We start from the raw sequence: 113,398 nt of genomic DNA, 5'->3' as shown, positions 1-113,398 counted from the left end.
CGCTGACCAGCGCAAGATCGAAGGCCGGCGGCGTAGCGAGATGCCCTTGCATCTCCTGCGCGAAGGTCGCGCGATGCGCGGGGTCGGCCAGGGCATTGGCCAGCGCGTCCAGCACCGGACGCCAGGTCTCGCGCCCGGCGCCGGCCGCAAAGCGCTGCCGGACCGGCAGCGATCCGTGCAGGCAACGGCTCACGACCCATTGCAGGTAGTCGAACAGGAGCGGCGGATAAAGCCCGATCGACAGATGAAAGCTCGCGCTGCCGAATGCCTCGACCTCGTGCCACCAGCCGCGCGGAACGTACAGCAGGTCGCCGGGCTCCAGGATGCAGTCGAGCACCGGCGTCTCGGGACGGCGATCGCCGACGCGCAGCGAAGTCTGCGCGGGGAGCGGCAATTCGAGCGTCGGCTCATACACCCGCCAGCGCTTGCGCCCGAGCAGTTGCACGACGAACACGTCGTGCGTGTCCCAGTGCGTCCCGAATGTCGTCGAACCCTGCTCGCGCAGGGACAAGTAGGCATTCGCCGAGGCCGGGCACTGCATGCGCCCGGCGAGATCCCCGCACAGGCACGACGCGAGCGGGAGAAAGTCCTCGACGCGGTTGAGCACCAGCGACGCACCCCCCAGCAGACAGCCGTAGAGGCGTCCGCGGTCCAAGCGCCTCTGCCGTAGACCCAGATGGACGCGCTCTTCGATGTACAGCGCCGGATCGAGCAGGCGTGCCCGATGGAAAAGCTGGACATAGGGAACCTGGGGCTGCACTGCGTGCAACAGCGCGTCGACCTCCGGCCACGACGGGGCCGCAACTTGCAGCGCAGCCCTTCGATGCAGGCATGCCCGTTCGAGGCAGCCGGCACGGAACGCTGCATCGGACATGCCCAGTTCGATCATGTCGTCGAGGTCGCAACCATGGTTTCCCTGTTGACGAAGACGGGCGCGGCGCGCGTCCCCCTACCGCCTCGCCGCCGAAATCCCCGGCCCACGACGAAATTGACGCCTGCGTCACCGCTGTTCATGCTGCCGGCAAGCGGTACAGATCGATAACGGAGGAGAGACCCATGAGCGCAGCCAAGCGCATCGCCGTGATCGGCGCCGGTCCGTCGGGTATCGCGGCGGCCAAGGAGTGCCTGCAGCTCGGACTTGGCGACGGCCTCGTCGTCTTCGAGAAGTCCGATCAGGTCGGCGGCAACTGGGTGTTCCGCGAGCAGGAAGGGCATTCGAGCGTCTACGAAACGACGCACATCATCAGCTCGAAGTACTACTCCGAGTACGAGGACTACCCGTTCCCCGACGGCGTGCCGGACTATCCGCACCACACGCACCTGAAAGCCTACTTCCAGGACTACGCGCGCCATTTCGGCGTACTGCCGAAGATCCGCTTCCACACCGAGGTGCTGCACGCCGAGCGTGACGCGCAGGGTCTCTGGCAGATCCGCAGCAAAGGTCCTGATGGCGAGCAGCGGGAAACCTTCGACGTGCTGATGGTCGCCAACGGCCATCACTGGAATCCGCGCCTGCCCTCGTATCCGGGACATTTCGACGGCGAGTTCATGCATTCGCACCGCTTCAAGCGCGGCGAAGCCTTCCGCGGCCAGCGCGTGCTGGTCATCGGCGGCGGCAACTCGGCGGCCGACGTCGCCGTCGAGTGCGCGCGCGTCTCGCCGCACGTGTCGATCTCGATGCGGCGCGGCCACTGGTTCCTGCCGAAGTTCATGTTCGGCCTGCCCGGCGACGTGGTCTACGAAAAAGCCGCGTGGTTGCCGAACTGGCTGCGGCAATGGGCGATGCAGACCTCGGTCAACATGATCGGTGGCCGCAACGAACGCTTCGGCCTGCAGAAGCCCGAGTACAAGATCCTGCAGGGCCATCCGACGCTGAACTCGGAGCTGATTTATTTCATCGGCCACGGCGAGATCAAGCCGCGCCCGGGCATCGCCCGCCTCGACGGGCGGCGCGTGCATTTCAGCGACGGCAGCAGCGACGAGTTCGACACCATCGTCGCCGCGACCGGCTACCGAATCACGTTCCCGTTCTTCGACAAGGCCTTCATCGACTGGGAGGACGCGACCTACGTGCCGCTGTGGCGGCGCATGTTCCACGAGCACGTGCCGAACCTCTACTTCATCGGCCTGTTCCAGCCGCTCGGCTGCATCTGGCCGCTCGCCGACTACCAGGCGCGGCTGGCCTGCCTGGAACTGCTCGGCCGCTACCGGCGCCCGGCCGACATGAAGGCGGCGATCGAGCACGAACGCCGCCATCCGCACTTCCGTTTCGTCGAGACGCCGCGGCACTCCACGGAAGTCGACTATGCCGACTTCCGCCGCGACCTGTTCGCCGAGTTGAGGAAGGCCGGCGATGGTCCGCATCCGCGCCCGCGGAACGCCTCGATCTTCCGCCTCAAGGAACAAGCCTCGGCGATGAACCGCATGAAGGCGGCCTGAGCCGTGCCGGCTGCGTGGGATCGTCGATAATCGGCGCATGAATCCGATCCGCCCTCCGTCTTCCCGCAGCGCCGCTGCCGCCACGGACGGCAAGCGCGCCCGCAACAAGGCGAGCAACCGCGCCGCGATCCTCGACGCGGCGCGGCGCTGCTTCATCGACGGCGGCTACGAGACGGTGACGATCCGCGACGTGATCCGCGCCACCGGACTCGCCGCCGGCACGTTCTACAACTATTTTCCGGACAAGGAATCGGTGTTCCGCGCGTTGACCGACGCGCGCCTCGCCCATCTGGAGGCGCGCATACATGCGGCGCGGCAACAGGCGACGAGCATCGAGGACTTCTTCCACGGCGCCTATCTCGGCGCCCTGCAGGAAGTGCAGGCCGATCCCTCGTTCTTCGCGATGATGTTCCGCAACGAGCCGGTGCTGCGCGCGCTGTACCACGACAACATCTTCGGCCTGATGCTGCGCTCGCTGAAGGACGACCTGCGCGACGCGATCGCCCGTGGCGTGTTCCCGCAGACCGATGCCGAGGTGCTGACGGCGATCTCGTTCGGCGCCGGCTACGAGCTGTGCCGGCTGATGGCCGAGCAGCCGCAGCGCGAGCCCGAAGCGCTCGCCCGCTACGTCACCGAGCTGTTCCGGCGCGGCATCGGCAGCGCCCCGGCGCCGGCCGCCGAGGCCGTCAGCATGATTCGCATCGGCCCGCGCACCCTGCGCGGCGCCGCCCGCTAGGGAGTTCCGATGGTCTCGCACCCACCAGCCAAGCGCCGCGACGTCGAGTTCGACAGCGCCGGCACGACCTGCCGCGCCTGGTTCTACACGCCCGAGGCGGCCGCGCCGCGACCCTGCATCGTCATGGCGCACGGACTCGGCGGCACGCGCGACGCCGGGCTGGAACCGTACGCCGAGGCATTCCGCGCCGCCGGCTACGGCGTGCTGCTGTTCGACTACCGCCACTTCGGCGCGAGCGACGGCGAGCCGCGCCAGCTGCTGTCGGTCCCCCGCCAGCTCGACGACTGGGCGGCGGCGATCGCCTGCGCGCGGCGCCTGCCGGGCGTCGATGCCGGCAGGATCGCGCTGTGGGGCTCGTCGTTCTCCGGCGGCCACGTGATCGTCGCCGCGGCGCGCGACGGCCGCATTGCCGCCGTTTCGGCGCAGGGGCCGATGATGGACGGCCGCGCCGCGGTGCTGAACCTGCTGCGCTACGCCGGCGTCGGCACGCTGCTGCGGCTCAGCGCCGCCGGCCTGCGCGATCAGTTCGGCGCGTGGCTGGGCCGCGCGCCCGTCTACGTGCCGCTGATCGCGCCGCCCGGCGGCTTCGCGGCGATGTCGAGCGCCGACGCCGAAAGCGGCTATCGCGCGATCGTGCCACCCGGCTGGCGCAACCAGATGAGCGCGCGCCTCGCGTTGCAGCTGCCGCTGTACCGGCCGATCACCGCCGCCGCGCGCGTGCGCTGTCCGGTGCTGATCGGTGCCTGCCAGCGCGATTCGGTCGCCCCGGCAGGCGCGGCGATCGCACTGGCGAAGAAGCTCGGCCCGCGCGCCGAGCTGAAGCTGTACGACTTCGGGCACTTCGACATCTACGTCGGCGCCGGTTTCGCGCAGTCGTCGCGCGATCAGCTCGAATTCTTCCGCCGCACGCTGGGCTGAGGCCCGTGCGCCTTCAGCGTTCGAGGTAGATCGCGCCGTCGCGCTCGCGCACCGCGAAGGTCTGCAGGCCAGTCGGCTGCTTGCCGAGCGCCACGAGCCGACGGCTCCACGCCGGCAGCGCGAGCGGGCCCAGCGCGTTCACCCAGTCGAGGTTGTGGCCGTCGCAGAGGCTGAAGCGCGAGCCGTGGAACGGGCAGCGGATCGCCCCGTCGGCGACTTCGCCGCGCGCCAGCGACAGGCCCAGATGCGGGCAGCGGTTCTCGACCGCGTGCACGACGCCGTCGACGCGCGACAGCAGCAGCGCCTGCTTGCCGACACGCACCAGATGCACCGCGTTCTCGCGGACCTGCTCGGACCGCGCGATTTCCTGCTCGCTCATGGCTTCCCCCAAGTGATTTGCGCGGCAGCGTGCCTCGCGACGCCCCCGCCTGTCCAGCCGCGTGACGCGAGAAGCGCCTCGCAGCGCGCTCGCCGCCGGACCTGCGGATCTTCCCAATACCCAAGGCCTGCAAAGGCGGCTACTGTGTCGGGCGGGCGGCGCCCGCCTCGGGCTCGTCGCACCTCCCCATGACACAACAGATTCCAGAAATAAAAGACATGAGCACGAGCATTCCCGCAACCCTGATTCCCGGCGACGGCATCGGCCCCGAGATCGTCGACGCCACGCTGGCCGCCCTCGAAGCGCTGAAGGTCTCGTTCGACTGGGACGTGCAGCAGGCCGGCCTCGCCGGCATCAAGAGCGCCGGCGATCCGCTGCCGTCCGCCGCGCTCGACAGCATCCGCCGCACGCACCTGGCCCTGAAAGGTCCGCTCGAAACCCCGTCCGGCGGCGGCTACCGCTCCAGCAACGTGCGCCTGCGCGAAGCCTTCAAGCTCTACGCCAACGTGCGCCCGACGCGCACGCTGATTCCGGGCGGCCGCTACGACAACATCGACCTGCTGATCTTCCGCGAGAACCTCGAAGGCCTGTACACCGGCTACGAGCACTACATCCCGATGGACGGTGATCCGGAAGCGATCGCGATCGCCACCGGCGTCAACACCCGGCAGGGCTCGCACCGCTTGCTCGAATACGCCTTCGAACACGCCATCGCGCTCGGCCGCAAGAAGATCGCCGTCGTGCACAAGGCTAACATCATGAAGGCGCTGACCGGCATCTTCCTCGACGAGGCGCGCAAGCTCTACAAGTCCAAGTACGCCGGCAAGATCGAGATGCAGGAAGTGATCGTCGACGCCTGCGCGATGAAGCTGGTGCTCAACCCTTGGCAGTTCGACACGCTGGTGACGACCAATCTGTTCGGCGACATCCTCTCCGACCTCGCCGCCGGTCTGGTCGGCGGCCTCGGTATGGCGCCGGGCGCCAACATCGGCACCGACGCGGCGATCTTCGAGGCCGTGCACGGCTCGGCGCCGGACATCGCCGGCAAGGGCATCGCCAACCCGGTCGCACTGATGCTCGCCGCGGCGATGATGCTCGACCACGTCAAGCTGCACGAGCAGGCGACGCGCCTGCGCAAGGCGATCGACGATACCTTCAACGTCGATCAGGTCCGCACCGGCGACCTCGGCGGCAAAGCCGACACCAAGGCCTTCACCGCAGCACTGGTCGCACGCATCAAGAACGGCAGCTGAGGAAGGTCTGCATCACGCCGTCGTCGCGGGGCCCGCACAGCGCGCCGCGGCAAGCCAGAGCAGAGACGCCGCCTGCGTCTCGTGCGCCACTGGATTGCTTCGTCGCCAGCGGCGCCTCGCCATGACGATGCAGGCGCGTTTTTCGGAGGTTCCCGAAAGACGCGCTCCCTTCGCGTACAGGGGCCGGTCGCACGACCGGCCCCTCTTTTTCGTGGGCGAACGCGCGCTCAGCCGCGGCCTGCGGCCGGCGCGCCGCGCAGATCGGGCAGCAGAACCGTCAGCAGGCCCAGCAGCGGCAGCCACGCGCAAAGCTGGTAGACGTAGACGATGCCGTGCGCGTCGGCGAGCCGGCCGAGCACGGCGGCGCCGATGCCGCCCATGCCGAAGGCGAAGCCGAAGAACAGACCCGATACCGCGCCGACCTTGCCCGGCACGAGTTCCTGCGCGTAGACCAGGATCGCCGAGAACGCCGACGCCAGCACGAAGCCGATGACGACGCTGAGCACGCCGGTCCAGGCCAGGCCGACGTGCGGCATCGCCAGCGTGAACGGCGCGACGCCGAGGATCGAAAACCAGATGACGCGCTTGCGGCCGATGCGATCGCCGATCGGCCCACCCAGCACGGTGCCGGCGGCCACCGCGAACAGGAACGCGAACAGATGCACCTGCGCCGCGGCCACCGTCAGCCCGAAACGCTCGATCAGATAGAACGTGAAGTAGCTCATGATGCTGGCGAGGTAGAAGTACTTCGAGAACACCAGCAGCATCAGCACCGCCATCGCCCGCATCACCCGGCTGCGCGGCAGCGGCGAAGCCGGCTCGGACGCGCGGGCCTTGCTCGCCCGATGCTGGCGCCGATACCAGCCGCCGATCTGCCAGAGCACGCCGATCGCCAGCAGCGCCGCGACCGAGAACCACGCCAGGCTGCGCTGGCCATGCGGAATCACGATCAGCGCCGCGAGCAGCGGACCGACCGCACTGCCGGCGTTGCCACCGACCTGGAACAGCGATTGCGCGAGTCCGTGCCGCCCGCCCGAGGCCATGCGCGCGATGCGCGACGATTCCGGATGGAAGATCGACGAGCCGGTGCCAACCAACGCCGAGGCCAGCAGCAGCACGCCGAAGCTCGGCGCGACCGCCATCAGCAGCAGGCCGGCGAGCGTGAACCCCATGCCGAGCGCGAGCGAGTACGGCTGCGGGCGCCGGTCCGTATACAAGCCGATCGCCGGCTGCAGCAGCGAAGCGGTGAGCTGATACGTCAGCGTGATGAGGCCGATCTGCGCGAAGCTCAGCGCGAACGCGCTCTTGAACAGCGGATAGATCGCGAGAATCAGCGACTGGATCATGTCGTTGAGGAAATGCGCGAAGCTGATCGCGCCGAGAACGCCGAAACCCGTGCGCCCGGCCTGGGCGCTCGCCGGCATCGGACTCGCAGTACTGCCTTGCATGGCTCACCTGTGCAATGAACGCGACGCCGGCACGATGCCGGCGACAGCGGCGCGCATCGTAAGCGGCAAATCCATGCCTGTCCTGCGAGAATAGGGCGCATGACTTCGAGATTCGGACATGCCGATGCCGGCCGGCCGCACTATCACCGCTACGACCGTGGTGCCGCGCCGGTCGTGGCGATGGCGGTCGACTACGCACCGGGCCACGCGACGCCGCCCCACCAGCACCCGCAGGCGCAGCTGCTGCATGCGGTCCACGGCGTCATGGTCGTCAGCAGCCGGCACGGCCAGTGGATCGTGCCGCCGACGCGCGGCATCTGGATTCCGGCCGGCACCGAACATGCCGTGCGCATGGTCGGCGTCGTGCATATGCGTACGGCCTTCATCCGCTCCGATGCGGCGCCCGGCCTGCCAACCGAATGCGCGGTGATCGGCATCTCGCCGCTGCTGCGCGAGCTGATCATCGCCGCGCTCGACATCGCGCCGGCGTATGTCGACGACAGCCGCGACGGCCGCGTGATGAAGCTGCTGCTCGACGAGCTGCGCACGCTGCCGACCCTGCCGCTGTACCTGCCCGAACCCGACGATGCGCGGCTGCAGCCGATCTGCGCCACGCTGGCGCAGAGTCCGGACGATCCGCGCACCGCCGCGCAATGGAGCCAGGCGCTCGGCATCGACCCGCGCACCCTGCACCGCCGCTTTGTACGCGCGACCGGCATGGGCTACACGCAATGGCGTCAGCAGGCACGCCTGCTGCAGGCCCTCGAACGTCTCGCCAGCGGCGAGCGCGTGCTCGACGTGGCGCTGTCGCTCGGCTACGGCAGCCCGAGCGCGTTCGCGACCATGTTCAAGCGCCAGTTCGGCATCACGCCCAGCGCCTTCTTCGAAGCGCCGGACCAGACGCCGGGACAACGGCCCGGCGGCCGCCGGCGGGCTCGCCAGGCGCGGGCATGAAAAAAGGGCCGGGCTTGCGCCCGACCCTTCGTGTAACGCTCGAACCGCGAGCGCGTGCTCAGCTCACGCGCTGCAGGATCGTGGCGACGCCCTGGCCCATGCCGATGCACATGGTCGCCAGGCCGAACTCGCCGCCCTTCTCGTTCAGCACGTGCGCGAGCGCGCCGGTGATGCGCGCGCCCGAGCAGCCGAGCGGGTGACCGAGGGCGATCGCGCCGCCCTTGAGGTTCACGCGGTCCATGCGGTCGAGCATCTTCAGGTCCTTCATGACCGCCAGCGACTGCGCGGCGAAGGCTTCGTTCAGCTCGAAGTAGTCGATGTTGCTGATGTCCAGACCGGCGCGCTTCAGTGCCTTCTGCGACGCCGGCACCGGGCCGATGCCCATGATCGACGGATTGCAGCCCGACGAGGCCATCGCAACGATCTTGGCGAGCGGCTTGAGGCCGAGCGCCTTGGCCTTGTCGGCCGACATCACCAGCACGCAGGACGCGCCATCGGAAAGCGCCGAGCTGTTGCCGGCGGTCACGCTGCCCTTCGGGTTGAAGGCCGGCTTGAGCTTGCCGAGATCGGCGAGGTTGGCGTCCGGGCGGACCACTTCGTCGAAATCGACGAGCAGCGGCGCGCCGTCGGCGTCGTGACCTTCGACCGACACCATCTCGTTCTTGAACTCGCCGTTCTTCCAGGCGGCGTAGGCCTTCTGGTGCGAAGCGAGCGCGAACTCGTCCTGCTGCTGGCGGTTGATCTGGTGGGTCTGCGTCAGCATTTCCGCGGTCAGGCCCATCATCGCCGACGCCTTGGCGGTATTGATCGACAGCTCCGGCGCGCCGTCGAAGCCGTGCGTCATCGGCACGTGGCCCATGTGCTCGACGCCGCCGCAGATGTAGACGTCGCCGACGCCGGCCTTGATCGCGCCGACCGCGGTATGGATCGCCGTCATCGACGAACCGCACAGGCGGTTCACGGTCTGGCCGGACACCGACTGCGGCAGACCGGCGAGCAGCGAGGCGTTGCGGGCGATGTTGAAGCCCTGCTCCAGCGTCTGGATCACGCAGCCCCAGATCACGTCCTCGACCTCGTCCGGCTTGACCGCCGGGTTGCGCTTGAGGATTTCCTGCATCAGGTGCGCGGACAGCGCTTCGGCGCGCACATTGCGGAACACGCCGCCGCGGGAACGGCCCATCGGCGTGCGGATCGCATCAACAATCACGACATCAGTCATTGCAAATCTCCAGAATCGAATTCGTGCGCGAAGGGCTTACTTGGGGAAGTAGGTCTTGCCTTCGGCGGCCATCTTCTTCATCGACTCGGTCGGCTCGTAGAGCTTGCCGAGGTGCGCGTACTTGGCGCACTTGTCGAGGATGGTCTGCATGCCGATCGTGTCGGCGTACTTGAGCGCGCCGCCACGGAACGGCGGGAAGCCGATGCCCATGATCAGGCCCATGTCGGCCTCGGTCGGCGTCTCGACGATACCGTCGTCGAGGCAGCGCACCGTCTCGATGATCATCGGCAGCATGTGGCGATCGATGATCTCTTCCTCGCTCATGTCGACCTGACCCTTCTGGATCGGCTTGAGCAGTTCGTAGGTCGTCGGATCGGCGACCTTCTTCGGCTTGCCCTTCGGATCGGTTTCGTACTTGTAGAAGCCGATGCCGTTCTTCTGGCCGAAGCGCTTCTGCTCGTACATCACGTCGAGCGCGGTCTTCTCGCCGGTCGTGTTCGACATGCGGTCCGGGTAGCCGGCGGCGAGCACGTCGCCGACGTGGTGCGAGGTGTCGATGCCGACGACGTCCTGCAGATAGGCCGGGCCCATCGGCCAGCCGAAGCCTTCCATCACCTTGTCGATCTTGACGAAGTCGGCGCCGTCACGCAGCGCACCGAGGAAGCCGTAGAAGTACGGGAACAGGATGCGGTTGACGAGAAAGCCCGGGCAGTTCTTGACGACGATCGGCGTCTTGCCCATGGTCGCAGCGTAGGCGGCGACGGTGGCGATCGCTTCCTTGCTGGTCTTCTCGCCGTAGATCACCTCGACCAGCGGCATGCGGTGGACCGGGTTGAAGAAGTGCATGCCGAGGAAGTTCTCGGGATGCTTCATCGCCGTGGCCAGCTCGTCGATCGAGATCGACGAGGTGTTCGATGCGATGATCGTGCCTTCCTTGACCTGGCTCTCGACTTCGGCGAGCACCGACTTCTTGATCTTCGGATTCTCGACGACGGCCTCGACGACGACGTCGACAGTCTTGAAGTCGCCGTAGTTCAGCGTCGGGCGGATCGTCGACAGGATGTGGCCGGCCTTCTCGGCGGTCAGCTTCTTGCCGACCTGCTTCGACAGCAGCTTGTTGGCCTCGTCCATGCCGAGGTCCAGCGCCTTGTCGGCGATGTCCTTCATGATGACCGGCACGCCTTTGATGGCGGACTGGTAGGAGATGCCGCCGCCCATGATGCCGGCGCCGAGCACGGCCGCGTGCTCGACCTTCTTGCCGGCCTTGACGTAGCCCTTGCCCTTCTTCTTGATCAGCTGATCATTGAGGAACAGGCCGATCAGCGCGTCCGCCTGCGTGGTCTTGGCGACCTTGGCGAAGCCCTGACCCTCGATCTTCAGCGCCTCGTCACGCGTCTTGCCGGCGGCCTTCTCGATCGCCGTGACGGCGGCGAGCGGCGCCGGATAGTTCTTGCCGGCCTTGCCGGCGATGAAGGCCTTGGAGGTGCTGAACACCATCATCGCTTCGATCGGGTTCAGCTGCAGCTTGCCGGTCTTCTGCGCGCGGCGCGCCTTCCAGTCGTACTTGCCGTCGACCGCCTGCTGCAGCAGCTTCAGCGCCGCCGCCTTCACCTTGTCCGGCGCGACCACGGCGTCGACCGCGTGCACCTTCAGCGCCGCTTCCGGCTTCTGCTGCTCGCCGGCGGCGATCCATTCGATCGCGTTGTCGGCGCCGACCAGACGCGGGAAACGAACCGTACCGCCGAAGCCCGGGAAGATGCCGAGCTTGACTTCCGGGAAGCCGAGCTGGGCGCTCGTCGACATCACGCGGTAGTCGGTCGACAGTGCCATCTCGAAGCCGCCGCCGAGCGCCAGGCCGTTGATCGCGGTGACGGTCGGATATGGCAGGTCTTCGATCGCGCTGAACACCTTGTTGGCCTCGTAGGCCCAGCCGGCGATCTCTTCTTCGGACTTCTGGAAGTTGGCGCCGAACTCGGTGATGTCGGCGCCGACGATGAACGAATCCTTGCCGCTGGTGACGATCAGACCCTTGATCGAGCCGTCCTTCTTCAGCGCTTCGCCGGCTTCGCCGAGTTCCTTGACGGTGCGCGCGTCGAACTTGTTGATGGCGTCACCCTGGCGGTCGAAGCGCAGTTCGGCGAAACCGCCGTCCAGTTTTTCGACTTGGATGGACTGCCCCTGATAAATGGGCGCGTTGGACATTACAAACACCTCGCTCAACGATGGAAAAAGGGTCGGCGCAGTTATGGAAATCTGGAATACCGCGCCAGCAGAATTGAATGGGCGGCCATCATAGCGGCGCGGCCGGCATCGTGAAACCCGATGCGCCTTTCGACGCCGCTACCGGGCGGCGTCACGAGCCGTCTTCATGCCGCTCGCGACGGCATCGCATGTGTTTATTTTTTGACAATGTTTTAGGCCTTGCCTACACTCGGCCACACCTTTTCGGGGGAAAAGTCAAGGGGAGTTCGTGGCGCACCCGGAACGCCAGTTTGCACACAGCGCGATGAGACGACGGACTGCCGCCGGCAGCTCCGTACTGCGCTCCGGGCCGCCCTGCTCGTCCCGCGCCGGCATGGATGCCACTCGCCGCCGGCGCGTATTCCGCATTACCGAACCGCGGGCCGGTCTGGCCGCCCGCCGTGCTGCTGCGTTCTCGCTGCATCTGTATCCCTGGCCGACTCGGCCGCAAACCGTATGGAGCTTGCCACGCTTATGAAGAAGTCCACGAAGAAGGGCCCGGCCAAGGCTGCCAAGAAGGCCGCCGTGAAGAAGGTTGCGGCCAAGACGGCCGCCGCCAGGAAGGGCGTCGCCAAGAAGGCTGCCAAGGCGACGAAGGCCGTCAAGAAAGTTGCGAAGAAGGTTGTCGCCAAGAAGGCTCCGGTCAAGTCGACCGCCAAGAACAAGCTGGCCGCGCTGAAGACCAAGGCGAAGAAGGCCGTCAGCCAGGTCAAGGCCGCGGTCAAGAAGAACACCGCCAAGGTCAAGAAGGCCGAAGCCGGCGCCAAGGCCAAGGCCAAGAAGGTCGTCAAGCAGGTCCAGGCCGCCGCGGCCCAGGCGCAGAAGACCGCGAAGAAGGACCTGAAGAAGGTCGAGACCGTCATCAAGAAGGACGTCAAGAAAGCACAGGCCGCGGCCAAGAAGGTCGAGACCCAGGCCAAAAAGGCGATCGCCACGGCCGAGAAGAAAGTCGCCGAGGCCGCCGAGCCGGTCGTCGCGGCGGTGCAGAACATCACGCCGTCGCCGCTCTCGCGCGCCTTCCTCGCGACTTCGCAAGGCAAGAAGGAAGCGGCCGAGCACGGCACCGAGCCGGCGGCCGGCGAAGCGCCCGCCGCGACGCCGCCCGGCGGCACGCCGCCGTCGGCGAGCTGAAGCTCTGGTGGTCGCGAAAAGCCCTCCGCACGGAGGGCTTTTTCGTTTGCGTCTGCGGACGGCAAACGCAGCGCGGCGGCCGATGCTCGGGTCGGTACGCGAGCGCGGAACGGCGGCGGGCCGCCACGCGCGGCGCGTACTGACACCGCTGCCCGCACAGGCGACAATTGCCCATCCGTCCATCCGCATGACCGAATAGCCGATGAGCCTCACTCTGGAGCAAAGCACAGCCCTGTGCAGCCTGCTGTCCGACGTCAGCCGTCTGCGCCTGCTGTTGCTGCTCGAACGCCACGAGCTCTCGGTTGCCGAACTGACGGAAGTCACCGACCTCGCGCAAAGCCGGGTCTCGACGCATCTGGCGCGCCTCAAGCGCGCCGGTCTGGTGCAGGACAAGCGCGCCGGCAACGCGGCGTACTACTCGGCGCTCAGCCACGACGGCGAAGCATCGACGTTCTGGAACCTGCTGCGCGGCACGCTCGACGATGCCCAGGCGCGCGTCGACAGCGAACGCGCCGAACAGGTGATCGCCCGCCGCAAGCAGGGCCAGACCTGGGCCGAATCGGTCGCCGGCCGCATGGAGCTGCACTACTCGCCGGGCCGCACCTGGGAAGCGACGGCGCGCGCGCTGATCGGCCTGCTGTCGCTCGGCGACGTCGTCGATCTGGCCTGCGGCGACGGCGTGCTCGCCGAGCTCGTCGCCGAACGCGCCGACAGCGTCACCTGCGTCGACGTCAGCCCGACCGTCATCGCCGCTGCGCGCAAGCGCCTCTGCAAGATCGCCAACGTGCGCTTCGTCGAGGCCGACATGCACGCCTCCGGCCTGCCGTCGGCGCGGTACGACCACGTGTTCCTGATGCACGCCCTCGCCTACACGCGCGAGCCCAAGGCCGTGCTGCAGGAAACGGCGCGCCTGCTCAAGCCGGGCGGCCAGCTGATCGTCGCGGCCCTGGCCGAGCACACGCACGAGGAAACGATGCGGGCCTACGATCACGTCAATCTCGGCATCAGCCCGGACAAGCTGCGCCGGTTGCTCGGCGGCTGCGGCTACACGGTCGAAAGCTGCCGGATCAGCTCGCACGAACCACGGCCGCCCTATTTCGGCGTTGTCACCGCGCTGGCGCGGCGCAGCTGATCTTTCCCGGGGCCGGTGCCAGTGAAGCGCGGCCCCGGCCGGCACGAGACGCACCGAACCATCCGCAGGATCAATGCCCGTGGCGATGATGCACGTCGGGCAGATGGGTGTGTGCGTGCTGCAGCGGCGCGTGCCGGTGCCAATGCCGGTGACGCGTGCCCGGCGCCACCGGCGAATCGTGCGGATGCTGATGATGCTCGTCACCGTCGTGCACATGCTCGTGCTCGTGCTCGATCGGCTCGTGGCGATGTTCGTGTTCGTGCCGTTCGGTCAGATGCAGCCAGACGCCGACCGCCATCAGCGCCGACGCCACCAGCAGTGGGACACCCAGCGGTTCGCGCAACAGCACGATCGACAGCAGCGCGCCGAAGAACGGCGCCGCTGAGAAGTAGGCGCTGGTCCGCGCGGTGCCGAGATGCCGGAGCCCGACGATGAACAGCGCCAGGCTCGTCCCGTAGGCCAGCCAGCCGACCGCGAGCGCCGCGACGACGCCGGTCGCGGACGGCCAAGCCGCACCGAACGCCCGCGCAATCGCCAGATTGACGGCGCCCGCCGCCCACCCCTTGACGCAGGCCAGCCAGCTCGCGTCGGCGAGTGCCACCTTGCGCGTGAGGTTGTTGTCGATCGCCCAGCACAGGCAGGCCGCGAGCACGGCGAGCGCCGGCCCGACGCGGTCCAGATGCGCAGGTCCCTGCCAGCCGAGCACGACGGCGCCGGCGACGATGGCCAGCATGCCGGCGGCGATGCGCCGATCGAACCCCTCGCCGAACGCGAACCAGGCGAGCAGCGCCGTCAGCACCGCTTCGGCGTTGAGCAGCAGCGAGGTGTCGGCAGCCGGCAGGCGCGTCAGCCCCCACATCAGCAGTACGGGCGCCGCACCGCCGCCGAAGGCGATCGCGCCGATCAGCCAGGGCCATTCGCGCGGCGCCAGCCGCACGCGGGCGGCGCCGGACAATAGCCGGAAGAGCGACAGCCCGACCCCGGCGCCGAGGTACAGCAGGCTGGCGAGCAACCACGGACTGATGCTGCCGAGCAGCAGCTTGGCGGCCGGAGCCCCGGCGCCGAACAGCACCGCCGCCGCCAGTGCGGCCGCGACGCCGGGACGCCGAAGCCCGGAAGAAGCGGAGGTTCGATCCATCAGCGCAAGGTGCGCCGCCGCGCGAGGCGGCGCAAGACCGGCACGCCGCGCGCAGGCAGGCGCGAGCTCAGGCCGTCTGTTCGGCCGGCAGGTCGCCGCGCCACAGGCATTTGCCCTTGCCGGCGATCTTCTTGAGGCGCGCCTGATGGGCCGCCTGCTCCTCGGCGCTCGCCGGCAGCACCGGCAGCGACGCGTCGCTGGCGCCGAGCAGTTCGGCGAAGCGCGAGCGGCGCGCCTGGCCGCCGGCCTCGTCGTCGAGCACCAGCATGCTCTGACCGCCGGTCATCGCCAGGTAAACATCGGCGAGCAGGCGCGCGTCGAGCAGGGCGCCGTGGAACTCGCGGTTCGAGTTGTCGACGTTGTAGCGCTTGCACAGCGCGTCGAGATTGACCTTCTGGCCCGGGTGCAGGCGCCGCGCCATGCTCACCGTGTCGGTGATCTCGCAGACTTCGTCGAGCTTGCGCGCGATGCCGGCGCGCGCGAACTCGGCGTTGAGAAAGCCGACGTCGAACGAGGCGTTGTGGATGATCAGCTCGGCGCCTTCGAGATACTCCCAGACCTGCGCCGCCAGCGCCGCGAACGTCGGCTCCCGGGCGACCCGCTCGTTGGTGATGCCGTGCACCTTGATCGCGCCGGCGTCGATCTCGCGCCCCGGATTGAAGTAGCGGTGCAGGTTGTTCTGCGTCGGCCGCCGGTTGCGCAGTTCGATGCAGCCCAGCTCGATGATGCGGTGGCCGAGGTCGACTTCGAGACCGGTCGTTTCGGTATCGAGGATGATCTGGCGCGTCATGCGATGCCCCGCGGGGCGGCGGCGTCGGCCAGCGCCAGCTGCACGCCTTCGTTGGCAAGCCGGTCGGCCTCCTCGTTGTCGGGATCGCCGTTGTGGCCCTTGACCCAGCGCCACTCGACGCGGTGGCGCTGCACGGCGGCATCGAGCGACTGCCACAGATCCTGATTCTTGACCGGCTTCTTGTCTGCGGTACGCCAGCCGCGCGCCTTCCAGTTCGGCATCCACTGCGTCAGACCCTGCATGACGTAGACCGAATCCGTAAACAGCATCACCTCGCAGGGCTGCTTGAGCGCGTTCAGCGCCTCGATCGCGGCGCGCAGCTCCATGCGGTTGTTGGTGGTGTCGAGCTCGCCGCCCTTGAGCGTGCGGCGATGGCCGCCGTACTGCAGGACGGCGCCCCAGCCGCCGGGTCCGGGGTTGCCCTTGCAGGCGCCGTCGGTATGGATCGTGATGCGCTTCGGCGCGGCGTCTTCGTTCATGCGCCGATTTTAGAACAGCCGGGTGGCGAACGATCGCTCAGGGCGTCGGCTTGGCCTCGTTCTCCAGGCCGTTGCGCTGCGCGGCCGGTGCGGCGACACCGACCAGCGACTTGATCTGCGCGCGCGCCGGCTTGCCGATGAAGTTGATCGGCAGCACGCGCTTGCGGGCGACGATCAGGTAGCACTCAGCGAACGGCGCCAGCAGATCGCCCGGCGTCCACGGATGCGCGCTCGAGCGCGGCGACAGCCACGGAAAACCGGTGCCGAAGCGCCGCACTTCGGCGATCTCGAAGTCGAGCAGCTGCAGCCAGTCGCCGATGCGGCCGGCGCCGTAGAAACGGGCGCCCGGCGGAAACGCGCGCGCGCGCAGGCCCAGGCGGCTGCGCCAGGCCGGCAGGCCCCAGGGGCTGAAGGCCAGCACGAACAGGCGACCGCGATCGTTCAGCACGCGCGCGGCCTCGCGCAGCACCTTGTGCGGCGATTCGCAGTATTCGAGCGTGTGCGGCAGGATCACCGCGTCGATCGAACGCTCCGGCAGCGGCAGGTGCTCGGGATCGGCGATCGCCGCCGCGGTGCCGTCCATCACCGTGCCGAGCACGGCGCGATGCAGCGTTTCGGCGCCGTCGAGCAGACGCGGGCCGCCGGCCCAGCTGCCGATCTGCAGGACGTGACGGCCGAAAATGTCCGGCAGCAGCCGGCGCAGCTCGCGCGCCTCCCGCTGCAGCACGCGCTGGCCGCGCACCGATTCCGACCAGCGCTCCAGCGTGCGGCGGTCGCACAGGCGCGTACCGCGCAGATGACGTGGTGCCGACATCGCACTACCCTCCGAGAACGACCCTTTCATCATACGCCCGCCGTGACTTCCATCCACGCCCTGCCGGCCTTCGCCGACAACTATCTCTGGACGCTGGTGCATGACGGCGGCGCCGTCGTCGTCGACCCCGGCGATGCGGCCGTCGTACAGCGCTTCCTCGACGACGAGGGCCTGCGCCTGGAGGCGATCCTCGTCACGCACCACCATGCCGACCATGTCGGCGGACTCGCCGAACTGCGCGCGCGCTGGCATGTGCCGGTCTACGGCCCGCGCGCCGAGGCGGCGCGCATTCCGCAGCTCAGCGTGCTGCTCGACGACGGCGACACGGTCGAAGCCGGCGGCTCCCGGTACAAGGTGCTCGCCGTGCCCGGCCACACGCTCGGCCACATCGCCTATCACGATGCCGAAGCGCGGCGCCTGTTCTGCGGCGACACGCTGTTCTCGGCCGGCTGCGGGCGTCTGTTCGAGGGCACCCCGGCGCAGATGCAGCAGTCGCTGCAGCGCCTCGCGGCGCTGCCGGACGCCACGGCCGTGCACTGCACGCACGAGTACACGCTGGCCAATCTGGCGTTCGCGATGGCGGTCGAGCCGCACAATCCGGCGCTGCAGACGCGGCTCGCCGAAGCACGCGCGCAGCGCGCCGCCGGCCGCCCCACGCTGCCGAGCACGATCGGCGACGAGAAACGCTACAACCCGTTCCTGCGCGCCGCGGTGCCGGCGGTGCGCAGCGCCGCCGAGCTACACGCCGGCGAGGCGCTCGCCAACGACGGCGCGGTCTTCGCGGCCCTGCGGCGCTGGAAAGACGGTTTTCGCAGCTAGCGGCGGCGCTTTTCTTGCTTGAGGATTCGGCAGGCCCTTCGCCCGGAGTCCCGATGCGCCCTGCCTGCCTGTCCCCGAAGCTCGCGCTCGCCGTCTGGCTGAGCGCCGCCGCCCCCGCCTTCGCGCAGGAGGCGGCCCCCGCGCCCGCCGCCGATGCGCCGGCCGCGGCCGGCGCGACGACATCCGATCGCAATGCCGAGATCGCGCGCATCCGCCATGAGCGCGGCCTGCAGGTCTGCCGCGACTCGGCCGACGGCGCGACCGCCTATCGCGGCTCGGTGCTCGACAACGAGCACGGCAACGTTCAGATCGAGATCGACGAAGCGACCGACAAGGCCAGCGGCGCGGCGGTCACCGGCTTTCGCGAGATCCGCGTCTGGGACGAGCCGAAGAACTGGCGGATCTGCTCGTAGCGCGTCGCCGTCGTTCGACATCGCGCGCGCCGCGCGCAAAGAAAAACCCCGGCCCTCCGCTGACGGAGGACCGGGGTCGATGACCCCACTCAGTGCGCGCGGGCCGCTTCGGCGGCGGCCGCGTCGGCCGGGGCCGGCGGCTGCGCCTCGGCACGCGGTTCCGGCTCGCGCTCCAGCGCGATCTTCAGCACCTCGTCGATCCAGCGGACCGGCTCGATGTTGAGCGTCGACTTGACCGTCTCCGGAATGTCGGCGAGATCCTTGACGTTCTCCTGCGGAATGCAGACTGTCTTGATGCCGCCACGCTGCGCCGCCAGCAGCTTCTCCTTGAGTCCGCCGATCGGCAGCACTTCGCCGCGCAGCGTGATCTCGCCGGTCATCGCCACGTCGGCGCGCACCGGGATGTCGGTCAGCGCCGAGACCAGCGCCGTGCACATCGCGATACCGGCCGACGGGCCGTCCTTCGGCGTCGCGCCTTCCGGCACGTGCACGTGGATATCGCTGGTCTCGTAGAACTTCGGATCGATGCCGAGCTTCTTCGAGCGCGAGCGCACCACGGTCAGCGCCGCCTGGATCGACTCCTGCATGACGTTGCCGAGCGAACCGGTCTGCGTCAGCTTGCCCTTGCCCGGCGACAGCGCCGCCTCGATCGTCAGCAGTTCGCCGCCGACCTCGGTCCACGCCAGACCGGTGACCTGGCCGACCTGGTTCTTCTCCTCGGCGCGGCCGTAGCGGAACTGCGGCACGCCCAGGTACTGGCCGAGGTTGTCCTTGGTCACCTCGACCGTCGCCGCGACTTCCTTCGACACCAGCTGCTTGACCACCTTGCGGCAGATCTTGCTGATCAGGCGCTCCAGGCTGCGCACGCCGGCCTCGCGCGTGTAGAGGCGGACCGTCTCGCGCAGCGCGTCGTCGCCGACCTTCAGCTCACCGTCCTTCAGGCCGTTGTTCTTCATCTGCTTCGGCAGCAGATACTGCTTGGCGATGGCGACCTTCTCGTCCTCGGTGTAACCCGGCAGGCGGATCACTTCCATGCGGTCGAGCAGCGGACCCGGAATGTTCAGGGTGTTCGCGGTGGCGATGAACATCACGTCCGAGAGGTCGTACTCGACCTCCAGGTAGTGATCCTGGAACGTGCTGTTCTGCTCCGGATCGAGCACCTCGAGCAGCGCCGCCGAGGGATCGCCACGGAAATCCATGGCCATCTTGTCGATTTCGTCGAGCAGGAACATCGGGTTCTTCACGCCGACCTTCTGCATGTTCTGGATGATCTTGCCCGGCATCGAACCGATGTAGGTCCGGCGATGGCCGCGGATCTCCGCCTCGTCACGCACGCCGCCCAGCGACATGCGCACGAACTTGCGGTTGACCGCCTCGGCGATCGAGCGGCCGAGCGAGGTCTTGCCGACGCCCGGCGGGCCGACGAGGCACAGGATCGGCCCCTTCAGCTTCTTGGTGCGCGCCTGCACGGCCAGATACTCGACGATGCGTTCCTTGATCTTTTCGAGACCGTAGTGGTCCTCGTCCAGCTTCTGCTGCGCCAGATCGAGGTCGATGTGCGTCTTGGTGCGCTTCTTCCACGGCACCGAGGTCAGCACGTCGAGGTAGTTGCGCACGACGGTGGCTTCCGCCGACATCGGCGGCATCATCTTCAGCTTGTTCAGTTCGGCGACAGCCTTGGCCTTCGCCTCCTTGTGCATGCCGGACTTCTCGATCTTGTTGGCGAGCTCTTCCTGCTCGCTCGGGCCTTCCTCGTTCTCGCCGAGTTCCTTCTGAATGGCCTTCATCTGCTCATTCAGGTAGTACTCGCGCTGGTTCTTCTCCATCTGCTGCTTGACGCGCGTGCGGATCTTCTTTTCGATCTGCAGCACGTCGATCTCGCTCTCGAGCTGGCGCATGACGTGCTCGAGGCGCGCCTTGGCGTCGTCGATCTCCAGCACTTCCTGCTTGTCTTCGAGCTTGAGGTTGAGGTGCGCGGCGATGGTGTCGGCGAGACGGCCGGGCGAGTCCATGCTGGCCAGCGACGGCAGCAGCTCGGCGGGAATCTTCTTGTTGAGTTTGGCGTAGGCCTCGAACTGCGCGAGCAGCGAGCGCGTCGCCGCGTCGACCTCCTTGTCGTCGGTCGTCGCCAGCTTGTCGTCGGGCAGCTGCTGGCACTCGGCGGTGACGAAGGCGCCGCTGAGATCGAAGTTGCTGATGCGCGCGCGGTGCACGCCTTCGACGAGCACCTTCACGGTGCCGTCCGGCAGCTTCAGCATCTGCAGGATGCTGGCCAGCGTGCCGACGCGATAAAGGTCGTCGGCGCCCGGTTCATCGGTATCGGCCGTGCGCTGGGCGACCAGCAGGATGCGCTTGTCGTCCTGCATAGCCGCCGACAGGGCCTTGATCGACTTCTCGCGGCCAACGAACAGCGGGATCGCCATGTGCGGGAACACGACCACATCGCGCAACGGCAAGACAGGTGCGGTGCGTTCGGTCTGGTTGTCCACGAGATCTCCTGGTTGTCTGCCGGCATTATGCCGGCTCGGAAGACTGTGATGCGGCCGATGTCGCAAGAATCAAGCCGCAGCGCCCGAAAGATCACGCCAGGCGCTTTGCAATCAAGCACTTGACGCCCCGCCAGGCGCCGCGCAGCGCCCCTCAGCGAACCGTGATGCGGGCCGCGGCGGTCGGCCGCTCGGCACCGCCGGCGTCGAACGCGAGGGCGCGGACCGCATGCGCGCCGGCCACCAGCGGCCAGTCGAAGTAGGGCTCGCGGGTCTCGGCGACGACCGCGCCGTCGACCTCCCAGCGCACCCGCTGCGGCCGCTCGCGCCAGGCCAGCTCGAAGCGGAAAGCCTGGAGCGCGGCGGGGATGCGCGGATCGCGCGCCAGCAGCAGGCCGTCGAAGGGCTGCGCCAGCAGCGGCTCGGCAGGCGCCTCCGGCGCCGCGGCCGGCGCCTGCCCGGATTCCGGCCGCTCGGGCGCGGCCGGGCGCGCGCGCAGCGCGACGTCGCTCGGCAGGCGCGCGAGCAGCGAGCGCGTCAGCAGCGCCGGACCGCGCGCGCCGGTGACGCCCTCGGTCGGCTGGCCCGAGAGATTGCCGAGCCACACGCCGACCAGCCAGCGCCCGTCGTAGGCCACGGTCCAGGCGTCGCGGTAGTCGCTCGACGTGCCGGTCTTGACCGCGGTGGCGACCGGAAAGCGCAGCACGCCGCCCTCGCCGAACTCCAGCAGCCGCGCCGAAGCATCGGCGAGGATGGCGCTGATCGCGTGCGCGGCCTCGCGCGTGTAGAGGGCGCGCGCGGGCGGACGCGGCCCGGCGTCGTCGAGCACCGTCAGCGGCTGCCAGAGGCCGTCGCGGGCCAGTGCCGTGTAGGCCTGCACGAGCTCGTACAGCGTCAGCGCGCCGTTGCCGAGCGCGAGGCCGTCGCCGTAGACGTTCGGATGCTGGTCGAGGCTGTCGACGCCGAGCGCGCGCAGCCGTGCCAGGAACGGCGCCTGGCCGACGAACTGCAAGGCCTTCACCGCCGGGATGTTCAGCGAATTGCCGAGCGCTTCGGCGACCGTGACGCGGCCGTAATGCACGCGGCTGTAGTTGCGGTACTCGTGCAGGCCGCCGTTGATGCGCTCGCGCAGCTCGGCGTCGTCGATCGTCGTATCGGCGCGCCAGCCGCGCTCGATCGCCATCGCGTACAACAGGGGTTTCAGTGTCGAACCGGGCTGGCGCGGCGTCTGGATCGGATCGATGCCGACGATGTCCGGATGCAGGCGGTCGGCCGTCGCGTAGGCGCGCACGCGATTGCCGTCGAGATCGACGACCAGCACCGCGCCCTGCGCGGCGCCCTCGCGCGCCAGATCGCGCAGGCGCTCGCGCAGGAAGGCCTCGGCCGACTGCTGCAGTTCGGCATCGAGCGTCGAGCGCACGCGCGCGGCACCGGGCCGCTGCCGCGCCGCGGCGCGGCCGGCCCAGGCCACGAAGTGCGCGGCCTGCAGCGGCGGCCGCGCGCGCGCCAGCGCCGGCGCCGTTTCCGGCAGCGGCGCGCGCCAGCGGCCCTGCGCCGCCAGCGCCTGCGCCAGGCGGCGCAGGCGCGCGCGCAGCGCCGGCGGATCGGCCGCCAGCCGCGTCGGCGCGCGCACCAGCACGGCGAGCGCCAGCATCTCGTCCGGCGACAGCGTGTCGAGGCTGCGGTCGAAGTAGTACGCGGCGGCCGGCGCGACGCCGCGCCGGTTGGCGCCGTACGGCACCTGATTCAGATAGAACTCGAGAATCTCGGCCTTGCTGAAGCGCGCCTCCAGGCGCAGCGCCTCGAAGCCCTCAACCCAGCGCGACCAGACGGTGCGCGGCCGCGGATGGAGGATGCGCACGACCTGCTCGCTGATCGTGCTGGCGCCGCGCACGGCGCGGCCGTTGCGCAGATTGACCCACAGCGCCGAGGCGCGCGCGCGCCAGTCGATGCCGGCGTGCGTCCAGAAACGACGGTCCTCGGCCGCGACGATCGCCGCGCGCAGCGTCGCCGGCACCGCCGCCAGCGGCACGCGCTCGTGCAGGTTCCAGCCGCCGTCGTAGGCCAGACGCAGCGGCCGGCCGTCGCGGTCGAGCAGCTCGACCTGCCGCGCGGCTTCGGCGTCGAGGCGCAGCGTGTCGGGCAGCGCGCGTTGCGCAAACAGCGTCGCCAGCGCCAGCGCGCCGAGCAGCAGGCCACCGAGCGCCGCCAGCCACCGAGCGCCGCGCCGCCGCACTCCTTCGTTCACGTCTGCCGCACCCGCCGCGTCACGGCGCTTCGATCCGGAACCGCGTCGCCACGCCGTTGGCGAACACGTCCGGGTCGTACATGCGTTCGACGTGCGTCTCGGTCGCCGCGAACTCGCCGGTCGCCACGGCCTGGCCGATCCACGCCAGCTGGTAGCGGCCTTCCGTCACCTCGTCGGCGTAGAAGCGCACGGCGTCGAAGCGCAGCTCGCGGTGATAGAACGGATACGGATAGGCGGGGCTGGCCTCGGCCATGGCCTCGGCGCCGAGGCCCGAGGCCGTCGCCAGATCCGGATTCAGCGGCTCGAAACCGGCCGGCACCGGATCGTCGACGACGAGGTACGTCGCCCAGGCCGGCACGTCGACGACGAGTTCGGCCTTGACGAGTTCGCCGCGCTTCACGCTCAGCACCTCGCCTTCGAGCGGCTGCCACTGACCGTGGCGCTGCACCGCGTAACGCCGCGTCACCGACAGGCCGGCCGACAGCGGCGCCGTCGGTGCCGGCGTCGCGTAGCGCAGCATCGTCGTCACGTAGGCGCGTCCCTCGCCTTCGCCGCTGACCTTCAGCGACGTGGTCGTCGCGGCCTTCACGTCGAGCGGCTTGACGAGGCTTGCCGAACGGCCGGCGGCGAGCTGCACGCTGCCGAGCGCCAGGCCACCCGCCTGCGGATCGCCGAGCGTCGCACTCGCCGTCATTTGCAGCGGCGTGGCCTCGTAGCGGTCGGCGTATTCGATCAGCGCGCGCGTGCACCAGATGTTTTCCTGCGTGTCCTCCCAATGCACGCGCGTGCCGCGCGCCTGCGTGATCGTGCGCGTCAGCTTCATCGGCAGCTCGGCCTCGCGGTCGTTCGCCGCGCCGCGCGCGAGCAGCGCCGACAGCGCCGCGCAGTTCGAGCGCAAGGGCGAGCCGAGCAGCCAGGCGTAGACCGTCGCGTCGCTGCGGTCGTCGAGCGCCAGCGTGCCCGCCGACTGCTGGCCGCGCGCCAGGATGCGCGAGATCGCCGCCTGCAGCGGCGCGTCGGCGCCGCGCGTGTGCGCCGCCGCCTGCACGTACAGCGCCTCGCCGAACAGGCCCATGCGCGGCAGCTGCGGCTCGTAGCGACGCAGCTCGTCGGCACCCAGCTTGCCGCGCTGCGCGAGCGCGGCGAGCGCGGTCGCCCGCACCTGCGCACGCAGCTCGGCGCTGTCGTAGCCGTTGGCGCGGAGGTCCTCGCGCAGCAGGCGCTGCAGATAGCCGTCGAGTTTGTCCCAGACCTCGCGCGGCGGCTCGTAACCGAGCTGCTGCAGCCAGCCGAAGGCGAGCGCCGTGTACGCCGACAGGTACGGGCTTGCGCGCTCGTCGTCGGGCACGAAGAAGGCCATGCCGCCGCCCGGCGCCTGGAAGGCCGCGGCGTCGGCCAGCATCGTCTGCGTCTGCGTCGCCGCGCCCGGCCAATCAAGAGGTTCCTGGGGCGGCGACGCAAGGCGCTCGCGCAGCTTGAGGAAGTGCGCCGCCATCACGCCCTTGCTCAGGCGCTGTTCCCAGCACAGGTACGGGTACTCGGCCATGTAGCGGAACGCGCCGTCGAGATTGCCGATCACCGTGCTCGCGAAGTTCAGCTGCAGCTCGGCGCGCGGCGCGTCGGCCGGGATCTTCAGCGGGATCGTCAGCGGCGCGTCGGCGGTCAGCGACGAGAAATCGGCGGCCGTCACGGTCAGCGGCCGCTCGTGCACCGGCACGTCGAGCTGCAGCGCGTCGCCCTGCTCGCCCTCGCCGGCGCGCGCAACGAAGTGCACCGCGCCGCTGCCGTCGACCGTCAGCGGCAAGGCGACGTTGCGGCGCTCGAACGGCTGCAGCGTCAGCGCTTGCGACACCTGGCCGCTCGCCGCGCCGCTCGCCTCGACGCTGACCGCCAGCGTGCGCGCCTTCTGCTCGCGGTTCATCACCGTGAACTCGGCGTCGACGCGATCGCCGCGCGTCAGCTGGTTCGGCAGCGCCGGACGCAGCTCGGTCGGCTTGTTGACGGCGACCGAGCCCTGGCCGAGGCCCATGCGGTCCGACGGCGTCACCGCCATCGCCAGCACGCGCCAGCCGGTCAGGTTGTCGGGCGCGGTGAAGGTGAAGCTGGCGCGGCCCTGGGCGTCGGCCGGCAGCGCCGGATTCCAGTACGCGACGAATTTCTCGATCGAGCGCAGCGACAGGTCGGCGCCGCCGTCGCCGCCGGGGCTGGCGCCCTTCTTCTCGAACTTCTGGCGCCCGACCAGGCGCGTCAGCAGGCTGTAGTTGGCGAGATCGAGCGGGTCGAGCTGGGTAAAGCCCTTGAGCGGGTCGAAGTAGGCGCTGCCGCCCTGGATCAGATCGAACACCGCCTCGTCGAGCACGGCGACCGCGAACTCGACCGGCTCGCCGCTGGCATGTCGCGGCGTCGCCTGCAGCGCCACCGGCACGCTGTCGCGCGGCCGCAGCACCGATTTCGCCGGCGTCACCTGCACCTGCAGCTCGCGGTACGGGTCTTCGACGACAAGCGTCGCGTAGCCCATGCGGAACGTCGGTTTGCCGAGGTCGGCGCCGTCCTTGACCGGGGCGCTGACGCGCGGCGACATGACGACGACCGATACGTACGCGCCCGGCAGATACTCCGGCTTGATCGGCACCTCGATCACCGGCGTCGCCGTCGCCAGCGTCTCGGTGCGCTGCGTGATGACGCCATAGCGCTCGACCGTGACCAGCGCGGTCGCGCCCGGGAACGGGTTCTTCACGAACAGCTTCGCGGTGTCGCCGACCCGGTACGCCACCTGGTCGGGGCGCACGTCGAGCGAGAAGTCCGGGCGGTCTTCCCAGAGCACGGCATCGCGGCCCTGCGCGTAGATCCAGGTGCTCGACGTGTGCAGGCGCTGCTGCGTGTCCTGCGTCATCGCGATCGCGCGCAGCTCGCCGCCGGCATCCGGCGTGAAGGTGCAGGCATTGCCTTGCACCGACGCGCGGCCCTTGCAGGTCGCGACGCGCTGCCATTCATGCACGTAACGCGTGATGTAGGCGTTGCCGGCACCTTTCACGCGCGCGCCCTTGGTGATCTTGCGCTCGACCTTCACATAGTACGGGCTGCCGGCCACCGGCTTCCCGTCGCGGTCGACGACCAGCGTTTCCACCGTCGTCGACTGGCCGGCGCGCGCCCATCCTTCGTGCCGGACGCCGATGTAGCGGTCGCGTCCGAAATAGGGAATGCGCGCCTGAGCGACGATCGAACGGCCGCGGTCATCCTGCACCGTGCCCTCCAGCACCAGATCGCCGTACAGCACCGGGCCGTCGTCGAGCTGCACGGGGGCGCTCCATTCGCCCTTGGCGTCGAGCGCCGCCTGCACGTCGAGCAGCGGCGCGGTGTCGCGGCCGCCGTCCTGCCAGGTATCGAAACGGTAGCGGCGCGCCAGCGGATCGCGCGATTCGAGTCCGCGCGCCTGCAGCCGCGCGTTGAGTCGCGCCGGCGCGCCGGCGAACGGCCCGCCGCCGTGCAGCGTCGCGCGCAAGGCCGCGGTCGCCACGGCACCCGGCGCCGCGCGGTTCGCGCGCCATTCGGCGGCGACGCGGAACGGCGCCGGCACGAAGTCCGAAACCAGCACGCGCATCGGCTCCAGCGTCAGGTCCTTGGCGTACGCAGGCTGCAGCTCGAAGCGGTACCAGCCGACGGCGGCGCTGTTCGCCAGCTTGAACTCGCCGGCCAGCGCCCCGAACACCGACAGCGCCAGCGCGCTGCGCTCCTGCACGACGGTGCCGGTCGGATCGACGATGCGCAGCGTATAGCCGGCGGCCGGCGCCGCTTTCAGGCCGCGCTCGGCATCGTCGCGCACGTAGAGCTTGTACTGGATCGTGTCGCCGGCGCGGTAGACGCCCTGCGCGGTCGCGCCCCAGGCACGCAGATGGCCGTGCCGGGCACGCCGCCATTCGGAAACCTGCTCGCGCGACGCGCGCCAGGTATCGACCTCGAACTCGCTGGCGAGCGGCAGCAGCGCGATGTCGTTGCCGCGGACCACGCGCAACATCAGCGGCTGGCGCTGCGCGCCGCCCGTCGTCGACACGTACTGGCGCTGCAGCTCGGGATCGAGTTCGCGGCCGCCGGGCAGCAGGGCCAGGCCGTCACGATCGGTGCGGCCGCTCGCCTTCACCGCGCCGTTCCAGCCATCGACGACGGCGACGTCGGCGTCGGCGACGCGCGCGCCGTCGGCCAGTGCCGTCACCCAGACCAGCAGGTTCTCGTTGCCGTACTTGGCATGCACCTGCCAGGGCGTGACCTCGGCGAAGAACGGCAGCGGCCGCGACGACGTCCGCGGCGCGCTCGTCAGCTCGCCAAGCAGCGCGCCGCTGCCGGCGCCGAGCAGTTCGCGGACGCCGAGCGGCATCGCGAACGCGAGATTGCGCGGACCGCTCACCGGCACCTCGCGCCGCACCTCGTCGTGCTGCGTCGCCGTCTGGCGCTGCGCCGACAGCCCCAGGCGGTCGAGATTGGTGACGACCGCCGGCACCTCGGAATCGACGCCGCTCTCGAGCGCTGCCGGGCTGTGCTCGAAGACCAGCCGCGGCGTGCGCGCGCCGGTGCGCAGGCCCAGCCGCGCCTCGCGCCCGAACGCCCGGCCGAAGCGATCCTTCAGCGTCGCCGCCAGCGTCAAGGTGTAGTCGGTGTCGGCGGCCAGCGTGTACGGCAGCCGCAGTTCGTAGGTCGAATCGCGGCCATGATCGCCGCTCACCGGCCGCGCGGCGGCCTTTTCGCTCTCGTCGCCGTCGCCGGCGTTGGTCCACGGGTCGTAGTCGGGATCGCGGAACGCGGCGCGCGGATCCGGGCTCAGCCGCAGCGCGGCGCGCAGTTCGGAGACGGCGACCGGCGTGCTGAACACCAGTGACACGCCTTCGAGCGGCGCGCAACGCAGGCCCGGCTCGGCGAGCCGCGTCGTGTCGCCGTCGCTGCAGCGCAGACCTATCAGGCGCGGCGCGCCGAAGGTGCGCAGCGATTCGACGCTGCGCGACTCGCTGCCGGTCTGCGGCCCGAAGGCCGAGCGCAGACCCGGTCTGATGCGCAGCGCGACATCGTGATCGTCGGCGAGCGGCGCGCGCGGTTCGACGCGCCACAGCTGGCGCGCCTCGCCGTCCGGCGTCCAGAACGGCGTGTCGTCGTCGTAGTACTCGGGCAGCGCGCGCAGCGCGGCGCCGTCGAAGCTCAGCACGCGCTCGACCGACGCCGCGGTGACCGGCTGGTTGAAGCGCACGCGCACGCTCGGCTGCGTCGGTCCGCGCCATTCGCCGACGCTGGCGGACTGCACGCGCGGCAGTTCGGTGACGAAGCGCTGCACGCGCGGCGCCGCCAGGCGGCTGCCGTCCTGCGCGACGAAGCCGCCGTCGGCCGGCGCCTGCACGCTGACCGTGTATTCGGTGGCTGCGCGCAGGCGCGCGCCGCCGACGAGATTGCAGGCGAGGTTTTCGGTATCGAGCCAGCGCCACTGGCAGCCGGGGTCCGGCGTGACCGTGACCGGCACTTCGGAGGCGTCGCGCTCCATGCGCCCGAGCGGCACGACGGCGCGGTCGAAGCTCAGCACGATCTGGTTCTCGGCCGGCACGTCGCGGCCGTCCGGCGTGATACGCAGCAGCGTCAGCGCCTCGGCCGCAGCCGGCGCAGCGGCGGCCAGCATCGCCAGCGCGGCGGACGCCGCGAGCGCGCGCCTAGCGCGTGGCCACTTTGATGCGCGCATAGATCGCTCCCTGATCGCCGCCGACGAGCCGCACTTCGCGATAGCCGGCGAGGTCGTGCCAGATGTTTTCGTGTTCGCTGACTTCGTCCGGATCGCGCACCGGCAGACCGAGCGTCGCCAGCGTCTGCGGCAGCAGCGGATAGGCGTCGTAGCCCATCGGCACCGTGATCCAGTCGGCCTTGTCGCCGATATAGGTGATCTCGACGCCGAGTCCGCCGTAGCGGCAGCGTTCGGAGAACTCGGCCGGCTCGCAGCGCTGCGGCTCGCCGAGCACCTGGCGCACCTCGTTGCGGGTGCGGCCGGCGAAGGTCTTGAGGTCGAGCCGCACGCCGCCGGCCGCGCCGCTCGGCGGCGCGGTCTCGAAGGCCGCCTCGTAGTCGAAACGGTCGGTCTTGCGGCTCATCAGGAATCCGCCTGCGGCGATCGCCAGCGCGACGACGATCGCCACCGGCAGCAGCATTCTTTTCATGGTCGTCGGCTCTCCGGTGCGACGCGCACTTTAGCAGCCCGCGGATGACTGCTTGACGGACATGGAATAATGACCGTGAACGACGTCACCGCCATGCACCTCGCCCTTCTTCTCGCCACGCTCGCCGCGCTTGCCTGCGGCCCGCTGCTCTACGTCTGGGCGCGCCCGCGCCCGGCGCTGCTGACGTTTCTCGACGGCTTCCTGTTCGTCAGCATCTTCGGCCTCGTGCTGCTCGAAGTCGTGCCCGGCACCTTCAGCGCCGGCGGCGCCTGGAGCGTGCTCTTCCTCGGCGCCGGCCTGCTCGGCCCGACGCTGCTGGAGCACTGGATCAGCCGCGCGCGCCGCGAAGCGCATCTCGCGGCCCTGGCGCTGGCGATGATCGGCCTGATCGTGCACAGCCTCGGCGACGGCATCGCGCTATCGTCCGGCGGCGAGGCGCACGCCGGCATCGCGCTGCCGCTCGCGGTCGCCGTGCATAGCGTGCCGGTCGGCCTGATGGTCTGGTGGCTGCTGTATCCGGTGTTCGGCCGCTGGCCGCCGCTCGCGGCGATCGCCGGCATGTGCGCCGGCACGGTCGCCGGCTACGTCTGGGGCCCGGCGCTCGGCGACACGCTCGGCAACGCCGGCTGGGCCTGGTTCCAGGCTCTGGTCGCCGGCTCGATCCTGCATGTGGTGTTCGGCCGCCCGCATCTCGAAGCCCACCCGCACCACGCCCCGCCGCCGTCGCGCTATGAGGGCCTCGGCAATCTCTGCGCGCTCGCCGGCCTGCTGGCGCTGACGGCGCTGGAGGACGAGCCGCTGCCGGCGGCCAGCTACTTCGCGATCGTCGGCGACCTGGCCCTGCGCGCGGCACCGTGGCTGCTCGGCGCGTATCTGCTGGCCGCGTTCGCCGTCGCGCGTGGCAACGTCCGCCGCGCGCTGCATCTGTTCGCCGTCGAACTGGTCGACCGCAGCGTCGCCTGGGCGATCGCCCTGCTGCTGCTCGCCAGTTTCGTCGCGCCGCTGCTGCGGCCGGGCTTCAGCGTCGCGCCGACGCCCGGCCTCGCGCATTCGGCAGCCCTGATGGTCCTGCTCGCGCTCGGCGCGGCCTCGCTGCTGCGCCGCGGCGGACGCGCCTGGATCTCCACGCTGTGGCCGCGCGGCGGGCACCATCACGCGCATTGACGGCCCAGGCCGCAGGCCCCTCCGAAGCGACCGGCGCCGGCATGAAGCGCGATCGCCGTCTCGGCGGCGATGGCGGCGTCCGCGCCTGCGCGCGCGGGCCCGCTGCTCGCAGAGGACGCTTCGCGAGCGGTGACACCGATATCGACGTCGACGCCGTGCCGGGCGCGGACGACGGGGCGCAGAGGCCGGCGCTCGCCGCCGCCCGACACGGCCTGAGCCCCCTCATCGCGCAGCAGGTGCGCGAGCGCAACGCGCGCGGGGCAGCGTGAGCGCGCCTCAGCGCGCGGCGCCCGGCTTCAGCATCCAGCCGGACTCGGCGCCGTACTGCACGTAAATCCATTCGCCTTCGCCATTGCGCACCCCGCCGCTCGGCGACACGACCGTTCCCGCCGGCACCACCGCCAGCGTCTCGCTGCCGCTGCGCGGCTGCGCCTTCAGGGACGTCGCCACCGGCAGGCCGGCGCCGGCCGGCGCGAGGGGGGCTGCGGGCACGGCGATATCGGCCGGCGGCGCCACCGGCTCGGCCCGCTCGACGGCGGGCATCACCGGCGACGTCGCAGCCGCGGGCGGCATGACCGCCGCACCGGATGCCTGACCAGCGACGCGAATCGCCGTGGCGCGAAGTGCCGTGCAGTAGCTGGTGCCGGTGAAACCCCAGATCCAGCGCTCGCGCACCTGGACATTGGTGATGAAATCGCCCGCCGCCTGCGCCTCGAGCCGGCGATACGCACGCTCGGCGCGGCCGTTGATATTGATCGGGATGAGCAGCAGCAGCTGAAAGCCGCATGCCTCCGCTTCGATGGTGCGCGCCGCCCCGGCCGGCGCCGGACCGCGGGAACCCAGCGGCACGACGGTGCCCGCGCAGCCGCTGCACAGCGCGACGAATACCACGACGACGAGTTTCGCCAGCCTGCTCATCGGATCGCCTCCCCGGTCACGGTGACGCAGCGCGCGGTGCCGATCAGCCACCAGAACCAGTTCTCGTGATAGCTCACGTCGACGAGGCCGGTCGCGCCGGGAACGCTGGCGAGCGCCGCCGCATAGGCACGCTCGACGCGACTGTTGGCACCCATCGGAACCACGTAGTAGACGGTCGAGACGATGCCGAGACTGCCGCAAGCGCTGCCTTCGGCAGGCCCCAGCCGCGTGTACTGCGCAGGCGGGCTCGGCGCCACGGTCGTGAACCCGGACGCGCAAGCGCCCAGCAGCGTGCACAAGCACAACGCCGCCACGCGGCGCAGCGATGAAAAGCCCATGGATTCCCCCGAACCCCCGAAGCGATGTCGGACAGCTTAGAGAGCGCGGCCCGATGCGACAAGCCGGCGCCGGTGTCGACTGTGACGTACTCGGCGTCGGCGGACGCCGTTCACGCAAGCCGCTGCCGTTCTAGGCCGGCACGCCGGTTTCAGCGCGCGGCGCGCGCGATCTTGATCGCCAGTTCCAGCGCCTGCTCGTAGTTGAGGCGCGGATCGACCTGCGACTTGTAAGCGCGTTCGAGATCCTGGTGCGAGAGATTGCGCGCGCCGCCGGTGCACTCGGTGACGTCCTCGCCGGTCAGTTCGAGGTGCACGCCGCCCAGATGCGAGCCGCAGGCGGCGTGGATCGCGAAGGATTGCTCGACCTCGGACATGATCTTGTCGAACGGCCGCGTCTTCAGGCCGTTCGGCGTCGAGATCGTGTTGCCGTGCATCGGGTCGCACATCCACAGCACGGTATGGCCGGCAGCGCGCACCGCTTCGATCAGCCGCGGCAGGTGGTCACCGATCTTGTCGGCGCCCATGCGGTGGATCAGCGTCAGGCGGCCCGGCTCGTTGTCCGGATTCAGCACGCGGCACAGTTCGAGCACCCAGTCGGCGCTCATCGACGGACTGACCTTGACGCCCATCGGGTTGCGAAGGCCGCGACAGTATTCGACGTGGGCGCCGCCGATCTCGGCGGTGCGCATGCCGATCCACGGGAAATGCGTCGACAGGTTGTACCAGCCTTCCGAACGCGGCACCTGGCGCGTCTGCGCCTGCTCGTACCAGAGCAGCAGCGCTTCGTGCGAGGTGTAGAAGTCGACGCGCGAGAAATCGCTGATCGGCCGGCCGGCGAGCGTTTCCATGAACCGCACCGAGTCGCCGAGCGCATCGACCCGCTGCTGGTATTCGGCCGCGAGCGGCGAATGCTGGACCCAGTTCAGGTCCCAGTACTCCGGGTGATGCAGGTCGGCGAAACCGCCGTCGATCAGACCGCGCACGAAGTTGATCGTCATCGCCGAACGCATGTGACCTTCGAGCAGGCGCTGCGGATCGGGGATGCGCGCCTCGGCGGTGAACGCCGGCGCGTTGACCAGATCGCCGCGATAGCTCGGCAGCGTCACGCCGTTCTTCGTCTCCATGTCGGCGGAGCGCGGCTTGGCGTACTGGCCGGCGAAACGGCCGATGCGCAGCACGCGCTTGCGCATGCCGTGCACCAGCACCAGCGACATCTGCAGCAGGACCTTGAGGCGGTTGGCGATGATCTCCGGACGGCAGTCGCCGAACGACTCCGCGCAGTCGCCGCCCTGCAGCACGAAGAACTCGCCGCGCTGCGCGCGCGCGATCTGCTGCTTGAGGCCATTGACCTCCCAGGACGTGACCAGCGGCGGCAGCGTCGCCAGCTGCGCGAGCACCTCCTGCAGCGCTTCGGCGTCCGGGTACTGCGGCTGTTGCGCGGCCGGCTTCTGCTGCCAGGAATCGGGGCGCCAGTTCGGCGCGAGGGCGGGACTCACGGAAAAGACCATCGTCAGGGGAAAGGGCCGCATTATACGGAGCGCGTTTTCTCAGGCGGCGAGGTCCTGCCAGATCTGGCGCAGGCGCTTGCCGAGGAAGTCGACGAACAGGCGCATGCGCATTCAGGCTGCGCACTCGCCGCGGCAACCTCAGTCGAAGCGATAGCCCGAGATCGTCGTCTGCAGCACGCGGTCGCTGAAGACGCGGCGGCCCGTGCCGTCGCCGGCGGCACCGGCGGCGACCATCAGCGGCAGCAGGTGCTCCTCGGCGTGCAGCGGATGCGACAGGCGCGCGGCGGGTGCCTCGGCCCAGTGCGTCAGACGCAGTTCGCGCTCGGCCGGCGACGCTTCGACAGCCGCCGTCAGCCACAGGTCGAAGGTGTCCGAGACCGGCCCGAAGCGCGGATCGCCATAGGCGCGCATGTTGTGGAAGCTCATGCCGCTGCCGACGATCAGCACGCCCTCGTCGCGCAGCGGCGCCAGCGCGCGGCCGGCGGCCAGGTGCGCGGCCGGATCGAGCGAGTCGAGCAGCGAGAGCTGCACGACCGGCACGTCGGCCTCCGGGAATACCAGCTTGAGCGGGATGAAAACGCCGTGGTCGTAACCGCGCTGCGCATCCTCGGCGGCCGGCAGCGACGCGGCGGCGAGCAAGGCCTGCACGCGCTGCGCGAGCGCCGGATCGCCGGCCGCCGGATACTGCAGCTGATAGGTGTGTTCAGGAAACCCGTAGTAGTCGTAGATCAGCGGCGGCCGCGGATGGCTGCCCGCGGTGAAAGCCGGCGCCAGCCAGTGCCCGGAGATCAACAGCAGGGCGCGCGGCCGCTCCGGCAGCGTCGCCGCCAGGCCGCGCAGGAACGCGGCCATGCGCTCCCAGGTATCCGGCGGATTCCAGTCCATGAAGAAGCACGGACCACCGCCGTGCGGGATGTAAAGCGTGGGCTGGCGCAGGGACATGGTTCGGATCGCAGAAAAATGGGGGATGCAGCATCACGGATCTTAATCGGGATCGATGCCCGGCACGCCGCGACGGATGCGCGCCGAGAAATCGGCGGCCGCGTCGGCCGCCCGCGCGCGCTCCGCGATGCGGCCGGCGCGCCGCAGCGTCGCCAGGTCGACGCCCGGCGTCAGCGCGCCGACGCGGTACAGGTATTCCGGCAGGTAACCCGACAGCAGCAGGCGGTAGTCCAGCGGCAGCCCGCCGACGATGCGCCGCGCCATCTCGAAGACGATCGTCGTGCAGTTGCCGGTCGCAGTTTGATACCAGCGCGGCCGGCGGCACAGTGCGTCGGCCTCGGCCAGATAGGCGAGGAACAGCGAGCGCATCGCCGGCGCCGGCATGTGCAGGCGGTAGAGATAGACGTCCTCGCCGCGCACGTTGCTGCGCAGGCGCACGATGTCGCGCTCGTCGGCCGCGACCAGGATCGCCTCGAACTGCTTGAAGAAGCCGCCGAGCGCCGAATAGGCCTCGCCGCGCTCCTTGCGGATTTCGATCGAGAACGCGAGATAGCGGCCATCGTCGAAGCCGAACGAGACCAGCGTGTGCGCGATCGCCGGCCCCATCCAGTGCGACAGCAGCACATCGACCGAACGCAGGCCGCTCAAGGCGTAGCGCCGCGTCTCCCAGCGCGCGTCGTAGTCGACGACGCTGCGCCAGCCGAAGTTGCGCACGTGGGCGAGCGTCACCGTGTCGCCGTCGATCTCGCCGTGCAACAGCTCGGCGACCTCGTCGGCCCAGCAACGCACGTTCGACGGCCGGATGCCGTGCCACCACAGCGCGAGCAGCAGCTGCGCAGCGGCGAAGGCCGCGGCCGCGAGCGCAACCTGCCCGCGGCACAGCAGCACGAACAAGCTCAGGACCAGGCCGGACCACAGGACGGCACCGGCGCGGCGCAGCGTGCGCCCGCCGGGCAGGCGGTACCAGAGCGCGAGCGTCCACCAGGCCGACAGCAACAGCGCCGGCACGGCGACGAGGAGCAGGGAAAGCCAGGACATCGTCGCATTCTGTCACGGCCCGCCCGCGCGGCCGGCACGTGGCGTTTCGGGCACCGCGCTTTTCGTGCGCGCGGCGGATGCGGCAGGCACCGCCGACGCCGCGCACGCATTTGCCAACACGTTCGCGGCGCGGAGGCGCCGGCACGCAGCGCCGCTCCGCACGCCGCCGGGGCCGGATCGCGCGGCCGCGCATGCGATAATCCGCGGCGCGCCCCGCCAGCTTCCATCAAGACGATGACGTCCACCCCGTTCAGCGAGCACACGCCGCTGATGCAGCAGTATTTCGGCATCAAGTCGCAGCACCCGGACACGCTGGTGCTGTTCCGCATGGGCGACTTCTACGAGCTGTTCTACGACGACGCGCGCAAGGCGCACCAGCTGCTCAACATCACGCTGACGCAGCGCGGCGAATCGGCCGGTCGGCCGGTGGTCATGGCCGGCGTGCCGCACCATTCGCTGGAGCAATACCTCGCGCGCCTGATCAAGGCCGGCGAGTCGGTGGTGATCGCCGAGCAGGTCGGCGAAGTCGGTGTCGAGAAGGGCCCGGTCCGGCGCGAGGTCACGCGCATCGTCACGCCCGGCACCGCGACCGACGACGCCCTGCTCGACGCGCGCGCGCAGACGCTGCTCGCCGCGGTCGCGTCCGTCGACCAGCAATACGGACTCGCCTGGCTCGAATTGTCGTCCGGCCGCTTCTCGGTGCTGCAGACCGCCTCGCTCGGCGAGCTGCACGCCGAGCTGTACCGATTGCAAGCCAGCGAGCTGCTGGCGCCCGACGGCTTCGGCGGCCAGTACGACGCCTTCAAGCCGCGCAGCCGTCCGCTCTGGCATTTCGACAGCGCCTCGGCCTACCGCCTGCTGACCGAGCAATTCGGCACGCAGGACCTGCGCGGCTTCGGCGCCGAAGGGCTGGACGCGGCGATCGCCGCCGCCGGCGCGCTGCTGCAGTACGTGCAGGAAACGCAGAAGTCGCGGCTGCCGCATCTGCGCGGGCTGCGCGTCGAGACGCCGGGCGACGCGCTGATCCTCGACGCCGCGACGCGCCGCAACCTCGAAATCGACCGCGCGCTGTCCGGCCAGCACGAGTACACGCTGCTGCGCGTCGTCGACAGCTGCGTCACCGCCATGGGCGCGCGCGCGCTGCAGCGCTGGCTGACGCGGCCGCTGCGCAGCCATGCGCAGCTCAATGCCCGCTACGATGCGGTCGCCAGCCTCGGCGATGCGCGCCCGGCCGGCAGCGGCGACGAACGCCTGCGCGTCGCGCTCAAGGACATCACCGACGTCGAACGCATCCTCGCGCGCGTCGCGCTGCGCTCGGCGCGGCCGCGCGATCTCGCCGGCCTGTGCGGCAGCCTCGCCGCGCTGCCCGCGGTACGCGAAGCGCTGGCCGGCGTCGAGTCGCCGCTGGTGCTCGAACTGGGCGCGCGCCTCGGCGAGCACGCCGCGCTGTGCGCGCATCTGCAGGCCGCGCTCGCCGACGAACTGCCGCTGCTGGCACGCGAAGGCGGCGTGTTCCGCGCCGGCTTCGACGCCGCGCTCGACGCGCTGCGCAATCTTTCGCAGAACGCCGACGGCTTCCTCGTCGACCTGGAGACGCGCGAACGCGCGCGCACCGGCATCGACACGCTCAAGGTCGGCTACAACCGCGTGCACGGCTACTACATCGAGGTCGGCAAGACGCACGCTGCCCGGATCCCGGCCGACTACACGCGGCGCCAGACGCTGACCAACTACGAGCGCTACATCACCGACGAGCTGAAGAAGTTCGAGGATCAGGTGCTGTCGGCGCGCGACCGTGCGCTGGCGCGCGAGAAGGAACTCTACGAAGCGCTGCTCGACCGCGTCGCCGCCGATCTGCCGGCGCTGCAGCAGATGGCGCAGGCGCTCGCCGAGCTCGACGTGCTCGCCTGCTTCGCGGAGCGCGCGCGCGCGCTGCGCTGGTGCCGTCCGCAGCTGGTCGGGCAACCGTGCATCGCGATCCGCGCCGGCCGCCATCCGGTCGTCGAGCAGACGCTGCGCACGCCGTTCGTGCCCAACGATCTCGATCTGTCCGACGCGCGCCGTCTGCTCGTCATCACCGGCCCCAACATGGGCGGCAAATCGACCTACATGCGCCAGACGGCGCTGATCGTGCTGCTCGCGCACGCCGGCGCCTTCGTGCCGGCCGATCAGGCGACGCTCGGTCCCGTCGACCGCATCTTCACGCGCATCGGCGCCGGCGACGACATCGCCTCCGGCCAGTCGACCTTCATGGTCGAGATGAGCGAGACCGCCAACATCCTGCACAACGCGACGCGCCAGTCGCTGGTGCTGATGGACGAGATCGGTCGCGGCACCTCGACCTACGACGGCCTGTCGCTGGCCCGCGCGGTCGCCGAATTCCTGGCCAGCGACGTCGGCGCGTTCACGCTGTTCGCGACGCACTACTTCGAGCTGACCGCGCTCGAGGGCACCCTGCCCGCCATCGCCAACGTGCATCTCGACGCCGCCGAATACGCCGACGCGCAGGGCGAGCGGCTGGTCTTCCTGCACAACGTCAAGGACGGCCCGGCGAGCCGCTCGTTTGGTCTGCAGGTCGCGGCGCTGGCCGGCGTGCCGCAGCCGGTGATCCGCGCCGCGCGCGCGCATCTGCAGGCGCTCGAGAACCGGCCGCAATCCGCACCGCACGCCGCGCCGGCGCCGATGCCGGCGCGCGGCGACGCGCCGCAGCTGTCGCTGTTCGCGCCGGCGGTGCCGTCGGCGGCGATGCAGATGCTCGATGCGCTGGAGCCGGACGAGCTGTCACCGCGCGCCGCGCTCGACGCGCTGTACCAGCTGAAGAAGACGCGCCGGCGCGAGCTTTAGATTCAGCCCGCCTCGACGCAGCGCACGTAGTCCTCGAGCCGGCGCCCGGCCTGATCCGGAAACTGCACGCCGTCGGCGGCGGCGCTGACGATGCGATCGACGCGGAAGCTGCGGAAATCGCCGCGCAGCGCGCACCAGGCGCCGAGCGACCAGACCTCGCCCCAGAAGTAGAGCCCGAGCGGCCAGACCTGGCGCTCGCTGGCGCGGCCCTGCACGTCGCGGTAGTCGAGCCGCAGCACCTGGCGCCCGGCGATCGCATGGCGCAGCGTGTCGATCAGGATGCCGACGTCGCGCACCGCGAACGACGGCGCGAACAGCCGCGTGCGCTCCAGCTCGATGCGCTGCGGGTCCGGCAGCGCCGCGGCGAGCTTGGCCCAGGCCGAACCGGCGCCGCGCTTCAGCTCCGGACTGCCCCAGGCCTGCAGCATGCGCAGGCCGCCGGCCAGCGATTCGATCTCCTCGCGCGTGAACATCAGCGGCGGCAGATCGAAATGCGGCGCCAGCCGGTAGCCGACGCCGGCCTCGCCTTCGACCGGCACGCCGCTGGTGACCAGATCGCGCACGTCGCGATAGATCGTGCGCTCGGAGACCTGCAGCCAGGCCGCCAGCTGCGCGGCCGTCGTCAGGCGGCGGCCGCGCAGGTACTGGACGATGCGGAACAGGCGATCGGCGCGACGCATGTGGTGCCTGCGCGTGACGGCGGCGCGCTCAGCGCACCTGACGCGGATCGAAGCCGGGGTTCTCGATCACGCTGAAGCGGTTGCCGGACGGATCGAGCACGCTGGCGACCTTGATGCCGCCGCCGACGTCCTTGGCCGGCTCGTACGGCTGCGCGCCGAGCGTGATCAGCCGCTCCAGCGCGGCGTCGACGTCGGCGACGCCCCAGAACGCCTGCACGCCGGTCGTCGACGGCAGATCGTCCGGAATCAGCCCGAGCTCGAAACCGCCGACCGCGTAGCCGACGTAGTAGGCCTCGTCGTAGTACGGCTCGACGCCGAGCGCCTGCGTGTAGAAAGCCTTGGCCGCGGCGAGATCGGCGGCCGGATAGATCGCGGTACGCATGCCGAGAATCATGAGCTGCTCCGTGGAATCGGGGGGAGCGGCAGTATCGGCCGGGTCTGCTGACACCATGGCGTCAGCAGACCCGCCGCGCACTCAGCGGCGCGCCTGCTCGGCCGGGATGAACTGCTCGACGACGGCCTGGTCGAGCAGCTTCGGCGGCAGCAGGCCCTGGCCGAGGATGAAGTCGTGGAAGCGCTGGCGGTCGAAGCGGTCGCCGAGCGCCAGCTCGGCCTTGGCGCGAATGCCCATGATCGCCTGATAGCCGACGAAGTAGGCCGTCGCCTGGCCCGGCGAGCGGAACACGTAGCGGTCGGTCTCCGATTGCGCCATGCCCGGCGACAGCACGACTTCGCGCTGCAGGAAGGCGTTGACCTCGTCCGGCGTGATGCGGCCGAGATTGACCATCGGGTCGAGGAAGGCGCGCGCCGCGCGCATCAGGCGCAGCTGCAGGCCGATCAGCTGGCCGTCGAGCGGGAAGGTCGGCTTCATCTCGGCCTCGGCGTAGAGCGCCCAGCCTTCGGCATTGACGCTGTTGAACGCGAACACGGCGCGCGCCGTCGACACGCCCTTCTCGATCATCGCCGCGAACTGCAGTTCGTGCCCCGGGCGCGCCTCGTGCGCAGTCAGCGTCCAGGCGCCGGCCTTGTAGGTGAAGTCATCGGTCTTCAGGTCGGCGCGCCCGGCCCTGCCCGGCACGTTCAGCGGCAGCACGAACTCGCCGTACTCGCCGGTGTTGCCGATCAGGCGCGGCGGGCTCATGAACGGCGCCGGCACCTGCGCCGACTCCGCCTCGCTGGCGAGCCGGATCTTGGCCTCGCGCTGCGGCAGCGTGACGATGTGATCGCGGCGGATGCTGTCCTCGATCGCCTTGAGCGTGTCGCGATACAGCGGCAGGATCGCCTCGCCGCTGACCTGATCCTTCTTCAGCTCGCGGATGACGTCGCGGTAGTCGGTGGACGCAAAACCCTTCTCCTTGGCGACCAGCGGCGCCAGCGTGCGCATCTCGTTCTGGATCTCGACGAAGGCCAGCTGCGCGCGGCGGATCAGCTCGTCCGGCGCCAGATCGGTGACGCCGACCTGCTTGAGGTTGTCGGCATAGAGCGCCGGCGGCAGGCGATGGTCGGCGCGCGCGCGCGGCAGGATCTGCTGCTGCACCCAGGCGTTGTAATCGGACAGCTGCTGGCGCAGCGCCGCCAGCGGCGCCTCGTAACCGTGCAGGCCCGACTGCGCGAACAGCTCGCCAATGCCGTCGACGTAGCGCGGCGCGTCGGCGAGATCCTGCTCGACCTCGCCGCGATACGGGCCGATCAGGCCCTTGCTGGCGAAACGCTCCTCGCTGCGCACCCGGGCCAGCTCGACCAGCGGCGTCGCGCCGTCGAAGCCGGCGTAACGGCGCAGGCGCAGCAGCGCGGCGGCCTGGCGCTCCTTCGGCACGCGCGGATCGAGCAGCGCCTTGATGCCGCTGAAGGTCATGCTCGACACGCTGTAGTACGGCAGCATCAGCTCGTGATCGAGCCTGGCCGTGACGATCGTCGACTGCGCCGAATCGATCAGGATGTCGAGATCCTGCAGGACCGCCGCGTCGCGGGTCTTGGCCTTGATCGCCTCAAGCTCGGCGACCGCCTTGCGGGTCGCCGCCGTGCTGCGCTCGTAGAGTTTCGGCCGCAGATCGACGATCTGCTCGTCGAAGCCGTCGACGCCGATCTCGCCGGCATTCTCCGGATTGAACTCGGCGATGACCTTGAGCAGGACCTCGGCGTTGCGGTTGCTCTCGTCGACCCAGGCCGGCACCGCCGCGCGGGCGAGACCGCAGACGAGGAGCAGCGCCGCGGCAGCGGCATGACGCATTTTCATCGGACGTTCCCGGCAAGCGTGGCGGAAGCGCGATTATCGCCTCTGTCGCCCTGCCGCCAGCAAGCGGGAACTCCCTCAGCGCGCCGTGCCGGCGGTCGCTCAGTAGTCGGCGAGGATCTTGCGCGAAGCCGCGAGGTCGGCGTCGGCCTTGGCCTCGATGTCGGCGAGCAGCAGCTTCTCGAGCTTGCCGCCGACCAGCGGAATCGAGCAGCGGACGTCCCAGCTCAGCGTATTGGCCGCCCCGCCCTTGCCGAGGCCGACCAGCGCCATGTCGGCGCCGACCTTGACCGGCAGACCGCGCAGATCGACTTCGAGACGACCCGTCTTCTTCGCCAGATCCCAACGGTCTTCCTGCACGATCGTGATATCGCCGGAGACGAACTTGCGCGCGAAGTCCGGCAGCGGGATGTCGGCGCCGGCCGTGTAGCGGACGCGGATGCGGAAACGGTCGCCCGCGGCCTCGTGCTCCAGCACCTCGATGTCGCGAAAGCCGAGCAGCTCGTACTTGCGCTCGAAGTAGCGGCGGTCGCCGAACATGCGGATCACCGTTTCCGGCGGCTTGTCGAAAGTCTGCTTCTGTTCGTGCTTCATGCGTCCCTGCGCAGCGGTTGCCAAGAAAAAGGCCGCCGGATCGCTCCGGCGGCCCCATCGACGTCGTGTCGACGTCTTACTTCGTCGTCATCTTCTGCACCGACGCCGCGGTGAAGTAGTCCGGCTTGAAGTTGACGGTCGCGTCGATCGGCTTGTCCTCGTTCCAGGCCGCCGTGATGAAGTAACGGCCGGCGGTGAAGTGATAGATCACTTCCGGCACCGTCGTCGCGGCCTGCAGGTTCGGCGCACTGATGATGTGGCCTTCCTGGAACTGGTAGAGCTGGTCGCGGTTGTCGTAGTCGTCGACCATCGCGATGGTCCAGCTGTCCTCGTCGATGTAGAAGCGACGCGTCTTGAACGTGTGGCTGGTACCCGGCCGCAGGTTCGCCTCGACGACCCAGACGCGGTGCAGCTCGTAACGCGGCAGATCCTGGTTCAGGTGCTTCGGACGCGCGAGGTCCTTGTACTTGACCTTGTTGCCGGCGATCTTGTTGGAGTCGTACGGGATGTAGAACTCCTTCTTGCCGACGATCTTCCACGTGTAGCGTTCGAGCACGCCGTTGAACATGTCGACCTGGTCGTAGAACTGGTGACCGTCGGTGCCCTCGTACGGATTGTCGCAGCAGACCGTCGGCGCGCGACGGATGCGCTTCAGGCCCGGCGAGTACAGCCACGCGGCGCGGCCATCGGCGCCGGTGCCGGTCTTGTCGTGCACCAGGATGAAGGTGCCGGCCAGACGCGGCGGCGCGACGACGCGCGACAGGTACTCGAGATATTCACCGTTGCCGGACATGATCGGCTGCGGGTTCTTGATCGACGCGTACGGGAACTGCACGTCCTCGATGATCTTGGTCAGCTGATAATCGCCGTTGTTCTGCACGATCATCTGGTTGTTGTAGCGGGTCACCGCTTCGCCGCGCCACTTCAGCTTGTGGTTCCAGATCGGTTCGGCGCCGGTCTTCGGCACCGGGAACGGGAAGCCCATCTTGCAGTTGTTGAGAACGTCGGTGCCCTGGATCTCGCAGGTCGTCGCGTTCTTGACGGTGGCGTCCTTGATCTCCTTCGGCCAGTCGACCAGACGGTGCGACGGGTACACGATCATCTTGTACGTGTCGTACGTCGACAGCAGCTTCTTGTGGCCTTCCGACAGCTTGTCGGCGTACTGGGCCATATTGGCCTTGGTGATCGTGAACAGCGGCTTTTCCGCGTCGACCTTCGGGTTGTTCGGGAATTCGCCCGACAGCGCGCCGCGCTGCGGCTCCGGCTCCCAGGCCGGGATGCTGCCGTCCTTGTTGCCGGCCTTCTCGGCGCCGATCGGCGTCAGGTCCTTGCCGAGGGCATCGGCCTCCTGCTGCGTGACCTTCGCGGCGGCCTGCCCGGCAAGCAGGCTCAGGCACAGCGCTCCGGTCAAGAGTGCGGACTGCTTCTTCATATCGCTCTCCTCTGGGGATGGAAACCGCTCTCGGCGGTCTTCGTTCTGCAAACTACGACTACGACGATGCTATCCAATCGCGAACGCGCCCACAATTGAACGGGCGGACACGTCTTCGTGTCAGTACGGCCTACGTACGACGCTCAAGCGCCTGTCGATGCCAGCGCATGCGCATCGTGCAGTGCAGCAAGCAGCAGCTCGCGCGCGTCGAGTTCGCAACGCAAGGTCGCCAGCATGATGAACACGCCGGCGAGGCGGCGGTGCAGGAACACGATCTCGCGCGGCGGCACGCGGAAGTGCACCGACAGCGCATTGGTGGCGGCGATCTTGCCGGTGCGCATCGGCAGATCGCTGTCGCCCCAGCGATAGGCGCCGTCGGCATTGCGCGACTTGCGGTCGGCACGCGGATCGTCGGCGGCCTCGAACGGTTCGACGATCGCCTCGCACATCGCCGCGAATGCATCGAGCGCCGGCTTGGGCATGCTGGCGTTCATCAGGCCGATCGCAGTCGCGCCGCGCAGCGTCTGCTCGCGATCGCGGCGCAGCGCGCCCTCGACGATGTCGCTGTAGTTCTCGATGAAGCCGCGCCCGAAGATCCGCGTCGCACCGAAATCGAGCAGCACGATCCGATCCTCCTCCGCCGTCTCGCCGATGCGGAAACGGTAGTTACCGAAGTGCGGGTCCGACTGCACCATGCCCCAGCGGAAGAATTCGTTGAAGAACAGATCGAGGAATGCGAAACCGAGCCGGTTGCGGCGCGCCTGCGACAGTCCCTGCACGCGCGGATCGCGCACATGGCTGTTCGGCTCGAAGCTCGTCGTCAGCACCTGGGCGGCACTGAATTCGTCGATCACCTGCGGCACGACATAGCGCGGATCGCCCTGCAGGCGATGCGCGAAGCTGCGCGTGAAATGCGCCTCGGCGGCGTAGTCGACCTCGCGGAACAGCATTTCGCGCACTTCGTTGAAGACCGGCGTCAGATCGAGGCCCTTGGGCGTCAGCCGGGTCATCAGCAGCAGCCGCGACAGCGTGCGGATGTCGCTCTCGATCGCATCGGCGACGCCGGGATACTGGATCTTCACGCACAGCTCGAGGCCGTCCGTCTTGCGGCGCGCGCGATGTACCTGACCGAGCGAGGCCGCCGCCATCGGCCGCGTGTCGATGTCCAGCTCGCGCAGCCGCGCGCGGCCGAGGCTGCGCTCGAGCACCGGGGCGACGACGTTCCAGGCGACCGGCGGCGTATCGTCCTGCAGCTGTGAAAGCACCGTCACCGCTTCCTCGGGCAGGAAGTACTGGCCGTATAGCGACAGCATCTGTCCGGCCTTCATGACGCTGCCTTTGAGCTTGCCGAGTTCGTCGGCGAGGATCTGCGCCTGGCGTTCGTAGAAATCGCGATTGGCGGTGTCGCGCGAGATTTCGCCGCGGAAGATGTTGGCGAGCGAGTGCGCGACGAGCTTGGCACCGGCGCCGACGCCGAGGCGCGTCAGCGCGATGCTGCGCTCGATCGAGCCGGTCTTCAGAGAGGTGATGCTATCTTTGCCGCTGTCGTCGCGCGATGCCATGAACCAATCCGTAAACCCGACGTGAAGAGCCTGAACGATATCCTGTGGTCGCCGTTCCAGCGAGACGCCTTCGCCGCCGATCTGGAGCGCTTCGTCGAAACCCACGTCGCCAGCCGCGGCGGCCTGCGCGGCTTCGGCCTGAAAGCCGGGCTGGCGCTGCTCAAGGCAGCCAAGCCGGACTTGCTGGGCGGCGCGCTGCGTCGCAATGCGCCGCAGTTTATCGCCGCGCTGCAGCCGCTGTATGAACGTTTCCAGCAAAGCCGTGAGCCGGACTTCAGCGTATTCCTGCAACGGCACGCCGCCGAAGCCGGCGCAGCCCTGCTGGCGGTCGCCGACACGCGCCTCGCCGCCAGCCAGAACGGCGCCCTGCGCAGCGCGTACCACAAGCTGCGCGGCAGCGCCGAAGCGGAGATCGACCTCGCCGTGCCGGCGCTCGGCCGGCTGATCCGCGGCTATCTGTAGGAAAACAGAAAGCGCCGGGCGACCTGACGGCGGCCCGGCAATCTGGGAGTGTACGAACACCCGACCGGTGTTCGAAGGATTGGACGCGCGAAACGCGGAAAGGTTGCACGCGCGGCGCAAGAAAGTTCAGAAGCGCCCGTAGCGGGCGCGCACGCGGTCCGGCACGAACTCCGAATCGCGCATCGGCACGTTGAACTGCGCCGGCGCATCCTCGCCGAGCAGGCGGTTGACGAAGTAGCGCCCGTCCTTGAGATCGTAGGTGACGACCGGCGCGCAGTTCGCCGCCTGCACGTCGTAGGCCGGCAGCAGATGCCCTTCCTGGAAGCGCCACAGGCGGCCGTCATGATCCTGGTTCTCGACCAGCAGCACGTTCCAGCTGTCCTCGTCGACGTAGAAGACGCGCGTACCGAAGCTGTGCCGCTTGCCGCCGCGCTCGGTCGCCTCGATGACCCAGACGCGGTGCAGCTCGTAGCGCGCGCCTTCGGGATTCAGGAACCGGGGCGTCAGCAGGCGCGCGTACGGGTAGCGGCCGTCGCTCAGGCGGTAGCTGTTGTACGGCACGTACAGCTCACGCTTGCCGGCGAGCTTCCAGACGTAGCGGTCGAAGGCGCCGTTGTACATGTCGACCATGTCGAGGAACATCAGGCCGTCCGAGCCGGGGAACGGCTGGTCGTAGCCGACCGGCGGTACGCGGAACATCTTCGGCACGCCCGGCGGAATCACCCAGACGCCGCGCGGCTGCCGGAGCGCATTGGCCGACTCGTGCACCAGCGCGACGAAATCGACGTCATTGCGCGTCTTGCCGAACCAGGTCAGGTAGTACAGCAGGATGTTGTCCTTCGCCAGATCGATCGGCGCTTGCACATTGCCGTAGCGGAACAGCACGCGCTCGGTCTGCTTGAGCAGCGTCGGCGCGCCGCCCGGCCGCACGACGGCCTGCGTCGATTGCATCACCAGCGAGTCGCCGCGGTAGCGCGTGCGGTGGTTCCACATGATCTCGACGCCGGACGCCGGATGCGGAAACGGTACGCCGAGCCGCGCGCCGCCGAGTTCGTCGGAGCCCGTCAGCCGGGCGCGGCCGAGATTGGCGCGGCTGGCGTCGTAGATCGCCTGCGGATAGGCGACGCTGCGACGGCTCGCGTAGACCGGCATGCGGTAGTCCGGATACTTCGCGAACAGCGCCAGATGGCCGGCGCTGAGCCGTCCGCGGTATTGCGCCAGATTGGCCGCGGTGATCGTGAACAGCGGCTTGTCGTCCGGATACGGATCGGCCAGACGCTGGCCGCTGTGGAACGCGGCCGGCCATTGCGCGCGCGTCAGACCGCCGCTCCAGGCCGGGATCGTGCCGTCGGCATTGCCGCCGGCGTCGGCGCCGATCGGCGTCTCCTGCCCGCTCTGCAAGGCCGCGCCCGCCGGCGCCGGCGTCTGCCCGAGCGCGACGCCGCCGCCGCTGAGGCGCTCGCTCAGCACGACCGGCTCGCCGTCGCGCGCGCGACGCTCGGCGGCGGCCTGCAGCGCCTGCTCGCGCGCCTTGCCGCTTTCGAGATAGCGGATCCACTCGCCGGCCGCCGCCCGTCCGTCCGGCAGGCGCTCGGCTTCGTGAAACGCCGCGAGCGCGGCGTCGACGTCGGCCTGCTGGTAGCGCGCGAAGCCGAGCGCCAGCCAGGTCTTGCCGCCGGCCTTGCCGAGGCGTGTCGCCTGTTCGAGCGCCTGCGCGGCCTGCGCGTACTCGTCGCGATCGAGATGCAGCTGCGCGAGCTGCTGGTACAGCGCCGCATCGGGCGCGCGCCGGACCAGCGCTTCGAGCGTCGGCAGCGCGAGGCTGCTCTCGCGCGCGGCGAGCCAGAACTGCGCGAGCAGCCGGCGCGTGTCGTCGTTGTCGGGAACCTGCTTGCGCTCGATCAGCGATTGCAGCAGCGACCCGGCCTCGAACGGCGCGCCGATCTGTGCGGTCAGCGTCACCAGACGCAGACGCTCGTCGGCGCTCTGCAGGAAACCGAGGCGGCTGGCGAGATCCATTGTCGCCGCGGCGCGCTCCCGGTTGCCGGCCTTCAACTGCAGCGCGGCCAGGCGCAGCCAGTCCTCGCGCTGGCCGGGATCCTCGCGCAGCAGCTGTTCGAGCATCGGCAGCGCCTCGCGCTCGCGACCGACGCCGATGTACGCGGCGGCGAGCGCACGACGCCAGCCGATGTCGGCACCGGCCTGGCCGGCGCCCGCCTTCTGCAGCAACGGCACGGCGTCCTGGTAGCGCTTCTCGCCGACGTAGGCGGCGCCGAGCGCGGCCAGCACCTGCGGCGTCGCCTGCCCGGCGCGCACCTGCGCCTCGAGCTGCGGCAGTACCTTGCGGATATCGCCGCTCGACAGGTAGAGCTGCGCGAGATCGTTGCGCATCTGCACGGCGGCCGGCCCGGACAGCGCGTTCTGCGCGAGCGCCTGTTCGAGGTACTTCGCCGCCTTGCCGTAGTCGCGCCCCTGCGCGGCCTGCGCCGCCAGATCACGCAGCAGCAGCGCCTTCGCATACGGATCGGTGGTGATCTGCAGCAGCTTTTGCGGATCCTCCGTCTTCTGCGGCGTCGCCGGCGTCGCGACGATGCGCTGCTCGCTGCGGTACTGGTCGGCATGAGCCGAGGGCGCCGACGCGCATAACCCCAGCGCGAGGCCGACGGCTGCGAAGCGCCGCACGCTCACTGCTTCCAGTTGTAGGCGCATTCTTCGGGCAGCATGTCGACGCGCTGCTTGACCTCGCGCGCGACGTCGCTCGATTCGTAGATCCAGTTCGAGATGCTCTCGATCGCCGCCGCCTCGAACACGCCCTTCGGATCGGCGTCAACGAGGCGTACGTCGCGGACGCGGCCGTTCGGCATCACCGTGAACACGACCTCGACCCAGCCGCGGATCTTCTGCTTGCAGGCCCAGTCCGGCATCTGCGGGCGCGCCGTCGACAAGGGCACCAGCGGCTTGCCCTTGAAGCCCTGCCCGCTACCGAAGCCGGCGCCGCCCGTGCCATTGCCGCCACCGCCGCCGCCACGGCCCGCGAAGCCCGCGAAGCCGGTCGTGCCGGTGATCGACAGGCCGCCGGCGCCGAGCGTGACCGGCACCGAGATCGGCCCGACGTCGAGCGGCGCGGCGGCCATCGCCGCCGCCGGCAGCGACGGCAGATCCGGACGCGCGAGCGATGGCGGCGCATCCGGCGCCGGCGCCGGCGCCTGGGCCAGCGCGGTATCCGGCGGCTCGTCGCGCGCCGGCGGCGGCGCCACGACCTCGATCGGACCGCTCGTGCGCAGTGCCGTGCCCTCATGCGCCGGCGGCTGGATCAGCCGGTACATCGCCCAGAACAGCAGCAGCGCCGCGACGAGGCCGAGCAGCGGCGGCACGATCAGGCGCGACCAGCGGGCTTCGGCGATCGCGGCGCGGGCCGTCATGGCCGCTGCTCCTTACTTCGCGGCCGGCGTGGCGGCAATCGCCACGTTCTTGAAGCCGGCGAGCCGCGCCTGGTCCATCGCTTCGACGACGAGGCCGGCGCGCGCGTCGCGATCGGCCTGCACGATCACCGCCGCGTTGGGATTCTCCTGACGCCGCTTCTGCAGATGCGCGCGCAGCGCGCGGATGTCGACGCGCTGGCCGTCGCTCCAGACCTCGCCGTTCGGCGCGATCGCGACCAGCACATTGCTGCGCTCCTGGCGCACCGCCGTGCTGGCGACCGGGCGCTCGATGTGAATGCCGGCCTCCGACACGAAGGTATTGGTGATGATGAAGAAGATCAGCAGGTTGAGCACGAAGTCCAGCATCGGCGCGAGATCGATGCCGGTTTCCTCGGGCGGGTGCGTGTGGCGGCGCGTGCGCATGCTCAGAACACCAGCTCGTCACCGAAGCGTTCCGCCTCGCGCTGCACGCGGGTCTGGAAGCGATTCAGGAAATACATGCCGCTGACGCTGACGACCAGGCCGGCCAGCGTCGCGATCATCGCGTGCGAGACGCCGTAGGCCATGGTTCGCGCGTCGGCCGAGCCGCTGATCATCATGCCGTCGAAGACTTCGAGCATGCCGGTGACCGTGCCGAGCAGGCCGAGCAGCGGCGCGATCGGCACCGTCACGCGCAGCAGCGGCAGCGGCGCGCTCATCGCCACCTGCGCCTGCGACAGCAGCATCGCGCGAATCTGTCGCGCGCCCCACGAGCGTCGCTCGGCGCGCTCCAGCCACTGCGCGCGCAGCGCTTCGCGTTGCGCCGGATAGATGCGCCGGAAGTACCACCAGCGCTCGGCGATCAGCGTCCACATCAGCAGCGCGGTGACGAAGATCCACGGCAGCACCCAGCCGCCGGCCTCGATCAGCGCCGAAACCGAACCGAACGGCGCGAACAACCACTCAAGGCGCATCGGCCGCTCCGCTCTCGATGTGCCGTGCGAGCAGGCCGGCGCTCTGCTCGTCGAGGATCTGCACGAGCACGCGCGAGCGCGCCGAAAGGATCGCGTTGACGAACAGCATCGGCACGGCGACGCCGAGGCCGAGCACGGTCGTGATCATGGCCTGCGAGATGCCGCCGGCCATCAGGCGCGGATCGCCGGCGCCCTGCTCCTGGATCACCTGGAAGGTGATGATCATGCCGGTGACCGTACCGACGAGCCCCAGCAGCGGGCCGGCGGCGATGATCAGGCGCAGCAGCGGCTGGAAGCGCTCGAGCGCGGGAATCTCGCGCAGGATCGCCTCGGACAGACGCAGTTCCAGGACCTCGGCGTCGCCGATGCCCTGGGCCGGATCGCCGCGGAACGCGGCAAGCACGCGGCCGAGCGGATTGTCGGTGCGCGGCCGGCCGATGTCGCGCAGCTGCGCGCGCACCTGTCCGCCGACCCGCAGCAGATAGACGAGCTGGTAGAGCGCGAGCATCGCGCCGGCGGCACCGATCGCGATGATGACGTAGGCGATCGAACCGCCCTGATGGATACGCTCGGCGAGTCCCGGCCGCAGCGCTTCCTGCGCGAGCAGACTGCCATGCGACGGATCGATCATCGCCGGCGCAAGACCGTCGCGCGTTGCGGCGAAGTCGCGCGCCAGCGCGCGCCAGTGCCGCGCCGGCTGGCGCGTCAGCTCGGCAAGGACGTTCGCCTGCGCGTCGAAGACCAGATAGCGCCCGTCGGCGAAGGCGCCGAAGCTGCCGATGCGCACGACTTCGCGCTCGGCGCGCTGGCCGTCCGGATCGACGACCGGCGCCGTGAAGCGCGCCACGCGGCCGCCCTCGACCAGTTCCTGCTGCAGGCCGTACCAGAAGCGCTCGAGCTCGGCGACCGGCGGATAGCCGTCGCGGTCGGCGAGCGCGTCGAGCGTGGCAAGACGGTCCGGCGCCTGCGCGCTGATCGGCGATTCGACGGCGACGGCACGAAACGCGCCGGCCGCTTCCTTGACGGCGCCCTGGACCTGTACGTAATCGCCGGCACGCGCCTGCAGCTGCGTCTTCAGCTCGGCGATTTCCTTCTGGTTGGCGGCGAAGCGCACGCGCACCGCGTCGGCGCGCGCCTTGGCGGCCGCCAGCTCGGCCTCCGCCTTCTGCACGAGCGCGGCCTGCTCGTTCTTGTTGCGCAGGAAGCGCTGCTCGCGCTCCTGATTCAGGCGCGCGTTCTGGCCGGCGGCGTCCTGCACCTGCTTGAGCAAGGCATCGAGGCCGTTCGCCGGCTCCGCCGCCGAGACCGGCGTGGCGCCGACCAGCAGCGCGCCCGCCACCATCAACGCTTGGAGACGCTTCATGGCGCGCTCCGCGCGGCCGGCACCGGCAGCTGCAGCAGGTTCGCCGCCGTCAGCTCGCGGGCCATCTTCAATCCCTCGCGGATCGCCGCCGCGTCACCGCGCGGCAAGGCGTCCCATTGCTTCGACGCGGCGTTCCAGATGCGCGGGCGGCTGCCATCCGGCGCCAGGGCGTACAGCGCGACGCGCCCGACGCGCAGCATGTCGACGGTCTCCGGTCCGATCTCGACGCGCTCGACGCCGAGCGCGCGGCCGTAATCGATCTCGACCTGATAGGCCTCGAGGATGCGGCGGAATTTCTCGCCGGCATTGACCTGCGGGTCGCCGAGCGCCCGCTTCAGATTCGCCAGGCGCTCGCGGCGCTCGTCGCCGAGGAACGGCAGGTCCAGCGACACGAACTGCGCGAGGCTGTCGGTCATGCGCAGCATCAGCGGCATCAGGTCCTCGCCAGCGCGATCGAGATCGGCGAGCTGCGCACGCAGGCTCTGAATCTCCGTCACCTGCTGCGCGAGCAGTTCATTGAGCTGCTGCGCGTAGACGTTCAGCTGCTGGGACTGCCAAGTCGCCGCGCGATAGCGCTCGAGCAGCGCGCGCGTCTGGTCGTCGAGCTGATCGACGCGCTGCTGCGAGGCGACCGCGGAGCGCTGCGCCTGCTGCGCGGTATCGAGCGCCTTGCCCAGGCTGTCGGACTGCGCGGCCGCCGGCAGCGCCCAGCCCAGCCATGCGGCCAGCGCCAGCACATGCCGGCCGGCCTTCGAGCGATCCATCGCCGATGCGCGCACGTCAGCGCGCCGCGCGAGCGTTGCGCTGTTCGAAAGGCCTCAGCCAGCCGCAAATGGCATGCATCATTTCGTCGGTCTCCTCGTCGTCGATCACCCAGTGCCCGCGCTCCGGGTAGTGGCGCATCGTCACCTGCGAATAGCGCCGGGCGACCTTGCGAACCACGCTGGCCGGCGTCAGCCGGTCTTTTCCGCAGCTTACGACGTAGACAGGGCAGCGCACCTTGACCGCTTCGACAGCCGACGCGCGCGCAAGATCCAGTGGCCACATGCCGAGCTCGAACGAAGCACGACCGGATTCGTGCACCAGGCTTTCGTAAAGGGCGCGATGGCGGTCGGCCGGCACGCCGTTGAACGCGTAACGCTGCGCATGCGCGAAGCTCGGCTTGTGGGCATTGCGCCAGAACAGGCCGCTGCACAGCCACGGCGCGAACGCCGCGACGACGGCGGGCGTCAGCGCATTGATGCCGGCCGGCGCCGCCGGGGTCAGCAGTATCAGCGCCAGAGGATCGACGCGCGTCGCGAGCTGCTGCGCGAGCAAGCCGCCCATCGAATGGCCGACGATGATCGGCGCACGCTCGTAGTGCTGCGCCTCGATCGAGCGTTGCAGGAAATCGAGGTACTCGCGCAGGCTCTTGCGGCGAACCTGCAGCGGCTGATCTGTCGAATCGTCATGCGCCGGCAGCGACGGCGCGTGGCAGTCGTAGCCGCGCGCGGTGAGGATGTCGGCGACGCGCTTCCAGCTCGCGCCGGTACACCACATGCCATGAACCAGAACGACCGGATATCCCATGCTCTCCCCTCCCAAGGTGCAGCTCGCGCACGAAGAATCGGCCGGACGACGGCGGTCGCGCGCGCAGACGAATGATGCAGCCGACAAGCTCCCGATGGTGGACGTGCCAGTTCCGGCGCGGGAGTGACCGCCGTCATAATCTAGAGCTTCACCCTCACCGGCTCAACGCAAGAGGCACGACCATGGCCGATCATTCTCCGGGCTTTCTCGCGCTCGTCGACAGCGTGCGTCCGCATATTCGCGAAGTGCCTGCCGCCGAGCTGCTGCAAACGATGGCGCAGCACCCGCAGGCGCGCCTGCTCGACGTCCGCGAGCAGAGCGAGTTCGCGGCCGGGCATGTGCGCGGTGCCGAATGGCTCGGCAAGGGCATCATCGAACGCGATATCGAAGCGCGCGTACCGGACAAGGACACGCCGCTGTTCCTCTATTGCGGCGGCGGCTATCGCTCGGCGCTCGCCGCCGACAACATCCAGAAGATGGGCTATCGCCAGGTCTGGTCGATTGACGGAGGCTGGCGCGCGCTGAAGGAGCGGGTCCCCATCGAACCATGATCGGGCCGCGCGCCTGCCGTCTGCGCACGCGCACACTTCAATTGCATGGCAAACGCCGGCGAGCGGCGGCGCGCAAGAAAAGCGGGCGGAAAAACAAAAGGCGCCCGGAGGGCGCCTTTTGCTTGATTCGTGGCGGAGCGGACGGGGCTCGAACCCGCGACCCCCGGCGTGACAGGCCGGTATTCTAACCAACTGAACTACCGCTCCACTTGAAATCCATGGTGGGTGCTGACGGGCTCGAACCGCCGACATTCGCCTTGTAAGGGCGACGCTCTACCGACTGAGCTAAGCACCCTGACCGGCGTTTGCCCTACATCAGCAATCTACCGTGGAAAGACCGCTACTTTACCATGTCCTTGAGCGCTTTGCCAGCCTTGAACGACGGCGTCTTGCTCGCCTTGATCTTGATGGTGGCGCCCGTCTTCGGGTTGCGGCCCGAACGCGCGGCGCGCTCGCGGACGAGGAAGGTGCCGAAGCCGACGAGCGAAACCTTGTCCTTCTTCTTGAGCGCCTTGCCGACGACTTCGAAGAGGGCATCGACCGCGCGGCCGGCGTCGGCCTTCGACAGGTCAGCCTTGTCGGCGATCGCGTTGATCAGTTCAGTCTTGTTCATGGAGTACGTCCCCTAAATATGAATGACGGCGTGGGCCGAAGTAATGATGCTGTAAATATGATGCGGCGTGCCCGTTGCTTGGACGATATATCGACGTACGCCGATGCAAGCGCGTTCGCATAGGTCACTGCGGGTTGCGGCGCTTTATAGCAAGCGGGTTTTCGAGCGTCAACACAACGAAGAACGTGCATCTGCCTAGCGTGCGAACACTTTTTTGCAGCATCCGGCATGCCTGCCGCCCCTTCGCGCCGGCGTCAATTGAGACGACGCGCCTTTTGTCCGCGAGCGCGCGCCGCTCATGCCGCCATCGCCAAAGGAACGTGCGCGTGTACGCATTCTTCCATTCCTCGATCCGGGTTTGGACGACCTATCGCGAGTACGGCTTTGCTACACTCCGACGGACCCATTCGGATCCAATCCTCCAGATGCCGAGAACTCGAGGCCTGAAGGCCCTAGGCGCGAGCCTCGTGCTCGCGTGCAGCTTGCCCCTTGCGGCCGCCGCGGCGGACCTCAGCGAGCAGGCGATCAAGCTCGACCAAACCGTGCAGGCCCTCAAGGACGAGGTGCTCGAGTTCAACAGCGAGGCCGCGTCCGTCGAAGTCGACGCGCTGCTGCCCGCCTATGACCGGCTCAACGTCTATCTGAGCGTCAAGGCCGGCGGCCTGCTGCTGCAGGACGTCACCGTCGCGCTCGATGACCGCCCCGCCGAGGTCTATCACTACGATGAATTCGACGCGCGCGCGATCCTCGGCAAGAACAGCCTGCAGCGCCTGATGCGCGTGTCGGCCGATCCCGGCCCGCACAAGCTGCGCATCAGCTTCACCGGCAAGTACGCGGACGCCAAGCCGAGCGACCCGCTGCTCACCGACCGTTACGAGACGACGATCGACAAGTCGGCGCAGGCGACCGACGTCGAGTTCGTCATCAGCCGCGAGAGCCGCTTCGGCGGCCGCCCGCGACTGACGATGAAGCAGTGGAGGGCCGCGCAATGAAGCGCCTGTTCCCGCTCGCCGCCTTCGCCGCGCTGCTGCCGCTCGCCGCTTCCGCGGTGGAAATCTATAAGGAAGGCAGCGCCGACGATCCGCAGGTCCGGCTGTCGCGCTACCTCGACAACGACAAGCGCCATTTCTCGGCGCTGGTCGAACTGCGCCAGCTCGCCGGCGGGACCGACCCGCTGAAGATGCCGCTGGAATTCCAGTGGCGCACGGCCGACAACTACCTCGGCTTCGGCATGCGCGATCGCGCCGAGGCGATCTATCGCAGCGTCGCCGCCTCCGGCGGCAACGCCAAGGACGTCGCCCGCGCCCAGCTGCGGCTCTGCGAGTTCGATTTCCAGCGCGGCTACAACGCCGAGGCGCGCGCCACGCTGTACCGCATCCGCGAGAAGCTGGCGCCGGAACTGATCCCGGACTGGCAGGATCTGCTGGCGCGCGTGCTGATGGCCGAAGGCCGCTATGGTGAAGCCGCCGACGTGCTGCTCAAGGAGGACAACGCCTCCAAGCAGTCGCCGTTCACGCGCTACAACCTCGGCATCGCGCTGCTCAATGACGGCCGCACCGCCCAGGGCCAGACCGTGCTCGACCGCGTCGGCACGCTGCGCCCCGGCAACGAGGAAGACCTGGCGCTGCGCGACCGCGCCAATCTCACGCTCGGCTGGCACTTCCTGCAGACGCAGCAGGGCGGCACCGCCAAGCCGGTGCTGAGCCGCGTGCGCGTCGACGGACCGTTCTCGAACCGGGCGCTGCTCGGCCTCGGCTGGGCCGAACTGGCCCCGCAGGGTTCGCGCATCCAGAAATCGGAAACGCCGGACGACAAGGCCCCGGAATCGCGGGCCTACACCTCGTTCTCGACGCTCGGCGTCCTGATCCGCCCCGGCTATCTCGACCGCGACGTCTTCGATCGCGCCGGCATGCGCTCGTTCCGCCTGCGCAGCGGCGATCCGGATACCGAGGCGGCGCTGCGCCGCGCGCTGGTCGCATGGGTCGAGCTGATCTCGCGCGATCCGATGGACCCCGCCGTGCAGGAAGCCTGGCTGGCGATTCCGTACACGCTCGACCAGCTCGGCGCGCACACGCAGGCGCTGCAGTACTATGAGAAGGCGGTCGAGGTGCTCGAGACCAGCCGCGAGCGCATGAACGCCGCGATGGCCTCGATCAAGCAGGGCCGCATGGTCGAAACGATCGTGCGCCGCGACCTCGACTCCGAGGCCGGCTGGGACTGGAAGCTGCGCGACCTGCCGGATGCGCCGGAAACCTACTTCCTGCAAAGCCTGCTCGCCGAGCATCGCTTCCAGGAGGCGCTGAAGAACTACCGCGACCTGCGCATGATGTCGCGCAATCTCGAGACCTGGCGCTCGCGCCTGGACGGCATCGAGCGCGGCTACCTGACGACCGAGAAGGCGCCGGGCAATGCGGACGAGCTCGTACGCCGTGCGCTGCGAGACACCGAGCTCCCGTATGCCGGCACCAAGGCGACGCTGCGACTCGATACGCATCTCGCCGTCCCCGGCCGCTACGCGGCCAAGACTGCGCCGGCGGCGCCGCACCTGCCGCCGCTCGCGCTCGCCGCACCGCCCGCCCGCTTCAACGGTCCGTACGAGCGCACGCTGGCGCTGAAGGCCCGCGTCGGCAATCTGCGCGAACAGCTCGGCGTCGCCGGCGGCGCGCAGGCGCAGCTGCTGCAGGACATGGCGACGCAAGAACTCGAAGGCCAGCGCAAGCAGATCGAACGCTATCTGATCGAGGCGCGCTTCGCGCTGGCGCGCCTGTACGATCGCCAGCAGAAGGGCGAGCTCGGCCGTGACTGACACGATGAACGCCAATCGCAGAGCGGCCCGCCCGCATCGTTTCCCGACCCGTCCGCTGTTTGTGCTCGCCGCCGTCGCGCAGGCAGTGCTGGCGCTGTCGGCCTGTACGCCGCAGGTCGTCAAGGACTCCGCGCCACCGATCCGCCAGGCGATCGGCAAGCAGAAGGCCCCGGACGAAAACGTCCTGCCGGTCATCCAGTCCGAGGACGTCGCGCCGGACGCGCAGAAGGCCGCCGACAACTATCGCAAGCTGCTCGAACTGCAGCCGGATGCCGACACGCGCAACGAAGCGACGCGGCGCCTCGCCGACCTGCAGGTGCAGATGGCCGACGCCAGCGGCACGACACAGGAATCCGAGAAGAACCTGCGCGAGTCGATCAAGCTCTACAACGAGCTGCTGTATGCACATCCGCAGGACCCGAAGAACGATCGGATCTACTACCAGCTGGCCCGCGCGCAGCAGAACATCGGCGAGACCGACGCGGCGATCGACACGCTCAAGCGCCTCAACGAGCGCCTGCCCGATTCCAACCTGTCCGGCGACGCCCATTTCCGCCGCGCCGAGCTGCTGTTCGCGCGAACCCGCTACGGCGAAGCCGAGCTCGAATACAAGACGGTCATGGATCTGAAGGACGGCACGCCGTTCTTCGTGCCGGCGCAGTACAAGTACGGCTGGGCGCTGTACAAGCAGTCGAAGTACGAGCCGGCGATCGCGACCTTCTTCGACATCCTCGATCGCGAGCTGCCGGCCGGCGAGACCACTGATCCGGAAGCCGCGCTGAACGGCGTCGCCAAGGAAAAGTACGATCTGGCCAAGGACGCGCTGCGCGTCGTCACGCTGTCGCTGACCACGCTCGGCGGCGGGCCGGCGCTGAACGACTACCTCGCGCGCCACGGCGACCCGCGTTTCTATCCGCTGCTGTACATCGCGCTCGGCGACGCGCTGCTCGAAAAATCGCGCTATACCGACGCGGCCAATGCCAATGCCGCGTTCATCCAGCGCTATCCGGGCTCGCCGCTGGCGCCCGGCTTCCAGACTCGCGTGATCGCCGCCTATGAGCAGGGCGGCTTCACTGAGCTGACGATCAAGGAAAAGGAGCGCTACGCGGCAGCCTACGATCCGTCGGCGCCGTACTGGCAGGGCCAGCCGGCGACGCCGGAGGTGATGACGGCGCTGCGCGCGCATCTCGAGGACATCGCCAAGTATTACCACGCGATGGCCCAGCAGAAGCTCGCCGCCGCGCAGCAGGCGCAGGCCCGGACGCCGAACGCTGCGGCCGCAGCGCCGCCGGCGGAATTCCTGACCGCCGCGCAGTCGTACCGCCGCATCATCGAGCTGTACCCGCAGGACGCCAAGCTGCCGGACATCAACTTCCTGCTCGGCGACGCCCTGCTCGACGGCGGCCACACGCTGGAAGCCGCGCAGGAGTACAGCAAGACCGCCTACGGCTACCGTCCGCACGTCAAGGCGCCGGAAGCGGCCTACGCCGCAGTGCTCGCGTATCAGAAATACGCCAAGGAAGTGCCGGCGACGCAGCGTCCGGAAGCACTGAAGCTGGCGATCGCCGAGAGCCTCAAGCTCGCCGACACCTACCCGGCGCACGCGCAGCGCAACGCGGTGCTGACGCAGACCGCCGAGGATCTGTACGAGCTGAAGGATTACGAGCAGGCGATCGCCGTCGCCGAGCGCGTCATCAAGGCCGGCGGCAACGTCACCGCCGAGCAGCGCCGTATCGCCTGGAGCGTCACCGGCGACGCACAGTTCGCGCTGGACCGTTACGCGCAGGCCGAGACCGCGTTCGCCGAAGAACTCAAGCTGACGCCGGCCGGCGCGCCGCAGCGCGCCGACGTGATCGAGCAGCTCGCCGCCTCGATCTACAAGCAGGGCGAAACCGCGCGCAACGCCGGCGACCTGAACACCGCGGCGCAGCACTTCCTGCGCGTCGGCCAGGTCACGCCGCAGGCCAAGATCCGTGCGACCGCCGAGTACGACGGCGCCGCCGCGCTGCTCGCGCTCGAGGACTGGTCGCACGCGGCGGTGGTGCTCGAGAACTTCCGCAGCCTGTTCCCGAATCACGCGCTCGAGGCCGACGTCGACAAGAAGCTGGCGGTCGCCTACGAGAAGGATCACAAGCCGCAGGCCGCGGCGCAGGCCTACGGCCGCATCGCCCGCCGCGCGAGCGAGAGCACCGAGACGCGCGAGGAAGCGGCCTGGCGTTCGGCGAGCCTCTACGACCAAGCCCAGTCGACCGATGCGGCGGCCGCCTACGAGTTCTACGTGAAGAGCTTCCCGGCCGCCTTCGACCGCAACGTCGAAGCCCGCAGCCGGCTCGTCGATTACGCCCGCACCGCCGGCAATCCGCAGCAGCTGTCCGCGGCACTGCGCGAGCAGGTTGCCGTCAGCGACGGCGCCGGCGCGCGCGCCACCGAACGCTCGAAGGCGCTGGCCGCCAAGGCCAGCCTCGAACTCGGTCGCGTCGCCGCCGCCGATACCCAGGCGATCGTGCTGTCGGCGCCAGTCGAGAAGAGTCTGCCGCGCCGCAAGCAGGCGATGGAGCAGGCGCTGGCCTGGTTCGAGAAGTCGGCAAGCTATGGCTACGCCGACGTGACGACGGCGGCGACCTACGAGACCGGCCGCCTGTATCAGGGCTTCGGCCGCGCGCTGCTCGATTCGGAGCGGCCGAAGAAGCTATCGGAACTCGAGATCGAGCAGTACAACCTGCTGCTCGAAGAACAGGCCTATCCGTTCGAGGAGAAGGCGATCCAGACTTACGAGACCAACCTGCGCCGCATCGGCCAGGGCCTCTACGACGAGTGGATCGCCAAGAGCGCCCAGCAGCTCGCCGCGCTGGCGCCGGCCAAGTACGGCAAGCACGAGCAGGGCCAGGACCGTTATGAAAGCCTCAAGTAAGCGCCTCCTGCGCGCCGCGCTGCTGGCCGTGCCCGTGCTCGGGCTGGCCGCCTGCGGCAGCGCGCCGACGCAGCCGGAACGTCCGGCCGCCAAGCCCGCACCGGCCGCCAAGCCGTCGGCGCCGGTCGCCGACAAGGGCGACCCGCAGCAGCGCTTCGACGCCGCGCTCGAGCTGATGAAGAACAACGACGCGCAGCAGGCCGAAACCGAGCTCACGGCGCTGACCAAGGACTTCCCGCAGTTCTCCGGGCCGTGGACCAACCTCGGCATCCTTTACGCGAAGTCCAAGCGCCGCGACGCCGCGATCAACGCCTTCACGCGCGCCGCGACGCTGAACCCAGCCAATGCCGCCGCCTTCAACTGGCTCGGCATCCTCAACCGTGAGGCCGGCAGCTACGACCGCGCCAGGCTCGCTTACGAAAAGGCCCTGCAGGCCGATCCGGGCGATCCCCTCGCCCGCCTCAACTACGCGATCCTGCTCGACCAGTACCTGAAGCAGCCGCAGGCGGCGCTGGCGCAGTACAAGGAATACCAGTCGCGGACCGGCAAGGAAGACCTGCGCGTGATGGCCTGGGTCGCCGAGCTGGAGTCCCGGCTCAAGGCCGCGACCCCGGCCCCGGCTCCCGCCGCGGTCGCGCCGGTGGAGAAGACGCCATGAAATCCCTGTTCGTACGGCCGGGTCCGGCACTGCTGGGACTCGCGCTGCTGGCCGCATCCGCAAGCGCATCGGCCCAGGATGAGATGCCGGCGATCGGCGGCGGCGGCGACAAGCCGGTCGTCGCCAAGCCGGAGACGCTGACGCCGCACGCCGAGGGCGGCGGCACGACCATCTTCGGCGAACGCGAGTCGCCGATCGGCCTCTACATCATGCCCTGGCGCGATGCGCGGGCCGAGAAGGACATCGACCGGCCGGCGCGGCTATTGCAAGAAAAACCGGTGCCGATCGACCGTGTCGTATTCAACCGCCAGGTCGAGTACTACGAGGTGCTCGCGGCGGAACTGAAGAAGAAGGGCGTGGTGACGCCTGTGGCACGCTAGCGGCGCAGCCTGATCAGGGAAGACTGGCTGTACAAGAGACATTTGTAACGACTGACCATTCGAGGGAACGCAACATGGATTTCTTTGTGACCATCCTGCACTTCTTCCAGAAGGGCGGCTTCATGATGTACCCGATCGCCATCGTGCTGGCGCTGAGCGTCGCCATCGCGATCGAACGCTGGCTGTTCCTGAGCCGCGTCGAGCGCGAGAACCGCAAGATCTGGCAGGACGCGGTGCCGCTGCTGGCCAAGGGCGATCTCGCCACGGTCGAACAGCTCGCCTCGGGCTCCGACGCGGCCGTCGCCCGCATCTTCACCGCCGGCGCCGCGCAGGCCAAGGTCGATCCGCACCGCAACGAAGTGGAGACGGCCACCGAGGAAGCGCTGATGGAAGTGCTGCCGGCGGTCGAAAAGCGCACGCACTACCTCGCCACGTTCTCGAACATGTCGACGCTGCTCGGCCTGCTCGGCACCGTCATCGGCCTGATCGGCGCCTTCGCGGCGCTCGGCAACGCCGACCCGACGGAAAAGGCCGACCTGCTGTCGCGCGGCATCTCCGAGGCCATGAACTGCACGGCCTTCGGCCTGCTGGTCGCGATCCCGACGCTGCTCGTCCACGCCTGGCTGCAGGCCAAGACGACCGAACTCGTCGACAGCCTGGAAGCCGCCTGCGCGAAGTTCGTCAGCGCCGCCGCGCGCAAGTAATCCCGCCCCTGCCGTTGTCACGGCCCAGTCTCACCGGGGGTTCCGGATGAAAATGTCCCGCCGAACGCGGCGCCTCGAACGCCATCAGAGGATGAGGGCGCGCGCGGTGTCGCTGAACATCGTCTCGATGATCGACGTGTTCGCGGTGCTGGTGTTCTTCCTGCTCGTCAGCTCGTCGATCACCGCCGCCAAGCTCAACGTCATCAACCTCAATCTGCCGTCGCCGGACCAGCAGGCCGTGTCCGACAAGCTGCCGCTGCAGCTGACGATCACGCTGCGCAAGAACGGCCTCGACGTCTCCGACCGCAACGGCGCGCTGCGTCATCTCGACAACACGCCGGAAGGCTACAACGTGCAGGCGCTCGGCGATCTGCTCGTCGAGGTCAAGAAGACCGCGCCCAGCGAAACGAACGTGACGCTGCTGCTCGAAGCCGACATCCCGTACGACGATCTGATCCGGATCATGGATGCCGCACGCTTCGCGCCGGCCGAGGCTCGCGCTGCCGGCCTGCCGCTGGAGATGTTCCCGAACGTCTCGCTCGGCGACGCTCCGGGAGGTGCGCCATGAGAACGCGCATGGCCAAGCGCGCCCAGCGCAAGTTCCGCATCGCCGGCCACGAAGTGGAGATGAACGTCGTCTCGCTGATCGACATCTTCGCGATCCTGGTCTTCTACCTGCTGGTCAACGCGCTCGCCGTCGAAGTGCTGCCGAGCCCGCAGTCGCTGCAGCTGCCGAAGTCGGTCGTCAAGGAAGAGCCGAAGCAGATTCCCGTGATCGTCGTCAGCAAGAACGACATCCTCGTCGACAACGTGCGCGTGATGGGCACCGACGAGGCCATGGGTACGGCGACCGCTTTCCTGCCGGCGCTGAAGGCCGAGCTGCTGCGCGCGCCGCTGATGCGCGTCGAAGGCGCCGACGCGGCGTCGGTGACGCGCGGCGACGTCAACATCATGGCCGACAAGGCGATTCCGTATCAGGTTCTCAAGAAGGTCATGGCGACCTGCACCGAGGCCCGCTTCGCCAAGATCTCGCTGGCAGTGATCGAGAAGAAGAACGGAGGCGCGCCGTGAACGCGAGCTTCGTGACCGCTTTCGACGGCTGGGATCTCAACGCCGAAGCCGACCGCCGCTTCCGCCGCATCGCCGGCGTGCTGCTGGCGATCTTCGTCGTGCTCGGCATCCTGATCCCGCTGATCCATCTCACCGGCCTGCAGCGCGGCGGCGGCGAAACGATCGAGCAACGCTACGTCAGCATCCTGCCGGACGCGCCGATCGCCGAGCAGGTCGAGGAGCCCAAGCCCTCGCCCGAGGACAGCAAGAAGCCGCCGCAGGAACAGGCCAAGTCGGAGAAGCCGCAGCAGGACAAGCCGGAAGCGCCGCCGCAGCCGACCCAGGCCGAGCGCCAGGCGCAGGCTCGCGCCGTCGCGCAGAAGTCCGGCGTGCTGGCGATGGCCGATCAGCTCGCCGAGCTGCGCGACCAGTCGCTGCGCGGCCTCGACACGACGCGCGCGCTGTCGAGCGAACGCGTGACGGCCCAGGCCGGCACCGGCGCCAGCGGCGGTTCGAGCGCGGCGTTCGCCTCGGCCGCGGCCAGCGGCAGCGGCGGCATCGGCGCGACCGGCACCGGCGAGGAGCGCCGCACGCAGTCCGGCGCCGGCCTCGGCCAGCGTCGCACGACGACGGTCGAAGCCCCGCGCGGCACCGGCCCCGACCGCAGCAAACCCGGCCAGGGCGGCGACAAGCTGCTCGCCGGTCGCACGCTCGAAGAGATCCAGCTGACGTTCGACCGCAACAAGGGCGCGTTCTACGCGATCTTCAACCGGGCGATGCGCGAGAATCCGGGCATCGGCCCCGGCAAGATCGTCGTCAGCCTGACGATCGCGCCGGACGGCAGCGTCACCGACTGCAAGCTGGTGTCGAGCACCTTCGGCGACGCCGACCTCGAGCGCAAGGTGATCCAGCGCGTGATGCTGCTGAACTTCGGCCCGAAGAACGTGCCGCCGTTCACCTACCCCAACTATCCCATCAACTTCCTGCCGTCCTGAGTCGGCAGAAGCCGTGGGATCGAGGCGCCGGCGACGGCGCCTTTTTTCTTGGCTGGCCGCCGGTCGCTGCGGACGCCGGATTCGCCCCAAGGACCACCCGCACACGGCGCTGCAGCCAGTAGAATGCCGCTGCCCCCAACCAGCGACGAGGTACGCAAGTTGATCATCCATCCGAAGGTCCGCGGCTTCATCTGCACCACCACGCATCCGCTCGGCTGCGAGCGCAACGTGCTCGAACAGATCGAGGCGACCCGCGCGCGCGGCATGCGCCGCGACGGACCGAAGAAGGTGCTCGTCATCGGCGCTTCGAGTGGCTATGGCCTGGCCGCGCGCATCACCGCAGCGTTCGGTTTCGGCGCCGACACGCTCGGCGTGTTCTTCGAAAAGCCGGGCACCGACAAGAAGGCCGGCACCGCCGGCTGGTACAACTCGGCGGCCTTCGACAAGTTCGCCAAGGCGCAGGGCCTGTACAGCCGCTCGATCAACGGCGATGCGTTCTCGGACGCGGCGCGCGCCAAGGTCATCGAGCTGATCAGGACCGAGATGGGCGGTGCGGTCGACCTCGTCGTCTATTCGCTCGCCTCGCCGGTGCGCAAGCTGCCGTCGACCGGCGAAGTGAAGCGCTCGGCGCTCAAGCCGATCGGCCAGACCTACACGGCCACCGCGATCGACACCAACAAGGACAGCATCATCCAGGCCTCGGTCGAGCCGGCCAGCGAACAGGAAATCGAGGACACCGTCACCGTCATGGGCGGCCAGGACTGGGCGCTGTGGATCGACGCGCTCGCCGCCGCCGGCGCGCTCGCGCCGGGCGCGCGGACCGTCGCCTTCAGCTACATCGGCACCGAGATCACCTGGCCGATCTACTGGCACGGCGCGCTCGGCCGCGCCAAGGCCGACCTCGACGCCACCGCGCGCCGCCTCGACGCGAAGCTGCAGAGCCTCGGCGGCCACGCCAACGTCGCCGTGCTGAAGTCGGTCGTCACCCAGGCCAGCGCCGCGATCCCGGTGATGCCGCTCTACATCTCCATGGTCTACAAGATCATGAAAGAGAAAGGCCTGCACGAAGGCACGATCGATCAGCTCAACCGCCTGTTCCGCGACTTCCTCTATCGCGCCGACGGCGCCAGCCCGCAGGCCGACGACGAACAGCGCTTCCGCCTCGACGACTGGGAACTGCGCGAGGACGTGCAGGGCGCCTGCAAGGCGCTGTGGCCGCAGGTCACGACCGAGAACCTGTTCCAGCTCACCGACTACGCCGGCTACAAGCAGGAATTCCTCAAGCTGTTCGGCTTCACGCGCGGCGACGTCGATTACGACGCCGAGGTCGACCCGGACGTGCGCTTCGACTGCATCGAGCTGAGCCCCGCCTGAGCCCCTGCTGGCGCGGGCCGCCGGCCACGCGGCTCGCGCCCCTTCAAAAGTCCGCCGCCGAAAAAGAAAAGGCCGCCCATGTCCTGCGACATGGGCGGCCGGGCAGCGCGGAACGCGTCCGCCCGCAATAGCGCTTACGACTCCGGCGACACCGGCGCTTCCGCCTGCGGCGCGTTGATGATCTTGACCTTGATCTCGTCGCCGATGCGGCGGCGATAGGCGTTGAACTCCTGGCCGGCGGCGAGCTGGTTGAACTGCGCCGCCGCTTCCGGCGGCAGCGCCTCCGGCGCCGGCGTCTCGACCTTGTTCAGCGCCAGCACGGCGACGCTGCCGTTGCCGAGCACGGCTTCGCCGTAGCTGAGCGCGCCTTCCTTCGGATGCGGCAGCTTGAACGCGGCCTCGACCAGCGCCGGATCTTCGCCGCGGTTGTCGCGACGCAGGCTGCCGGCATCCTTGAGCTCCGCCGGCGTGGCCTTGACCGCATCGGCCAGCGTCGCCCCACCCTTCAGCGCCTCGAGCAGCGCCTTGGCGTCGGCCTGCGCCTTGGCCTTGGCCTGTTCGGCACGCAGCGCGGTACGGACCTGGTCGGCGACCTCGTCGAAGCTGCGTTCGCGCGGCGCCTCGTACTCGGCCTTGCGCACGACGACGAGCTTGCTGTCGCCGATCGCCAGCGGCTTGCTGTTCTCGCCGTCCTTCAGCACTTCGGTCGAGAACGCCGCTTCCTTGACCGCATCCTCGGCGGCCAGACCGCTGCCGCCGGCGCGCGTGAACCAGTCGGTGGTCTGCACCTGCAGGTTCAGTTCCTTGGCGACCGCATCCAGCGACGACGGATTCTCGAACGCGAGCTGCTCGAGCTTGTCGCTGAGCTCCTGGAAATGCTTCTGCTGTTCGCGGTTGCGATACAGCTCGGTCAGCTCGGCCTGCACAGTCGGATCATTGAACGGCTTGACGGCCGCCGGCTTGATCTCGTCGACGTGGATCAGGTGCCAGCCGAACTCGGTCTCGACCGGCGCGCTCGTCTCGCCGGCCTGCAGCGACCACAGCGCCTTCTCGAAGCTCTCCGGCATCTGGCCGCGCTTGAGCCAGCCCAGATCGCCGCCGCTGGTCTTGGAGCCGGCGTCATCGGAGTTCGCCTTGGCCAGCGTCGTGAAGTCGGCGCCGCCCTTGAGCTGCGCTTCGAGATCCTCGGCTTTCTTCTCGGACGCCGACTTGTCGGCGCCGAAGTTGATCAGGATATGGCGGACCTTGCGCTCTTCCGGCGTCGTGAAGCGGCTGTCCTTCTCGGCGTCGTAGAGCACCTTGAGCACATCCTCGCCCGGCGCCGCGGCAGCCGCCACCGACTCCGGTGACAGCTCGACATACGCCAGCTTGATGCGCTCCGGCGCCGTGTACTGGCTCTTGGTGTCCTCGTAACGCTTCTGGACGTCGGCGTCGGCAACCACGATCTGCGCCTCGTACTTGGCGAGGTCGAACAGCGCGTAGCTGAGCTGGCGCTGCTGGCCGGCGAGCTGCAGCAGCTGCTTGCGCTCGACGTCCGGCATGAACGCCGTGTCGACCACGGCCTCACGCATCTGGTCGATCTCCAGCGACTCGCGCAGCTGCGCTTCGAAGCGCTGCGGCGTCAGGTTCTGGCGCGCCAGCATCGCCTTGTAGGTCTCGGTATTGAACTTGCCGTCGCTCTGGAAGGCCGGAATCGACGAGATCGCATTGAACAGCAGCGCGTCGTTGGCGTGGTAGCCGGCCTCGCGGGTGTACTGGCGCAGCATCGCTTCCTGCGTCATGTCGTCGAGCACGCTCTGGCGAAAGCGGTTCTGGTCGAACTGATCGGCGCGGAAATTGTCGCCCATCAGCTGCAGATACTGCTGGTAGCGCTGCTCGTAGGCGCGGCGGAACTGCGATTCCTTGATCTTCTCGCTGCCGACCTTGGCGACCACCGGATCGCCGCCGCCGGTCATGAAGGACTCAACGCCCCAGAACGCGAACGGCACGACGATGATGGCAACGATGAAACCGGCGACGAGGCCGGAAGTGCGATCACGGATACTTTGCAGCATGCCTGGTCTCTCTTTAGCTAACGGCGCCTGTTAGCAAAAAGCCCGGCGGTGCCGGGCTTTATTGTTTTGGTGGGCTGTCAGGGACTCGAACCCCGAACCTACTGATTAAGAGTCAGCTGCTCTACCATTGAGCTAACAGCCCGCTATAAAACTGGGGTGACCGACGGGGCTCGAACCCGCGACAACCAGAATCACAATCTGGGACTCTACCAACTGAGCTACGGCCACCACCGGGAACGTTCCCCGCAGGGTGGGGACCGCTCAGGGGCGCGAACTATAGCAGAACGAATTACGCGACAACAATCCCACCCCGCGCATTTTTTTGATCGGCGTTTTGGCGCGGCCGGCCGGGTCCGGACACGATGCGGAAACCGGCGCGGCTTTCCTATATGGAGGCCATGCCATGCGCCGGCATAATGCGACGCTCCCCGCTCCGATCCGACCCCCGATGCCTGTTTCCACGCCGCCCGTGCTCGCGGTCCGCTCGCTGCGCAAGCAGTACGGCTCGACGCTGGCCGTCGACGATATCTCGTTCGACGTCGCGCCCGGCCAGATCGTCGGCCTGCTCGGCCCGAACGGGGCCGGCAAGACCACGACCCTCAACATGATCCTCGGCGTGCTCGCGCCGAGCCGCGGCAGCGTCCGCATCGAAGGCTACGACGTCGCCCGGCAGCGCGCGCAGGCGCTGGCGCGGACCAACTTCGCCGCCGTCTATGCGCCGCTGCCGGGCAATCTGACGGTCTGGCAGAACCTGCGCGTGTTCGGGCTGATCTACGACGTACCCGACCTCAAGGCCCGGATCGAAAGCCTGCTCGAGCGCTTCGACCTCGTACGCTTCCGCGACACGCGCTGCGGCGTGCTGTCATCCGGCGAGCAGACCCGGGTCTGCCTCGCCAAGGCCATGCTCAACAAGCCGCGCCTGCTGCTGCTCGACGAGCCGACCGCCTCGATCGACCCGGCCAGCGCGCACGACATCCGCCGCCTGATCCGCGCCATCGCCGCCGACGGCCACAGCGGCATCCTGTGGACCTCACACAACATGTACGAAGTCGAGGAAGTCTGCGACCACGTGCTGTTCGTCTCGCACGGCCGCGTGCTGCTGGCCGGCGACCCGCGCCGCCTGCCGGCCGAACACGGCGTCGCCACGCTCGAGGAACTGTTCATCCGGCTGGCGCGCGAGCCGCTGGCGCAGGCCGGGGCCGCCGCATGAACCGCCGCCGCATCGCCGGCGTGGTGCTGCGTCAGTACTACCTGCTGCGCAGCAGCCCGACCCGCATCCTGCCGACCTTCGCCTGGGTCGCCGTCGACATCGTGCTGTGGGGCTTCATCACGCGTTACCTGAATTCGCTCGGCACGCCGGGCGTCAACTTCGTGCCGACGCTGCTCGGTGCGGTACTGCTCTGGGATTTCTTCACGCGCGTCATGCAGGGCGTGACGACGGCCTTCTTCGAGGACGTCTGGTCGCGCAACTTCCTCAACATCTTCGCGACGCCGCTGACGATCGGCGAATACGTCAGCGGCCTGGTGCTGACCAGCGTCGCCACCAGTGTCATCGGCCTGGCGGTGATGCTGCTGCTGGCAACCGGCGTGTTCGGCTTCTCGTTCTTCATCTACGGCGCGCTGCTGCTGCCGTTCCTGCTCGTGCTGTTCCTGTTCGGCATCGCGCTCGGCGTGTTCGCGAGCGCGATGGTGCTGCGCCTCGGCCCGGCGTCGGAATGGCTGGTCTGGCCGATCCCGGCGCTGCTGTCGCCGTTTGCCGGCGTGTTCTATCCGCTGGCGACCCTGCCGGCGTGGATGCAGTGGATCGGCCATCTGCTGCCGCCGTCGTACGTGTTCGAAGGCATGCGCGCGATCGTCGCCGGTCAGGGCTTCTCGCCGGCCCTGCTGGCGGTCGGGCTGGCGCTCGCCGTGGTGCAGATCGTCGCCGCCGGCTGGTGCTTCGCGGCGGTGCATCGCTACGCGGTGCGCAGCGGCCTGCTCGCCCGTTACAGCGCCGAAAGCGTCAGCTGATCCTTTCCCCACCCAGGACAAAGAGGAGCCTCACTTGCCAACCCTGACGATCGAAGGCCTGCGCCTGCACTATCGGCTGGAGGGGCGCGCCGAGGCGCCCGTCCTCGTCCTGTCGAACTCGCTCGGCACCTCGCTGTCGATGTGGGACGCGCAGATGCCGGCGCTGACGCCGCACTTTCGCGTGCTTCGTTATGACATGCGCGGTCACGGCGCTTCGGACGTGCCGGCCGGCGAGTACCGGGTCGACGAGCTCGGCCACGATGTGCTGCGACTGCTCGACGCCGTCGGCTGCGAGCGCGCACATTTCTGTGGCCTGTCGATCGGCGGCTTGATCGGCCAGTGGCTGGCCCTGCATGCCCCGCAACGGCTCGATCGGCTGGTGCTGTGCAACACCGCCGCGCGCATCGCGCAGCCGGACGTCTGGGATGCGCGCATCGCGCTGGTCCGCGAAAAAGGTATGGCCGAAATCGCCGCCGGCGCCATTACCCGCTGGTTCACGCCGGCCTTCGTCGCGCGCGCGACAGCGGCGGTCGAGGCGGTGCGCGAGCAGCTGCTTGCGACCTCGCCGACCGGCTACATCAGCGGCGTCGCGGCGGTGCGCGACGCCGATTTCCGCACCGCCCTGCCAACGATCCGCGGTCCGGCGCTGGTCATCGCCGGCAGCGAGGACCTGACGACGACCGTCGCCGACGGACGCCGGCTCGCCGAGGCGATCGGCGATGCACGCCTCGTCACGCTGCCGGCGGCACATTTGTCGAACATCGAGGCACAGGCGGACTTCGACGCGGCGCTGCTGGCGTTCCTGCGCGGCTGACGCCGGGGCAGCGGCCGGCGGCGTCCTGCGTCACACCGACGCGGCGGCCCCGAGTGCCTGGCGGCGGTAATGCAGCGGTGTCTCGCCGCACCAGCCCTTGAAGGCGCGCGTGAACGCGCTCTGCTCGGAATAGCCCAGCAGCAGCGCGATCTGCGGCAGGCTGAGCGTGGGGTCGGCCAGATAAGTTCGCGCCAGCCGCAGGCGCATGTGGTTGAGCACGCCCTTGTAGCTGAGGCCGCGCTCCTGCAGCCGCCGGTACAGCGAGCGCGACGGCACCCCGAGCCGCGCGGCGATCTGCTCGAACGCCGGCTCGCCGTCCTGCAGCGCATCGACGATCGCCCGCTGCAAGCCCGACATCAGCGCATCCGGCTGCGGCAGCACGTGCAGCAGCGCCTCGGCCTGCTGTTCGAGCAGGCGCATCAGGTGCGGATCGCGGCTGTCGATCGGCAGTTCGAGCGCGGCGACCGGCAGGTGCACGACCAGCGTCCGGGCGCCGAACTGGACCGGGCAGCCGAGCAGCTGCGCATGGACCGCCGGATCGTCCGGCGGCGGCCCCGGAAACTCGACGGCGCGCAGTACCAGTTCGGCATGACCGGTCAGCGAACGCGCCAGCGTCAGCATCGCCGACACCAGCACCTCGTCGGACAACCGCGTCGAGCGGCCGTAGGCCGGGTCCCAGCTCAGGCCGAAATCCTCGCCGCGGCGCGTCGCCAGCGTCGGCGTCAGGTTGTGCAGCAGCGGCTGGAAGCGCTGGAAGCGGATCAGCGCCTGGCCGAGCGTCGCGCAGGACATCGCCAGATAGCCGAGCACGCCGACGTGATGCGGCTTGGCGAGACGGCCGATGCGCAGGCCGATCGCCGGCTGCGGGTCGGCGTCGGCGATCGCCTGCAACAGCGACCACCAGGTTTCGACCGGCATGCGCTGGGCGCCGGCATAGGCGTCGAGCTCGGCGCGCACGGCGGGCGCGGCGATGCGGCGCTCGTCGAGATACAGCCGCAGAAGCTCAGCAAGCGCCGCCGAGACGTAAACGCCGCCTTCGGCCAAGATTCTCTCCTCCGTCTTTTGGCGGAGAATGTCAAAAACGCAAACGCAGCGTCAATACGGCCGGGCAGCGCCGGCGCCAAGATCGCGGCATCGTCCTCGCGGTCCGCCGCGCATCGGAGTCGTCAATGCAGGATGTCTTGCACGCGCTGTCGTTCATCGCCCTGGCCGGCGCGGTCTTCGTCGTCGTGATCCTCGCCGAAGCCTGGTACTGGCGGCGGCACGGCCGCCCGCAGGCCTACGAGCTGAAGGACACGCTGTCGAACATGACGATGGGCTTCACCTACAAGGTGGTCGACGGTGTCATCGTCGCCCTGGTCGGCAGCGCCTTCTACGATCTGGTCTACCCGCTCGGCCTGCAGTACCAGCCGGTGCACGGCGTCTGGAGCGTGCTGCTGCTGTTCGTGGTCAGCGACTTCGCGTTCTACGTCGCCCACCTCGTCTGGCACAAGGTGCGCTGGTTCTGGACCTCGCACGCCGTGCACCATTCCTCGCAGCGCATGAACTACTCGACGGCGCTGCGCCAGAACTATCTCGTCATCTTCAACGGCGGCACGCTGATCATCGCCGTGGCGATCGCGCTGGTCGGCTTCAACAAGACCTGGGCGATCGTCGCGATCGAGATGAGCCTGCTCTACCAGTTCTTCCTGCATACCGAGGCGCCGAGCTTCCTCGACCGCTTCGGCGCCGTGCTCAACACGCCCTCGCATCACCGCGTCCACCACGGCTCCAATGCGCTGCAGATCGATCGCAACTTCGGCGGCGTGCTGATCGTCTGGGACCGCCTGTTCGGCACGTTCCGCGCCGAGAAGGACGCCGGCCCGATCGCCTACGGCGTCACCGAGCGCCAGCCGCGCTCGCACAACCCGTTCTTCCTGCAGCTGCACGAACTCGGCACGATGCTGCGCGATCTGTGGCGCTACAAGGATCCGCGCATTCTCGTCCGCCATCCGGCCTGGGTCGAAAAACGCTACGGCAGCACGCGACCGTCCTGAGACGCGAGGCCGGCGCGCACCGGCAGCGACGAGCCTCGCATGGCATGATGCGCGCCGCAGGCTCTCGGTCCCCGGATTCATGGCTTGTGCTCTCCCTTCACCGAGGACAAGCCGTGCGCATCCTTCTCATCCTGCTCGGGCAGCTGCCGCTGTCCGTGCTGCAGGCGCTCGGCGCCTTTGCCGGCTGGCTGTCGTGGATCAGCGGCTCCAGCCGTCGCCGCATTGCCCTGCGCAATCTTGAACGCTGCATGCCGGAGCTGGACGCCGCCGAGCGCGAGCGCATCGCCCGCGCGTCGCTGCGCCATGAGTTCACGACCTATATCGAAACGATGCGCGTCTGGCTCGGCCCGGCGCAGTCGGTCAAGGATGCCGTCAAGGAATGGCGCGGCATCGAGGTGCTGGAAGCCGCGTTCGCGCAGAACAAGGGCGTGATTCTGCTGACGCTGCACCAGGGCGCGTTCGAGGCGGTGGCGATCCCGATGTCGGCGCGTTTTCCGTTCTGCGGCCTGTACACGCCGCAGCGCGGCGCGCTCAACGCCCTGTCGATCCGCGGCCGGACCCGCTTCGGCGGCCATCTGCGCGCGACCGAGGCCGGCGTGCGCCAGCAGTCGCTCGAACTGCTCGGCGATGGCATGGGCGTGTATTTCATGCCCGATCACGATCCGCCGCCCGGACGCGGCGTGTTCGCGCCGTTCATGGGCGTGCCGGCGCATACGCCGACGCTGGTCGCCAAGCTCGCCCGCGAATCCGGCTCGCCGGTGGTCTATATGTTCGGCGAGCGCCTGCCGCACGCCGCCGGCTTCATCGCGCATTTCATCGCCGCGCCGGACGGCATTGCCGACGCCGACGTCGAGGCGGCGACGGCAGCCATGAACCGCGGTCTCGAACAGTGCCTGCGCACCTGCCCCGAGCAGTACTGGTGGGGCTACAAGCGCTTCCGCCGCCAGCCGCCGGGCGTGGCCCCGTTCTACGCCGGCGCCTGAGCCGCAGCGCGCGTCATCCGTTCGGGGCAAGCGCCGCCACTCGCCCCTTGCTGTAGTGCCGGCGCACTTTCCGGACGGCGGCCATGAACGCGCTGACGCAAAAGCCGATACGGCAGATCGCTTATCTGGTCGAAGACCTGGACGCCAGCGTCCGGCACTGGGCCGCCGGCATGGGCGTCGGCCCGTGGACGCTGTTCCGCGGCGCGGCGATGCAGGGCCGTTATCGCGGCGAGGACACCTGCGTGAAGATCGACGTCGGCCTGTCGTACCGCGGCGAACTGCAGATCGAGCTGATCCAGGTCCGCAGCCGCACGCCGTCGCCGTACCAGCACGCCAACGGTCGAACGCGCCTCGGCCTGCACCACATCGCCTGGCACAGCGACGATCTCGACGCCGATCTCGCGGCGGCGCGCGCCCGCGGCCTGCAGCCGGTGTTCGAAGCCGGCAACGGTGCGGTGCGCGTCGCCTATCTGGAATCGCCGGCCGAACCCGGCCTGCTGCTCGAATACATCGAGGCGACGCCCGCGGTCAGCGACGGCTTCGCCGCCGGCGTTGCCGCCGCGCGCGGCTGGGACGGTCGCGAACCGATCCTGCAGGACATCGACCTCGGCGCCTGAACAATGCCGGAGCCGCGCGCCAAGGGCCTGCGCGCCCTGCTCGTCCGCCCGCGCTACGCGACGCCGGTCGATCTGGTCGGCCGCCGCGCGATCGTCACCGGCGCCGCGCCCGGCTCGCTCGGCTACGCGACCGCGCGCACGCTGGCGAGCTGGGGCGCCCGCGTGCTCGTCAGCACGCGCGGCGACGCGGCGGCGCTGGCCGCGCGGCTCGCCGCCGAACTGCGCGCCGACGGCCGCCCGGCCGACGTGCACGGCCTGCCGCTCGATCTCGCACAGGCGGCGTCGGTCGCGCGCTTCGCCGACGACAGCCAGGCCGCGCTCGACGGCCGCCTCGACCTGCTCATCAACAACGCCGGCATCCATCTCGACCTGATGTCGACGTGGAAGACCGCGCCGCTGAGCGAGGACGGGCACGAGCTGCACTGGCGCACGAACTATCTCGGCACGATGCAGCTGACGCTGGCATTGCTGCCGGCGCTGCGCCGCGCCGCCGCCGCATGCGGCGAGGCGCGCGTCGTCAACGTCGTCTCGATGCTGCACGCGCGCGGCCGCAACGACGGCCTGTTCGCGCCGCTGCAGCCGTACAACGCCTGGGTCGCCTACGGCGTCTCGAAGCTGGCGCTCGTCCATGCCACCGCCGAACTGCAGCGTCGCTACGGCGGCGACGGCCTCGGCGCCTACTGCCTGCATCCCGGCGCCGTCTACACCAACATCGCCGCCAAGGGTCTCGCCGGTCAGCGCACCGTCGAGGCCCTGCGCCGCACGCTGGCGCCGGTCGAGGCGTTCTTCCTGCGCACGCCGGACGAAGGCGCGCAGACGTCGCTGTATTGCGCGACGCAGCCCGACCTCGCCGGCGGCGGCTACTTCCGCGACTGCCGGCCGGCGCGGCCGAGCGCCGATGCGCGCGACGCCGCAGTCGCCGCGCGGCTCTGGACACAGACGCTCGAACAGCTCGCCGCGCTGCGCTGAGGATACGGCGCGGCGCGGCCGCGCCCGGCTCGCCGGCTCAGCGGGCGAACTGGAACTGCTGGGCGTGGCGCAGTTGGCGCGCGAACGCCGGAAAGTCGAGGCCGTGCGTCTCCTTCAACTGCTTGGCGGCGTCCTGGATCGCCGACCAGTCCGGCATGTAGCGCGGGTCCTTGAGCGCAAACAGCAGGCGGTTGCCGCCGACCGGCAGCTTGTGCAGCCAGATGCGGCCCGAGAATGCGCCGGCGACCAGGCGCAGATGGGTCTCGGCGATGTGCGCCGGGCCGATCAGGTTCATCACCAGCATGCCGCGCGGCCGCAGGCGGGCGGCGACGTCGCGATAGAAGGCCTCGCTGCACAAGGCCGGGGCCACACCCTGGCGGTCGCAGCCGTCGATCAGCACCACGTCGGCGCGTTCCTCGGTGGTCGCGAAATAATCGGCGGCGTCGGCGTGCACGATGCGCATGCGCTCCTCGTCGTCCGGCAGCTCGAACAGCTGCGAGAAGGCCAGCACGTCGCCGTCGATCTCGATCGTGGTGACGCGCGTCTTCGGCAGCTGGCGGTAGCAGAACTTGCTCAGCGAGCCGCCGCCGAGCCCGACCAGCACGACGTGCTTCGGGCGCGGCACGAAGAGCAGGAACGACATCATCTTGCGCGTGTATGCGAAGTTCAGCGCGTACGGATCGTCGATGCGCATCTCGCTCTGCACGAAGTCGAGATTGAAATGCAGGCGCCGGCACTTGCCGTCGTCGACGACGAAAGGCTTGTCGTACTCGCCGGCGCGCAGGCGCTGCACGATGTCCGAGACGTTGCTGCCGCGAGGTTCGCGCAGGCGGATCGTGCCGCTCTCGGCGAGCAGGCGCGCCGGCACGTCGAGCCACTGCTCGGCGGCGGGGGAATTTCGAGAAGGCATTGCAGGTGAGGTGAAGCCCGCGGCGATACAGAGCCGCAGAAAAAGTCCGGAAGTACAAGACGACAAGCATAACCGCCGGGCACAAAACGCACAGGCGCCGCGTCCCGTGACCAACGCGTAGACTGCGGCCGAACCCCAGGGAGCAGACATGATCAGGATCCTCGGCATCTCCGGCAGCCTGCGCGCGCAGTCGTACAACACCGCGCTGCTGCGCGCCGCGCAGAAGCTGGCCGGCGACGACGTACAGATCGAGCTGGCGACGCTGCACGGCATTCCGCTCTACGACGGCGACCTCGAGCAGCGCGAGGGCCCGCCGCCGGCGGTCACGGCGCTCAAGCAGCGCGTGCAGACCAGCGATGCCCTGCTGCTGGCGACACCCGAGTACAACAACGGCGTGCCGGGCGTCTTCAAGAATGCGATCGACTGGCTGTCGCGGCCGGCGAGCGACATCAGCGCCGTGTTCGGCGGACGCGCCGTAGCCCTGGTCGGCGCCTCGCCCGGCGGCTTCGGCACCATCCTCGCGCAGAACGGCTGGCTGCCGGTGCTGCGCACGCTCGGCGTACGGCACTGGGCCGGCGGTCGCCTGATGGTGTCGCGCGCGCACCAGGCGTTCGGCGCCGACGGCGAACTGAACGACGAAAACGTGCGCCGCCAACTCGGCGACTTCCTGCGCGCCTACGCCGCTTTCGTGCGCGGCTGACGCGCGCGCCCACCCGGACCATCACCGATGAAACCGATCGCCAACGCCCACGTCCGCTCCGAAGGACCGAACTACCGGCACGAAATCCAGGCCGGCCGCCACGCGCTGCTCGCCGACGAGCCGACGGAGCACGGCGGCCTCGACGCCGGCCCGGCGCCCTACGAGCTGTTTCTGTCCGGACTCGGCGCCTGCACCGCGATCACGCTGCGCATGTACGCCGAAAAGAAGGGCTGGGACCTCGGCGAGCTCAAGGTCGAGCTGACGCTGCTGAAGGACCGCGACGGCAACACGCAGATCGAACGCAGCCTGCACAGCGATGCGCCGCTCAGCGACGAGCAATGGGACAAGCTGCTCGCCGTCGCCGAGAAAACGCCGGTGACACTGACCGTCAAGCAGGGCGCGCCGATCAGCACGCGGCGCGGCTGAGGCCCGTTCCCGCAGCGCAGAGCCGGCAACCCAGCCGCACGCGCGGCACGGCGAGCCGGAACACCGGCGTCCCGGCCGGCGCCGCGCAATGCAGCCGGGCGACAGTGCGGCACGCGGCCCGCGCATGGCGCGCCGCGCCCCCAACATCGGACGCGGCCCCTAGAATGCCGGTTCCCGCATGGCATCGAGCAGCATGTCCACGAACCCTCGCGCGCGCGGCGTCGCGGCCGAACAGGCAATTCTCCGCGCGACCCTGCAACTCCTCCACGAAGGCGGCTACTCGGCGCTGACGATCGATCGCGTCGCCGCCGTCGCGCGCGCCAGCAAGACCACGATCTATCGGCGCTGGAAGACCAAGGAGCACCTGGTGCTCGCGGTCTTCATGCAACTGCCGATCGCGATCCCCGAGAGCCGCGGCGCACTCGAGGCGGACCTGATCGCGCTGTTCCGCCAGTTCTCGAAGATCATGCAGGAGTCGCCGCTGCGCGGCGTGCTGCCGATGCTGGTCGCCGAGTGCATCAACAATCCGGCACTGTCGGCGCTGCTGGTCGAGGTCAACGAGCGCCGTCGCGCACCGCTGCGCCACGTCATCCAGCAGGCGATCGCACGCGGCGAACTGCCGGACGACAGCGACGCCGAACTGCTGATCGACGTCATTCAAGGTGCGATCTCGATCCGGCTGTACTTTCTGTTCGACGCGTTGAGCGAGGACTGGATCCGCAAGCTCGTGCGCCTGCTGCTCGACGGCGTCCGCCCGCGGCGCGCGCGCCGGGCCTGAATGCCCGGCGGGCCGGATCGCCCTCGTCCGTTTGCGGGATGACGATGTGTACGATACGTACCGTATCGTTCCGGCATGGAGAAGAAGAATGTCGTCATCACCGGAGGCGCCAGCGGCCTGGGCCTGGGCTGTGCCGCGCGCTTTCGCGCGCTCGGCCACCACGTCACGATCGCCGATCTGAACCGTGAAGGCGCTGCGCGCGCCGTCGCGGCGCTCGCCGCCGGCGGACCGGCCGATGCGCGCCTGCAGGCCGAGACGCTGGACCTTGCCGACCCGGACAGCGTCGTGGCTTTCGCGCGGCGCCTGCGCGAGCGCGGCGAGCCGGTCGACGTGCTCGTCAACAACGCCGGCATCTACCCGCCGGCGCGCCGCCGGCTGTCGCCCGAAGGCCACGAGCTGACGTTCGCGATCGCGCATCTCGGGCACTTCCGCCTGACGCACGCGCTGTGGCCGCTGCTCGAACAGGCCGGGGCGGCGCGCGTGATCTCGATCTCCAGCCTCGTGCAGCGCCGCGCGCAACTGCGCTTCGACGATCTCGCCTTCGCGCAGGCCTACGAGCCGATCGTCGCCTATCAGCAGGCCAAGCTCGCCTGCCTGCTGTTCGCCGTCGAACTGCAGCGCCGGCTCGATGCCGGCCGCCGACGCATCGCCAGCTACGCCGCGCATCCCGGCGTCTGCCGCACGCAGATCGGCCGCAACCGCGCGCGCTCGACGCAGGACAACGCCTGGCAGCGTCTGGCGACGGCCAGCCTGAGCTTCGGTTTGCGCCATGTCGGCCAGTCGCCGGAACGCGGCGCCGAGCCGGTCGTCGCCGTCGCCACCAGCGAGCGCTTCACGCCCGGCAGCTTCGTCGGCCCGCGCTGGCTGTTCGAGAGCTTCGGCCCGGTGGGCCTGTCGCCGCTCGGCCCGGCGGCGCGCGACGCCGCGCTCGCCGCCCGCCTGTGGCAACACTCGGAAGCGCTGACCGGGCTGCGCTGGAACGTGTAGCGATTGCGGTACGGACCGCGCACGAAGCGCGGCCGCGAGCGGTTCATAAAGACGCAGGGGGAGAAGATGTCCAAGCACAGCCGATGGCTGACGGTCCTGCTGGCGCTGCCCACGAGCGTCGCGCTCGCGCAGGGCGCCGGCACGACGTCCGAAGCCGATGCCGCCGAAGTCGCCGATGCCCGCGCTGCGGAAGCGCCCGAACTGCTGGCGACGATCCCGCTGCCGGACCATCCCGGACCGCCGCCGGCGCCCGAACCGCCGGCCGCGAACGCCGCGCTCGAGGAAGTGATCGTCACCGCGCAGCGCCGCACCGCCTCGGTGCAGGAAACGCCGATCTCGATGGAAGCCTTCAATGCCGACAAGCTCGCGCAGCGCGGCATTCAGGGCGTGCAGGACCTCGCCGCCAACGTGCCGAGCATGGTCATCGAGCCGCATCCGCTGTCGAGCAGCACCCTGCGCATCACGATCCGCGGCGTCGGCATCACCGATTCGCAGGTCACGCAGGACCCGGCGGTCGGCATCTACCTCGACGGCGTCTATCTCGCGCGCTCGGCCGGACTGGCGCTGGAACTCGCCGATCTCGAACGCGTCGAAGTGCTGCGCGGCCCGCAGGGCACGCTGTACGGCCGCAACACCACCGGCGGCGCCGTCAACCTGGTAACGCGCCGGCCATCGTTCGACGGCTTTTCGATGCAGCAGCAGCTCACCTACGGCTCGCGCAATCTGCTGCGCGCCAAGAGCTCGCTCAACATTCCGCTCAGCGACAGCCTGGCGGTAAAGATCGCCGCGCTCGGCAGCCGCAGCGACGGCTTCGTCGACAATACCGGCCCCGGCGGCGACTTCGGCGACCGCCGCGAATGGGCGGCGCGCCTCGACGCGCGCTGGCTCGCCGCCGACTGGCTGACCGCCGACTACGCCTACGACCGCACCGATCTCGAATACTGGAACGCGATGTTCCAGGCGGTGATCCCGTCGAACACGCCGCACGGCATGGCCGACTACTTCAAGCCGTATGCACAGTCGCAGACGGTCTACTCGTCGCGGCGCCTCGACCACCTCGCCACCGGCGCGCCGCTCGAAGCCTCGCATTCGAAGACGCAGGGCCACGCGCTGGTGCTCACCTCGCCGCTGGCCGAGCAGCTCGATCTCAAGTACATCGGCGCCTATCGCGAGCTGACCGACGATCAGTATCCGGATCTCGGCGGCGGCGCCGGCTCGACCGGCTATCGCGTCGACACCAACGCCTACGACGGCCCGGCCGGCATCATCGCCGGCGGCGGCGAGCCGACGCCGCTGGTGATCCCGCGCACCTACCAGCACCAGTGGTCGCACGAGCTGCAGTTGAGCGGCAAGCTGTTCAGCGACGTCGATTTCATCGTCGGCGCCTATTACTTCACCGAGCAGGGCGGCGAGCACGGCGGGCCGACGCATCACATCTTCAACACCAAGCTCGATCCCTCGCAGCTCAACGCCATCCTCGATCTCGCTCCGTCGCTGCGCGAGCTGCTGCGCGACGCGGCGCTGCCGGGACTCGCCGCGTTCTGGGACTACGACTACGCGATCGACAACTCGGCGACCGCGCTGTTCGGCCAGTTCACCTGGGCGCCGGAGTGGTTCGACCAGCGCCTGCGCCTGACGCTCGGCCTGCGCCAGTCCTGGGACGAACGCTGGGCGCGCAAGGACTTCGTGCAAACGCAGTACATCGAGGCGCAACTGCTCGGGATCGGCCTCACCGCGGTGCCGGTGCCGGCCTTCGTGCTCGGCGGCACCGACACCTTCGACAACGTGCAGGCCTCGCGCAAGGACAGCAATTTCTCGCCGAGCTTCAACCTGCAGTACGACCTCGAGCGGAACGCGACCGTGTACGCCTCCTACGCGACCGCCTACAAGAGCGGCGGCTTCAACACGCGCGATCCGCAGATCTCGGCGGCCTCCGGCGCGGCCTCGGACGGCACCAACTACGGCTTCGGCTTCGTCGAGGGCTTCAAGCCCGAAGAGGTGCGTTCGATCGAGCTGGGCCTGAAAAGCGAATGGCTACAACGGCGCCTGCGCCTGAACACGGCGCTGTTCGACAGCCACTACCGCGACATGCAGACCAACTTCATGATCCCGGGCACGATCTCCGACACCAAGGCGCGCAACGCCGGCCGCGCGCGCATGCGCGGCGTCGAACTCGACAGCGCCGTGGTCCCGCTGCCCGGCCTGATCGTCTCGCTGCAGTACGCTTATCTGGACGCCAAGGTCCAGGAAGTGATCGACATCAACGGCAACAACGTCGCCAAGCTCTATCCGTTCATCGCCGCGCCGCGCCATTCGGGCGTCGGCACCATCGACTGGACCTTCCTGCAGCGCGGCTGGGGCAATCTGCGCGCCTATGTGAATTACCAGTACACCGGCGATCGCCAGGGCTTCGTCATCACCGAGGACAAGCGCGGCCTGACCGCGATCAACGGCTACGGCGTGTGGAACGCGCGCCTCACCGCCGCCGACCTGCGGCTCGGCGCCGACAACGCGCTCGACGTGTCGCTGTGGGGCCGCAACCTCGCCGACAAGGAATACCCGCTGACCGCCGTCGACAACCTGCCGCACGCCGACCGCGCCGTGGTCTGGGGCGATCCGCGCGCGTTTGGCATCGACCTCGTCTACCGATACCGTTGAGCATCATGAAACGACGATCGCTGGCCGTTCTCCTGTTGCTGCTCGGCGCCGGCCGGACCTTAGCCGCCACGCCGGACGACGCCGTGCTCGGCCGCTGGCTCGCCGAGGAACCGGACGCCGGCACCACTACCGTCGTCGAGCTGTATCGCGAAGGAGACACGGTTGCCGGGCGCGTCGTCCGCATCGTCGATCGCCACGGCGCGGCGCTGGCGCCGGTCTGCGCCGGCTGCAGCGGCGAGCTGCGCGGCCGGCCGCTCACCGGCCTGCGCTTTCTCTGGAACCTGCACCGCGCCGACGGCCTCTGGGACGGCGGCACCGTCATGGACCTGCGCGACGGCCTCACGCAGGGCGTCACCGCCAATGCGGAAATCAGCGTGCACGGCGATACGCTGGAGCTGCACGCCTATCGCGGCCTGCGCGCATTCGGCCAGTCGCGCACCTGGCGCCGCGCGCCGGGCACGGCGATGGACGGCACCTCGGAGCCGGCGCGGCAACGCTGACGAAGACGGCGCGCGGCGGCAAACTGCGACACCCTCCGTCGCCGGCACCGCGCCCATGTCCGCATCCCCGTCCACTGTCACCCGCGAAATCCACGGCCGGGTGCTGCTGATCCGCATCGATCGGCCCGCCGTGCGCAACTGCGTCGACGGTCCGACCGCGCAGGCGCTCGCCGATGCGTTCCGCGCCTTCGACGCCGATGCCGCGCTCGACGTCGCCGTGCTCGCCGGTGCAGGCGCGCACTTCTGCGCGGGCGCCGACCTGAAGGCCGTCGCCAGCGGCGATCCGGCGCGCATGAACCGGCTCGATGCCGACGGCGACGGCGACGGACCGATGGGCCCGACCCGCCTGCGCCTGAGCAAGCCGGTGATCGCCGCGGTATCCGGCTACTGCGTCGCCGGCGGGCTCGAACTCGCATGCTGGTGCGACCTGCGCATCGCCGACGAAAGCGCCGTGTTCGGCGTGTTCTGCCGGCGCTTCGGCGTGCCGCTGATCGACGGCGGCAGCGTGCGCCTGCCGCGCCTGATCGGCATGTCGCGGGCGATGGACCTGATCCTCACCGGCCGCGCAGTCGCCGCGCCGGAAGCACTGGCGATCGGGCTCGCCAATCGCGTGGTGGCCGCCGGCCAGGCCGAAACCGCGGCACTCGAACTCGCCGCGCAGCTCAGCGCCTTTCCGCAAACCTGCCTGCGCGGCGACCGACGCAGCGCCTACGAGCAATGGGACCTCGACGAACCGGCGGCGATCACCAATGAGTTCGCGCACGGCCTGCGCACGCTCGGCAGCGGCGAGACGCTGGCCGGCGCCAGCCGCTTCCGCGACGGCAATGGCCGTCACGGCGAGTTCTGAGGGATGCCCACCCGCGGCAGCGCGGGCGGAGAAGGACCAGACCGCGAGTGGCGCGCCCGGCAGGAGTCGAACCTGCGACCCACGGCTTAGAAGGCCGTTGCTCTATCCAACTGAGCTACGGGCGCGTGGCGCGCATTGTAGGCGATGGGTGCCGCGCGTCGCGCGGTCCGGCGCCTTTACCCGCTCAGAGCGGCTTGAGCTTGAGCAGCACCGCAGCCTTTTGCGCGGTGGACACCGAGATCAGCGTCTTGGCGCTGGTGCTCGTGGCCGCCTTCAGCGTCGCCAGACCGGTGGTCGTCGACGGGGTGGTGTTGCCGGGGCAGGAACTGGTCAGCGTCACGCCGTAGAGGTTGTACTGCTGGGTAATGATCGAGAACCGGCCGCTGTAGCTGCAGTTGTTCTCGTCGGACCCGGAAAAGCCGCCGCCGGCGTCGACGCTCAGGCTGATCGTCGCCGCGCCGTAGGCGTCCTTGGTGCCCCAGCTGCCCTGGATCAGCGAGACGTCGGAGCGGGATTCATAGGCCGTTTCGTCGTAGTTCAGCGCCAGCGTGCCGGTTTCGCCGGTCGAACGCGTGAAAGTCAGCAGCAGGCTGGCCTGCTCGGCATAGCTGCCGCCGGCGGTCAGCGTCGTGATCGCGGTGCCGGTCGTGGTCTCGCCGGTGGTCTCGTCGGTACTCGTGACCGGCTCGAACACGCGCGCCGTCCAGCTGATGCTGCGCGCGTCCTCGATCGTCGCGTACACGCCGGAGGCGATCAGCGCGCCGTCGGCGTCGAACACCATCATGGTTTCGTCGCTGTCGAGGAAGGCGGTCACCGCGGTGCTGTCGCCGGTCGCGGTCGAGGTCCAGGTGCCTTCGTAGATGCCGGCCGGGGCGACGCTCGGCGGCCGCACGACCGGCGTGCTGATTGTGTCGTTCTGCGAGCTACAGGCGACCAGCCCCGCCGTCAGGACGAACAGAACCAGGAAAAGACACCGATGGGCGGTCATGAAAGCCACGGCAGACGGATGGAGCACGCACTTTAGCAAAGCGCGGCACCCGGCTTTTACAGAGCCCCATAGAGAAAACTGCCGATTGCATGTGTGTGAATGCACGGGGACAATCCGGGGTGGAATTCGTCAACGGCACAGGGAACGAGCCCGGTGGACTCAAAGACGCAGGAATATCTGCAGCGCTTGCCCCGCCCCACTGCGGCTCCGGAAGTGCTGCAAGGCCTCAGCGGCGAGCTGGCGAGTCAGATCCCCGCGGCCCAGCTGCGCGGCCTGCTGTATCGCGTCGGCCGCGGTCTGGCCGACCGCCATTCGGTCGGCAGCATCAAGACCCTCGCCGAGTTCGAGCAGTTCGCGCTGCGCAAGCTCGCCGAGCTGGATCTCGGCTGGGTACAGGTCGAGGAAGTCTCCGGCGCGGTCGACTTCGTGCATGGCGGCGCGCCGCTGCAAAACTGGTTCGGCGCCAACGCCGAAGAGTGGGCCCCCGGCCTGCTCGAAGGTCTCTACGCGGAATGGATGGCGCAACTGGGCGCCGACGCGCGGCTCGACGTTCATGAGATCGAGGATGGCGCGCTGCCGCCCGGTCTCTACCGGCTGCGCTTCGCCCATGAATCTGCGTTCGGAATCTGAAAGGACATGCCGGATCAACCCAAATCTTCGGATGATGTGCAGCAGCTGCTGCGCGACCTGAGCATCGGCGACCTGCAGTATCGCGAGTTCGCCAAGCCGCAGGCGGCCCGCCTGCGGCTGGCGCCGAACCGGTCGGCTGAACCGCCGGCAGCCGCCTCGACTTCCGCCGACCCGGCCGCAGCGGACGCAGCGCCGGCCGCCCCCGCAGCGGAGCCTGCCGCGCCGGCCGCCGTCGCGGCGCCGCTGCTGCCGGACACCGCCACCCGGCCGGCACCGGCCCGGAGCCCGGCGGCGACACCGCGCGCCGTGCACGAAAGTCCGCTCAACTTCACGTTCGAGCGCCTGCGCCGTCAGGCGATCCCGTCGCGCGCCACGCCGCTGCAGCTCGATCTCAAGCTGCCGTCGCGCACCCGCGCCACATTGCCCTCGCGCCTCGATCAGTTGCAGAAACGTTCCCTGGCGGAAGTCTTCGGCTCGCTCTGCCGCGCGACGAGCCCTCAGCGCAACATCTCCTAACCACCAGCTCGCACCCGTCCAGGGAGGACCTGCATGCGGCTGCTCGTGATCCTGCTGATCGTTGCCTTCGCCGTGCCGGCGTACGCCGTGATCAGCGCACCGCTGTCGCTGTTCTGGCAGGCATTCACGGCGATCGGCATGCTCGTCGCCGCCAATATCCTGGTCCGCCTGCGCGACTACCGCTGGGCGCTGGTGATGATGGGCCTGTCGGTGCTCGCCAGCTCGCGCTACATGTGGTGGCGCCTGACCGAAACCCTGCCGATCGGTCAGGGTTTCAACGCCTGGGACATCTTCTGGGCCTGCGGCCTGATCGTCGCCGAGCTGTACGCGTACATGATCCTGGTCCTCGGCTTCGTGCAGACGGCCTGGCCGCTGCACCGCAAACCCGAGCCGCTGCCGGCCGATCCCGCGCAATGGCCGACGGTCGACGTCTTCATTCCCAGCTACAACGAGCCGCTGCAGATCGTGCGGCCGACGGTGCTGGCGGCGCTGGCGCTCGACTGGCCGCAGGACAAGCTCAACATCTACCTGCTCGACGACGGCCGCCGCGAGGAATTCCGGCAGTTCTGCGAGGAGGTCGGCGTCACGCACCTGACGCGCAGCGACAACAAGTACGCCAAGGCCGGCAATATCAACGCCGCGCTGCAGCGGACGGGCGGCGAATTCATCGCGATCTTCGACTGCGACCACATCCCGGTGCGCTCGTTCCTGCAGATGACGATGGGGACGATGATCGCCGATCCGCGGGTATCGCTGGTGCAGACGCCGCACCACTTCTTCTCGCCTGATCCGTTCGAACGCAACCTCAACACCTTCCGCAAGGTGCCGAACGAAGGCGAGCTGTTCTACGGCCTGATCCAGGACGGCAACGACTCCTGGGATGCCTCGTTCTTCTGCGGCTCGTGCGCGGTGCTGCGCCGCCAGACGCTGGACGAGATCGGCGGCATCGCCACCGACACGGTCACCGAGGACGCCCATACCTCGCTGCGCATGCATGCACGGGGCTGGAAGAGCGCTTACATCAACATTCCGCAGGCCGCCGGCCTGGCGACCGAATCGCTGTCGGCGCACATCGGCCAGCGCATCCGCTGGGCGCGCGGCATGGCGCAGATCTTCCGCGTCGACAATCCGATGACCATGCGCGGTCTCAAGCTCGGCCAGCGGCTGTGCTACACGAACGCGATGATGCACTTCTTCTACGGGCTGCCGCGCCTGATCTTCCTGACCTCGCCGCTCGCCTACCTGCTGCTCGGCGCCGACATCATCAAGGCGCAGGGCTGGATGGTGCTGGCCTACGCCGCACCGCACGTGCTGCTGGCGACGATCACCAACAGCCGCCTGCAGGGCCGCTACCGGCACTCGTTCTGGGCGGAAATCTACGAAACGGTGTTGGCGCCCTTCATCATCGCCCCGACGCTGCTGGCGGTCCTCAACCCGAAGCTCGGCAAGTTCAACGTCACCGCCAAGGGCGGCATTGTCGACCGCGACTACTTCGACAAGGACATCGCCCGGCCGTACTACGTGTTGTTCCTGCTCAATCTGGCCGGCCTCAGCGTCGGCATCGGCCGCCTGCTGCTCGGCAATCCGCATCCGGATACGGTGCTGCTCAACCTCGGCTGGACCGCCTACAACCTGCTGATCATCGGCGGCGCGCTGGCCGTGGCCAGCGAAAAGCGCCAGGTGCGCGAGGCCGTGCGCGTGCGCACCCGCATTCCGGCGGCGATCGCCGCCGAGCCCGGCGGCACGGCCCATCTCACCGACACGCTCGACGTCTCCTACGGCGGTGCCGCGCTGCAGGCGCCGGAAGGCCTGAGCGTGCAGCCGGGCCAGCGCCTGCAGGTGCTGCTGATGCCGCAGCGCAGCGACGTCTGGATCGACGCCGTGGTCCGCCGCAGCGGCCATCGCATGATCGCGGTCGAGTACGAGGCGCTGTCGATCGCCCAGGAAAGCGCGCTGGTGCAGGCGCTGTTCGGCCGTGCCGACGCCTGGATGCAGTGGCGCGACCGCCAGGACGTCGATCGCCCGCTGCACGCGTTCGGCGAAGTCGCGCAGAACGGCCTGCGCGGCGCGCGCGCCTTCTTCCGCTGGGCGTTCGGCGCCCTGCTCCATCGCGCCGGCGATCGCGCCGCGCGCTCCAGTTCCGCATGAATCCGCAGCGTTCCGACCGGAGCATGACCTGATGCGTACGCTCAAGCCCCTCATCGCCTTCGCCGCCGCCGCGCTCGCCGCGACGACGACGCTGGCTGCCGCCGAACCGGCCACGGCCACCGCCACAGACACCGCCGCCGTCAGCGCGCCGGCAGCGGCCACGACCCCGGTCGCCGGCGCGGCCAGTTCGCGGACGCTGAGCCTGCGCGATCTCGGCATGCTCTATTCGCTGAAGCTGCGCACGGTGTTCGGTCAGGCCTCGCTGCCGCTGAACCTGCGCAGCGACCAGATCGTCACCGGGGCCAACCTCGAACTGCGCTACGCGCACTCGCCGTCGCTGCGCTTCGACCTCAGCCACCTCAGCGTTTACGTCAACGACCAGCTGCTGCGCACGATCCCGCTGAGCGCCGAAAGCGCATCCGGCGCCACCGCGCAGATCCCGATCGACCCGCGCCTGCTGCTGCCGAACAACCAGATCCGCTTCGAACTGGTCGCCCACTACGCCAAGCCCAACGAGTGCGAGGATCCGGCGCATACCACGCTGTGGGCCGACATCAGCAACGAAAGCCGCATCACGCTCAACTTCGCCTCGCTGCCGCAGACACCGAAGCTGGAAAATCTGCCGGCGCCGCTGTTCGACGCCGGCGACGAACGCCGCGTGCAGCTGCCGTTCGTGTTCGCCGGCAGCCCGGACACGACCACGCTGAAGGCGGCCGGCGTGGTCGCCGGCTGGTTCGGCGCACAGTCGGCCTATCGCGGCGCCGACTTCCCGGTTTCGTTCGGCCCGCTGCCGGACAGCCATGCCGTGCTGTTCGTGATCGGCAGCGGGCCGTGGCCGGGCCTCGAACGCCTCGGCGCGCGCCACGAACCGAGCGTGTCGGTGGTCGAGAACCCGACCTCGCCCGGCCATGAACTGCTGGTGTTCAGCGCCGCGGACGCTGACGGTCTGGTGACCGCCGCCGAGGCGCTGGCGCTCGGCAAGCTGACGCTGCGCGGCAGCGAAGCCACGATCGGCGATCTGCAGCTGCCGGCGCCGCGCCAGCCCTGGGTCGGGCCGCAATGGATCGATCCGTCGCAGCCGTTCCGGCTCGCCGACGGCGCGATCGGACCGATGACGGTGACCGGCCTGATGCCGGGGCCGATCGGCTTCGAGTTCTCGCTGCCGCCGGATCTCTACCCGCTGTCCGACAGCAGCGTGCTGGTCACGCTCAAGTACCGCGCCGCGCCGGTGTCCGCGGTCAGCTCCTCGCTCAACGTGCTGTTCAACGAGCAGTTCATCGGCGGCGTCTCGCTCGACCGCCAGAACGGCGGGAAAGTCGTCGACCGCAGCAGCACGCTCAAGCTGACGGTGCCGTTCGGCCTGCTGCGCGCGCACAACCGGCTCGATGCCCAGTACCACTTCCGCCGCGACACCAACAGCGCCTGTCAGGACTTCGACGTCACCGCGCTGCAGGGCTCGGTCGATCCGGAATCGACGGTCGAGATCCGCCACTACGCGCACTTCGCGGAAATGCCGGCGCTCGAAAAGTTCGCCGCCGGCGGCTATCCGTACTCGCGGCTCTCCGACCTCGGCGAGACCACCGTCGTGCTGCCGGCGGCACCGGTCGAAGAGGACATCTCGGCGGCGCTGATCGCGCTCGGCCATCTCGGCCGCTGGACGCGCGATGCGGCGACCCGCGTCAGCATCACGACCACCGACGGTCTCGCCTCGATCAAGGACCGGGACCTGCTGCTGGTCGGCCGCCTCGACCGGCTCGGCCTGCCGGAAGACTGGACCACCCGCATGCCGCTGCGCCTCAACGGCCAGCAGGTCGAGCTCGCGCCGATCGGCACGCTGCGCGTGTTCAACGAGCGCTGGTTGCGCGGCCACGATGTCGGCGCCGCACGCGAGCACGCCAGCCGTGTACTGGTCGACGCCGGCCAGCGCTTCGCCGCCATCGAAGGCTTCGAATCGCCGCTGCAGCGCGGCCGCAGCGTGGTCCTGCTGACGGCCGGCCGCGACGGCGACGTGCGCGATGCGGCCCTGGCGCTGACCGACGCCGGCACTTCGCAGTTCATCCACGGCTCACTGGCCATCATGCAGGGCAGCAAGCTCAGCGGCTACGAACTCGGCGTGCACTACGACGTCGGCCACCTGCCCTGGTGGTTCGCGCTGCGCCGCTGGTTCTACCTGCACCCGTATCTGATCTGGCCAACGGCGCTGCTGCTTGTCATCATCCTCGGGTCCGTCGTCATGGGCCTGATGCGGCGTCGCGCCGCGCAGCGCCTCGCCCACAAAACCTGAAAGCTCCAGCCGAGCCGAGACCGTCCGAGATGATCCGACCGATGCGCTGGCTGGCCTGCCTGCTGACGCTGTTGAGCGCGCAGGCGGCGCGCGCCGCGCCGCCGCCGGTGTGGGACGACTGGCGTGCCTTCGACGACGCCTTCATCGACGTGCAGGGCCGCGTCATCGACTGGACCGAGCGCGCACGCACGGTGTCCGAGGGCCAGGCCTACGCGCTGTTCTTCGCGCTCGTCGCCAACGACCGCAAGCGCTTCGCGCAGATCCTCGACTGGACCGAGAAGAACCTCGCCTACGGCAACCTGCGCCAGAACCTGCCAGCCTGGCACTGGGGCGCGCGCGACGACGGCAGCTGGGGCGTCATCGACGCCAATCCGGCCAGCGACGCCGACCTCTGGCTGGCCTACACGCTGATCGAGGCGGGCCGTCTCTGGAAGCAGCCGGACTACCGCGCCACAGGCCGCGCCCTGCTCGCGCAGATCGCCGCGCGCGAAGTCGTGCGCATGCCGGCCGGTCCGTACCTGCTGCTGCCGGCACCGCAAGGCTTCGTCGGCGACGACAACGCGGTGCGCATCAATCCGAGCTACTACGTGCCGCTGCAGCTGGCGGCGCTGCAGGACGAGGACCCGCAGGGACCGTGGCTGCGCCTGCTGCGCGACTACGTGGCGCTGCTGCCGCAGATCGCCCCGCTCGGCCGCGTGCCGGACTGGACGATGTGGCGTACCGACCGCATCGTCGTCGATCCGAAGACCGGCGGCGTCGGCAGCTATGACGCGATCCGCGCCTACCTGTGGGCCGGTCTGGCGCCGATCAACAATCCGCACGCGCAGCAGATGCGCCTCGCCCTGCTCGGTTTCCGCGATCTGGTCGCCGAACTCAAGCGCGCACCGGAGAAATGGACGACCGGCAACAGCGGCGTCGGCGGCGAGGCGCCGCCCGGCTTCTATGCGGCCCTGCTGCCGTACCTGCTGACGGTCAGCGATCCGGACAGCTACCAACTGGCCCGCACCCGGCTCGCGGCCAGCCGCGTCGACGGCCTCTACGGCAAGCCGGCGCGCTATTACGATCAGGTGCTGACGCTGTTCGGCAAAGGCTACGTCGACGGCCGCTATCGCTTCGACGCCCACGGCAGAGTGATTCCTTCATGGCAATGAAAGTCGCACGGCACCGCGTCGCGCTCGGCCTGTGCTCCGGCCTGCTGCTCGGCGCCGCGCCGATCCCGGCGGCGCTGGCCCAGCAGGACGGCGCCGTCGCCCAGCTCGTGCAGCAGGCCGAGTTCTGGGACGCCAAGCAGCGCCCCGACCTCGCGCGCGAAAGCTGGAAGCGCGTGCTCGCCGCCGATCCGCGCAATGCCCGCGCGCTGGCACGTCTGGCGGTGCTCGAAGAACAGAACGGCAACGCCGGCGACTCGCGCCGCTATCTCGACACGCTGCGCCAGGTCGCGCCGGATTCGCCGGAACTGCGCCGCGCGCAGCAGGAGCTGCTCAGCGGCGGCGCGCCGGCGACACTGGCGCGCGCCCGCGCGCTCGGCCAGCAGGGCAAGGCCGCCGACGCGGTCGCCGCCTACGAGCAGGCCTTCGGCGGCAGCACGCCGCCGGACGACGTCACCGCGCTCGAGTACTACGAGACGATGGCCGGCATCGAGCGCCGCTACGCCGAGGCGCGCGACGCCCTGGCAACGCTGGCGCAGCGCAATGCCGGCGACACCCGCTACGCGCTGACCTATGCGCGCGTGCTGACCTACCGCGCCGCCTCGCGCCGCGAGGGCATCCAGCGCCTGCGCACGCTGGCCGGCGATCCCAAGTACGGCGCCGACGCCCGTCGCGCCTGGCGTCAGGCGCTGGTCTGGCTGCAGGCGACCTCGGCCGACCAGCCGCTGTATCAGGCCTACCTCGACGGCGTCGGCCGCGACGCCGAAATCGCCGACAAGCTCGACGCGCTCAAGCAGGCGCGCGCCGGCGCCGTCATCGCCCAGGCCGGCCAGGCCGCCGACGCCGAACTCGCGCATGGCTTTCGTGCGCTCGACGACGGCGAACTGGCCGTCGCCGAGGCGACGTTCGAGCGCCTGATCGGCCGCAACACCGGTAACGTCGCCGACGCCCGCGCCGGACTCGCGCTGGTGCGCCTGCGCCAGCAGCGCTTCGCTGAGGCCGGCGGCCTGTTCGACGCCGCGATCCGCGCCAAGCCCGGCCTCGAACCGCGCTACCGCGAGGCGCGCCGCACGGCGACCTTCTGGGGCCGCGTACGCCGCGCCGAGCAGGCCGCCGCCGACGGCGATACGCGCCAGGCCGAGACCGATTACGCCAGCGCGCTCGCGGCGCCGCCGCCGGGCGGCGCACCGGCCTCGGTGGTGCGCGCCTACGCCGATGCGCTGGTCGCCAACGACAAGGCGACGCTCGCCGAGCAGAAGCTGCGCGAGGCGCTGAAAGCGCATCCGAACCAGCCCGAGCTGGTCAGCGGCCTCGCCGGCGTGCTGATCCGCAGCCACCGCAACGACGAAGCCAATCGCCTGCTGGCCAACGCGCCGGAAGCCTCGCGCATCGAGTTCCGTACCGCACAGGCCGAGATCTCGCGAGAGCAGGCCGCCGCGCTCGTGCAGGCCGGCCGCAACGCCGAAGCCGAGCAGAAGCTGCGCGAAGCGCTGGTCGCGGCGCCGGAATCGCCGTGGGTGCGCCTCGACCTCGCTCGCCTCTACCGGCGCATGGGCCGCGACGCCGAAGCCGAATCGCTGCTCAACGCCATGGTCGAGGCGGCCAGCAACACCGCGCAGGCGCGCCTCGCGCAGGCCTACGCCTATGCCGAATCGCAGCGCTGGTACGAGGCGCTGCAGGCGCTCGAACAACTGGCGCCGGCCGACCGCAACGCCGACGCGCGCAAGCTGCAGCACGAGGCCTGGGTCCGCTACCAGGTGCAGCGCGCCACGCAGGCCGCGCAGCGCGGTGACGCCAGCCACGCCGCCGAATGGCTCGGCGCCGCGGTCGACGGCGCCGGCAACGATCCGGCGCTGGCCAGCGCGCTGGCGCAGGGCTGGGCCGCGCTCGGCGATCCGGCGCGCGCGGTCGCCGTGCTGCGCCGCAGCTTCGCGTCGCGCGGCGAGCCCTCGGCCGGCGACCGCATCCAGTACGCGGCGCTGCTGCTGCAGATCGACCAGGACGCCGAGTTCGAAGCGGTCAGCACCACGCTGATCCAGCGCGGCGGCCTGACGCCGGCGCAGTCGCGCACGCTCGAAGACCTGATCGTCGGCTACCGCATCAAGCTCGCCGACCGCGCCCGCGAGCGCGGCGACTTCGGCACCGCCTACAAGCAACTGCGCGAGGTCGTCGCCCGCTATCCCGATCAGCCGCGCGTGCAGATGGCGCTGGCGCGCCTGTTCACGTCGGCCGGCGAGCCCGACAAGGCGCTGGCGATCGGCCGCGCGCTGATGAAGTCGGCCGAGCCGAGCGACGAGCAGCTGTACGCGGCGATCGACGCCGCGCTCGCCGCCCAGGACCGCGACAGCGCCGCGCGCTGGATCGACCTCGCCTTCCAGCGCGGCAACGACCCGGTCGCCGCGCACCGCGCCGCCGCCCGCCTCGCCGAACAGCGCGGCCGTCAGGCCGAAGCGCTCGGCCACTACCGCGAGGCCGAACTGCTCGCCCAGAAACAGGATGCCTACGGCGCGCAGCCGCCGGACCTGACCCTGATCGACCCGGCCAGCGGCGACGCGCGCCTGCTACCCGAGCCGCTGCGCGACATGCTGCGCGGCGAGGACGTACCGGTCGGACCGCTGCTGCCGCGGGCGCCGGATGCCGGCAGCGAGGCGGTGCTGCCGGCGACGCCCGCGCTGCCGGCCGCCGAACGCGGCGCGGCCCCGACGCCCGCAGCCGTGCCGCCGGCCGATGCGCGCTACGCCGGCTACCGCCTCGACGCCAAGCTGCAGGGCGGCAGCGGCCGCGAGCTCGCCAGCGCCAGCAGCTCGCGCTACGGCGCGCCGCTGGCGCTGCAGTTCGAACGCCGGCTGCGCACGCCGGCACCGGATTCGGAATGGGTCGCGCCGTACGACGAAACCCAGGTCAAGCCGATCGACCGCCTCGAAGCGCAGGTCAGCGGCTGGGCGCTCGGCGGCTTCATGAGCCGCTCGCGCAACGGCGAATCCGGGCTCGGTCAGCTCTACGATCTCGAAACGCCGATCGACTGGACCAGCCGCCAGTGGCGCGCCGGCCGCATCGGCCTGCGCGTGCGGCCGGTCTATCTCGACGCCAGCACGGTGTCCGGCGACAACCTGCTCAAGTTCGGCACGCTGGCGCTGATCAACGGCGATTCGCAGGAGCTGGACCAGTCCGACAGCGGCATCGCGCTCGCCGCCGCCTGGCAGATCGCCGACTTCAGCGCCGACCTCGGCACGACGCCGGTCGGCTTCAGCATCGAGAATCTGGTCGGCGGCCTGCAGTGGGCACCGCAGTTCGGCGAACTCAGCCTCAAGTTCGACGTCTCGCGGCGCGCCGTCACCGACAGTCTGCTGTCGTATGCCGGCGCCTACGACCCGCTGACCGGCCACGACTGGGGTGGCGTGACGCGCACCGGCGGCCGTTTCGATGCGGCCTACGACTTCGGCCGCTACGGCCTCTACGGCAACGGCGGCTATTCGGTCTACACCGGCCGCAACGTCGACGAGAACAGCGAATACGAGATCGGCGGCGGCCTGTTCATCCGCGCCTACCAGCGCGGCTCGCAGACGCTGACCGTCGGGCTCAATCTGACCGCGCTCGGCTTCGACAAGAACCTGCGCTACTTCAGCTTCGGCCACGGCGGCTACTTCAGCCCGCAGTACTTCGGCGCGGTCACGGTGCCGATCTCGTTCACCGGCACCTACGGCGCGCTCAGCTACCGCGCCGAGCTCGCGCTCGGCCTGCAGAGCTTCCGCGAGGACGGCGCAGCGCTGTATCCGAACAACGGCGCGCTGCAGAAAGAAGTGGAGGATCTGGCCGCCTCCGAACCGGCCTCGAACCTGGCGACCGGCTACGCCTCGCAGAACAACAGCGGCCTGGCCTATCGCGTCGGCAGCGCCGTGCAGTACCGCATGACCGAGCGGCTGTCGCTCGGCGGCACGCTGAGCGTCGACAACGCCCGCGATTACGAAGAACTGGTCCTGCTCGGCTATCTGCGCTGGTATTTCTCCGGTGTGCAGCCGCTGCCGCCCGAGCCCAACGCGCCCAACGTCTTCAAGGGACCGCTGCCATGACGCCGATCCGTTCCGCATCGCGACTGCGCGCTTCGCGCCTGCTCGTGCAGATCGCCGCCGGCGGCCTGCTGCTGCCGCTGGCTGCGCTCGCGCAGGGCCCCGCGCCGAGTTCGGCGCAGCTGCAGTCGCTGCTCGAATCCGGCCGCGTCTCGCAGGCGGTCGACTCGCTCGAAGCCACGCTCGGCGACAACCCCTTCGACCCGGTGCAGCTCAACAATCTCGCCGCCGCGCGCGCGCGCAACGGCGATGTCTACGCCGCGCTGCAGCTGCTCGACCGCGCCGCCCGGCTGGCGCCGGAGCAGCCGGTGATCGCCGACAACCGCAAGCAGCTGCGCGAGTGGATCGCCGCCAAGATCGGCGCCAACAGCGCGCGCCTCGAAGCGGTGCCGGTCGTCGACCTGCCGGCGCAGCTGCCGGACCCGCCGGCGCTCTGGGAAAACTGAGGCTGGATCGCGGCCGTGCCCTGCACGCCCTGCACACCGCACGCTCTTGCGGAGAGATCATGAGCAATCCGGAGCTTTGGCAAATGCGCTTTTCGATGTATCCGGAGAAGGCGCGCTGGGCCTTGGACCACAAGCGCGTACCTCATGTCCGGCGCTCGCTGTTGCCGGGGCCGCACGCCGTGCAGCTGATTGCACGCTTTGGTCAGAAGGCCATGCCCATATTGCGTCATGAGGGCAAGGTACTGAAGAACTCCGCCGCGGTGCTCGACTATGTGGAACGAACCTGGCCCGACCCGCCGCTGTACCCGACCGACCCCGTGCTGCGCGAACAGGCACTGGAACTTCAGAAGTGGTTCGATGAAGCGATCGGACCCGCAGTACGGCGCGCGGGTTTCTACGAGTGGCTGCCGCATACCGAATACAGCGCAAGGCGCATAGCCACGGGGCTGTCGGAATGGCAGCAGAAACTGTACGCATGGGCATTCCCTGCGATCCGCGCGATCATGATGCTCGACATGAAGATAGACGCCGCTGGTGCCGATGCCGGGCGCAACCTGACGCGGGAGGCACTGGATTTCGTTGCCGAGAAGTCGCAGCGGACCGGCTATTTGGTTGGCGACCAATTCAGCGTTGCGGACCTCACCGCCGCCACCATCTTGATGCCGACCTGCTTGCCGCCGGAATTTCCGGTTCACATTCCAAGGCCGTTACCGCCGGGCTGGGCGCACTGGCTGGCGCGTTGGCAGGGCCATGCAGGCTGCGAATACGTACGGCGCATCTACCGTGAGCATCGCGGCATCAGCGCGGCGCTCGGCGAGTGAGCCGGCGCGGTTCGGAAGCCTTGGACGATGCGCACTCAGTCCGCAAACGCGTAACTCACCTCGACGATCTCGAACTCGGTCTCGCCGGACGGCAGCCGCACCTTCACGATCTCACCCTCGGCGCGGCCGAGCACGGCGCGCGCGACCGGCGAATCGACGCTGATCCAGCCACGCGCCGAATCGGTCTCGTCGGCGCCGACGATGCGGTAGCGGCGGCTCTCGCCGTCCTCGTCGGCGAGCTCGACCGAGGCCCCGAAGAAGACCTTGCCGTCGCGCGAGGGCTTGAGCTCGACGATCTTCACGTCTTCGAGACGCAGCGTCAGATACTTGAGGCGCGCGTCGATCTCGCGCAGTTCCTTCTTGCGGTACTGGTACTCGGCGTTCTCGCTGCGGTCGCCCTCGGCGGCGGCGGCCGACAGCGCGCGCACGACCTCGGGCCGGCGCACGCGCCAGAGCTGTTCGAACTCGGCCTTCAGACGCGCGTGGCCCTCGGCGGTGATGTACGGCGAGGACTTCTCGGACGGCGGACGCCAGCGGGACATGGGATGGACGGGTACGAACGCAAGAGACGGTCGGCAAGCGTAGTGCAGCGCCGCCGCACGTCAAGGCGGGTCGGCACGCTGCGCACGCCGCGGCGCGCCGGCCCGCCCGCACGGGTCCGTCAGCGGAACTTCGGCAGATCGTCCGGCAGGAAGAAATCCGGCGCCAGCGCCGACTCCGGCGTGCCCGGCACGGCCGCGTACATCGAAAAATCGCGCATGCCCTCGCCGTGCAGCACCACGTCATCGATGCAGAACTGGCCGGTGAACTCGCGCGAAGGCTTGTTGAGGATCACGTAGGCGGCGTCGGCCATGATCTCCGGCTTGCGCGACGCGCGCACCACCGGATCGCCGCCGGCCAGCTTCAGCGCCGCCGTCGCCACCGCCGTGCGCGGCCACAGCGAGTTGGCGGCGATGCCGTCCTTGCGGAACTCCTCGGCCCAGCCGAGCGTGCACAGGCTCATGCCGTACTTGGCGATCGAGTACGCGACGTGCGGCGCGAACCACTTGGCGCGCATGTCGAGCGGCGGCGACAGCGTCAGGATGTGCGCGCCGCCGCGCTCCCGGGCGGCCTCCTTCAGATGCGGGATGCAGTAGCGCCCGGCCATGTAGGTGCCGCGCGCGTTGATGCCGTTCATGAGGTCGTACTTCTTCATGTCGGTCGCGAGCGTGCCGGTCAGCGAGATCGCACTGGCGTTGTTGACGAGGATGTCGATGCCGCCGAAGGTGCTCGCCGTCTTCTCGACCGCCGCCGCCAGCTGCGCCTCGTCGCGCAGATCGCAGACGATCGGCAGCGCGCGGCCGCCAGCCTGCTCGATGTCCGCGGCCGCCGAGTAGATCGTGCCCGGCAGCTTGGCATTGGGCTCGGCGGTCTTGGCGGCGATCGCGACGTTGGCGCCGTCGCGCGCCGCGCGCACGGCGATCGCCAGGCCGATGCCGCGCGAACCGCCGGTGATGAACAGGGTCTTGCCTTTCAGGCTCATGATGCGCTCCTCGCAGTTTTTCGAAATCTTTGCATGCCGGCCGTGCCGCGGCCTGCTGCTTTCATGGGAGCCCAGCCTAGCGGGGAGCGCCGCGGAAATGGCGATTGCCGGTCCGCCGTACGCCGCCTATTGCAGCATCGCCGTCGCGCGCGCCAGACGCTCGGCCTGGATGCGGTTGAGATTGCGCAGGATCAGCGCGGCGATGCGCGGATAGCGCAGGCGCAGGCGTTCGAGGTCCTGCGAGTCGAAGCGCAGTACGCGCACCGCGCCGAGCGTGTCGACGTTGGCGGTGCGGCGCTGGCCGAAATAGCCGGCCTCGCCGATCACCGCGCCGCGCGTCAGCGTCGCCAGGCGCTTGCGCTCGCCGTGGCGTTCGACCCAGGCCTCGAGCTGGCCGTCGAGCACGACGTAGATGTCGCGCGCCAGATCGCCCTCGCGGATCAGCAGCGTGTTCGGCGGATGCTTTTCGAGGCTCGACAGCAACGCGAACACGCGCGCCTGACGCAGCGACAGGCCGGACAGCAGCGGGATCGTGTACTGCGGCGAGGCGCCGAGATCGAGGCGCAGGATGTCCCACAGCGTCACGATGCGCAGCTTGCTGCCGAGCGCCGGCGTCAGCGTGATGTTCATGATCCACGCCAGGAACAGCGTGAACGCCGACAGCAGGCCGAACTGCACCTGCGTCGCCAGCGAACTGCCGGCGAAGACCATGAAGCCCGAGCACAGCGCCACCGTGCTCAGCGTCACCGGCCGCAGCACGGCGACCAGCGCGCTCGACACCGCCGGCGCCTCGGCGGCGCCGGCGCGGGCGTCGGCATTGAAGCGCGCCAGGAACTGGATGGTGTCGTCGACGGCGATGCCGATGACGATGCAGGCGATCAGGCAGGTGGTCGGCGACAGGGCGATGTCGAGCACGCCGAGCGTGCCGAAGTAGATCGCCACCGGCACGACCGTCGGCAGCAGCGCGATGAAGCCGGCGCGCGCCGAGGTGAACATCAGCGTCAGCAGCAGCCAGATCGCGGTGGTGGCGACGGCGATCGACAGGAACTGGCCCGCGGCGATCTCCTGCACCATGCGCGTCGCCAGCACCGGGCTGCCGGTGACGACGCCATTGAGCGGCGGCGGCATCGCCTGCAGACGCTGGTTGATGCGCGCGACCAGATCCTCGACCGGGCGCGAGCCGTCGACGCGGATGCGCAGCTGGATCAGCGCCGAACGAAAGCGCGGATCGACGACATGGCGGATCGCGTCGCCGCCGCCGAACACCAGCAGCTGCTTGACCGCCGCGGCGCTGTCCGGGATCGCGAAGGCGGCCGGATCGTCGTCGTGGAAGGCCCGGTTCAGCAGCTTGAGGTGATCGACGTAGGACACTGCGGAGCCGACCTCCGGCTGCGCGCGCAACCACTGCTGCAGCGCGTCGAGCTGGGCGATCAGCGCCGGATCGGTCAGCGCATCGTTGACGTGCGTGTCGATGTGGATCGAGATCAGGCTGGCGCCGTCGAACTCGCGGTTGATGGCTTCGAAATCGCGGCGCACCGTGCTGCGCTCGGAGAAGCTCTTGCTGAACTCGGCGCCGGCATGAATGCGCGTGGCGAACAGACCGCCGACCGGGATCAGCAGCAACGCCAGCGCGATGATGGCGGCGCGCCGACGCTGCGCGAAGGCCGCCAGCCGGGTCGCGGCGGCGGTGAACAGCACTTCGCCCGGCGGCGGCCGCTCGCGCCGCGAGCAACCGCTCAGCGCCAGCAGCGACGGCAGGAAGCTCAGCGCCAGCAGCGCGCCGTACAGCGAGCCGAGCGCCGCCAGCACCGCGAAATGGCGGATCGCCGGCAGCGCGCTGATCAGCAGCGCCAGAAAGCTCGCCGAGGTCGTCGCCGCCGACAGCACCAGGCCGATGCCCGAGCGGTTGATGACCCAGCGCGTGCGCGCCGCGCGGTCGTGGCGCAGCCAGGGACGGCCGAACGCGCCGAAGTAGGCCGACAGCAGATAGATCGTGTACGAAAGACCCAGCGTCACGACCAGCGCCGGCACGATCGCGGTGACCAGATTGAACGGCATGCGCAGCAGCACCGCGCTGGCCAGCGTCCACAGCAGCGTCAGACCGACGGTCAGCGCCGCGGCCAGGGTCGCGCGGCCGTTGCGGAAGGCCAGCAGCAGCAGGCCGACGATGATCGCGAATACCGCCGGCACCGTGAACTTCAGCGCATCGATCAGCGCGCGCGCGGTCGCCGCGCGGCCGACCTGGGTGCCGGTGATCCAGACCGGCGCGTCGCCGACGACCTCACGCGTCGCGGCGCGGATCAGCGCCGGATAGTCGTCCTTCAGGAACTGCTGCTCGCTGACGCCGTCGGCGACCAGCGCGAACGCCGCCCTGCGGCCGTCGGCCGAGACCAGCGTGCCGCGGTACAAGGGATTGCCGGCGATGCCCTGCGCGAAGCCGGCGATGCGCTCGGGATGCTCGCGCGCCTGCTGCGTGAACGGGCTGATTTCCAGCTCGTCGCCGCTGGCATGCAGGTTCGGCGCGCTGGCCAGCGACAGCACCGCGCTGACGCCGGGCAGCGCCGCATAGCGCCGGCTCAGACGCTCGACGGTGGCCATGCCCTCGGGACTGAACAGCGGCTCGATCTGCACCGCGATGATCACCGGGTCGGCATTGCCGAAGCTCGCGCGCACATGGTCGTACAGCGCACGGTCGGCATCGCGGGCCGGCAGCAGCCGCTCGATCGACGGATCGACCTGCAGGCGCAGCGTGCGCGAAGCCGGATCGACGATCACCAGTACCGCGGCGACGCTGAGCAGCAGCGTCAGCAGCACGACCTGCCAGGGCCGCCGCGCCATCCAGACGATCAGTCTCTGCACGCGCGGCTCCGGCGCTCAGTTGCCGACGTAGAACGTGCCGGGATTGAAATAGCGGTCGGCCAGATCCTTGTCGGCGCTGATGCCGAGCACCTTCAGCCGCGTCTGCGAGCCTTCCTTGAGGTCCTTCATCAGCGCCTGCGAGGCGTACCAGTAGCCCCCGCTCTGCGCCAGATCCTGCGGCTCGACCGTGAGCCGCTTGCGCACCGTCTCGCCGTCGAGGAAGTCGACGCGGATGGCCATGCAGGTCTTGGCATCGACCCAGGCGCGCAGCAGGCTGAAGCGCGCGCTGTCGGCGGCGCTCGGCACCACGCTGAGCACGTGCGTCGCACGGCCGGCGAGCGTTTCTTCCTTCTCCAGGCGGGCCTGCGAGCCGGTGAAGGCGTTGGCGATCTGCTTGACGTCGCCGTACGACAGATCGGTGCCCCACAGAGACCCGTCGACCGCGGCGCCGCTGATGCGGCGTACCTTGGCCAGCGCCGGCAGATAGGTATACATCTCATCGCCGCCGTCACGCTCGCGCAGCAGGTAAGCGGCGCCGGCGAGATCGGACGGCGAGGCGATGCGGATCATCGCGCGCAGCTTGTCCTGCTCGCGGCTGGCGTAGAGCCGCCCCTGCAGCGTGCGGCTGCTGCCGTTGCGGTCCGAGGCGGAGAGCAGGATGTCCTTGATCGTCAGCGTCTGCGGGATATTGCCGCGCATGCAGGCGAGCACCGTGTCGGCCGTGGCCGCGGCGCCGGCCTGGGCGGCGGCGGCCAGCGGCAGCGCGGCGGCGACGCCGCACAGCACGGCCCCGCATCCTCCGACGATCCAGCGTCTCAGCATGTTCTCCCCCTCGCGGTTCTGGCGCCGGCGATTGTGTCATGTCCGGGCGCGCGCTTCGTGCCGGCACGCTCGCAGAGCCGGCCGCAGCTGTCATTGTCCGGCCGCCGCCCGCGTCTGGCGCGGCGGCCACGCATAATCGTGCTCGAGCGCCGGTGCCATCGGACACCGCCCCCGTTAAAAATGAGGAGAACCGACATGGACATTCAACGCGCGCCGCACGGCGCGATGCGGCGATGATGATGCTGGTCGGCGCCGGCGCGGTCGGCACGACGCTGGCGACTTTCATCGCCGCCGCCGGTCGCGAGCCGCTGCGGATCTATGCGCGCGACAAGGATCGCGCCGCCTTCGCGGCCGCCGCGTCGCTGTGCGTGCGGCACGCCGGCGGCGAACTGCGCGCGCCGCGGCCGCCGCTGGCCGGCAGCCTCGCGCTCGACGGCGTCGATTACCTGCTGATCGCCGTCAAGCATCCGCAACTCGACGCGCTGATCGACACGCTGCCGCCGGTGCCGCGCGGTTGCACGATCGTCTCGACGCTCAACGGCCTGTCGGCGCTGCGCCGCCTGCGCGAGCGCCTGCCGCACGCGCGCGTCGTGCCGCTGACGGTGATGTTCAACGCGCAGTGGCTGGCGCCGCTGCAAACCGAGCTGACGACGCGCCCGCAGCTGATCGTCGGCAGCGACGACGTCCGGCTGCGCCGCGCCCTGGCGGCGCCCGGCGTCGCCGTGAAGCGCGCCGAGGGTGAAGCCGCGGCCTGGGGCAAGCTGCTGATCAACCTCGCCAACGCGATCTGCGCGCTGACGCACGCGAGCTTCGAGGAACTGCTGACGCAGCGCGACCTGCGCGCCATCTACGTCGCCATCCTCGACGAAGCGGTCGGCCTGCTGCGCGCCAGCGGCACCGCGTTCGATCTGCCGATGCCGTTTCCGTACGGCGTCTACCGCGCGCTGCTCGCCGGCCGCACGCAGCTGCCCTGGCACTTCGCGCGCTGGCGCAACGGCCTGCACGGCCGCACCTATCCGTCGATGGTCGCCGACGTCGAGCACGGCAAGCGCACCGAGGTCGCGGAACTGAACGGCGAAATCGTGCGGCTCGCCGCGCGCATCGGCGGCGCCGCGCCGCGCAATGCGGCACTGGTCGAGCTGGTCGACGCGCTCGGCGCGGCGCTGCCGCCGGCCTACTGGACACCGGCGGCGCTGCGCGCGCGGCTCGGGGGCTGAACGCGAACTGGCGTCAGCGGCCGCGCGGACCGACCAGCAGCCAGAGAATGAAGCCGAGCACCGGCAGGAACAGGATCAGGAGGATCCACAACACCTTCTTGCCGGTCGTCAGGGCGCTCTGCACCACGCTGACGATCGCCCAGATGTCGGCGACGAGGACGAGGAAGCCCCAGAGGCCCATGTTGTGGTTGAAGTTCATCATGCCGTTAACGCTCCCTGCGCCAGAGTGATGCGTCGCCGGCCGCCGGCGGCCGGGCGCGCGATGGCGGTCTTTATAACAGATGCGCGGCGACGCGCCGCCGGCATTGCGCGGACGGCTTCGCTACAGTGCGCCTTTCGTGCCGCCCCGGCCGCGTCTCCGTGAAATCCACCGTGCCCGAGCCTCTCGATCCGCTGCGCTTCGACAACCGCCTCGCCGCGCTCGGCGAGGCCTACGGCACGCGCGTCGCGCCGACGCCGCTGCGCGAGCCGCGGCTGCTGCACGCCAACGCCGCGCTCGCCGCGCAGCTCGGCCTCGATCCCGGCGCGCTGCAGAGTCCGGCCTTCGTCGAGACCTTCGCCGGCAACCGCGCGCTGCCCGGCGGCGCGCCGCTCGCCACGCTCTACGCCGGCCATCAGTTCGGCGTCTGGGTGCCGCAGCTCGGCGACGGCCGCGCGATCCTGCTCGGCCAGCTCCGCGACGCCGCCGGCGCCAGCTGGGATCTGCAGCTCAAGGGCGCCGGACGCACGCCGTACTCGCGCTTCGCCGACGGCCGTGCCGTGATCCGCTCGAGCGTGCGCGAATATCTCGCCGGCGAAGCCATGCATCATCTCGGCATCCCCAGCACGCGTGCGTTGAGCCTGATCGTCGGCGACGACCCGGTCTATCGCGAGACGATCGAGCGCGCCGCCGTGATCTGCCGCGTCGCACCCTCGCATATCCGCTTCGGCCACTTCGAGGTGTTCTACTACCGCGGCCAGCCGGAGCGCCTGGCGCCGCTCGCCGACCACGTCATCGACGAGCACTTCCCCGCGTTGCGCGGCGCGCCGGACCGCTACGCACGCTGGCTCGGCGAAGTCGTCGAGCGCACCGCGCGGCTGATGGCGCAGTGGCAGAGCGTCGGCTTCTGCCATGGCGTGATGAACACCGACAACATGTCGGTGCTCGGCCTGACGCTCGACTACGGCCCCTATGGTTTTCTCGACGCGTTCGACGCGCACCACATCTGCAATCACAGCGACGAAGGCGGCCGCTACGCCTACGACCGCCAGCCGGCGATCGGCTACTGGAACTGCTCGCGGCTGCTGCAGGCAACGCTGCCACTGCTCGACGCCGACGAGAACCGCGCCGTCGAGATCGCCGAAAGCCTGCTCGAACGCTACGGCCCGGTCTACGGCGAGACGGTGACGGCACGCTGGCGCGCCAAGCTCGGCCTGCGCGAGGCACGCGACGACGATGCGGCGCTGATCAACCGCTTCCTGTCGCTGCTGCACCAGGGTCGCGCGGATTTCACGCTCAGTTTCCGCCGCCTCGCCGCCGTGCCGGCCGCCGACGGCGGCGACGCCTCGGCGCTGCGCGACTGGCTGCCGGCGGTCGAGGCCTTCGACGCCTGGCTGCCGGACTGGCGCGCGCGCCTGCGTGCCGAGGACGGCACCGACGACGCCGCGCGTGCGGCGCGGATGAACGCAGTCAATCCGAAATACGTGCTGCGCAACCATCTCGCGCAGCGCGCCATCGAGGCGGCGGAGCGCGGCAGCGGCGCGGAAATCGAACGCCTGCTGACGATCCTGCGGCGCCCGTACGACGAACAGCCGGAACACGAGGCCTACGCCGCCGAGCCGCCGGCGGATGCCCGGCACCTGAGCATCAGCTGCTCGTCGTAGGAAGAAAAGCCGGGAAGCGCGGCGTCACGTCCGCGCCGGCGCGACAGAGCGCGTTTAGGGAACCGCTGATAAAGCTCATCCATCGTCATGGCGAGGAGCCGCGGCGATGAAGCCATCCGGCGGCGCACGACACCCGTGGCGTCTCTGCATCGCCACGGCCGCTGCAGCCTTGCGATGACGGCGTTTTTCAGACCTTCCTCAGCGCAGCACGCCGACGTACTTGTTCGGCACCGCCAGCCCCGGCGCCGCCGCCGGGCGCGGTGCGGCCGGCGCGGCGGCGCGCGGTGCCGCGGCGCCGAACACCAGTTCCTCGAAACGCGCCGCCAGACGCTGGACCTCGCCGTCGGCGTGCGCGTAGGCCAGACGCAGGACCTCGCGCGCGTACTCGACGTTCTGCGTCATCCACACGGCGTCGATCACGCGTCCGCCGTTGGCGCGCATGCGCACATAGAGGCGCGTGGCGAGCAGCAATGCTTCGTTCTCGGTCATGACGACAACTCCCTTGCGCCGGCTTCATGCCGGACGCGCAAAAACCGCTCCTTCCGTCTGCCCCAGATCCAGCCTTGCGCCGCGTCGATCGCGATCTACGGAATCGTCTCCCCGTGCAGCGAGAGATCGAGTCCGGTGAGCTCTTCCTCGGCGCTGACGCGCAGGCCGACGGTGTACTTGAGGACGACCAGGATCAGCAGCGACACCACGCCGCTGTAGACCAGCGTCGCGAACGCGCCGATCGCCTGCGTCAGCACGTGGCCTTCGGCGCCGCCGATGTTCTTGTCGGCGAACACGCCGGTCAGCAGCGCGCCGACCAGACCGCCGATGCCGTGAATGCCGAACACGTCGAGCGAGTCGTCGGCGCCGAGCAGGCGCTTGAGGCCGGTCGCGCCCCAGTAGCAGGCGACGCCGGCGGCGACGCCGATCGCCAGCGCGCCGCCGACATTGACGAAGCCGGACGCCGGCGTGATCGCGACCAGGCCGGCGACGGCGCCGGACAGCGCGCCGAGCAGCGAGACGCGGCCGCGGATCAGCCACTCGGCGGTGACCCAAGTCAGCGAGGCCATCGCCGTCGCCGTCTGCGTGACCAGCATCGCCATGCCGGCGCGGCCGTCGGCGGCGACCGCCGAGCCGGCGTTGAAGCCGAACCAGCCGACCCACAGCAGCGAGGCGCCGAGCATCGTGAAACCAAGATTGAACGGAATGAACGGCTCGCTGCCGTAATGCGTGCGCCGGCCAAGCATGTAGGCGCAGGCCAGGCCGGCGGCGCCGGCGTTGATGTGCACGACCGTGCCGCCGGCGAAGTCGAGCGCGCCGAGGCCGGCGAGCCAGCCGGTCGGCTCCCAGACCCAGTGCGCGACCGGCGCGTAGACCAGCAGCGACCACAGCGCCATGAACAGCACCATCGCGCCGAAGCGCATGCGTTCGGCGAAGGCGCCGGTGATCAGCGCCGGGGTGATGATCGCGAAGGTCATCTGGAACATCACGAACACCGATTCGGGAATCGTCGTCGCGACGTGGCTGACGGTCAGCTGGCCGGCGTCCTTGAGATACAGCAGCCCCTGCAGCGCGAAGCGGTCGAGGCCGCCGAGGTACGGGCTGCCCGGCGTGAACGCGAGGCTGTAGCCGACCAGCACCCAGAGCACGGTGACCAGCGCGCAGACGAAGAAGCTCTGCAGCGCGGTGGCGAGCACGTTCTTCTTGCGCACCATGCCGGCGTAGAACAGCGCCAGGCCGGGAATCGTCATCAGCAGCACCAGCGCCGTCGAACTGAGCATCCACGCGGTGTCGCCGGCGCTGATGGTGTCGGCGGCGACCAGATGCGGGCGTGCCGCGACCTCGGCCGCGGCCGGCGCACTCAGGACGGTGGCGACGAATGCCGCGAATGCGGCGCACAGCGACGGCTGCCGGAACAGGCGTAGGCGCACGAAATTTCCCCCGATGCCGTTCCACCTTGAACGGTCGGATGATTCGCAAGCATGTTTGATGCCAGCGCCGCCGTACGCGATTCGCCCCAGGCCGGCGCACGGCGGGCGCCGGCCGGCCGCGGCCGGCGGCTCAGCGCGCGACGTCCTCGGCGCCGATCAGCGGCGTGATGACCGCGACCGGAGCGCTGCCGTAGCTCAGGAAGCGGTCATTGAACTTCTTCAGGTCGAAACGCTCGCCGAGCTGCTGCTTCAGGCTTTCGCGGAAGTCGTAGATCGCCGAGTAGCCGGCGAAGTAGCTGGCCAGCTGCACGTAACTGAGCTGGGCGCGGCGCCACTTGCCGTGCGCCTCCGTCTCGCTCTGGAAGGCCTCGTCGCGCAGCAGGTGCAGCGCCTCGTCCTCCGACATGCCGCGCACGTGCACGCCGTAATCGAGCAGCGTGTTGCAGACCACGCGCAACAGCCACTTCGAGTACATCAGCTCCATTTCCGGCGACGGGTCCCAGCCGCTTTCCAGCATCATGCGCTCGCTGTAGACCGCCCAGCCCTCGATCATCGGGCCGTTGCCGAACACGCTCTTGATGCGGCTCGGCGCCTTGTTGGCATAGACCAGCTGCACGTAGTGGCCGGGCACCGCCTCGTGGATCACCAGGATCTGCAGCAGCCAGCGGTTGTACTCGCGCAGGAAGCTGTCGGCCTGCGCCGGCGTGTAGTCGTCGAGCGGCGTGACGTTGAAGTAGGTCCTGGCGGTTGCATCGTAAGGGCCCGGCGCGTTGACCGAGGCCATCGCCACGCCGCGCTGGTACGGCGGCGTCACGCGCACCGCGAGCGGGCGGCTCGGATCGAGATCGACGAGCCCGTGCGTGCGCACCCAGTCCTCCAGGCGCGGAATCAGCGCCTGCACCTCGCCGTAGAAGCCGGCGGGCGTGGCGTGGTTGTCCGACAGCCGGGCGATCAGCTGGCCGATGCGTGCGACGCGCTCGGGCGGCGGCGCCTGATCCAGGAAGTACTTCGGCCACAGGTGGTCGGCGAGCTCGGCCATGCGCTCGTGCAGCCGCTCCTTCTCCTGCAACGCGCGCGCATGCAGCGCGTCCGGCGTGACGCCGGTCTGGATCGCGTAGCCGAACAGGCGCTCGTAGGCGGCGGCGCCGATGCGGAAGTCGCGGCCGCCGCCGTCGCGCGCGAGCCGTTGGTCGAGCGCCTCGAGAAAGGCGATGTAGCCTTCGACCGCGGCGCGTGCGGCGCGCAGCCGCTGCAGGAAGCGCGCGCGCTCGTCGGCGCGCAGCGCCGAACCGGCGAGCTGCCGTTCGAGCGCCTCGCCGAACACGTCGAGCGTGCCCTGGCTCTGCTGCATCGCCAGCTGCACCTGCTCGCGCACCGGCCGCTCGATCGCGGCGCGCGCCGCCGCGTAATAGGCCGGCACCTGCGTCAGGCGCTGCGAGACCGTGCGCAGACGCTCGGCCTCGGGCGCGTATGGCGTGTTCAGCAGCAGCGCGAAGGCGTCGGCGACGTTGTAGAGCGAGGGGTTCCACTGCCACTCGCGGAACTCGGCGAGCGACCAGCGTTCCTGCTCCAGCTGGCTCAGCAGCACCGCGCGGTCGGTACGCGTCGCTGCGTCCATGCCGGCCTCCGGCAGGCGCCGCAGCGCGGCGATCGAGCGGTCGAGAAAGGCGAGCCGGCGCGCGCGGTAGGCGGCGTCCGGCACGGCGATGCGCGCGGCATAGCGGTAATAGCCAACGGTGATCGCCGCGTCCGGCTGCAGCGCCCAGTAGCGATCGAGAAAGGCATCGCCGAACTGCGCGCGGAACGTCGCGCCGGCGTCGGCCCGCACGGCGCCGGCGAGCAGCAGCAGGGCGGCGGCGACGGCACGTGCCATCGTGACGGATCGGATCATGGGGTGCGCTCCTGTTGCGGTGGCCGCATCATAGCGGCGCATGCCCGCCGTTCAGAGCGGGCATTTCCTCATTCTGCGCGACCGCCGCCGACCTGACGGCGGGATCGCCGCTCGCGACCGCGAAGGAGCTCCATGACCCACGCCACCGCCGCCCCGCCCCGCCGCCGCATCGGCCCCGTCGACTGGCTGATGCTGGCGCTGGCGATCATTTCGATCGGCCTGCTCGCCTACGAAACCTGGGGGCCGGTCACCGCCCAGGAACGCCGTGACATCATCCTGGCCGATCTCGTCATCTGCGCGATCTTCGCCGTCGAATTCCTGTGGCGTTGGCGCGCCGAGGGCTGGAAGCGCCAGTTCCTGATGCGCAACTGGTACGAGATTCTCGGCATGATCCCGGCGGCGCATCCGGCGATCCGCGGCTTCCGCTTGTTCCGCGTGATCCGCATCGTCGTACTGCTGTCGCGCTTCGGCAGCGCCGCCGACCGCGCGCTCGGCGACGACTTCACCTACCTGCTCGTCAACCGCTTCAAGAACACCATCGTCGATTCGATCAGCGACGCCGTCACCGTCGCCGTGCTCGACGAGGTCGCCGACGTGCTCGGCCGCGGCACCTACACGCGCAACATCGCGCGCGCACTCAAGGAAAACGAGAAGGACCTGCGCGCGATGGTCTTCGAAAAGCTCGCCAACGATCCGCGCGCCAGCCGGCTGTCGCGGCTGCCGTTCTATCGCGACATCAGCGAGGCGCTGGTCGACGCCGGCTTCCGCATCGTCGAGGACGTGCTCGCCGACCCGCGTACCGACGAGCTGGTCGCCGACATCATGCGCGAGAATCTCACGCAGCTGCGCACCGCGGTCATCGTCAACAATGCGCCGGTCGCCGGCGACATCCGGCCGGCCTGAGCGTCGCCGCGGCGGCCGCGCCGGCGTGACAAAGCGTTACACCGTCGGCGACGCGGCTGCGGCACACTGCCCGTGCCCTCCCCGACTGGAAGCCCCGCCATGAAGATCCGCTCCTCGAAGATCCGTTCGCTGTGTTTCGTCGCGCTCGCCGTGCTCGGCAGCGCCCCGCTCGCGCACGCGCAGGACGGCGCGACGCCACCGGCCGGTTCCGGTGCCGGCGCCGCCTGGTGCCAGCAGCATCCGGAGCGCTGCGAACAGGCCAAGGAACGCATCAAGGCCAAGTGCGACGCCGATCCGGCCAAGTGCGAGGAAATGAAGCAGAAGATGCAGGAGAAGGCGGCCGAGTGCCAGGCCCATCCGGAGTCGTGCAAGGAAGAGCGTCGCGCCAAGCTCGAGGAAGCCTGCAAGGCCAATCCGGACCGGCCGATCTGCAAGCGCCTGTCGGCGACGCCGGCCAAGTAACGCGCGCCAACCGGCCAGCACGGCGCGTCCCGGCACGCGTCGTGCTTCTCATTTACGCACCGCCGGACACCGGCTGCTACACTGATCACATGTTCCGTCACGGCTCGCCGCTGCTCGCCGTCCTGCTGACCGTCCTGGTCAGCTCGATGCTGCTCGTGCGCGCCGTCGACCTGCACTGGCACCAGCATCTCGGCGAAACGCAGACGACCGTCGACGGCAGCATCGTGCCGCTGACCTATATCGCCGACGCCTCGACCCCGCACCTGCCGCACGATCAGGATCACGACGTGCGCATGTTCGGCGACGACGGTTCGGCACAGGCCGTCATGCCCCTGACGGCCTGGCCGGTCGCCCTCGTCGTCCTGCTGCCGCTGTTGCTGCTGCTGTTCGCGCCGCCGCACACCGGCCTGCGCCCCGAGCGCGCCAGCCCGTCCGGGCTGTACCGACAGCCACAGCTCCCGCCGCCGCTGCGCGGCCCGCCCCGCTAGTTCCCGATTGCTGCGGCTGACGCCCGTCAAGGCGTGCGGCTGCGGCCTGCCCCAATATCGCCCGCATGCCGTCCGGCATGGGCGATGCCGTCGTATTCATCAGTTTCGGGAGCTACACATGTTGCCCAAACGCTGGCGTCCCGCCGCAGGCCTCGGCCTGCTGCTGGCGCTGTCCTGCGCGGCCGCCGCCGCGCCCCCCGTGGCCGAAGTGCCGCATCCGCTCGGCGAACTGCGCCTCGATCAGGCCGCGACGCTCGCCTTGCGCGCGCATCCGGATCTGGCCCGCTACGCCTACGACCGCGCCGCCGCCGACGGCCGCCGCGTGCAGGCCGGGCTCAGCCCGCGCACCGAAGTCGGCGTCGATCTCGAGAACTTCGCCGGCAGCGGCCCTTACCGCAACGCCGAATCGATCGAGGCGACGCTGCGCCTGGCCAAGGTCTGGCAGAGCGCAGGCAAGCGCGAAGCGCGCATCGGCGTCGCCAGCGCGCAGATCGAACAGGTCGACGCTGACACCGAGCTGGCGCGACTCGACGTGCTGGCCGAGACCACGCGCCGCTTCATCGATGTGGTCGAGTCGCAGGAGCAGCTCGATCTCGCCCAGCGCAGCATCGACAACGCCAAGTTGACGCTGGCCGCGGCCGAGCGCCGCGTGCGCGCCGGCGCGGCGTCGAGCCTCGAAGTCAACCGCGCGCGCATCGCGCTCGAACGCGCCCAGCTGGAGTACGAGCACTACGAGCATCTGCTGTCGACGCAGCGCCGCATGCTCGGCGCGCAGTGGGGTGAATCCGAGCCGCAGTTCGACCATGCCCGCGCCGAGCTGCGCATGCTGCCGGCGACGGACGACTACAGCGTGCTGGTCGAGCGCCTGCGGCGCAGCCCGGATTTCGCGCGCTACGACGTCGAGCAGCGCCTGCGCAATGCCGAGCTGAGCTACGCGCAGTCGCAGGTCAACGGCGACCCGCTGTTCAGCGCCGGCGTGCGCCGTCTGCAGTCGACCGGCGACTACGCGCTGATCGCCTCGATGCTGCTGCCGTTGCCGATCGGCAACCGCAACCAGGGCGCGATCGCCGAAGCCGCGGCGCTGCGCGACCGCGTCGGCGCCGAACGCCGCGCCGCGGCGGTCAAGAGCGAAACGACGCTGTACGACTTCGTCCAGGAACTGCGCCACGCGCGCACCATGGTCGAATCGCTGCGCGATGTGCTGGTGCCGCAGGCCGAAGAAGCACTGACGCTGACGCGCCGTGGCTACGCCAATGGCCGCTATTCGCAGATCGACCTGCTCGACGCGCAGAAGACGCGCCTCGACCTCGAACGCGAACTGCTGACCAACGCCGCCGATTACCACCGCATGCTGGCCGCCGTCGAGCGCATGACCGCGCTGGCCGCCGCCCCGAACGGAACTCCCTCGCCATGAACCACACTCTTGCTCTCACCAGCATCGCGCTCGCCGCCCTGCTCAGCGCCTGCGGCGGCGACGCCCCGCCGGCCGCGATCGCCACGCCGGCGGCCGCGACCGAACTGGTCATCCAGCTCGACGAGGCGCACCGCCGCGAGGCCGGCGTCGAAGTCGCGCCGGCCGGCCCGCAGACGATCGCCGACGTGCTGAGCGTCTACGGCGAGATCGCGCCGGCCGCCGACCACATCCGCCGCGTCGCCGCGCGCTACCCCGGCATCGCCCGCAAGGTCACCAAGAACATCGGCGACCGCGTCGCCGCCGGAGAGACCCTGCTGGTGGTCGAATCGAACGACAGCCTCGAGCCCTATCGCATCACCGCGCCGATCGGCGGCCGCATCCTCGACCGCCAGGTCAACGACGGCGAGTCGCTCGGCGACCAGACGCTGTTCCTGATCGGCGACCTGTCGAAGGTCTGGGCCGAGCTGGCGGTGTTCCCGCACGACGCCGGGCGCGTCAGCGTCGGCCAGCCCGTCGATCTCTACGCCGAGCGCGGCAGCGAGGCGACGCGCGCCCGCGTCGACTACGTGGCGCCGGAGAGCGATCCGCAGCGCCGCAGCGTGCGCGTGCGCGCGACGCTCGACAACGCCGACGGCCGCTGGCGCCCGGGCCAGTTCGTCAGCGCCGAGCTGATCACCGCCGAGCACGCCGTCGCGCTCGCCGTGCCGCAATCGGCGCTGCAGGAGCTGGAGGGTCGCAGCAGCGTGTTCGTCGAGCGCGACGGCGGTTTCGTCGCGCGCGCCGTCGTGCTCGGCGCGCAGGACCGCCATTACGCGGAAGTGCGCGAGGGCCTCGCCGCCGGCGAGCGCGTCGTGGTCGGCAACAGCTTCTTGCTGAAGTCGCAGTGGCAGGCCAAGAGCGAGGAGTGAACCCATGATCGACTCCCTGCTCCACCTCGCCGTCACGCGGCGATGGATGATGGTGCTGCTGGCCCTGCTGCTGGCGGCGATCGGCGTGTTCTCGTACCAGCGCCTGCCGGTCGACGCGGTACCGGACATCACCAATGTGCAGGTGATGGTCGCGGCGCGTGCGCCCGGCTATTCGCCGCTCGAAACGGAACGCCGCGTCACCTTCCCGATCGAAACCGCGCTCGGCGGCATGCCCGGCCTCAAACAGACGCGCTCGATCTCCAAGTACGGCCTGGCGACGATCACCGCGGTGTTCGAGGACGGCACCAACATCTATCTGGCCCGCCAGCTCGTCAACGAGCGCCTGATCGACGTCCGCTCCAGCCTGCCGGCCGACGCCGAAGTCTCGCTCGGCCCGATCGCGACCGGTCTCGGCGAGATCTTCATGTACGCGCTGCGCGCCAAGCCCGACGCGCGCCAGTCGGACGGCACGCCGTATGACGCCACCGCGCTGCGCACGATCCAGGACTGGATCGTGCGGCCGCAGCTGCGGCAGACCTCCGGCATCACCGAAGTCGACACCATCGGCGGCCGCGTCAAGGAGTTCCACGTGCTGCCCGATCCGGCGCGGCTGCTGGCCCAGCAGCTGAGCCTCGACGATCTGCGCATGGCGCTGATCGCGTCGAACGGCAGCCGCGGCGCCGGCTACATCGAGCGCTACGGCGAACAGCTGCTGGTGCGCGTGCCCGGCGAGCTACGCGGGCTCGATGACCTGCGCCGCGTCGTCGTCGCCACGCGCAACGGCGTGCCGGTCACGGTCGCCGACGTCGCCGAGGTCAGCCTCGGCGGTCCGCTGCGCACCGGCGCCGCGCAGCTCGGCACCGAGGAGACGGTCCTGTCGACGGCGTTCATGCTGATCGGCGAGAACAGCCGCATCGTCGCCCGTCGCGTTGCCGCCAAACTCGACGAGATCCGCGGCCGCCTGCCCGAAGGCGTCGAGGCGGTCACCGTCTACGACCGCACCGTGCTGGTCGGCAAGACCGTCGCCACCGTGCAGAAGAACCTCATCGAAGGTGCGGTGCTGGTCGTCGTGGTGCTGTTCGTGATGCTCGGCAATCTGCGCGCCGCGCTGCTGACTGCGCTGGTGATCCCGCTGTCGCTGCTGATGACCTTCACCGGCATGGTCAGCGGCGACATCAGCGCCAACCTGATGAGCCTCGGCGCGCTCGACTTCGGCCTGATCGTCGACGGTTCGGTGATCATCGTCGAGAACTGCCTGATGCGGCTCGGACACGCGCAGCACGAGCGCGGCGGCGTGCTGCCGCTGCGCCACCGGCTCGCCGTCGTGCACGAGGCGACCGGCGAGGTGTTCCGCCCCAGTCTGGTCAGCGTGCTGGTCGTGGTGCTGGTGAACCTGCCGATCCTCGCCCTCACCGGCGTCGAGGGCAAGATGTTCCATCCGATGGCGCTGACCGTGATCATCGCCCTGCTCGCCGCGCTGCTGCTGTCGGTGACGCTGGTGCCGGCGCTGGTCGCGATCCTGCTGACCGGCCCGATCTCGGAGAAGGACAACGTGCTGGTGCGCGGCGCCAAGCGCGTCTATGCGCCGATGCTGAACTGGGCGCTGACGCACCGTCCGCTGGTGCTCGGCGGCGCCGTGGCGCTGACGCTGGCCTGTGGCTGGCTGGTGACGCGGCTCGGCGCCGAGTTCATCCCCAACCTCGACGAGGGTGACGTCGTCATCCAGCCGACCCGCATCCCGGGCATCGGCATCGAGCAGGCGGTGGCGACGCAGAAGCTCGTCAACACCGCGCTGCTCGAGGTGCCGGAAGTGCGCCTGGTGTTCGCGCGCACCGGCACCAACGAGGCGGCGACCGACCCGATGTCGCCGGGCGAGACCGACACCTTCGTGATGCTCAAGCCGCACGAGGAATGGCCGAACCCGGACAAGCCGAAAGCGCAGCTGATCGACGAACTGGCCGCCGCCGTCAACGCGGTGCCCGGCGCGGCGTACAGCTTCACGCAGCCGATCCAGATGCGCTTCAACGAGCTGATCTCGGGCGTGCGCTCGGACGTCGCGATCAAGGTGTTCGGCGACGATCTCGACACCCTGCAGCGGCTCGCCAACCGCATCGCCGCGCGCATCGGCGGCATCGCCGGCGCCGCCGACGTCAAAGTCGAGCAGGCCAGCGGCCTGCCGATGCTGGCGGTACTGCCGGACCGCGCGCAGCTGGCGCGCTACGGAGTACGCGTCGCCGACGTGCAGGATCTGGTCGCCACCGCCGTCGGCGGCAGCGGCGCCGGCACGATCTTCGAGGGCGACGCGCGCTTCGCGGTCGTGGTGCGCCTGCCCGAGGCGGCGCGCACCGATCCGGCGGCGCTCGCGCGCCTGCCGGTGCCGCTGCCGGGCGGCGGCTACGTGCCGCTGTCCGAGGTCGCGAAAATCGAGCGCACGCTCGGCCCGAACCAGATCTCGCGCGAGAACGGCAAGCGCCGCGTCGTCGTCACCGCCAACGTGCGCGGCCGCGATC

The 113,398-nt window shown here is 69.7% G+C and carries 98 protein-coding genes and 5 tRNA genes (2 of these 103 only partly in view); 54 read left to right on the top strand and 49 right to left on the bottom strand.

Going from position 1 to position 113,398, the window contains the following annotated elements:
- Window positions 1-889, bottom strand: partial view of a JmjC domain-containing protein gene (locus K343_RS21050; RefSeq protein WP_043112128.1) — the 5' portion only. It extends 287 nt beyond the left edge of the window; 889 of the gene's 1,176 nt are visible here — the first part of the coding sequence; the start codon lies at window positions 887-889; its stop codon lies off the left edge, out of view.
- A gap of 167 nt (window positions 890-1,056) precedes the next feature.
- Here K343_RS21050 and K343_RS0105060 point away from each other — a divergent pair, with 167 nt between their 5' ends.
- Genes K343_RS0105060 through K343_RS0105050 form a run of 3 tightly spaced genes read left to right on the top strand, consistent with a single transcriptional unit; the run spans window position 1,057 to window position 4,093 of the window.
- The gene (locus tag K343_RS0105060; protein WP_028007123.1) at window positions 1,057-2,439 is read left to right on the top strand and encodes a flavin-containing monooxygenase; all 1,383 of its coding nucleotides are present in this window, start codon (window positions 1,057-1,059) and stop codon (window positions 2,437-2,439) included.
- 37 nt (window positions 2,440-2,476) lie between these two features.
- Window positions 2,477-3,175: a TetR/AcrR family transcriptional regulator gene (locus K343_RS21045; protein WP_051277961.1), complete on the top strand. Its 699-nt coding sequence runs from the start codon at window positions 2,477-2,479 to the stop codon at window positions 3,173-3,175.
- A 9-nt stretch (window positions 3,176-3,184) separates the two neighbouring features.
- Window positions 3,185-4,093, top strand: coding sequence for an alpha/beta hydrolase (locus K343_RS0105050; RefSeq protein ID WP_028007122.1), 909 nt, complete (start codon window positions 3,185-3,187; stop codon window positions 4,091-4,093).
- Window positions 4,094-4,106: 13 nt separating this feature from the next.
- Here the strand turns inward: K343_RS0105050 and K343_RS21040 are convergent, their stop codons facing one another.
- Window positions 4,107-4,472, bottom strand: a complete 366-nt coding sequence (locus K343_RS21040) for a Rieske (2Fe-2S) protein (protein WP_051277960.1) — start codon at window positions 4,470-4,472, stop codon at window positions 4,107-4,109.
- A gap of 218 nt (window positions 4,473-4,690) precedes the next feature.
- Here K343_RS21040 and K343_RS0105040 point away from each other — a divergent pair, with 218 nt between their 5' ends.
- Window positions 4,691-5,725 carry an isocitrate/isopropylmalate dehydrogenase family protein gene (locus tag K343_RS0105040; RefSeq protein ID WP_028007121.1) on the top strand — a complete coding sequence of 345 codons (1,035 nt, stop codon included), beginning with the start codon at window positions 4,691-4,693 and terminating at the stop codon, window positions 5,723-5,725.
- Between the two features lie 227 nt (window positions 5,726-5,952).
- Here the strand turns inward: K343_RS0105040 and K343_RS0105035 are convergent, their stop codons facing one another.
- Window positions 5,953-7,173 carry an MFS transporter gene (locus tag K343_RS0105035; RefSeq protein ID WP_028007120.1) on the bottom strand — a complete coding sequence of 407 codons (1,221 nt, stop codon included), beginning with the start codon at window positions 7,171-7,173 and terminating at the stop codon, window positions 5,953-5,955.
- 99 nt (window positions 7,174-7,272) lie between these two features.
- On the opposite strand from K343_RS0105035, the gene K343_RS0105030 reads away from it, so the two are divergent.
- Complete coding sequence (locus K343_RS0105030; RefSeq protein ID WP_028007119.1) at window positions 7,273-8,127, top strand: AraC family transcriptional regulator; 855 nt, start codon at window positions 7,273-7,275, stop codon at window positions 8,125-8,127.
- A gap of 58 nt (window positions 8,128-8,185) precedes the next feature.
- Here the strand turns inward: K343_RS0105030 and fadA are convergent, their stop codons facing one another.
- The gene (gene fadA, locus K343_RS0105025; protein ID WP_028007118.1) at window positions 8,186-9,346 is read right to left on the bottom strand and encodes an acetyl-CoA C-acyltransferase FadA; all 1,161 of its coding nucleotides are present in this window, start codon (window positions 9,344-9,346) and stop codon (window positions 8,186-8,188) included.
- A 36-nt stretch (window positions 9,347-9,382) separates the two neighbouring features.
- Window positions 9,383-11,548 carry a fatty acid oxidation complex subunit alpha FadB gene (gene fadB / locus K343_RS0105020; protein WP_028007117.1) on the bottom strand — a complete coding sequence of 722 codons (2,166 nt, stop codon included), beginning with the start codon at window positions 11,546-11,548 and terminating at the stop codon, window positions 9,383-9,385.
- 513 nt (window positions 11,549-12,061) lie between these two features.
- Between fadB and K343_RS24340 the strand changes: the two genes are divergently transcribed.
- Both K343_RS24340 and K343_RS0105010 read left to right on the top strand, forming a co-directional pair.
- Window positions 12,062-12,718 carry a hypothetical protein gene (locus K343_RS24340; protein WP_051277959.1) on the top strand — a complete coding sequence of 219 codons (657 nt, stop codon included), beginning with the start codon at window positions 12,062-12,064 and terminating at the stop codon, window positions 12,716-12,718.
- A gap of 202 nt (window positions 12,719-12,920) precedes the next feature.
- Window positions 12,921-13,850 (top strand): metalloregulator ArsR/SmtB family transcription factor, encoded by a 930-nt coding sequence (locus tag K343_RS0105010; RefSeq protein ID WP_028007115.1) that lies wholly within the window; start codon window positions 12,921-12,923, stop codon window positions 13,848-13,850.
- Between the two features lie 70 nt (window positions 13,851-13,920).
- Here K343_RS0105010 and K343_RS0105005 read toward each other — a convergent pair whose 3' ends face one another.
- The 4 genes from K343_RS0105005 to K343_RS0104990 form a co-directional block, all read right to left on the bottom strand.
- Entirely contained in the window at window positions 13,921-14,988 is a 1,068-nt protein-coding gene (locus tag K343_RS0105005; RefSeq protein ID WP_043112127.1) for a DMT family transporter, read from the bottom strand.
- Between the two features lie 67 nt (window positions 14,989-15,055).
- Window positions 15,056-15,778, bottom strand: a complete 723-nt coding sequence (gene dnaQ, locus K343_RS0105000; RefSeq protein ID WP_028007113.1) for a DNA polymerase III subunit epsilon — start codon at window positions 15,776-15,778, stop codon at window positions 15,056-15,058.
- Window positions 15,775-16,257, bottom strand: coding sequence for a ribonuclease HI (gene rnhA, locus K343_RS0104995; protein WP_020650104.1), 483 nt, complete (start codon window positions 16,255-16,257; stop codon window positions 15,775-15,777). The genes dnaQ and rnhA overlap by 4 nt, the downstream gene beginning before the upstream one ends.
- A gap of 37 nt (window positions 16,258-16,294) precedes the next feature.
- The gene (locus tag K343_RS0104990) at window positions 16,295-17,071 is read right to left on the bottom strand and encodes a class I SAM-dependent methyltransferase (RefSeq protein WP_028007112.1); all 777 of its coding nucleotides are present in this window, start codon (window positions 17,069-17,071) and stop codon (window positions 16,295-16,297) included.
- 42 nt (window positions 17,072-17,113) lie between these two features.
- Here K343_RS0104990 and gloB point away from each other — a divergent pair, with 42 nt between their 5' ends.
- Entirely contained in the window at window positions 17,114-17,890 is a 777-nt protein-coding gene (gloB, locus tag K343_RS0104985; RefSeq protein ID WP_028007111.1) for a hydroxyacylglutathione hydrolase, read from the top strand.
- A 53-nt stretch (window positions 17,891-17,943) separates the two neighbouring features.
- Window positions 17,944-18,303, top strand: coding sequence for a hypothetical protein (locus K343_RS0104980; protein WP_028007110.1), 360 nt, complete (start codon window positions 17,944-17,946; stop codon window positions 18,301-18,303).
- Window positions 18,304-18,392: 89 nt separating this feature from the next.
- Here the strand turns inward: K343_RS0104980 and lon are convergent, their stop codons facing one another.
- The 4 genes from lon to K343_RS0104960 all read right to left on the bottom strand — a co-directional run bounded on the left by lon (window position 18,393) and on the right by K343_RS0104960 (window position 29,219).
- On the bottom strand, window positions 18,393-20,726 hold the full coding sequence (lon, locus tag K343_RS21030) for an endopeptidase La (RefSeq protein ID WP_366514377.1): 2,334 nt from the start codon (window positions 20,724-20,726) through the stop codon (window positions 18,393-18,395).
- A gap of 217 nt (window positions 20,727-20,943) precedes the next feature.
- Window positions 20,944-23,037: a transglycosylase domain-containing protein gene (locus K343_RS21025; RefSeq protein WP_043112125.1), complete on the bottom strand. Its 2,094-nt coding sequence runs from the start codon at window positions 23,035-23,037 to the stop codon at window positions 20,944-20,946.
- Between the two features lie 19 nt (window positions 23,038-23,056).
- On the bottom strand, window positions 23,057-28,690 hold the full coding sequence (locus K343_RS21020) for an alpha-2-macroglobulin family protein (protein WP_051277958.1): 5,634 nt from the start codon (window positions 28,688-28,690) through the stop codon (window positions 23,057-23,059).
- A gap of 31 nt (window positions 28,691-28,721) precedes the next feature.
- Window positions 28,722-29,219: a hypothetical protein gene (locus K343_RS0104960; RefSeq protein WP_154662448.1), complete on the bottom strand. Its 498-nt coding sequence runs from the start codon at window positions 29,217-29,219 to the stop codon at window positions 28,722-28,724.
- 75 nt (window positions 29,220-29,294) lie between these two features.
- Here K343_RS0104960 and K343_RS0104955 point away from each other — a divergent pair, with 75 nt between their 5' ends.
- The gene (locus tag K343_RS0104955; protein ID WP_154662447.1) at window positions 29,295-30,383 is read left to right on the top strand and encodes a ZIP family metal transporter; all 1,089 of its coding nucleotides are present in this window, start codon (window positions 29,295-29,297) and stop codon (window positions 30,381-30,383) included.
- Between the two features lie 41 nt (window positions 30,384-30,424).
- Window positions 30,425-30,652, top strand: coding sequence for a hypothetical protein (locus K343_RS0104950; RefSeq protein ID WP_043112124.1), 228 nt, complete (start codon window positions 30,425-30,427; stop codon window positions 30,650-30,652).
- Between the two features lie 7 nt (window positions 30,653-30,659).
- Here the strand turns inward: K343_RS0104950 and K343_RS23245 are convergent, their stop codons facing one another.
- The 5 genes from K343_RS23245 to K343_RS0104925 all read right to left on the bottom strand — a co-directional run bounded on the left by K343_RS23245 (window position 30,660) and on the right by K343_RS0104925 (window position 35,127).
- Window positions 30,660-31,352, bottom strand: coding sequence for a hypothetical protein (locus K343_RS23245; RefSeq protein ID WP_154662446.1), 693 nt, complete (start codon window positions 31,350-31,352; stop codon window positions 30,660-30,662).
- A complete protein-coding gene (locus K343_RS0104940; protein WP_028007106.1) occupies window positions 31,298-31,639 on the bottom strand; it encodes a hypothetical protein in 342 nt (113 codons plus the stop codon). The genes K343_RS23245 and K343_RS0104940 overlap by 55 nt, the downstream gene beginning before the upstream one ends.
- Before the next feature lie 149 nt (window positions 31,640-31,788).
- Window positions 31,789-33,147 carry a class II 3-deoxy-7-phosphoheptulonate synthase gene (locus tag K343_RS0104935; protein WP_043112123.1) on the bottom strand — a complete coding sequence of 453 codons (1,359 nt, stop codon included), beginning with the start codon at window positions 33,145-33,147 and terminating at the stop codon, window positions 31,789-31,791.
- Between the two features lie 138 nt (window positions 33,148-33,285).
- Window positions 33,286-34,089, bottom strand: a complete 804-nt coding sequence (locus K343_RS0104930; RefSeq protein WP_028007104.1) for a DODA-type extradiol aromatic ring-opening family dioxygenase — start codon at window positions 34,087-34,089, stop codon at window positions 33,286-33,288.
- A gap of 42 nt (window positions 34,090-34,131) precedes the next feature.
- A complete protein-coding gene (locus K343_RS0104925; RefSeq protein WP_028007103.1) occupies window positions 34,132-35,127 on the bottom strand; it encodes an Lnb N-terminal periplasmic domain-containing protein in 996 nt (331 codons plus the stop codon).
- 234 nt (window positions 35,128-35,361) lie between these two features.
- On the opposite strand from K343_RS0104925, the gene mutS reads away from it, so the two are divergent.
- A complete protein-coding gene (gene mutS / locus K343_RS0104920) occupies window positions 35,362-37,971 on the top strand; it encodes a DNA mismatch repair protein MutS (protein WP_028007102.1) in 2,610 nt (869 codons plus the stop codon).
- 2 nt (window positions 37,972-37,973) lie between these two features.
- Here the strand turns inward: mutS and K343_RS0104915 are convergent, their stop codons facing one another.
- The 6 genes from K343_RS0104915 to K343_RS0104890 all read right to left on the bottom strand — a co-directional run bounded on the left by K343_RS0104915 (window position 37,974) and on the right by K343_RS0104890 (window position 44,472).
- Window positions 37,974-38,651, bottom strand: coding sequence for a helix-turn-helix transcriptional regulator (locus tag K343_RS0104915; RefSeq protein ID WP_020650085.1), 678 nt, complete (start codon window positions 38,649-38,651; stop codon window positions 37,974-37,976).
- A gap of 28 nt (window positions 38,652-38,679) precedes the next feature.
- Complete coding sequence (locus tag K343_RS0104910) at window positions 38,680-39,033, bottom strand: VOC family protein (RefSeq protein ID WP_245585124.1); 354 nt, start codon at window positions 39,031-39,033, stop codon at window positions 38,680-38,682.
- A gap of 93 nt (window positions 39,034-39,126) precedes the next feature.
- Window positions 39,127-40,887, bottom strand: coding sequence for a DUF885 domain-containing protein (locus K343_RS0104905; RefSeq protein ID WP_028007100.1), 1,761 nt, complete (start codon window positions 40,885-40,887; stop codon window positions 39,127-39,129).
- Between the two features lie 99 nt (window positions 40,888-40,986).
- A complete protein-coding gene (locus K343_RS0104900; protein ID WP_028007099.1) occupies window positions 40,987-41,478 on the bottom strand; it encodes a DUF2505 domain-containing protein in 492 nt (163 codons plus the stop codon).
- A 76-nt stretch (window positions 41,479-41,554) separates the two neighbouring features.
- A complete protein-coding gene (locus tag K343_RS0104895; RefSeq protein WP_028007098.1) occupies window positions 41,555-42,910 on the bottom strand; it encodes a DUF1329 domain-containing protein in 1,356 nt (451 codons plus the stop codon).
- Window positions 42,911-43,053: 143 nt separating this feature from the next.
- Window positions 43,054-44,472 carry an ABC1 kinase family protein gene (locus K343_RS0104890; protein WP_028007097.1) on the bottom strand — a complete coding sequence of 473 codons (1,419 nt, stop codon included), beginning with the start codon at window positions 44,470-44,472 and terminating at the stop codon, window positions 43,054-43,056.
- Between the two features lie 21 nt (window positions 44,473-44,493).
- On the opposite strand from K343_RS0104890, the gene K343_RS0104885 reads away from it, so the two are divergent.
- Window positions 44,494-44,934: a DUF6918 family protein gene (locus tag K343_RS0104885; RefSeq protein WP_028007096.1), complete on the top strand. Its 441-nt coding sequence runs from the start codon at window positions 44,494-44,496 to the stop codon at window positions 44,932-44,934.
- A gap of 126 nt (window positions 44,935-45,060) precedes the next feature.
- Here K343_RS0104885 and K343_RS21010 read toward each other — a convergent pair whose 3' ends face one another.
- Genes K343_RS21010 through K343_RS23240 form a run of 7 tightly spaced genes read right to left on the bottom strand, consistent with a single transcriptional unit; the run spans window position 45,061 to window position 52,241 of the window.
- Complete coding sequence (locus K343_RS21010) at window positions 45,061-47,616, bottom strand: DUF1329 domain-containing protein (RefSeq protein ID WP_245585123.1); 2,556 nt, start codon at window positions 47,614-47,616, stop codon at window positions 45,061-45,063.
- A gap of 2 nt (window positions 47,617-47,618) precedes the next feature.
- A complete protein-coding gene (locus K343_RS0104875) occupies window positions 47,619-48,356 on the bottom strand; it encodes an energy transducer TonB (protein ID WP_028007094.1) in 738 nt (245 codons plus the stop codon).
- 12 nt (window positions 48,357-48,368) lie between these two features.
- Window positions 48,369-48,779, bottom strand: a complete 411-nt coding sequence (locus K343_RS0104870; protein WP_020650076.1) for an ExbD/TolR family protein — start codon at window positions 48,777-48,779, stop codon at window positions 48,369-48,371.
- Window positions 48,780-48,781: 2 nt separating this feature from the next.
- Entirely contained in the window at window positions 48,782-49,309 is a 528-nt protein-coding gene (locus tag K343_RS0104865) for a MotA/TolQ/ExbB proton channel family protein (RefSeq protein ID WP_028007093.1), read from the bottom strand.
- On the bottom strand, window positions 49,299-50,672 hold the full coding sequence (locus K343_RS0104860) for a MotA/TolQ/ExbB proton channel family protein (protein ID WP_028007092.1): 1,374 nt from the start codon (window positions 50,670-50,672) through the stop codon (window positions 49,299-49,301). The genes K343_RS0104865 and K343_RS0104860 overlap by 11 nt, the downstream gene beginning before the upstream one ends.
- Window positions 50,669-51,436 carry a DUF3450 domain-containing protein gene (locus K343_RS0104855; protein WP_051277955.1) on the bottom strand — a complete coding sequence of 256 codons (768 nt, stop codon included), beginning with the start codon at window positions 51,434-51,436 and terminating at the stop codon, window positions 50,669-50,671. The genes K343_RS0104860 and K343_RS0104855 overlap by 4 nt, the downstream gene beginning before the upstream one ends.
- A gap of 16 nt (window positions 51,437-51,452) precedes the next feature.
- Window positions 51,453-52,241, bottom strand: a complete 789-nt coding sequence (locus K343_RS23240) for an alpha/beta hydrolase (protein ID WP_084615691.1) — start codon at window positions 52,239-52,241, stop codon at window positions 51,453-51,455.
- A gap of 182 nt (window positions 52,242-52,423) precedes the next feature.
- Between K343_RS23240 and K343_RS0104845 the strand changes: the two genes are divergently transcribed.
- Window positions 52,424-52,792 (top strand): rhodanese-like domain-containing protein, encoded by a 369-nt coding sequence (locus tag K343_RS0104845; RefSeq protein ID WP_028007090.1) that lies wholly within the window; start codon window positions 52,424-52,426, stop codon window positions 52,790-52,792.
- 130 nt (window positions 52,793-52,922) lie between these two features.
- Here K343_RS0104845 and K343_RS0104840 read toward each other — a convergent pair.
- The 3 genes from K343_RS0104840 to K343_RS21000 form a co-directional block, all read right to left on the bottom strand.
- Window positions 52,923-52,999: transfer RNA gene (locus K343_RS0104840), tRNA-Asp, on the bottom strand.
- 12 nt (window positions 53,000-53,011) lie between these two features.
- Window positions 53,012-53,087: transfer RNA gene (locus K343_RS0104835), tRNA-Val, on the bottom strand.
- Window positions 53,088-53,132: 45 nt separating this feature from the next.
- The gene (locus K343_RS21000; RefSeq protein WP_020650070.1) at window positions 53,133-53,405 is read right to left on the bottom strand and encodes an HU family DNA-binding protein; all 273 of its coding nucleotides are present in this window, start codon (window positions 53,403-53,405) and stop codon (window positions 53,133-53,135) included.
- Window positions 53,406-53,830: 425 nt separating this feature from the next.
- Here K343_RS21000 and K343_RS0104825 point away from each other — a divergent pair, with 425 nt between their 5' ends.
- The 10 genes from K343_RS0104825 (at window position 53,831) to fabV (ending at window position 64,283) form a co-directional block, all read left to right on the top strand.
- The gene (locus K343_RS0104825) at window positions 53,831-54,397 is read left to right on the top strand and encodes a hypothetical protein (protein WP_154662445.1); all 567 of its coding nucleotides are present in this window, start codon (window positions 53,831-53,833) and stop codon (window positions 54,395-54,397) included.
- Window positions 54,394-56,211 carry a tetratricopeptide repeat protein gene (locus K343_RS0104820; protein WP_154662444.1) on the top strand — a complete coding sequence of 606 codons (1,818 nt, stop codon included), beginning with the start codon at window positions 54,394-54,396 and terminating at the stop codon, window positions 56,209-56,211. Before K343_RS0104825 ends, K343_RS0104820 begins: the two co-directional genes overlap by 4 nt.
- Window positions 56,204-59,122, top strand: a complete 2,919-nt coding sequence (locus tag K343_RS0104815; protein ID WP_245585122.1) for a tetratricopeptide repeat protein — start codon at window positions 56,204-56,206, stop codon at window positions 59,120-59,122. Before K343_RS0104820 ends, K343_RS0104815 begins: the two co-directional genes overlap by 8 nt.
- A complete protein-coding gene (locus K343_RS0104810; protein WP_245585121.1) occupies window positions 59,106-59,780 on the top strand; it encodes a tetratricopeptide repeat protein in 675 nt (224 codons plus the stop codon). The genes K343_RS0104815 and K343_RS0104810 overlap by 17 nt, the downstream gene beginning before the upstream one ends.
- Window positions 59,777-60,160, top strand: coding sequence for a hypothetical protein (locus tag K343_RS0104805; protein ID WP_154662443.1), 384 nt, complete (start codon window positions 59,777-59,779; stop codon window positions 60,158-60,160). Before K343_RS0104810 ends, K343_RS0104805 begins: the two co-directional genes overlap by 4 nt.
- A gap of 74 nt (window positions 60,161-60,234) precedes the next feature.
- The gene (locus tag K343_RS0104800; RefSeq protein WP_028007084.1) at window positions 60,235-60,864 is read left to right on the top strand and encodes a MotA/TolQ/ExbB proton channel family protein; all 630 of its coding nucleotides are present in this window, start codon (window positions 60,235-60,237) and stop codon (window positions 60,862-60,864) included.
- Window positions 60,865-60,970: 106 nt separating this feature from the next.
- Entirely contained in the window at window positions 60,971-61,432 is a 462-nt protein-coding gene (locus tag K343_RS0104795) for an ExbD/TolR family protein (RefSeq protein ID WP_245585120.1), read from the top strand.
- Between the two features lie 8 nt (window positions 61,433-61,440).
- On the top strand, window positions 61,441-61,935 hold the full coding sequence (locus K343_RS0104790) for an ExbD/TolR family protein (RefSeq protein ID WP_028007082.1): 495 nt from the start codon (window positions 61,441-61,443) through the stop codon (window positions 61,933-61,935).
- Window positions 61,932-62,909, top strand: coding sequence for an AgmX/PglI C-terminal domain-containing protein (locus tag K343_RS0104785; RefSeq protein WP_028007081.1), 978 nt, complete (start codon window positions 61,932-61,934; stop codon window positions 62,907-62,909). The genes K343_RS0104790 and K343_RS0104785 overlap by 4 nt, the downstream gene beginning before the upstream one ends.
- Before the next feature lie 159 nt (window positions 62,910-63,068).
- Window positions 63,069-64,283, top strand: a complete 1,215-nt coding sequence (fabV, locus tag K343_RS0104780) for an enoyl-ACP reductase FabV (RefSeq protein WP_028007080.1) — start codon at window positions 63,069-63,071, stop codon at window positions 64,281-64,283.
- 134 nt (window positions 64,284-64,417) lie between these two features.
- Here the strand turns inward: fabV and K343_RS0104775 are convergent, their stop codons facing one another.
- The 3 genes from K343_RS0104775 to K343_RS0104765 all read right to left on the bottom strand — a co-directional run bounded on the left by K343_RS0104775 (window position 64,418) and on the right by K343_RS0104765 (window position 66,565).
- Window positions 64,418-66,337, bottom strand: a complete 1,920-nt coding sequence (locus K343_RS0104775) for a SurA N-terminal domain-containing protein (protein ID WP_028007079.1) — start codon at window positions 66,335-66,337, stop codon at window positions 64,418-64,420.
- 67 nt (window positions 66,338-66,404) lie between these two features.
- Window positions 66,405-66,479, bottom strand: a tRNA-Lys gene (locus K343_RS0104770).
- A 10-nt stretch (window positions 66,480-66,489) separates the two neighbouring features.
- A tRNA-His gene (locus K343_RS0104765) sits at window positions 66,490-66,565 on the bottom strand.
- 220 nt (window positions 66,566-66,785) lie between these two features.
- Between K343_RS0104765 and K343_RS0104760 the strand changes: the two genes are divergently transcribed.
- The 3 genes from K343_RS0104760 to pcaD are packed head-to-tail and all read left to right on the top strand — an operon-like array spanning window position 66,786 to window position 69,161.
- Window positions 66,786-67,547: an ABC transporter ATP-binding protein gene (locus K343_RS0104760; RefSeq protein WP_028007078.1), complete on the top strand. Its 762-nt coding sequence runs from the start codon at window positions 66,786-66,788 to the stop codon at window positions 67,545-67,547.
- Window positions 67,544-68,347 (top strand): ABC transporter permease, encoded by an 804-nt coding sequence (locus K343_RS0104755; protein WP_028007077.1) that lies wholly within the window; start codon window positions 67,544-67,546, stop codon window positions 68,345-68,347. The genes K343_RS0104760 and K343_RS0104755 overlap by 4 nt, the downstream gene beginning before the upstream one ends.
- A 34-nt stretch (window positions 68,348-68,381) precedes the next feature.
- Window positions 68,382-69,161 (top strand): 3-oxoadipate enol-lactonase, encoded by a 780-nt coding sequence (gene pcaD, locus K343_RS0104750; RefSeq protein WP_028007076.1) that lies wholly within the window; start codon window positions 68,382-68,384, stop codon window positions 69,159-69,161.
- 30 nt (window positions 69,162-69,191) lie between these two features.
- Here pcaD and K343_RS0104745 read toward each other — a convergent pair whose 3' ends face one another.
- Window positions 69,192-70,205 carry an AraC family transcriptional regulator gene (locus tag K343_RS0104745; protein ID WP_043112119.1) on the bottom strand — a complete coding sequence of 338 codons (1,014 nt, stop codon included), beginning with the start codon at window positions 70,203-70,205 and terminating at the stop codon, window positions 69,192-69,194.
- A 125-nt stretch (window positions 70,206-70,330) separates the two neighbouring features.
- Between K343_RS0104745 and K343_RS0104740 the strand changes: the two genes are divergently transcribed.
- From K343_RS0104740 to K343_RS0104725, 4 genes are all read left to right on the top strand, one after another.
- Entirely contained in the window at window positions 70,331-71,197 is an 867-nt protein-coding gene (locus K343_RS0104740; RefSeq protein ID WP_028007074.1) for a sterol desaturase family protein, read from the top strand.
- A 113-nt stretch (window positions 71,198-71,310) separates the two neighbouring features.
- Window positions 71,311-72,180 (top strand): lysophospholipid acyltransferase family protein, encoded by an 870-nt coding sequence (locus K343_RS0104735; RefSeq protein ID WP_051277953.1) that lies wholly within the window; start codon window positions 71,311-71,313, stop codon window positions 72,178-72,180.
- 83 nt (window positions 72,181-72,263) lie between these two features.
- Window positions 72,264-72,797 (top strand): VOC family protein, encoded by a 534-nt coding sequence (locus K343_RS0104730; protein WP_028007072.1) that lies wholly within the window; start codon window positions 72,264-72,266, stop codon window positions 72,795-72,797.
- 3 nt (window positions 72,798-72,800) lie between these two features.
- On the top strand, window positions 72,801-73,766 hold the full coding sequence (locus K343_RS0104725) for an SDR family NAD(P)-dependent oxidoreductase (protein ID WP_051277952.1): 966 nt from the start codon (window positions 72,801-72,803) through the stop codon (window positions 73,764-73,766).
- A gap of 37 nt (window positions 73,767-73,803) precedes the next feature.
- On the opposite strand, the gene K343_RS20995 is transcribed toward K343_RS0104725, so the two are convergent.
- On the bottom strand, window positions 73,804-74,676 hold the full coding sequence (locus K343_RS20995; RefSeq protein ID WP_161628859.1) for a fused MFS/spermidine synthase: 873 nt from the start codon (window positions 74,674-74,676) through the stop codon (window positions 73,804-73,806).
- A gap of 148 nt (window positions 74,677-74,824) precedes the next feature.
- Between K343_RS20995 and K343_RS0104715 the strand changes: the two genes are divergently transcribed.
- The 7 genes from K343_RS0104715 (at window position 74,825) to K343_RS0104685 (ending at window position 81,572) form a co-directional block, all read left to right on the top strand.
- On the top strand, window positions 74,825-75,376 hold the full coding sequence (locus K343_RS0104715; protein WP_028007070.1) for an NADPH-dependent FMN reductase: 552 nt from the start codon (window positions 74,825-74,827) through the stop codon (window positions 75,374-75,376).
- A 27-nt stretch (window positions 75,377-75,403) separates the two neighbouring features.
- Window positions 75,404-75,802 (top strand): OsmC family protein, encoded by a 399-nt coding sequence (locus K343_RS0104710; RefSeq protein ID WP_084615689.1) that lies wholly within the window; start codon window positions 75,404-75,406, stop codon window positions 75,800-75,802.
- Between the two features lie 193 nt (window positions 75,803-75,995).
- Window positions 75,996-76,580: a TetR/AcrR family transcriptional regulator gene (locus K343_RS0104705; RefSeq protein WP_161628858.1), complete on the top strand. Its 585-nt coding sequence runs from the start codon at window positions 75,996-75,998 to the stop codon at window positions 76,578-76,580.
- 75 nt (window positions 76,581-76,655) lie between these two features.
- Window positions 76,656-77,567, top strand: a complete 912-nt coding sequence (locus K343_RS0104700) for an SDR family NAD(P)-dependent oxidoreductase (RefSeq protein WP_028007067.1) — start codon at window positions 76,656-76,658, stop codon at window positions 77,565-77,567.
- Window positions 77,568-77,633: 66 nt separating this feature from the next.
- On the top strand, window positions 77,634-80,225 hold the full coding sequence (locus tag K343_RS0104695; RefSeq protein ID WP_043112118.1) for a TonB-dependent receptor: 2,592 nt from the start codon (window positions 77,634-77,636) through the stop codon (window positions 80,223-80,225).
- Between the two features lie 5 nt (window positions 80,226-80,230).
- Window positions 80,231-80,725 (top strand): DUF2147 domain-containing protein, encoded by a 495-nt coding sequence (locus K343_RS0104690; RefSeq protein ID WP_028007065.1) that lies wholly within the window; start codon window positions 80,231-80,233, stop codon window positions 80,723-80,725.
- A gap of 55 nt (window positions 80,726-80,780) precedes the next feature.
- Window positions 80,781-81,572 carry a crotonase/enoyl-CoA hydratase family protein gene (locus K343_RS0104685; protein WP_051277950.1) on the top strand — a complete coding sequence of 264 codons (792 nt, stop codon included), beginning with the start codon at window positions 80,781-80,783 and terminating at the stop codon, window positions 81,570-81,572.
- A 48-nt stretch (window positions 81,573-81,620) separates the two neighbouring features.
- Here the strand turns inward: K343_RS0104685 and K343_RS0104680 are convergent.
- Both K343_RS0104680 and K343_RS0104675 read right to left on the bottom strand, forming a co-directional pair.
- Window positions 81,621-81,697, bottom strand: a tRNA-Arg gene (locus tag K343_RS0104680).
- Window positions 81,698-81,756: 59 nt separating this feature from the next.
- On the bottom strand, window positions 81,757-82,560 hold the full coding sequence (locus tag K343_RS0104675; protein WP_154662441.1) for a hypothetical protein: 804 nt from the start codon (window positions 82,558-82,560) through the stop codon (window positions 81,757-81,759).
- Window positions 82,561-82,746: 186 nt separating this feature from the next.
- On the opposite strand from K343_RS0104675, the gene bcsD reads away from it, so the two are divergent.
- From bcsD to K343_RS0104635, 8 genes are read left to right on the top strand one after another with little or no spacing between them, the layout of a single operon-like run.
- The gene (gene bcsD, locus K343_RS0104670; protein ID WP_161628857.1) at window positions 82,747-83,190 is read left to right on the top strand and encodes a cellulose biosynthesis protein BcsD; all 444 of its coding nucleotides are present in this window, start codon (window positions 82,747-82,749) and stop codon (window positions 83,188-83,190) included.
- A 36-nt stretch (window positions 83,191-83,226) separates the two neighbouring features.
- Window positions 83,227-83,706, top strand: a complete 480-nt coding sequence (locus K343_RS0104665; protein WP_028007061.1) for a hypothetical protein — start codon at window positions 83,227-83,229, stop codon at window positions 83,704-83,706.
- Window positions 83,707-83,739: 33 nt separating this feature from the next.
- Entirely contained in the window at window positions 83,740-85,854 is a 2,115-nt protein-coding gene (bcsA, locus tag K343_RS0104660; protein WP_028007060.1) for a UDP-forming cellulose synthase catalytic subunit, read from the top strand.
- Between the two features lie 31 nt (window positions 85,855-85,885).
- A complete protein-coding gene (locus K343_RS0104655; RefSeq protein WP_028007059.1) occupies window positions 85,886-88,138 on the top strand; it encodes a cellulose biosynthesis cyclic di-GMP-binding regulatory protein BcsB in 2,253 nt (750 codons plus the stop codon).
- Window positions 88,139-88,167: 29 nt separating this feature from the next.
- Entirely contained in the window at window positions 88,168-89,289 is a 1,122-nt protein-coding gene (gene bcsZ / locus K343_RS0104650; RefSeq protein ID WP_051277949.1) for a cellulose synthase complex periplasmic endoglucanase BcsZ, read from the top strand.
- Entirely contained in the window at window positions 89,280-93,356 is a 4,077-nt protein-coding gene (locus K343_RS0104645) for a cellulose biosynthesis protein BcsC (RefSeq protein ID WP_084615687.1), read from the top strand. The genes bcsZ and K343_RS0104645 overlap by 10 nt, the downstream gene beginning before the upstream one ends.
- Window positions 93,353-93,799, top strand: coding sequence for a tetratricopeptide repeat protein (locus K343_RS0104640; protein ID WP_028007056.1), 447 nt, complete (start codon window positions 93,353-93,355; stop codon window positions 93,797-93,799). The genes K343_RS0104645 and K343_RS0104640 overlap by 4 nt, the downstream gene beginning before the upstream one ends.
- A gap of 59 nt (window positions 93,800-93,858) precedes the next feature.
- Window positions 93,859-94,620 carry a glutathione S-transferase family protein gene (locus tag K343_RS0104635; RefSeq protein ID WP_084615686.1) on the top strand — a complete coding sequence of 254 codons (762 nt, stop codon included), beginning with the start codon at window positions 93,859-93,861 and terminating at the stop codon, window positions 94,618-94,620.
- A gap of 35 nt (window positions 94,621-94,655) precedes the next feature.
- Here the strand turns inward: K343_RS0104635 and greB are convergent, their stop codons facing one another.
- The 4 genes from greB to K343_RS23235 form a co-directional block, all read right to left on the bottom strand.
- On the bottom strand, window positions 94,656-95,162 hold the full coding sequence (gene greB / locus K343_RS0104630) for a transcription elongation factor GreB (protein WP_028007054.1): 507 nt from the start codon (window positions 95,160-95,162) through the stop codon (window positions 94,656-94,658).
- A 119-nt stretch (window positions 95,163-95,281) separates the two neighbouring features.
- Window positions 95,282-96,142 carry an SDR family oxidoreductase gene (locus tag K343_RS0104625; RefSeq protein WP_028007053.1) on the bottom strand — a complete coding sequence of 287 codons (861 nt, stop codon included), beginning with the start codon at window positions 96,140-96,142 and terminating at the stop codon, window positions 95,282-95,284.
- A 126-nt stretch (window positions 96,143-96,268) separates the two neighbouring features.
- Window positions 96,269-99,001 carry an MMPL family transporter gene (locus tag K343_RS0104620; RefSeq protein ID WP_245585119.1) on the bottom strand — a complete coding sequence of 911 codons (2,733 nt, stop codon included), beginning with the start codon at window positions 98,999-99,001 and terminating at the stop codon, window positions 96,269-96,271.
- Window positions 99,002-99,016: 15 nt separating this feature from the next.
- Window positions 99,017-99,823, bottom strand: a complete 807-nt coding sequence (locus tag K343_RS23235) for an outer membrane lipoprotein-sorting protein (protein ID WP_084615685.1) — start codon at window positions 99,821-99,823, stop codon at window positions 99,017-99,019.
- A gap of 233 nt (window positions 99,824-100,056) precedes the next feature.
- Here K343_RS23235 and K343_RS0104610 point away from each other — a divergent pair, with 233 nt between their 5' ends.
- Complete coding sequence (locus K343_RS0104610) at window positions 100,057-101,040, top strand: ketopantoate reductase family protein (RefSeq protein WP_028007050.1); 984 nt, start codon at window positions 100,057-100,059, stop codon at window positions 101,038-101,040.
- Between the two features lie 13 nt (window positions 101,041-101,053).
- On the opposite strand, the gene K343_RS20985 is transcribed toward K343_RS0104610, so the two are convergent.
- Window positions 101,054-101,242: a PLD nuclease N-terminal domain-containing protein gene (locus K343_RS20985; RefSeq protein WP_043112117.1), complete on the bottom strand. Its 189-nt coding sequence runs from the start codon at window positions 101,240-101,242 to the stop codon at window positions 101,054-101,056.
- A 170-nt stretch (window positions 101,243-101,412) separates the two neighbouring features.
- Between K343_RS20985 and K343_RS0104600 the strand changes: the two genes are divergently transcribed.
- On the top strand, window positions 101,413-102,903 hold the full coding sequence (locus K343_RS0104600; RefSeq protein WP_084615681.1) for a protein adenylyltransferase SelO: 1,491 nt from the start codon (window positions 101,413-101,415) through the stop codon (window positions 102,901-102,903).
- Window positions 102,904-103,101: 198 nt separating this feature from the next.
- On the opposite strand, the gene K343_RS23230 is transcribed toward K343_RS0104600, so the two are convergent.
- The 3 genes from K343_RS23230 to K343_RS0104585 all read right to left on the bottom strand — a co-directional run bounded on the left by K343_RS23230 (window position 103,102) and on the right by K343_RS0104585 (window position 106,713).
- Window positions 103,102-103,392: a hypothetical protein gene (locus K343_RS23230; protein ID WP_051277948.1), complete on the bottom strand. Its 291-nt coding sequence runs from the start codon at window positions 103,390-103,392 to the stop codon at window positions 103,102-103,104.
- 95 nt (window positions 103,393-103,487) lie between these two features.
- Window positions 103,488-104,822 carry an ammonium transporter gene (locus K343_RS0104590; protein ID WP_154662440.1) on the bottom strand — a complete coding sequence of 445 codons (1,335 nt, stop codon included), beginning with the start codon at window positions 104,820-104,822 and terminating at the stop codon, window positions 103,488-103,490.
- 130 nt (window positions 104,823-104,952) lie between these two features.
- A complete protein-coding gene (locus K343_RS0104585; RefSeq protein ID WP_028007047.1) occupies window positions 104,953-106,713 on the bottom strand; it encodes a DUF885 domain-containing protein in 1,761 nt (586 codons plus the stop codon).
- A 132-nt stretch (window positions 106,714-106,845) separates the two neighbouring features.
- On the opposite strand from K343_RS0104585, the gene K343_RS0104580 reads away from it, so the two are divergent.
- The 6 genes from K343_RS0104580 to K343_RS0104555 all read left to right on the top strand — a co-directional run.
- Window positions 106,846-107,616, top strand: coding sequence for an ion transporter (locus K343_RS0104580; protein WP_028007046.1), 771 nt, complete (start codon window positions 106,846-106,848; stop codon window positions 107,614-107,616).
- 99 nt (window positions 107,617-107,715) lie between these two features.
- Window positions 107,716-108,078: a hypothetical protein gene (locus K343_RS0104575; RefSeq protein WP_020649759.1), complete on the top strand. Its 363-nt coding sequence runs from the start codon at window positions 107,716-107,718 to the stop codon at window positions 108,076-108,078.
- Between the two features lie 41 nt (window positions 108,079-108,119).
- The gene (locus K343_RS0104570; RefSeq protein ID WP_154662439.1) at window positions 108,120-108,566 is read left to right on the top strand and encodes a hypothetical protein; all 447 of its coding nucleotides are present in this window, start codon (window positions 108,120-108,122) and stop codon (window positions 108,564-108,566) included.
- A gap of 118 nt (window positions 108,567-108,684) precedes the next feature.
- Complete coding sequence (locus K343_RS0104565; protein WP_028007044.1) at window positions 108,685-109,980, top strand: TolC family protein; 1,296 nt, start codon at window positions 108,685-108,687, stop codon at window positions 109,978-109,980.
- Window positions 109,977-110,888 (top strand): efflux RND transporter periplasmic adaptor subunit, encoded by a 912-nt coding sequence (locus tag K343_RS0104560; protein ID WP_028007043.1) that lies wholly within the window; start codon window positions 109,977-109,979, stop codon window positions 110,886-110,888. Before K343_RS0104565 ends, K343_RS0104560 begins: the two co-directional genes overlap by 4 nt.
- A 4-nt stretch (window positions 110,889-110,892) precedes the next feature.
- Window positions 110,893-113,398, top strand: partial view of an efflux RND transporter permease subunit gene (locus tag K343_RS0104555; RefSeq protein WP_028007042.1) — the 5' portion only. Its footprint extends 605 nt past the window's final position; the window shows 2,506 of its 3,111 coding nt (coding positions 1-2,506); its start codon is at window positions 110,893-110,895; its stop codon lies beyond the right edge, outside the window.

It is taken from the genome of Solimonas flava DSM 18980, assembly GCF_000426685.1.
In the GTDB taxonomy this organism is placed as follows: Bacteria; Pseudomonadota; Gammaproteobacteria; order Nevskiales; family Nevskiaceae; genus Solimonas; species Solimonas flava.
Note: the sequence above shows the minus strand (reverse complement) of the source record. Positions and strands in the feature narration are given on the sequence as shown.

Excerpts from the sequence above, each read along its gene's own strand:
- K343_RS0104870 (WP_020650076.1), bottom strand. The coding sequence starts at position 48,779 with ATGCGCACGCGCCGCCACACGCACCCGCCCGAGGAAACCGGCATCGAT.
- K343_RS0104845 (WP_028007090.1), top strand. The coding sequence starts at position 52,424 with ATGGCCGATCATTCTCCGGGCTTTCTCGCGCTCGTCGACAGCGTGCGT.
- K343_RS21040 (WP_051277960.1), bottom strand. The coding sequence starts at position 4,472 with ATGAGCGAGCAGGAAATCGCGCGGTCCGAGCAGGTCCGCGAGAACGCG.
- K343_RS0104610 (WP_028007050.1), top strand. The coding sequence starts at position 100,057 with ATGATGATGCTGGTCGGCGCCGGCGCGGTCGGCACGACGCTGGCGACT.
- K343_RS23235 (WP_084615685.1), bottom strand. The coding sequence starts at position 99,823 with ATGCTGAGACGCTGGATCGTCGGAGGATGCGGGGCCGTGCTGTGCGGC.
- fadB (WP_028007117.1), bottom strand. The coding sequence starts at position 11,548 with ATGTCCAACGCGCCCATTTATCAGGGGCAGTCCATCCAAGTCGAAAAA.
- dnaQ (WP_028007113.1), bottom strand. The coding sequence starts at position 15,778 with ATGACGCGCCAGATCATCCTCGATACCGAAACGACCGGTCTCGAAGTC.
- K343_RS0104775 (WP_028007079.1), bottom strand. The coding sequence starts at position 66,337 with ATGCTGCAAAGTATCCGTGATCGCACTTCCGGCCTCGTCGCCGGTTTC.
- K343_RS0104980 (WP_028007110.1), top strand. The coding sequence starts at position 17,944 with ATGCGCCCTGCCTGCCTGTCCCCGAAGCTCGCGCTCGCCGTCTGGCTG.
- K343_RS0104875 (WP_028007094.1), bottom strand. The coding sequence starts at position 48,356 with ATGACGGCCCGCGCCGCGATCGCCGAAGCCCGCTGGTCGCGCCTGATC.
- K343_RS0104790 (WP_028007082.1), top strand. The coding sequence starts at position 61,441 with ATGGCCAAGCGCGCCCAGCGCAAGTTCCGCATCGCCGGCCACGAAGTG.
- K343_RS21020 (WP_051277958.1), bottom strand. The coding sequence starts at position 28,690 with ATGCTGGCCGCCGCTGCGCCGGCTGCGGCCGAGGCGCTGACGCTGCTG.
- K343_RS0104690 (WP_028007065.1), top strand. The coding sequence starts at position 80,231 with ATGAAACGACGATCGCTGGCCGTTCTCCTGTTGCTGCTCGGCGCCGGC.
- bcsZ (WP_051277949.1), top strand. The coding sequence starts at position 88,168 with ATGATCCGACCGATGCGCTGGCTGGCCTGCCTGCTGACGCTGTTGAGC.
- K343_RS0104625 (WP_028007053.1), bottom strand. The coding sequence starts at position 96,142 with ATGAGCCTGAAAGGCAAGACCCTGTTCATCACCGGCGGTTCGCGCGGC.
- K343_RS0105005 (WP_043112127.1), bottom strand. The coding sequence starts at position 14,988 with ATGGATCGAACCTCCGCTTCTTCCGGGCTTCGGCGTCCCGGCGTCGCG.
- K343_RS0104895 (WP_028007098.1), bottom strand. The coding sequence starts at position 42,910 with ATGAAGAAGCAGTCCGCACTCTTGACCGGAGCGCTGTGCCTGAGCCTG.
- greB (WP_028007054.1), bottom strand. The coding sequence starts at position 95,162 with ATGTCCCGCTGGCGTCCGCCGTCCGAGAAGTCCTCGCCGTACATCACC.
- K343_RS21045 (WP_051277961.1), top strand. The coding sequence starts at position 2,477 with ATGAATCCGATCCGCCCTCCGTCTTCCCGCAGCGCCGCTGCCGCCACG.
- bcsA (WP_028007060.1), top strand. The coding sequence starts at position 83,740 with ATGCGGCTGCTCGTGATCCTGCTGATCGTTGCCTTCGCCGTGCCGGCG.
- K343_RS0104760 (WP_028007078.1), top strand. The coding sequence starts at position 66,786 with ATGCCTGTTTCCACGCCGCCCGTGCTCGCGGTCCGCTCGCTGCGCAAG.
- K343_RS0104705 (WP_161628858.1), top strand. The coding sequence starts at position 75,996 with ATGTCCACGAACCCTCGCGCGCGCGGCGTCGCGGCCGAACAGGCAATT.
- K343_RS0104560 (WP_028007043.1), top strand. The coding sequence starts at position 109,977 with ATGAACCACACTCTTGCTCTCACCAGCATCGCGCTCGCCGCCCTGCTC.
- K343_RS0104655 (WP_028007059.1), top strand. The coding sequence starts at position 85,886 with ATGCGTACGCTCAAGCCCCTCATCGCCTTCGCCGCCGCCGCGCTCGCC.
- K343_RS0104935 (WP_043112123.1), bottom strand. The coding sequence starts at position 33,147 with ATGGTCTTTTCCGTGAGTCCCGCCCTCGCGCCGAACTGGCGCCCCGAT.
- K343_RS0104715 (WP_028007070.1), top strand. The coding sequence starts at position 74,825 with ATGATCAGGATCCTCGGCATCTCCGGCAGCCTGCGCGCGCAGTCGTAC.
- K343_RS0104725 (WP_051277952.1), top strand. The coding sequence starts at position 72,801 with ATGCCGGAGCCGCGCGCCAAGGGCCTGCGCGCCCTGCTCGTCCGCCCG.
- K343_RS0104860 (WP_028007092.1), bottom strand. The coding sequence starts at position 50,672 with ATGAAGCGTCTCCAAGCGTTGATGGTGGCGGGCGCGCTGCTGGTCGGC.
- K343_RS0104675 (WP_154662441.1), bottom strand. The coding sequence starts at position 82,560 with ATGACCGCCCATCGGTGTCTTTTCCTGGTTCTGTTCGTCCTGACGGCG.
- K343_RS0104805 (WP_154662443.1), top strand. The coding sequence starts at position 59,777 with ATGAAATCCCTGTTCGTACGGCCGGGTCCGGCACTGCTGGGACTCGCG.
- K343_RS0104645 (WP_084615687.1), top strand. The coding sequence starts at position 89,280 with ATGGCAATGAAAGTCGCACGGCACCGCGTCGCGCTCGGCCTGTGCTCC.
- K343_RS0104740 (WP_028007074.1), top strand. The coding sequence starts at position 70,331 with ATGCAGGATGTCTTGCACGCGCTGTCGTTCATCGCCCTGGCCGGCGCG.
- K343_RS0104565 (WP_028007044.1), top strand. The coding sequence starts at position 108,685 with ATGTTGCCCAAACGCTGGCGTCCCGCCGCAGGCCTCGGCCTGCTGCTG.
- K343_RS23230 (WP_051277948.1), bottom strand. The coding sequence starts at position 103,392 with ATGACCGAGAACGAAGCATTGCTGCTCGCCACGCGCCTCTATGTGCGC.
- K343_RS0104755 (WP_028007077.1), top strand. The coding sequence starts at position 67,544 with ATGAACCGCCGCCGCATCGCCGGCGTGGTGCTGCGTCAGTACTACCTG.
- K343_RS0104940 (WP_028007106.1), bottom strand. The coding sequence starts at position 31,639 with ATGGGCTTTTCATCGCTGCGCCGCGTGGCGGCGTTGTGCTTGTGCACG.
- K343_RS0104810 (WP_245585121.1), top strand. The coding sequence starts at position 59,106 with ATGAAAGCCTCAAGTAAGCGCCTCCTGCGCGCCGCGCTGCTGGCCGTG.
- K343_RS0104800 (WP_028007084.1), top strand. The coding sequence starts at position 60,235 with ATGGATTTCTTTGTGACCATCCTGCACTTCTTCCAGAAGGGCGGCTTC.
- K343_RS0104730 (WP_028007072.1), top strand. The coding sequence starts at position 72,264 with ATGAACGCGCTGACGCAAAAGCCGATACGGCAGATCGCTTATCTGGTC.
- lon (WP_366514377.1), bottom strand. The coding sequence starts at position 20,726 with ATGGCGATCCCGCTGTTCGTTGGCCGCGAGAAGTCGATCAAGGCCCTG.
- K343_RS0105030 (WP_028007119.1), top strand. The coding sequence starts at position 7,273 with ATGACTTCGAGATTCGGACATGCCGATGCCGGCCGGCCGCACTATCAC.
- K343_RS0104640 (WP_028007056.1), top strand. The coding sequence starts at position 93,353 with ATGACGCCGATCCGTTCCGCATCGCGACTGCGCGCTTCGCGCCTGCTC.
- K343_RS0104890 (WP_028007097.1), bottom strand. The coding sequence starts at position 44,472 with ATGGCATCGCGCGACGACAGCGGCAAAGATAGCATCACCTCTCTGAAG.
- K343_RS0104580 (WP_028007046.1), top strand. The coding sequence starts at position 106,846 with ATGACCCACGCCACCGCCGCCCCGCCCCGCCGCCGCATCGGCCCCGTC.
- K343_RS0104585 (WP_028007047.1), bottom strand. The coding sequence starts at position 106,713 with ATGATCCGATCCGTCACGATGGCACGTGCCGTCGCCGCCGCCCTGCTG.
- K343_RS0104960 (WP_154662448.1), bottom strand. The coding sequence starts at position 29,219 with ATGAAAAGAATGCTGCTGCCGGTGGCGATCGTCGTCGCGCTGGCGATC.
- K343_RS0104910 (WP_245585124.1), bottom strand. The coding sequence starts at position 39,033 with ATGCGTACCGCGATCTATCCGGCCGCCGATCTCGCCGCGGCCAAGGCT.
- K343_RS23240 (WP_084615691.1), bottom strand. The coding sequence starts at position 52,241 with ATGGGATATCCGGTCGTTCTGGTTCATGGCATGTGGTGTACCGGCGCG.
- K343_RS0104635 (WP_084615686.1), top strand. The coding sequence starts at position 93,859 with ATGAGCAATCCGGAGCTTTGGCAAATGCGCTTTTCGATGTATCCGGAG.
- mutS (WP_028007102.1), top strand. The coding sequence starts at position 35,362 with ATGACGTCCACCCCGTTCAGCGAGCACACGCCGCTGATGCAGCAGTAT.
- K343_RS21000 (WP_020650070.1), bottom strand. The coding sequence starts at position 53,405 with ATGAACAAGACTGAACTGATCAACGCGATCGCCGACAAGGCTGACCTG.
- K343_RS0104575 (WP_020649759.1), top strand. The coding sequence starts at position 107,716 with ATGAAGATCCGCTCCTCGAAGATCCGTTCGCTGTGTTTCGTCGCGCTC.
- K343_RS0105040 (WP_028007121.1), top strand. The coding sequence starts at position 4,691 with ATGAGCACGAGCATTCCCGCAACCCTGATTCCCGGCGACGGCATCGGC.
- K343_RS0104685 (WP_051277950.1), top strand. The coding sequence starts at position 80,781 with ATGTCCGCATCCCCGTCCACTGTCACCCGCGAAATCCACGGCCGGGTG.
- K343_RS24340 (WP_051277959.1), top strand. The coding sequence starts at position 12,062 with ATGAAGAAGTCCACGAAGAAGGGCCCGGCCAAGGCTGCCAAGAAGGCC.
- K343_RS0104930 (WP_028007104.1), bottom strand. The coding sequence starts at position 34,089 with ATGTCCCTGCGCCAGCCCACGCTTTACATCCCGCACGGCGGTGGTCCG.
- K343_RS0105060 (WP_028007123.1), top strand. The coding sequence starts at position 1,057 with ATGAGCGCAGCCAAGCGCATCGCCGTGATCGGCGCCGGTCCGTCGGGT.
- K343_RS0104865 (WP_028007093.1), bottom strand. The coding sequence starts at position 49,309 with ATGCGCCTTGAGTGGTTGTTCGCGCCGTTCGGTTCGGTTTCGGCGCTG.
- K343_RS0105010 (WP_028007115.1), top strand. The coding sequence starts at position 12,921 with ATGAGCCTCACTCTGGAGCAAAGCACAGCCCTGTGCAGCCTGCTGTCC.
- K343_RS0104825 (WP_154662445.1), top strand. The coding sequence starts at position 53,831 with ATGCCGAGAACTCGAGGCCTGAAGGCCCTAGGCGCGAGCCTCGTGCTC.
- K343_RS0105050 (WP_028007122.1), top strand. The coding sequence starts at position 3,185 with ATGGTCTCGCACCCACCAGCCAAGCGCCGCGACGTCGAGTTCGACAGC.
- K343_RS0104950 (WP_043112124.1), top strand. The coding sequence starts at position 30,425 with ATGAAGCGCGATCGCCGTCTCGGCGGCGATGGCGGCGTCCGCGCCTGC.
- K343_RS0104820 (WP_154662444.1), top strand. The coding sequence starts at position 54,394 with ATGAAGCGCCTGTTCCCGCTCGCCGCCTTCGCCGCGCTGCTGCCGCTC.
- K343_RS0104915 (WP_020650085.1), bottom strand. The coding sequence starts at position 38,651 with ATGCGTCGCGCCGATCGCCTGTTCCGCATCGTCCAGTACCTGCGCGGC.
- K343_RS0104695 (WP_043112118.1), top strand. The coding sequence starts at position 77,634 with ATGTCCAAGCACAGCCGATGGCTGACGGTCCTGCTGGCGCTGCCCACG.
- K343_RS0104905 (WP_028007100.1), bottom strand. The coding sequence starts at position 40,887 with ATGAAAATGCGTCATGCCGCTGCCGCGGCGCTGCTCCTCGTCTGCGGT.
- K343_RS0104710 (WP_084615689.1), top strand. The coding sequence starts at position 75,404 with ATGAAACCGATCGCCAACGCCCACGTCCGCTCCGAAGGACCGAACTAC.
- fadA (WP_028007118.1), bottom strand. The coding sequence starts at position 9,346 with ATGACTGATGTCGTGATTGTTGATGCGATCCGCACGCCGATGGGCCGT.
- K343_RS20995 (WP_161628859.1), bottom strand. The coding sequence starts at position 74,676 with ATGCCTTCTCGAAATTCCCCCGCCGCCGAGCAGTGGCTCGACGTGCCG.
- K343_RS0104700 (WP_028007067.1), top strand. The coding sequence starts at position 76,656 with ATGGAGAAGAAGAATGTCGTCATCACCGGAGGCGCCAGCGGCCTGGGC.
- rnhA (WP_020650104.1), bottom strand. The coding sequence starts at position 16,257 with ATGAACGAAGACGCCGCGCCGAAGCGCATCACGATCCATACCGACGGC.
- K343_RS0104900 (WP_028007099.1), bottom strand. The coding sequence starts at position 41,478 with ATGAAGCACGAACAGAAGCAGACTTTCGACAAGCCGCCGGAAACGGTG.
- K343_RS0105035 (WP_028007120.1), bottom strand. The coding sequence starts at position 7,173 with ATGCAAGGCAGTACTGCGAGTCCGATGCCGGCGAGCGCCCAGGCCGGG.
- K343_RS0104855 (WP_051277955.1), bottom strand. The coding sequence starts at position 51,436 with ATGGATCGCTCGAAGGCCGGCCGGCATGTGCTGGCGCTGGCCGCATGG.
- K343_RS0104925 (WP_028007103.1), bottom strand. The coding sequence starts at position 35,127 with ATGTCCTGGCTTTCCCTGCTCCTCGTCGCCGTGCCGGCGCTGTTGCTG.
- K343_RS0104990 (WP_028007112.1), bottom strand. The coding sequence starts at position 17,071 with ATGTCGGCACCACGTCATCTGCGCGGTACGCGCCTGTGCGACCGCCGC.
- K343_RS20985 (WP_043112117.1), bottom strand. The coding sequence starts at position 101,242 with ATGATGAACTTCAACCACAACATGGGCCTCTGGGGCTTCCTCGTCCTC.